The 115,343-nt window shown below is 72.6% G+C and carries 65 protein-coding genes (2 of these 65 cut by a window edge); 33 read left to right on the top strand and 32 right to left on the bottom strand.

Translation table 11 applies throughout. The features are described 5' to 3' along the window. The 9 genes from AC4OXY_RS43395 to AC4OXY_RS43355 all read right to left on the bottom strand — a co-directional run. A protein-coding gene (locus tag AC4OXY_RS43395) for a type I polyketide synthase (RefSeq protein ID WP_491992465.1) crosses the window boundary here: on the bottom strand, nt 1–1,810 show its 5' portion. 22,280 nt of this gene lie to the left of the window's left edge; the window shows 1,810 of its 24,090 coding nt (coding positions 1–1,810); its start codon is at nt 1,808–1,810; the stop codon falls past the left edge of the window. Nucleotides 1,811–2,111: 301 nt separating this feature from the next. Then, a complete protein-coding gene (locus AC4OXY_RS43390; protein ID WP_491992464.1) occupies nt 2,112–2,942 on the bottom strand; it encodes a futalosine hydrolase in 831 nt (276 codons plus the stop codon). Further along, complete coding sequence (locus AC4OXY_RS43385) at nt 2,939–4,006, bottom strand: glucose-1-phosphate thymidylyltransferase (protein WP_362823840.1); 1,068 nt, start codon at nt 4,004–4,006, stop codon at nt 2,939–2,941. The genes AC4OXY_RS43390 and AC4OXY_RS43385 overlap by 4 nt, the downstream gene beginning before the upstream one ends. Nucleotides 4,007–4,099: 93 nt before the next feature. Further along, a complete protein-coding gene (locus AC4OXY_RS43380) occupies nt 4,100–18,991 on the bottom strand; it encodes a type I polyketide synthase (RefSeq protein WP_491992463.1) in 14,892 nt (4,963 codons plus the stop codon). A gap of 45 nt (nt 18,992–19,036) precedes the next feature. Then, nucleotides 19,037–31,501, bottom strand: coding sequence for a type I polyketide synthase (locus tag AC4OXY_RS43375; RefSeq protein WP_491992462.1), 12,465 nt, complete (start codon nt 31,499–31,501; stop codon nt 19,037–19,039). A gap of 264 nt (nt 31,502–31,765) precedes the next feature. Continuing rightward, nucleotides 31,766–33,067: an aminotransferase family protein gene (locus AC4OXY_RS43370; RefSeq protein WP_491992461.1), complete on the bottom strand. Its 1,302-nt coding sequence runs from the start codon at nt 33,065–33,067 to the stop codon at nt 31,766–31,768. Nucleotides 33,068–33,122: 55 nt separating this feature from the next. Then, nucleotides 33,123–34,121 carry a 3-oxoacyl-ACP synthase III family protein gene (locus AC4OXY_RS43365; protein WP_356039429.1) on the bottom strand — a complete coding sequence of 333 codons (999 nt, stop codon included), beginning with the start codon at nt 34,119–34,121 and terminating at the stop codon, nt 33,123–33,125. Further along, nucleotides 34,118–34,771 carry an SRPBCC family protein gene (locus AC4OXY_RS43360; protein WP_356039432.1) on the bottom strand — a complete coding sequence of 218 codons (654 nt, stop codon included), beginning with the start codon at nt 34,769–34,771 and terminating at the stop codon, nt 34,118–34,120. Before AC4OXY_RS43360 ends, AC4OXY_RS43365 begins: the two co-directional genes overlap by 4 nt. After that, nucleotides 34,743–36,494, bottom strand: a complete 1,752-nt coding sequence (locus tag AC4OXY_RS43355; protein ID WP_491992460.1) for a thiamine pyrophosphate-binding protein — start codon at nt 36,492–36,494, stop codon at nt 34,743–34,745. Before AC4OXY_RS43355 ends, AC4OXY_RS43360 begins: the two co-directional genes overlap by 29 nt. Before the next feature lie 374 nt (nt 36,495–36,868). Here AC4OXY_RS43355 and AC4OXY_RS43350 point away from each other — a divergent pair, with 374 nt between their 5' ends. The 12 genes from AC4OXY_RS43350 (at nt 36,869) to AC4OXY_RS43295 (ending at nt 50,357) form a co-directional block, all read left to right on the top strand. Further along, nucleotides 36,869–38,248 (top strand): NDP-hexose 2,3-dehydratase family protein, encoded by a 1,380-nt coding sequence (locus AC4OXY_RS43350; protein WP_491992459.1) that lies wholly within the window; start codon nt 36,869–36,871, stop codon nt 38,246–38,248. Beyond that, entirely contained in the window at nt 38,245–39,240 is a 996-nt protein-coding gene (locus AC4OXY_RS43345; RefSeq protein ID WP_491992458.1) for a Gfo/Idh/MocA family protein, read from the top strand. The genes AC4OXY_RS43350 and AC4OXY_RS43345 overlap by 4 nt, the downstream gene beginning before the upstream one ends. 52 nt (nt 39,241–39,292) lie before the next feature. Next, nucleotides 39,293–39,913 (top strand): TetR/AcrR family transcriptional regulator, encoded by a 621-nt coding sequence (locus AC4OXY_RS43340; protein ID WP_356039443.1) that lies wholly within the window; start codon nt 39,293–39,295, stop codon nt 39,911–39,913. Nucleotides 39,914–40,068: 155 nt separating this feature from the next. Continuing rightward, nucleotides 40,069–40,719 (top strand): VC0807 family protein, encoded by a 651-nt coding sequence (locus AC4OXY_RS43335; RefSeq protein WP_356039445.1) that lies wholly within the window; start codon nt 40,069–40,071, stop codon nt 40,717–40,719. 477 nt (nt 40,720–41,196) lie between these two features. Next, a complete protein-coding gene (mqnE, locus tag AC4OXY_RS43330) occupies nt 41,197–42,360 on the top strand; it encodes an aminofutalosine synthase MqnE (RefSeq protein WP_402069073.1) in 1,164 nt (387 codons plus the stop codon). A 147-nt stretch (nt 42,361–42,507) separates the two neighbouring features. After that, nucleotides 42,508–42,807 carry a ferredoxin gene (locus AC4OXY_RS43325; protein ID WP_356040627.1) on the top strand — a complete coding sequence of 100 codons (300 nt, stop codon included), beginning with the start codon at nt 42,508–42,510 and terminating at the stop codon, nt 42,805–42,807. Between the two features lie 94 nt (nt 42,808–42,901). Continuing rightward, nucleotides 42,902–43,663, top strand: a complete 762-nt coding sequence (locus AC4OXY_RS43320; RefSeq protein ID WP_356040624.1) for a thioesterase II family protein — start codon at nt 42,902–42,904, stop codon at nt 43,661–43,663. Nucleotides 43,664–43,715: 52 nt separating this feature from the next. Further along, on the top strand, nt 43,716–44,615 hold the full coding sequence (locus AC4OXY_RS43315) for a menaquinone biosynthetic enzyme MqnA/MqnD family protein (RefSeq protein ID WP_376295499.1): 900 nt from the start codon (nt 43,716–43,718) through the stop codon (nt 44,613–44,615). A gap of 33 nt (nt 44,616–44,648) precedes the next feature. Beyond that, entirely contained in the window at nt 44,649–45,854 is a 1,206-nt protein-coding gene (mqnC, locus tag AC4OXY_RS43310) for a cyclic dehypoxanthinyl futalosine synthase (protein ID WP_491992457.1), read from the top strand. A gap of 108 nt (nt 45,855–45,962) precedes the next feature. After that, entirely contained in the window at nt 45,963–46,952 is a 990-nt protein-coding gene (locus AC4OXY_RS43305) for an ATP-binding cassette domain-containing protein (protein ID WP_356040162.1), read from the top strand. Beyond that, nucleotides 46,952–47,803 carry an ABC transporter permease gene (locus AC4OXY_RS43300; protein WP_356040165.1) on the top strand — a complete coding sequence of 284 codons (852 nt, stop codon included), beginning with the start codon at nt 46,952–46,954 and terminating at the stop codon, nt 47,801–47,803. Before AC4OXY_RS43305 ends, AC4OXY_RS43300 begins: the two co-directional genes overlap by 1 nt. Before the next feature lie 10 nt (nt 47,804–47,813). After that, nucleotides 47,814–50,357, top strand: a complete 2,544-nt coding sequence (locus tag AC4OXY_RS43295; RefSeq protein WP_491992456.1) for an AMP-binding protein — start codon at nt 47,814–47,816, stop codon at nt 50,355–50,357. Nucleotides 50,358–50,539: 182 nt separating this feature from the next. Here AC4OXY_RS43295 and AC4OXY_RS43290 read toward each other — a convergent pair whose 3' ends face one another. Both AC4OXY_RS43290 and AC4OXY_RS43285 read right to left on the bottom strand, forming a co-directional pair. Continuing rightward, nucleotides 50,540–51,574: a ketoacyl-ACP synthase III family protein gene (locus AC4OXY_RS43290; protein WP_356040170.1), complete on the bottom strand. Its 1,035-nt coding sequence runs from the start codon at nt 51,572–51,574 to the stop codon at nt 50,540–50,542. Between the two features lie 39 nt (nt 51,575–51,613). Beyond that, nucleotides 51,614–64,144 (bottom strand): SDR family NAD(P)-dependent oxidoreductase, encoded by a 12,531-nt coding sequence (locus AC4OXY_RS43285; protein ID WP_491992455.1) that lies wholly within the window; start codon nt 64,142–64,144, stop codon nt 51,614–51,616. Between the two features lie 309 nt (nt 64,145–64,453). Here AC4OXY_RS43285 and AC4OXY_RS43280 point away from each other — a divergent pair, with 309 nt between their 5' ends. Then, on the top strand, nt 64,454–67,555 hold the full coding sequence (locus tag AC4OXY_RS43280) for a non-ribosomal peptide synthetase (RefSeq protein WP_402063800.1): 3,102 nt from the start codon (nt 64,454–64,456) through the stop codon (nt 67,553–67,555). 28 nt (nt 67,556–67,583) lie between these two features. Here the strand turns inward: AC4OXY_RS43280 and AC4OXY_RS43275 are convergent, their stop codons facing one another. Then, nucleotides 67,584–69,521, bottom strand: a complete 1,938-nt coding sequence (locus tag AC4OXY_RS43275) for an ABC transporter ATP-binding protein (protein ID WP_491992454.1) — start codon at nt 69,519–69,521, stop codon at nt 67,584–67,586. A 228-nt stretch (nt 69,522–69,749) separates the two neighbouring features. On the opposite strand from AC4OXY_RS43275, the gene AC4OXY_RS43270 reads away from it, so the two are divergent. The 3 genes from AC4OXY_RS43270 to AC4OXY_RS43260 all read left to right on the top strand — a co-directional run bounded on the left by AC4OXY_RS43270 (nt 69,750) and on the right by AC4OXY_RS43260 (nt 73,592). Beyond that, entirely contained in the window at nt 69,750–70,787 is a 1,038-nt protein-coding gene (locus AC4OXY_RS43270; RefSeq protein WP_491992453.1) for a C40 family peptidase, read from the top strand. A gap of 93 nt (nt 70,788–70,880) precedes the next feature. Further along, nucleotides 70,881–72,098 carry a glycosyltransferase gene (locus tag AC4OXY_RS43265; RefSeq protein ID WP_491992452.1) on the top strand — a complete coding sequence of 406 codons (1,218 nt, stop codon included), beginning with the start codon at nt 70,881–70,883 and terminating at the stop codon, nt 72,096–72,098. A gap of 117 nt (nt 72,099–72,215) precedes the next feature. Then, on the top strand, nt 72,216–73,592 hold the full coding sequence (locus AC4OXY_RS43260; RefSeq protein WP_491992451.1) for a glycoside hydrolase family 43 protein: 1,377 nt from the start codon (nt 72,216–72,218) through the stop codon (nt 73,590–73,592). Between the two features lie 27 nt (nt 73,593–73,619). On the opposite strand, the gene AC4OXY_RS43255 is transcribed toward AC4OXY_RS43260, so the two are convergent. Together AC4OXY_RS43255 and AC4OXY_RS43250 are read right to left on the bottom strand one after the other, a co-directional pair. Next, nucleotides 73,620–74,525: a GNAT family N-acetyltransferase gene (locus tag AC4OXY_RS43255; RefSeq protein ID WP_356036005.1), complete on the bottom strand. Its 906-nt coding sequence runs from the start codon at nt 74,523–74,525 to the stop codon at nt 73,620–73,622. A 21-nt stretch (nt 74,526–74,546) separates the two neighbouring features. Continuing rightward, nucleotides 74,547–75,485, bottom strand: a complete 939-nt coding sequence (locus AC4OXY_RS43250; RefSeq protein WP_491992450.1) for a LysR family transcriptional regulator — start codon at nt 75,483–75,485, stop codon at nt 74,547–74,549. A gap of 115 nt (nt 75,486–75,600) precedes the next feature. Here AC4OXY_RS43250 and AC4OXY_RS43245 point away from each other — a divergent pair, with 115 nt between their 5' ends. Further along, nucleotides 75,601–76,332: a DUF1275 family protein gene (locus tag AC4OXY_RS43245; RefSeq protein ID WP_491992449.1), complete on the top strand. Its 732-nt coding sequence runs from the start codon at nt 75,601–75,603 to the stop codon at nt 76,330–76,332. A 513-nt stretch (nt 76,333–76,845) separates the two neighbouring features. Then, entirely contained in the window at nt 76,846–77,502 is a 657-nt protein-coding gene (locus AC4OXY_RS43240) for a transglycosylase family protein (RefSeq protein WP_491992448.1), read from the top strand. A gap of 94 nt (nt 77,503–77,596) precedes the next feature. Here AC4OXY_RS43240 and AC4OXY_RS43235 read toward each other — a convergent pair whose 3' ends face one another. The 4 genes from AC4OXY_RS43235 to AC4OXY_RS43220 form a co-directional block, all read right to left on the bottom strand. Then, on the bottom strand, nt 77,597–78,343 hold the full coding sequence (locus AC4OXY_RS43235; protein ID WP_376292056.1) for a sulfite exporter TauE/SafE family protein: 747 nt from the start codon (nt 78,341–78,343) through the stop codon (nt 77,597–77,599). Beyond that, entirely contained in the window at nt 78,340–78,729 is a 390-nt protein-coding gene (locus AC4OXY_RS43230; protein ID WP_376292059.1) for a rhodanese-like domain-containing protein, read from the bottom strand. The genes AC4OXY_RS43235 and AC4OXY_RS43230 overlap by 4 nt, the downstream gene beginning before the upstream one ends. 46 nt (nt 78,730–78,775) lie before the next feature. After that, nucleotides 78,776–80,137, bottom strand: a complete 1,362-nt coding sequence (locus tag AC4OXY_RS43225) for a rhodanese-like domain-containing protein (protein WP_491992447.1) — start codon at nt 80,135–80,137, stop codon at nt 78,776–78,778. 77 nt (nt 80,138–80,214) lie between these two features. Beyond that, entirely contained in the window at nt 80,215–81,030 is an 816-nt protein-coding gene (locus tag AC4OXY_RS43220) for a GntR family transcriptional regulator (protein ID WP_491992446.1), read from the bottom strand. A 109-nt stretch (nt 81,031–81,139) separates the two neighbouring features. Between AC4OXY_RS43220 and AC4OXY_RS43215 the strand changes: the two genes are divergently transcribed. Next, nucleotides 81,140–82,345 (top strand): NAD(P)/FAD-dependent oxidoreductase, encoded by a 1,206-nt coding sequence (locus tag AC4OXY_RS43215; protein ID WP_491992445.1) that lies wholly within the window; start codon nt 81,140–81,142, stop codon nt 82,343–82,345. A 21-nt stretch (nt 82,346–82,366) separates the two neighbouring features. On the opposite strand, the gene AC4OXY_RS43210 is transcribed toward AC4OXY_RS43215, so the two are convergent. After that, nucleotides 82,367–83,248, bottom strand: coding sequence for an LLM class flavin-dependent oxidoreductase (locus AC4OXY_RS43210; protein WP_356036030.1), 882 nt, complete (start codon nt 83,246–83,248; stop codon nt 82,367–82,369). 27 nt (nt 83,249–83,275) lie between these two features. After that, nucleotides 83,276–84,298, bottom strand: a complete 1,023-nt coding sequence (locus AC4OXY_RS43205) for an aldo/keto reductase (protein ID WP_491992444.1) — start codon at nt 84,296–84,298, stop codon at nt 83,276–83,278. 171 nt (nt 84,299–84,469) lie between these two features. On the opposite strand from AC4OXY_RS43205, the gene AC4OXY_RS43200 reads away from it, so the two are divergent. Continuing rightward, the gene (locus tag AC4OXY_RS43200; protein WP_491992443.1) at nt 84,470–85,108 is read left to right on the top strand and encodes a TetR/AcrR family transcriptional regulator; all 639 of its coding nucleotides are present in this window, start codon (nt 84,470–84,472) and stop codon (nt 85,106–85,108) included. On the opposite strand, the gene AC4OXY_RS43195 is transcribed toward AC4OXY_RS43200, so the two are convergent. From AC4OXY_RS43195 to AC4OXY_RS43180, 4 genes are read right to left on the bottom strand one after another with little or no spacing between them, the layout of a single operon-like run. Continuing rightward, nucleotides 85,099–85,557 carry a MaoC family dehydratase gene (locus AC4OXY_RS43195; protein ID WP_356036036.1) on the bottom strand — a complete coding sequence of 153 codons (459 nt, stop codon included), beginning with the start codon at nt 85,555–85,557 and terminating at the stop codon, nt 85,099–85,101. The two genes, AC4OXY_RS43200 and AC4OXY_RS43195, sit on opposite strands and share 10 nt — an antisense overlap. Before the next feature lie 32 nt (nt 85,558–85,589). After that, the gene (locus AC4OXY_RS43190; RefSeq protein WP_491992442.1) at nt 85,590–87,113 is read right to left on the bottom strand and encodes an acyl-CoA synthetase; all 1,524 of its coding nucleotides are present in this window, start codon (nt 87,111–87,113) and stop codon (nt 85,590–85,592) included. A gap of 10 nt (nt 87,114–87,123) precedes the next feature. Next, on the bottom strand, nt 87,124–88,020 hold the full coding sequence (locus AC4OXY_RS43185) for an amidohydrolase family protein (RefSeq protein ID WP_402063778.1): 897 nt from the start codon (nt 88,018–88,020) through the stop codon (nt 87,124–87,126). A 1-nt stretch (nt 88,021) separates the two neighbouring features. Next, nucleotides 88,022–88,933, bottom strand: coding sequence for an SDR family oxidoreductase (locus AC4OXY_RS43180; protein WP_362822810.1), 912 nt, complete (start codon nt 88,931–88,933; stop codon nt 88,022–88,024). A 171-nt stretch (nt 88,934–89,104) separates the two neighbouring features. Between AC4OXY_RS43180 and AC4OXY_RS43175 the strand changes: the two genes are divergently transcribed. The 3 genes from AC4OXY_RS43175 to AC4OXY_RS43165 all read left to right on the top strand — a co-directional run bounded on the left by AC4OXY_RS43175 (nt 89,105) and on the right by AC4OXY_RS43165 (nt 92,520). Beyond that, the gene (locus AC4OXY_RS43175) at nt 89,105–89,593 is read left to right on the top strand and encodes a MarR family winged helix-turn-helix transcriptional regulator (RefSeq protein WP_376292076.1); all 489 of its coding nucleotides are present in this window, start codon (nt 89,105–89,107) and stop codon (nt 89,591–89,593) included. A 191-nt stretch (nt 89,594–89,784) separates the two neighbouring features. After that, entirely contained in the window at nt 89,785–90,774 is a 990-nt protein-coding gene (locus AC4OXY_RS43170; protein WP_491992441.1) for a trypsin-like serine peptidase, read from the top strand. Nucleotides 90,775–90,873: 99 nt separating this feature from the next. Then, nucleotides 90,874–92,520, top strand: a complete 1,647-nt coding sequence (locus tag AC4OXY_RS43165) for an APC family permease (RefSeq protein ID WP_491992440.1) — start codon at nt 90,874–90,876, stop codon at nt 92,518–92,520. A gap of 13 nt (nt 92,521–92,533) precedes the next feature. Here AC4OXY_RS43165 and AC4OXY_RS43160 read toward each other — a convergent pair whose 3' ends face one another. After that, nucleotides 92,534–93,997: an arabinofuranosidase catalytic domain-containing protein gene (locus AC4OXY_RS43160; protein ID WP_491992439.1), complete on the bottom strand. Its 1,464-nt coding sequence runs from the start codon at nt 93,995–93,997 to the stop codon at nt 92,534–92,536. Nucleotides 93,998–94,210: 213 nt separating this feature from the next. On the opposite strand from AC4OXY_RS43160, the gene AC4OXY_RS43155 reads away from it, so the two are divergent. Next, the gene (locus AC4OXY_RS43155; RefSeq protein ID WP_491992438.1) at nt 94,211–97,150 is read left to right on the top strand and encodes a lectin; all 2,940 of its coding nucleotides are present in this window, start codon (nt 94,211–94,213) and stop codon (nt 97,148–97,150) included. Nucleotides 97,151–97,351: 201 nt separating this feature from the next. Beyond that, nucleotides 97,352–98,533 carry a PP2C family protein-serine/threonine phosphatase gene (locus tag AC4OXY_RS43150; protein WP_491992437.1) on the top strand — a complete coding sequence of 394 codons (1,182 nt, stop codon included), beginning with the start codon at nt 97,352–97,354 and terminating at the stop codon, nt 98,531–98,533. A gap of 3 nt (nt 98,534–98,536) precedes the next feature. Here the strand turns inward: AC4OXY_RS43150 and AC4OXY_RS43145 are convergent, their stop codons facing one another. From AC4OXY_RS43145 to pip, 5 genes are all read right to left on the bottom strand, one after another. Continuing rightward, nucleotides 98,537–99,334 carry a maleylpyruvate isomerase N-terminal domain-containing protein gene (locus AC4OXY_RS43145; RefSeq protein ID WP_402063767.1) on the bottom strand — a complete coding sequence of 266 codons (798 nt, stop codon included), beginning with the start codon at nt 99,332–99,334 and terminating at the stop codon, nt 98,537–98,539. A 95-nt stretch (nt 99,335–99,429) separates the two neighbouring features. After that, the gene (locus AC4OXY_RS43140) at nt 99,430–101,922 is read right to left on the bottom strand and encodes a SpoIIE family protein phosphatase (protein WP_491992436.1); all 2,493 of its coding nucleotides are present in this window, start codon (nt 101,920–101,922) and stop codon (nt 99,430–99,432) included. A 182-nt stretch (nt 101,923–102,104) separates the two neighbouring features. Next, the gene (locus tag AC4OXY_RS43135) at nt 102,105–102,452 is read right to left on the bottom strand and encodes a hypothetical protein (protein ID WP_491992435.1); all 348 of its coding nucleotides are present in this window, start codon (nt 102,450–102,452) and stop codon (nt 102,105–102,107) included. Nucleotides 102,453–102,580: 128 nt separating this feature from the next. Continuing rightward, entirely contained in the window at nt 102,581–103,210 is a 630-nt protein-coding gene (locus AC4OXY_RS43130; protein WP_356037044.1) for a DinB family protein, read from the bottom strand. Next, on the bottom strand, nt 103,210–104,223 hold the full coding sequence (pip, locus tag AC4OXY_RS43125; protein WP_491992434.1) for a prolyl aminopeptidase: 1,014 nt from the start codon (nt 104,221–104,223) through the stop codon (nt 103,210–103,212). Before pip ends, AC4OXY_RS43130 begins: the two co-directional genes overlap by 1 nt. A gap of 182 nt (nt 104,224–104,405) precedes the next feature. Between pip and AC4OXY_RS43120 the strand changes: the two genes are divergently transcribed. The 7 genes from AC4OXY_RS43120 (at nt 104,406) to AC4OXY_RS43090 (ending at nt 113,836) form a co-directional block, all read left to right on the top strand. After that, nucleotides 104,406–105,185 carry a polysaccharide deacetylase family protein gene (locus AC4OXY_RS43120; RefSeq protein ID WP_356037038.1) on the top strand — a complete coding sequence of 260 codons (780 nt, stop codon included), beginning with the start codon at nt 104,406–104,408 and terminating at the stop codon, nt 105,183–105,185. 181 nt (nt 105,186–105,366) lie between these two features. Further along, entirely contained in the window at nt 105,367–106,578 is a 1,212-nt protein-coding gene (locus AC4OXY_RS43115) for an EfeM/EfeO family lipoprotein (RefSeq protein ID WP_491992433.1), read from the top strand. Next, nucleotides 106,575–107,801: an iron uptake transporter deferrochelatase/peroxidase subunit gene (gene efeB / locus AC4OXY_RS43110; protein WP_491992432.1), complete on the top strand. Its 1,227-nt coding sequence runs from the start codon at nt 106,575–106,577 to the stop codon at nt 107,799–107,801. Before AC4OXY_RS43115 ends, efeB begins: the two co-directional genes overlap by 4 nt. Before the next feature lie 227 nt (nt 107,802–108,028). Then, entirely contained in the window at nt 108,029–109,828 is a 1,800-nt protein-coding gene (locus tag AC4OXY_RS43105) for a phospholipase C (protein WP_491992431.1), read from the top strand. Nucleotides 109,829–109,945: 117 nt separating this feature from the next. Next, nucleotides 109,946–110,971 carry an aminoglycoside phosphotransferase family protein gene (locus AC4OXY_RS43100; RefSeq protein ID WP_491992430.1) on the top strand — a complete coding sequence of 342 codons (1,026 nt, stop codon included), beginning with the start codon at nt 109,946–109,948 and terminating at the stop codon, nt 110,969–110,971. Between the two features lie 104 nt (nt 110,972–111,075). Then, nucleotides 111,076–112,110, top strand: a complete 1,035-nt coding sequence (locus tag AC4OXY_RS43095; RefSeq protein ID WP_402063763.1) for a hypothetical protein — start codon at nt 111,076–111,078, stop codon at nt 112,108–112,110. Nucleotides 112,111–112,216: 106 nt separating this feature from the next. Continuing rightward, a complete protein-coding gene (locus AC4OXY_RS43090) occupies nt 112,217–113,836 on the top strand; it encodes a N,N-dimethylformamidase beta subunit family domain-containing protein (protein ID WP_491992429.1) in 1,620 nt (539 codons plus the stop codon). 21 nt (nt 113,837–113,857) lie between these two features. Here the strand turns inward: AC4OXY_RS43090 and AC4OXY_RS43085 are convergent, their stop codons facing one another. After that, complete coding sequence (locus AC4OXY_RS43085) at nt 113,858–114,118, bottom strand: hypothetical protein (RefSeq protein WP_356037023.1); 261 nt, start codon at nt 114,116–114,118, stop codon at nt 113,858–113,860. A gap of 51 nt (nt 114,119–114,169) precedes the next feature. Further along, on the bottom strand, nt 114,170–114,778 hold the full coding sequence (locus tag AC4OXY_RS43080) for a TetR/AcrR family transcriptional regulator (RefSeq protein ID WP_356037021.1): 609 nt from the start codon (nt 114,776–114,778) through the stop codon (nt 114,170–114,172). 233 nt (nt 114,779–115,011) lie between these two features. Between AC4OXY_RS43080 and AC4OXY_RS43075 the strand changes: the two genes are divergently transcribed. Beyond that, on the top strand, nt 115,012–115,343 hold the start of the coding sequence (locus tag AC4OXY_RS43075) for an APC family permease (protein WP_356037019.1). It continues 1,141 nt past the right edge of the window; 332 of the gene's 1,473 nt are visible here — the first part of the coding sequence; the start codon lies at nt 115,012–115,014; its stop codon lies off the right edge, out of view.

Below are 115,343 nucleotides of genomic sequence, written 5' to 3'. Positions count from 1 at the left end.
CCACATCACGCAACTCCCCACCCACATAAGCGCACACGGCGTCGAAGGCGTCCGCGAACACCGGGAAAGCCTCGTACAACTCACGCCCCATCCCCAACCGCTGCGCACCCTGACCCGAGAACAGGAACGCGGTGCGGCCGTCCCGGGCGGTGCCCGTCAGGGTGTGGGAGTCGGGGTCGCCGGTCGCCAACGCGTGGAGCCCGGCGAGGAGTTCGGCGTAGTCGTGGCCCTGGATGACGGCTCGGGTCTCGAAGGTGGAGCGGGTGGTGGCCAGAGAGGCGGCCAGGTCGTAGGGGTCCGTGTCCGGCCGTGCGGTCAGGTGGGCGGCCAGGCGGCCGGCCTGGGCGCGCAGGGTGGCCTCGTCGCGGGCGGACAGCAGCCAGGGCAGGACCGGCAGGGCGGTGCGGGGGGCCGGCTGCGCGGGGGTCTCGTCCGCGGTGGGCTCGGGGGCCTGCTCGATGACGACGTGGGCGTTGGTGCCGGAGACGCCGAAGGCCGAGACGCCGACGCGGCGCGGGTGGTCGACGTGGGGCCACTCGACGGGCTCGGTGAGCAGTCGGACGTGGCCTGCGCTCCAGTCGACGTGTCGCGAGGGGCGTTCGGCGTGCAGGGTGGGCGGCAGGACGCCGTGGCGCAGGGCGAGCACGGACTTGATGACGCCGACGACGCCCGCGGCGGCCTGGGTGTGACCGATGTTGGACTTCGCCGAGCCGAGCCACAGCGGGCGGTCGGCGGGGCGGCCCTGGCCGTAGGTCGCCAGGAGCGCCTGGGCCTCGATGGGGTCGCCGAGCGAGGTGCCGGTGCCGTGGGCCTCGACGGCGTCGATCTCGGCGGCGGGCAGGCCGGCGTTGGCGAGGGCGGCGAGGATGACGCGCTGCTGGGCGAGGCCGTTGGGGGCGGTGAGGCCGTTGGAGGCGCCGTCCTGGTTGACCGCGCTGCCGCGCAGTACCGCGAGGACCTGGTGGCCGTTGCGGCGGGCGTCGGAGAGCCGTTCGACGACGATGGTTCCGGCGCCCTCGGCCCAGCCGGTGCCGTCGGCGTCGTCGGAGAAGGCCTTGCAGCGGCCGTCGCCGGCCAGGCCCCCCTGCTGGTCGAACTCGATGAAGGCGCCGGGGCCGGACATGACGGTGACGCCGCCGACGACGGCGAGTGAGCACTCGCCGGAGCGCAGCGACTGGGCGGCCAGGTGCAGGGCGACGAGGGAGGAGGAGCAGGCGGTGTCCACCGTGACGGCGGGGCCTTCCAGGCCCAGGGTGTAGGCGACCCGGCCGGAGAGGACCGACATGGAGTTGCCGGTGAGCAGATGGCCCCGGACGTCGTCGGGGACCTCGCGCAGCCCGGAGGTGTAGCCCTGGTCGCTGCATCCGACGAACACTCCGGAGCGGCTGCCCCGCAGTCCGGCGGGGTCGATGCCGGCGCGCTCGAAGGCTTCCCAGACCACTTCGAGCAGCAGGCGCTGCTGCGGGTCCATGGCGAGGGCTTCGCGCGGGGAGATGCCGAAGAAGGCAGGGTCGAACCGGTCCGCGTCGTGGACGAAGCCGCCGCGGCGGCGGCCGTCGGCGCCGTCGGTCCCGGCGGCCGTGGGCCAGCCGCGGTCGCTGGGCCAGTCCGCCACCGCGTCGGTCCCGGAGACGAGCAGGTCCCAGAAGTCGTCGGGTGTGCGGACGCCGCCGGGCAGGCGGCAGCTCATGCCGACGATGGCGACGGGCTCCTGTTCGCGGGCCTCCAACTGCCGCAGTTGGCGGCGGGTGTTGTGGAGATCGACGGTGACCCGCTTGAGGTAGTCCCGAAGCTGGGCTTCATTCGTCATGGACTGCCCCCATGCTGTTCGGTTCGGTTCGGTGATGGAACGTGCCTTCGCGCACGGTGGAGGGGCCCTGTGGCTGTCCGGCCGCTGGGTGTGTTCCTCGTGCGGTGGGGACAGCATGACCCGGCTCGGGAGCCTTTCTCGGCCCCGAGCCGGGTTGTCTGGGGAAACCCTTGGAAATCATGAACGGCCCGCGATTCACGCAGGCCGGAGCCGCGGCCGGGGACCGGGGTGGGTGGACCGGCGCGGGTGTGCCGGGCCCCGAACGGCCGCTCGCAGGCGCGGTGTTCGGGGCCCGGTTCGCTCAGGTGTACGGCGGTGGGGCGCCCCTGGCGAGCACGTTGTGCAGGACGCCGAAGGCGTCCCGGAGTGCGGCGAGGGCGTCGGGGATGCGCCAGGCGGCGCGGTCGCGGGGGCCGACGGTGTTGGAGATGGTGCGCAGTTCCAGCAGCGGGACGCCGTGGACGGCGGCGGCCTCGGCGACGCCGAAGCCCTCCATCGCCTCGGCGGCGGCTCCGTGGCGTTGCCGCAGGTCCTGGGCGCGTTCTGCCGTGCCGGTGGCGGTGGAGACGGTCAGGACGGGGGCGTGGACGGCGCCGAGGACCCGGGCGACGGCGGCCGAGAGGTGGGGTGCGCAGGAGTGCTCGGAGGCTCCGAAGCCCAGGCTGTCCACGGAGAGGAAGCCGTCGGGGGTCTGGCAGCCGAGGTCGGCGGCGATGACGCGGTCGGCGACGACGACGGATCCGACGTCGGCGATGGGCGCGAAGCCTCCGGCGATGCCCGCGGCGATGACCAGGTGGTACGGGTTTCCGTGGACGGTCGCCACGGTGAGTGCCGCGTCGGTCGCGGCGGCCGCGGCGGCGGGGCCCACTCCCCCGGCCACCAGATCGGTGCTGAGCGGTTGGCGAGGGGCGGTGCACGGGCCCGCCGCGGTGCGCGGGGCAGGTGTGGTGCGCGGGGCAGGTGCGGTGGAGGTGTCGGTGGCGCAGCCGATGCGGAGCATCTCGCGGCCCGGCAGGTCGCCGCAGCCGACCGCCGCGGTGGGGCCGAGGCCCCGTGCGACGGCGTCGCGCTCGGCCTCGACCGCGGTGACCACGAGGAGGCGGACGGGGTTCACCAGGTTCATGGGGTTCATGAGGACAGCTGGACGTGCCCGTGGTCGCCTATGACGAGGCGGTGGGTGGCCGGCAGTCCGGGGGCGAGGGTGACTTTGACGTTGCGGCCGACGAGGGAGGCGGCCACGCGCCGGATGTGGTCGAAGGACGACTCGCGCAGCACGATCGAGTACTCGATCTCGCTGTGGGTGATGCGGCAGTTCTCCGCGACCGACGTGGACGGGCCGACGTACGAGTCGCTGACGACACTGCCGGCGCCGATGATCGCGGGGCCGACGATGCGGGAGCGGCGGACCTCGGCGCCCGGCTCGATGCGGACGCGTCCGATGATCTCGCTCTCGTCGTCGACGTAGCCGTCGACGCGGGGCTGGAGGCGTTCGAGGAGGGTGCGGTTGACCTCCAGCATGTCGGTGACGTTGCCGGTGTCCTTCCAGTAGCCGGTGATGACGGTGGAGCGGATCGCCATGCCCTGGTCGATCATCCACTGCAGGGCGTCGGTGATCTCCAGCTCGCCGCGGGCGGAGGGCCGGATGGCCCGCACCGCTTCGTGGACGGCCGTCGTGAAGAGGTACACGCCGGCGATGGCCAGGTCGCTGCGCGGCGTGCGGGGCTTCTCCTCCAGTTCGAGGACGTTGCCCTTGTCGTCGGTGACCGCCACGCCGAAGGCCGTGGGGTTGTCCACCCGGGTGAGCAGCACCTGGGCGTCGCGCGGGTCCTTGCGGAACTCCTCGACGACGTCGGTGATGCCGTCGAGCACGAAGTTGTCGCCGAGGTACATGACGAAGTCGTCGTCGCCCAGGAACGGTTGGGCGATGAGCACGGCGTGGGCGAGTCCCAGGGGTTCGCTCTGCGGGATGTAGGTGACGTTCAGCCCGAAGGCGGAGCCGTCGCCGACGGCGGCCTCGATCTCCGGGGCGGTGCTGCCGACGATGACGCCGACGTCGGTGATGCCCGCGGCGGCGATGGATTCGAGGCCGTAGAAGAGGATCGGTTTGTTGGCGACCGGGACCAGTTGCTTGCTGGACGTGTGGGTGATCGGTCGCAGTCGCGTACCTGATCCCCCCGCGAGCACGAGAGCCTTCACTGTTCCATCCAGGTGACGGGTGGGGGTGGTGGGTGGGAGGGGCGGCCGTCCGGGCCCGGAGGGTGGGTCCGGGCCCGGAGCGGGCCTGTCGGTTCAGGCCTCGTCGAGGTCGCCCGCCAGGAAGGCGCGCAGTTCGTCGTCGGAGACCTCGTCGGCGGCCGCTCCCGGTGCCGGCGGTGTGGGCGCGAGGGCGGTGTCGGCCGTCGTGTCCGCGGCGTCCAGCCGGGCCAGCAGATCGCTGAGCCGGCTGCGCAGCCGGTCCTGGACGGCGCTGTCCAGTCCGGTTGCGGTGAACTGGGCTTCCAGGGCGTCGAGTTGATCGAGGACCGGGGAGGTGGGCGGCTGTGCCTCGGGGGCGATGCGCGTCAGGAGATGCGCGGCGAGCCGCTGCGGTGTGGGGTAGTCGAACATGAGCGTCGCGGGCAGTCGTACCCCGGCGAGGGCACCGATGCGGTTGCGCAGTTCGACGGCGGTCAGCGAGTTGAATCCGCTGTCCAGGAACCCTCCTTCGGGGTCGAGGGAGTCCGGGCTGTCGTGCCCGATGACCAGGGCCGCCTGGGTGAGTACGGCGTCCAGGGCGGCGGCGCGGCGGGCGTCGGGGGCGAGCCCGGCGAGGCGGGCGCGCAGCTCGCCCTCGGCGGGCGCCGAGGGCGCGGTGGCCGTGGCGGTCGCGGGGCGCCGGGTGCGGGCCGGGACGAGGTCGCTGACCAGGTCGGGCACCGATCCGTCGGAGGCGCGCAGTGCCGCCGGGTCGAGATCGGCGGGCGCGTGGAACGGCTCCGGGGAGCGCAGCGCCGCGTCGAACAGGGCGAGCGCGTCGTCGGTGGCCATGGGCCTCAGGCCGCTGCGGGCGATGCGGCGCCGGTCGGCCTCGTCGAGCTTGCCGGTCATGCCACTGCGTTCGGCCCACAGGCCCCAGGCGAGGGACTGGACGCGGCGTCCGCCGGCGGCGCGGCGGGCTGCGAGGGCGTCGAGGAAGGCGTTGGCGGCCGAGTAGTTGGCCTGGCCGACGCCGCCGAGGGTGCCGGCGATCGAGGAGAACAGCACGAGCGCGGCGTCGCTGTCGCGGGTGAGTTCCTCCAGCAGGACGGTGGCGTCGGCCTTGGCGCGCAGCACCGTGTCGACGCGCTCGGGGGTGAGGGACTGCACGATGCCGTCGTCGAGGACGCCCGCGGTGTGGACGACCGCGGACAGCGGACGGTCGGCGGGGACGTCGGCGAGCAGGGTGCTCAGGGCGCCACGGTCGCTGACGTCGCAGGCAGCGACGGTGACGTGGGCTCCGTGGCCGCTGAGCTCCGCGCAGAGTTCGGCCATGCCCTCGGCTGCCGCGCCGCGCCGTCCGGCCAGCACCAGGGAGCGTGCGCCGTGGGCGGTGACGAGGTGTCGGGCGATCTCCCGGCCGAGGACGCCGCCGGCGCCGGTGACCAGCACGGTGCCGTTCGCGGGAATGCCGTCCGTCGGGCCGGCGGGCGTGGCCGCCCGGGTGAGCCGGGGGGTGAGCGCGCTGCCCCCGCGCAGGGCGATCTCGCTCTGCGCCGACGCCAGCGCGGCCGGCAGCTGTGCCAGGGAGGCCGCGCTGCCGTCGTGGTCGACCAGGGCGAACCGGCCCGGGTTCTCGGCGCGCGCCGCGCGGACCAGACCCCAGACCGCGGCCTGCGCCGGGTCGGTGCGGGGCGCGTCCTCGGGCCCGGTGGTGACGGCGTGCCGGGTCAGCACCACCAGCCGGGAGCCGGCCAGGCCGGACACGGCCAGCCAGTCGGTGAGGAGGCGCAGCGTGTGGTGGGTGGTGTGCCGTGTGGCCGCGGTGAGGTCGCCGTCCGCGTCGGTGTCGGGCACGGCGGCCAGGACCGTCGCGGGGACGGCCGTGCCGGCCGTGGCGTCGTACAGCGCGGCGGGGTCCGCGTGGTGCTCGGCGGTGCCGAGCGCTGGCGTGGCGGGCGGGAGCGCGTCGCCGACGAGGTGCGGTGTGCCGGCGGGCGGCGTGCCGAGGGCGAGGGGCGACCAGCGGATCCGGTGCAGCGCGCCACGCCCCGGTGCGGCCGGAAGTGCGCTGGTGTCCACGGGCCGCAGGGCGAGCGCGTCGATGTCGGCGACGGGACGTCCCGTGCCGTCGAGCAGGCTCACCCGGTAGGTGTGCTCGCCGACCGGGGTCAGGCGTGCGCGCAGCGCGGTGGCACCGGCGGCGTGCGGTGTGACGTCGGAGAAGGTGAACGGCAGGAGGTTGCCGGTGCCTTCGGCGGCGGCGAGTGCCACGGTGTGCAGGGCCGCGTCCAGAAGGGCCGGGTGCACCCGGAACCGGTCGGTGCCCTGAAGGTGTTCGCCGTCCTCGGCGGCGATCTCCGCGTACACGGTGTCGCCGTCGCGCCAGGCCGCGCGCAGTCCGCGGAAGGCGGGACCGTAGGCGAAGCCGGCGGCGGCGATGCTCTCGTACAGGCCGCTCACGTCGACCTCTGTGGCGGCCGGCGGCGGCCAGGCGCCCGGGAAGGGCGCCGGAGCGGCGGCCGCCGGTGCGTCGCCGAGGGTGCCGTCGGCGTGCCGGGTCCAGGCGCCGCCGGTGGCGGGCCGGGAGTGCACCGCGAGGGCGCGGTCGCCGTTGCCGTCGGGCGCGGCGACGGTGACCTGGAGCTGTACGCCGCCGTGCTCGGGCAGCACCAGCGGCGCCTGCAGCGTCAGGTCGCCGATCCGGGCGGCTCCGACGTGGGCGCAGGCCTCCATGGCGAGGTCGAGGAACGCGGTGCCGGGGAAGAGGATCCGTCCGTCCAGTGCGTGGTCGGCGAGCCAGGGCCGGTCCTGCACGCGGACGGTGCCCGTGAGGACGACCCCGGCGCTGTCGGCGAGCGGGACGGCCGCGGTGAGCAGCTGGTGGTGTACGGCGTCCAGGTCCGTGCGGTCGGCGGCGGAGCCGGTCGTCTCCAGCCAGTAGCTGCGCCGCTGGAAGGGGTAGGTGGGCAGGTCGGTGCGGCGGGCGCCGGTGGGGGCGAACCAGGTGGCCCAGTCCACCTGGTGGCCGTGCGTGTGCAGCCGGGCGAGGGCGGAGGCCAGGGACGCCTCTTCCGCCGTGTCGCGCCGCAGGGTGGGTACGAGGGTGGCGTCGCCGTCGACGCAGTCACCGGCGAGCGCGGTGAGGACGCCGCCGGGGCCGATCTCGACGTAGGTGGTGACACCCTGTTCCTCCAGGGTGCGGATGCCGTCGCGGAAGCGGACGGGCTCGCGGACCTGGCGTACCCAGTAGGCGCCGTCGAGGGGCTCGTCGGCGCTGACGGGGCGCCCGGTGACCGTGGACACCAGTGGCAGCGCCGGGGCGGCGTGGCCGAGGTCCGCGGTGCGCGCGGCGAACGTGTCGAGCATGCCGTCCATGTGGTGCGAGTGGAAGGCGTGGCTGACGTTGAGGCGGTGTGTCTTGCGGCCCTGTCCGGCCAGTTCGGCCGCGACCGCGGTGACGGCGTCCTCGTCGCCGGACAGGACCGTGGCGAGCGGGCCGTTGAAGGCCGCGACGGCCACCCGGCCCTCGTGGGCGGCGAGCAGCGGCACCACGTCGTCCGCGCCGGCCTGGACGGAGATCATGACGCCGCCCGTGGGCAGGTCCCCCATGAGCCCGCCGCGCACGGCGACGAGCCGGCAGGCGTCCTCCAGCGTGAGGATCCCCGCGACGTGGGCCGCGGCGATCTCGCCGACGGAGTGGCCGAGCAGCGCGTCGGGCCGTACGCCCAGGCTCTCCAGCAGCCGGTACAGGGCGACCTGGCCGGCGAAGAGTCCGGCCTGGGTGTAGGCCGTGCGGTCCAGGCAGGCGGCCTCAATGCTGCCCTGCTCGGCGAACAGGACGTCGCGCAGGGGCAGTTCGAGGTGGGCGTCGAGGTGGGCGCAGGCCTCGTCGAGCGCGTCGGCGTAGGCGTCGTAGCGCTCGTACAGGGCCCGGCCGACGGCGGCCTGCTGGCTGCCCTGGCCGGAGAACAGGAAGGCCACCTTGCCGCCGCGGGCCCGGTCGGTGGTCAGCAGCGGGTGCTCGCGGCCCTCGGCGAGGGCGGTGAGCGCGTCGGTGAGGGAGGCGGTGTCGTCGGTGACGACGGCCGCGCGGTCGAAGTGCCGGGCGCGGGTGGTGGCCAGGGAGAACGCCAGGTCGGCCGGGGTGGTGTCCGGGCGGGCGGCAATGGCGTCGAGCAGCCGCCGGGCCTGGGCGCGCAGCGCGGCGTCGCCGCGGGCCGACAGCAGCCACGGCAGGCTGCGAACGGTGTCGTCGGCCGGCCGGGGCTCCGCCGGGGCGGGGCGGTCCGGCTCCTGAAGGATCACGTGCGCGTTGGTGCCGGAGACGCCGAAGGACGAGACGCCCGCGCGCCGCGGTGTGTCACCGGGTGCCCAGTCGCGCTCTTCGTGCAGCAGGCGCACGGCGCCGGACGACCAGTCGATGTGCGGGGACGGGTGGTCGGCGTGCAGGGTGCGCGGCAGCACGTCGTGACGCATCGCCATCACCATCTTGATGATGCCCGCGACACCGGAAGCGGCCTGTGTGTGGCCGATGTTGGACTTCAGGGCCCCGAGCCACAGCGGCCGTTCGGCGGGCCGGTCCTGGCCGTAGACGGCCAGCAGTGCCTGCGCCTCGATGGGGTCGCCGAGCGTGGTGCCGGTGCCGTGCGCCTCCACCGCGTCGACGTCCGCCGGGGCGAGCCCGGCGGAGGCCAGCGCCTGGCGGATGACGCGCTGCTGGGCGGGTCCGCTGGGCGCGGTGAGCCCGTTGGAGGCACCGTCCTGGTTGACGGCGGTGCCCGCGACGGTGGCGAGCACCGGGTGGCCGTGGCGGCGCGCGTCGGACAGCCGCTCCAGCAGGAGCAGGCCGACGCCCTCGGCCCAGCCCGCGCCGTCGGCCTCGGCGGCGAACGGCTTGCAGCGGCCGTCCGGCGACAGGGCCCGCTGCCTGCTGAACTCGACGAAGGTGTCCGGGGTGGAGATCACGGTGACACCGCCGGCCAGGGCGAGTTCGCACTCCCCGGACCGCAGGGCCTGGACCGCGAGGTGCAGGGCGACCAGGGAGGAGGAGCAGGCGGTGTCGACGGTGACGGCCGGTCCCTCCAGGCCGAAGGTGTAGGCGATGCGGCCCGAGGCGACGCTGCTGGCGCTGCCGGTGGCGAGGTAGCCCTCCAGTTCCTCGGGCGCCGTACGGGCCCTGCTGCCGTAGTCGTTGTAGTTGGATCCGACGAACACGCCCGCGCGGGCGCCGCGGATCCGGTCCGGATCGATCCCGGCGCGTTCGAACGCCTCCCAGGAGGTCTCCAGCAGCAGCCGGTGCTGCGGGTCGATGGCCACGGCCTCGCGGGGTGCGATCCCGAAGAACGCGGGGTCGAACCGGTCGGCGTCGTGCAGGAAGCCGCCGTGCCGGGCGTACGAGTGCCCGATGCGGTCGGGGTCGGGGTCGTAGAGGTTCTCGACGTCCCAGCCGCGGTCGGCCGGGAACGGCGTGATGGCGTCGGTGCCGTCGGCGACGAGCCGCCACAGCTCCTCCGGCGAGGTGACGCCGCCGGGGAAGCGGCAGCTCATCCCGACGATGACGATCGGGTCGTCGTCGACGGCCGCCGTGGGCAGTTCGAGCACCGGTTCGGCGGTGGCGTCCGTCCCGAACAGCTCCCCGTCCAGGTAGGCGGCGAGGGCGCTGGCGGAGGGGTGGTCGAAGGCGAGGGTGACCGGCAGGCGCAGCCCGGTGGCCTCCGCGAACCGGTTGCGCAGTTCGACGGCGGTCAGCGAGTCGAATCCGACGTCCCGGAAGGCACGCCCGTCGGGTACGGCGTCCGGATCCGCGTGGCCGAGCACGGCCGAGGCCTGCGCGCGGACCTCGGCGACGAGCGCGGCGCGGCGCTCCACCGGGGCCAGACCCGCCAGTCGCTCGACGAGCGGCGGCCCGTCGGCGGACTCGGGCTTCTTCTGCGCCTGCTCCGTGGCCAGGGCCGCCCGGGCCTCCGGGAACTCCCGCAGCGCGGCGAACGCACGCGCGGTGATCAGCTTCCAGTCGACATCGGCGACGATCAGGAACTCCTCGTCCTGTTCGAGCGCCTTGTGCAGCGAGGCGACGGCCAGTTCGGGGTCCATCGGGGGTACGCCGTCCCGGCGCAGCCGCTCGGCGACTTCCTCCCCGACCATGCCGCCGCCCGCCCAGGTGCCCCAGCCGATGGAGGTGGCGGGCAGCCCCTGCGCCCTGCGGCGGGCTGCCAGGGCGTCCAGGAAGGCGTTGGCCGCGGCGTAACTGCCCTGCCCGGGACCGCCGAGGGTACCGGCCATGGACGAGAACAGGACGAACGCGTCGAGGTCGAGGTGCCGGGTGGCCGCGTCGAGGGCGAGTGCGGCGTCGGCCTTGGGGCGCACGACGCCGTGGGCACGCTGCGGGGTGAGCGCGTCGATCAGCCCGTCGTCGATGATGCCGGCCGTGTGCACCACCGCGGTGAGGGTGCCCCCGCCGGGCAGGTCGTCGACGAGCCGCCGCACCGCGTCGGCGTCCGCGACGTCGCAGGCGACGACGGTCGCGGGCGCGCCCAACTCGGCGAGTTCGGCGGCGAGTTCGTCGGCTCCCGGCGCGTCGGGGCCGCGTCGGGAGGCGAGCACCAGGTGCTCTGCACCGCTGCGGGCGAGCCAGCGGGAGACATGCCGGGCGAGCCCGCCCGTGCCACCGGTCACCAGGACGGTGCCGGACGGCTGCCAACTGCCGTCGGGCCGCGGCCCGTCGCCGGCGCGCACCAGGCGGCGCGCGAAGAGTCCGGAGGCACGCACCGCCAGGTGGTCCTCTTCGAGCGTCCCGGACAGTGCGCCGGTCAGGCGGCGCGCGGCACGGTCGTCGAGCGTGCCGGGCAGGTCGACGAGTCCACCCCAGCGCTGCGGGTACTCCAGGGCCGCGATACGGCCGAGGCCCCATGTCATCGCCTGGAGCGGGCTGTTCAGCCGGTCGTTGCGGTGCACGGAGACCGCGCCGCGCGTGGCGCACCACACCGGGCCGTCGAGGCGGAGGTCTCCGAGTGCCTGGAGCAGGGCCGTGGTCAGGACGAGGCCGGTGGGCAGCACGCCCTCGTCCGACCAGGGGGACTCGTCCAGCGCGAGCAGCGACAGCACGCCACCGATCTCCGCGCCGGCGATCCGGTCGCGGAGCAGCTCGGCCATGTGGTCGCGTTCGGCGGCGGGTTCGCCGACGACGAGGAGACGGGCCTCGGCGGACCGCTCGCCGAGCGCGGCGAACACCTCCTGGACCAGGGGGTCGTCCTCGTGTCCGGCCGGCGCGACGAGCAGCCAGGTGCCCGCGAGTTCGTGGGCCTGCGCGGGCTGTTCGTTGAGTGGCCGCCAGGCGACCCGGTAGCGCCAGCCGTCGAGCGTCGAGTGGTTGAGCCGGTCGCGCCGCCACGACGACAGCGCGGGCACCACCTCGGCGAGTGAACGCACGTCCGCCAGACCGAGGCTCTCGGCCAGCGAATCGAGGTCCTGGCTCTCGACGCTGGCCCAGAACCCGTCCTCCAGGGGACCGACGCCACCGGACAGCCCGCCATCGACAGCGGTCTGCCGGGTGACCGGCTCCAGCCAGTAGTGGCTGCGCTGGAAGGCGTACGTCGGCAGCTCCACGCGGCGCGGGGACAGCCCCTCGAACACCCGCGCCCAGTCGACAGCGACACCGCGCGTCCAGGCCTCGCCCAGGGAGAGGTAGAACCGCTCCAGACCGCCCTCACCGCGACGCAGGGACCCGACGACCACGGCATCCGAACCAGCCGCCTCGGCCGTCTCGGCGACCGGCACCGTCAGCACCGGATGCGGACTCATCTCCAGGAACGCACCGTGCCCGGCATCCACCAGACGCCGCACCGCCGGCTCCAGACGTACCGTCTGGCGCAGGTTGCGGTACCAGTACCCCGCATCCGTCTGCGCCGACTCGACCCACTCACCCGTCACCGTCGAGAAGAACGGCACCACCGGCACCGACGCCACCACCGGCGCCAACACCTCCGCCAACTCCCCCTCGATCGCCTCCACATGAGCCGAATGCGACGCGTAATCCACATCGATCCGCCGCACCCGAACGCCGGATTCCTCGGCGTAGGCGACGAGTTCATCCAGCGCGTCCGCGTCACCCGCGACGACCGTGGACGTCGGCCCGTTCACCGCAGCCACCGACACCCGACACGACCAACGACCCGCCAACTCCCCAGCACCCTCGGCATCCAGCGCAACCGACACCATCCCGCCACGCCCCGCCAACGCCACGATCGCCCGCGACCGCAACGCCACCACCCGCGCACCATCCGACAACGACAACGCACCCGCCACCACAGCAGCAGCGATCTCACCCTGCGAATGACCCACCACAGCAGCAGGCCGCACCCCGAACGACTCCCACAACGCGGCAAGCGACACCATCACCGCCCACAACACGGGCTGCACCACGTCCACCCGGTCAAACCCAGGCGCGCCCTCCACCCCGCGCACCACATCCACCAACGACCACTCGACGAACTCCCCCAACGCCACCCCACACTCCGCGAACCGAGCCGCGAACACCGGCGAAGAATCAAGCAGTTCCACCGCCATCCCCACCCACTGCGCACCCTGACCCGGGAACACGAAGACGGGGTCCACGGTGTCGCCGATTCGCTGGGCGGTGCCGCGCGTGAGGGTGGTGCCGGAGGTCCCGGTGGCCAGATCGCGCAGTGCGGCGACGAGGCTGTCGCGGTCGGCGCCGACGACGACGGCGCGTTCCTCCAGTGCGGCGCGGCCGGTCAGGAGGGAGTGCGCGATGTCGACGGGATCGCAGGTCGAGTTCTCCACCTGGTTCAGCAGTCGCTCGGCCTGGGCGCGCAGTGCCTTGTCCGAGCGGGCGGACACCAGCCACGGCACCACGGTGCCGGGCCGGTCCTCGGCGGGCGATGCCGGCTCCTGCGAGGGGAGCGGCTCGGGCTCTTCGAGGATGATGTGGGCGTTCGTACCGCTGACGCCGAAGGAGGAGACGCCGGCCCGGCGGGGTCGGTCGTGCCGTTCCCACGGGCGGGTCTGCGCGAGGACCTCGACCTGTCCCGCCGACCAGTCGACGATCGGGGAGAGCTCCTCGGCGTGCAGGGACTTCGGCAGGGTGGCGTGCCGCATGGCCTGCACCATCTTGATGATCCCGGCCATACCCGAAGCGGCCTGCGCGTGACCGATGTTGGACTTCACCGACCCGAGCCACAACGGCCGGTCGCCGTTCCGCTCCTGCCCATAGGTGGCCAGCAGCGCCTGTGCCTCGATCGGGTCGCCCAGCTTCGTACCCGTACCGTGCGCCTCGACCACGTCCACATCGGCCGCGGACAGACCCGCATCGGCCAACGCCGCACGGATCACCCGCTGCTGGGACAGGCCGTTGGGAGCGGTCAGACCGTTCGACGCACCATCCTGATTCAGCGCCGAACCCCGCACCACCGCCAGCACCTCATGCCCCCGCGCCACGGCGTCCGACAACCGCTCCAGCAGCAGCACGCCTACGCCCTCGGCCATGCCCATGCCGTCGGCCTCGGCCCCGAACGCCTTGCAGCGGCCGTCGACGGCCAGACCACGCTGCCGGCTGAAGCCGACCAGGCCGATGGGCTCGCCCATGACGGCGGCGCCGCCGGTCAGCGCGAGGGAGCATTCGCCCGACCGGAGGGAGCGCATGGCCAGGTGCATGGCGACGAGCGCGGAGGAGCAGCCGGTGTCCATCGTCACGGCCGGGCCTTCGAGGCCGAGCGTGTACGAGATGCGGCCGGAGGCGATGCTGGTGACGGTGCCGGTGATGAGGTGGCCTTCGAGGCCCTCCGGCACCTCGCCGCTCGCTCCGTAGCCCTGGTGGGACACGCCGAGGAAGACACCGGTGTCGCTGCCGCGCAGGCTGTCGGGGGCGATGCCGGCCCGCTCCAGGGTCTCCCAGGTGGTCTCCAGGAGCAGCCGCTGCTGCGGGTCCATCGCGGTCGCCTCACGCGGCGAGATCCCGAAGAACCCGGCGTCGAACTCGGCCGCGTCGTGCAGGAATCCGCCCTCGCGGACGTAGATGGTGCCGGCTCGGTCCGGGTCGGGGTCGTACAGGGTGTCCATGTCCCAGCCGCGATCGACGGGCAGGGACGAGATGGCGTCGGTCTCGTCCAGGACGAGTCGCCAGAAGTCCTCCGGGGAGTGCACTCCGCCGGGGAAGCGGCAGCCCATGGAGACGATCGCGATCGGCTCGTCCTCGTGGGCCGGGCGGGCCGGCGCGGCGGTCGGGAGCGTGGCGGACGGCTCCTCGGTGGTGTCGTCGACGAGGTGTCCGCGCAGGTGGCGTACCAGATCGCGGACGTTGGGATGGTCGAAGACGATGGTGGCCGGCAGCGCGAGGCCGGTCGCCTCGTTGAGGCGGTTGCGCAGTTCGACCGCGGTGAGGGAGTCGAAGCCGAGTTCCCGGAACGCGCGCGTGGCGGCGACCTCGCTGCCGTCGGCGTATCCGAGTACGGCGGCGACCTGGGTGCGGACCACGTCGGTCAGGGTCCGCTCGCGTTCGGGGGCGCTCAGACCGGCGAGTTCCGCGCGCAGTCCGCCGCGCCGTTCGACGGCCCGGTCGAGAACGGCTTCGTCGGCCTGCATCGCGGCCGCCACCTCGGGGACCTCGTGCAGCAGCGGCCGGGGGTGGGCGGCGGTGAAGACGGGGACGAAGCGCTCCCAGTCGATGTCGGCGACGGCGAGGAACGTCTCGTCGTGGTCGAGTGCCTGCTCAAGTCCCGCGACCGCCAGTTCGGCGTCCATGAACGGGATGCCGCGCCAGCGCAGTTGCTCCCGGACGACGTTGACGGCCATGCCTCCGCCCTCCGGGCTCCAGATGCCCCAGGCGAGGGACATGCCGGTCAGCCCGCGGGCCCTGCGGTGGTCGGCGAGGGCGTCGACGTACGCGTTCGAGGCGGAGTAGGCGCCGTGGTCGCCGCTGCCCCAGGTGCCGGCGACGGACGAGTACAGGACGAAGGCGTCCAGCCGGTCGTGGTCGAAGAGCGCGTCGAGGTTGGCGGCGCCGAGCAGCTTGGCGCGGGCGCCCTCGGCGAAGAAGTCGAGGCCGGTGTCGGCGAGGGGGGCGAGCATGCCGACGCCCGCGGTGTGCACGACGGTGCGGATCGCGGGGCCGTCGGACTCGACCCGCTCCACGAGGTGGCGCAGCGCGTCCCGGTCGGCGACGTCGCAGGCCGCGATGGTCACCCGGCAGCCCAGATCGGTCAGTTCCTGCCGCAGCTCCTCCGCACCGGGCGCCTCGGCACCGTGGCGGCTGGTGAGCACCAGATGCTCGGCGCCCTTACGGGCGAGCAGTCGGGCGGTGTGGGCGCCGAGACCGCCGGTGCCCCCGGTGATCAGCGCGGCGCCGCTGGTGCTCCAGGGGCGTGCCGCGCCACGGCCCGCCAGGGGTGTGCGGACCAGCCGCCGGACATGGGCGTTCCGTCCCCGCAGGGCGACCTGGTCCTCGTCACCCCCTTCGGCGAGGACGGCGATGAGACCTCGTACGGCGTCGGGGTCGGGTGCGGAGGGGAGGTCGACGAGTCCGCCCCAGCGGCGCGGCTGCTCCAGGGCGACGACACGGCCGAGTCCCCAAAGTGCGCCCTGCATCGGGTGGTTCACCGGGTCGTCGGCGCCCGTGGTGACGGCTCCACCGGTCAGGAACCACATCTTCGCCTCGACACCGGCGTCCAGCAGGCCCTGGACCAGCAGCAGCGAGCAGAGCATGCCCACCGTCGCGCCGGCGTGGTCCGGGGCCGGATGCTCGTCGAGGGCGAGCAGGGACACGATGCCCCGCACGGAATCGGGCCCGGTGTCCGCCACGGCGTCGGCCAGCCGTGCGGCGATCCGCCCGCGGTCCAGTTCGTCCTCCGCCATCACGAAGGTGACGGGGGTCGCGCCCGCCTCGCTCAGGCCGTTGGCGACGGCTCCGGCGAGGGGCGACAGCGCGTGCTCCTCGGGTACGACGAGCAGCCAGGTGCCGTCGAGCGCACCGCCTTCCGGGAGTTGGTACGGCCGCCACACGACGCGGTAGCGCCAACTGTCCAGCCGGGCACGGCCCTGCCGCCCGCGATGCCAGGCGGACAGAGCGGGAAGGACGTCATCGAGGCCGTCGGTGGCGTCGAGCCCGAGGGTGCGGGCGAGTTCCTCTGCATCGCCCTCCTCGACGGTCCGCCAGAACCGCTCCTGGGCCGGGTCGGCGGCGGCCTGCGCCTTGGGCAGGTCGAGCCAGTAGTGGCTGCGCTGGAAGGCGTACGTCGGCAGCTCCACGCGGCGCGGGGACAGCCCCTCGAACACCGGCGCCCAGTCGACAGCGACACCGCGCGTCCAGGCCTCACCCAGAGAGAGGTAGAACCGCTCCAGACCCCCCTCACCACGACGCAGAGATCCCACGACCACCGCATCCGAACCAGCCGCCTCCACGGTCTCCGCCACCGGCACCGTCAGCACCGGATGCGGACTCATCTCCAGGAACGCGCCATGACCCTCCTCGATCAGCGCGTCCACGGCGGGCTTGAGCCGAACCGTCTGGCGCAAGTTGCGGTACCAGTACCCCGCATCCGTCTGCGCCGACTCGACCCACTCACCCGTCACCGTCGAGAAGAACGGCACCACCGGCACCGACGCCACCACCGGCGCCAACACCTCTGCCAACTCCCCCTCGATCGCCTCCACATGAGCCGAATGCGACGCATAATCCACATCGATCCGCCGCACCCGAACACCCGACTCCTCGGCGTAGGCGACCAGCTCGTCCAACGCATCCGCGTCACCGGACACCACGGTCGACGTCGGCCCGTTCACCGCAGCCACCGACACCCGACCCGACCAACGGCCCGCCAACTCCCCAGCGCCCTCGGCATCCAGCGCAACCGACACCATCCCGCCACGCCCAGCCAGCGCCACGATCGCCCGCGACCGCAACGCCACCACCCGCGCACCATCGGTCAACGACAACGCACCCGCCACCACAGCAGCAGCGATCTCACCCTGCGAATGACCCACCACAGCGGCGGGCTTCACCCCGTACGACTCCCACAGGGCGGCGAGAGACACCATCACCGCCCACAACACGGGCTGGACCACGTCCACCCGGTCAAACCCGGGCGCGCCCTCCACCCCGCGGACCACATCCACCAACGACCACTCGACGAACTCGTCCAACGCCACCGCACACTGCGCGAACCGAGCCGCGAACACCGGCGAGGAATCAAGGAGTTCCACCGCCATCCCCACCCACTGCGCACCCTGACCCGGGAACACGAAGACGGGGTCGAGGCTCGCGCCGGGGCTTTCGCAGAGGCCGCGGACGGCGTTCGCGGGCCGTTCGCCGCGGGCGAGGGCGCGCAGGCCGTTCAGCAGCTCCGTGCGGTCGGCGCCGACGACAGCGGTGCGCTCCTCAAGGGCGGCGCGGCCGGTGGCGAGTGCGTGGGCGATGTCCACCGCGCGCAGGTCGGCGGAGTCCACGCGGTCGAGCAGCCGCTGGGCCTGTTCCTTCAGCGCGGCTTCCGAGCGGGCCGACAGCAGCCAGGGCAGGACGGCGTCGGTCGTCCCGGCCTCGACGGCGTCTTCCTCGGCCGGTTCGGCGATCGGTGCCTGTTCGAGGATGACGTGGGCGTTCGTACCGCTGCCGCCGAAGGAGGAGACGCCCGCGCGGCGCGGCCGGCCGGTCTCGGGCCAGTCGACGGCCTCGGTGAGCACACGCAGGGTGCCGTCGGACCAGTCGACGTGCGGGGTGAGTTCCTCCCCGTGCAGCGACTTGGGGGCGACCCCCCGCCGGAGCGACTCGACCATCTTGATGATGCCCGCGACGCCGGAAGCGGCCTGGGTGTGGGCGATGTTGGACTTCAGGGAGCCTATCCACAGCGGGTTGTCGGCGTCCCGCTCGCGGCCGTACGTGGCCTGCAGTGCCTGCGCCTCGATCGGGTCGCCCAGCTTCGTGCCCGTACCGTGCGCCTCCACCACGTCCACATCAGCCGCGGACAGACCCGCATCGGCCAGCGCCGCACGGATCACCCGCTGCTGCGAGGGCCCGTTGGGAGCCGTCAGACCGTTGGACGCGCCGTCCTGGTTGATCGCCGAACCCCGGATCACCGCCAGCACCTGATGGCCCTGGGCCTCGGCGTCCGACAGCCGCTCCAGCAGCACCACCCCGACGCCTTCGCCCCAGCCCGTGCCGTCGGCACCGGCCGCGAAGGGCTTGCAGCGGCCGTCGACGGCCAGGCCGCGCTGCCGGCTGAACTCGACGAAGTTGCGCATGCTGCCCAGGACGGTGGCACCGGCCGCGACGGCCATGGAGCACTCGCCGGAGCGCAGCGCCCGTACCGCGAGGTGGAGGGCGACCAGCGAGGAGGAGCACATGGTGTCGAGGCTGACGGCCGGTCCCTCGAAACCGAAGCTGTAGGAGATGCGCCCCGACAGCACGGCGGCGGATCCGCCGGTCAGCAGGTGTCCTTCGATGCCCTCCGGCGCGCTGGTGCCGTCGGGGACGTAGGCCTGGTTGCTGGCGCCGACGAACACACCGGTGGAGCTGCCCCGCAGGGTCGTGGGGTCGATACCGGCCCGCTCGAACGCCTCCCAGGTGGTCTCCAGGAGCAGCCGCTGCTGCGGGTCCATCGCGGTCGCCTCACGCGGCGAGATCTCGAAGAACCCCGCGTCGAACTCGGCCGCGTCGTACAGGAAGGCTCCCTGGCGGACGTAGCTGGTGCCGATGCGTTCGGGGTCGGGGTCGTACAGCGCCTCGATGTCCCAGCCACGGTCGGTCGGCAGGTCCGAGACGGTGTCGACGCCGTCGGCGACGATCTGCCACAGGTCCTCGGGGCTGCGCACTCCGCCGGGCATGTGGCAGGCGGTGGCCACGATGGCGATGGGCTCGTGCGCCCGCGTCTCCAGGTCGGTGAGCCTGTGCCGGGTCTGCCGCAGGTCCGTGGTGACGCGCTTGAGGTAGTCCCGCAGCTTGTCCTCGGTAGTACCCGTGGTGCCCGCGTTGCCTGTGTTGTCCGTGTTGGCCATGCCAGTCAGCCCTTCGAGAATCGGGAAGTCGTGTCGGGGGTCCGCTCAGGAGATCCCGAGTTCCTTGTCGATCAGGTCGAACATGTCCTGGTCGGATGCGTCGACCAGTTCCTCGTCCACGGCCGCGGGGGCGGCCTCGTCGACGGGTGCCGCCCAAGAGTCGAGCAGGCTTCGCAGCGCGTCGGCGAGTTCAGTCCGGCCGGCCGGGTCCGAGGTGGCGCGGTAGGCCGCCTCGATCTCCTTGAGCCGGGGATCGAGCTGGTTGAGCCGGGAGCCGCGCTCCGTGAGCCCCGGGGCGAGGGCGTTGTCCGCGTCGTCAGCGTCGTCCGCGGGCCAGAATTCCGTGTCCAGGTGGTCGGCGAGCGCCTTCGGTGTCGGGTAGTCGAACACGAGCGTCGCGGAGAGTTTGACGCCCAGTGCGGCGCCGAGCCGGTTGCGCAGTTCGACGCCGGTCAGGGAGTCGAAGCCCATGTCACGGAAGGCCCGGCCGGGCTTGACTCCGTCACCGGCTCCGGCGCCGAGTACCGCTGCGACGTGCGTCCGGACCAACTCGGTCAGCCGCCGCCTGCGCTTGGCCGAAGGCAGCGCGGCCAGTTCGCCGCGCAGCCTGTCGGAGGCCCCCGCGGTCGCGTCCGCCGCCTGCCCGGCCGCGCCTTCGGCGGCCCGGGCGGCCAGCAGGGCCTGTACGTCCGGGATCTCCTCGATCAGCGGGCGGTGCCCGTGGGCGCAGTACGCGGGGACGAACCGGTCCCAGCGGATGTCCGCCACGACGACGGCGGTCTCCCGCGCCGCCACCGACTCACGCAGGGCGCGCACGGCGAGCGCCGGCTCCATCGCGGGCACCCCGCGCCGCGCCAACTGCTCGCCCACCTCGGCATCGACCATGCCGCCACCGGCCCAGGCGCCCCAGGCGATCGAGGTGGCGGGCAGGCCGGCGGCACGGCGCCGCTCGGCGAGCGAGTCGAGGTGGGCGTTGGCCGCCGCGTACGGTCCCTGGCCGCCGTTGCCCCACACGCCGGCTCCGGAGGAGAAGAGCACGAAGGCGTCCAACGGGCGTGTGCCCAGCAGGTCGTGCAGATTCTCGGCACCGACGACCTTGGCGTGCATGAGCTCGGCGGCCGCGTCGGCGTCGATCTGCGTGAGCGGTCGTGCCTGGTCCACCGCGCCCGCGGTGTGGACGATCGCCGTCAGCGGGGACTCCACGGGAATGCCGTCCAGAACCGCGCCGAGCGCGTCGCGGTCGGCGACGTCACAGGCGGCGATGGTCACCCGGCAGCCGAGACCGGCCAGTTCGGCTTCCAGCTCCGCCGCGCCCGGTGCCTCGGGACCGCGTCGACTGGTCAGCACCAGATGCTCCGCGCCCGCACGGGCGAGGTCCCTGGCCACATGGGCGCCGAGTGCTCCGGTGCCTCCGGTGATGAGCACGGTGCCGCGCGGCGTCCACACCGGGGCGTCGGCCGAGCCCGCGAGCGGCGAGCGCACCATGCGCCGCACCCGCAGGCCCACGGTTCCGGGCCGGAGCGCGAACTCGCTCTCCCCACCGGGCGCGTCGCCCGCCGCGAGCAGCGCGGGCAGGTGCGTGAGCAACTCGATGCCACCGTCCGCGGGAAGGTCCACCAGCCCGCCGGACCGCTCGGGATCGTCCAGCGCGGCCACCCGGAGCAGACCCCATGCGGCTGCCTGACCGTCGCTCGGCGCCTCCTCGCCGTCGACGGCGACGGCTCCGCGCGTCAACGACCACAGTCCGGCGTGGATCGCGTTGTCGGCGAGGGCTTGGCTCAGCGCCATGGAGCCCAGCACTCCCTTGGTGACACCCGGGCTGCGCTTGTCCGGATCGGTCTCCAGGGCCAGCAGGGACAGCACCCCGGCCGGCGCGTCCCCGGGACGCACCGCGGCGTCCAGCAGCTCGGCGACGACCACCCGGTCCGCCTGCTCCGGTACGACGACGGGTACGACGCTCGTCCCCGCGTCCTCCAGGACGCGTCGCGTCCGGACCGTGACGTCGTCCTCCGTCCGTCCTTCGGGCACGACGAGCAGCCAGGTATCGCCGGGCGCCCCGCTCGCGGCCGCCTCGTAGGGCCGCCACACGACGCGATACCGCCAGTTGTCGAGTGTGCTCCGTTCGCGGCGTGCGGTGCGCCAGGCGGCGAGGGCCGGAACGACATGCTCCAACCCCTCCGCAACCCCGAGCGTGCCCGCCAGCTCCGCCACATCACCCGCCTCGACACTCCGCCAGAACCACTCCTGAGCCGGATCCGCAACGGCTTCCACCCTGGGCAGATCGAGCCAGTAACGACTGCGCTGGAACGCATACGTCGGCAGCTCCACCCGACGCGGGGACAGCCCCTCGAACACCGGCGCCCAGTCGACACCGACACCGCGCGTCCAGGCCTCACCCAGAGAGAGGTAGAACCGCTCCAGACCCCCCTCACCACGACGCAGAGATCCCACGACCACGGCATCCGAACCAGCCGCCTCCACGGTCTCGGCGACCGGCACCGTCAGCACCGGATGCGGGCTCATCTCCAGGAACGCACCGTGCCCGGCATCCACCAGACGCCGCACCGTCGGCTCCAGACGCACCGTCTGGCGCAGGTTGCGGTACCAGTACCCCGCATCCGTCTGCGCCGACTCGACCCACTCACCCGTCACCGTCGAGAAGAACGGCACCCCCGGCACCGACGCCACCACCGGCGCCAACACCTCCGCCAACTCCCCCTCGATCGCCTCCACATGAGCCGAATGCGACGCATAATCCACATCGATCCGCCGCACCCGAACACCCGACTCCTCGGCGTAGGCGACCAGCTCGTCCAACGCATCCGCGTCACCGGACACCACGGTCGACGTCGGCCCGTTCACCGCAGCCACCGACACCCGACCCGCCCAGCGACCCGCCAACTCCGAAGCACCCTCGGCATCCAGCGCAACCGACACCATCCCGCCACGCCCCGCCAACGCCACGATCGCCCGCGACCGCAACGCCACCACCCGCGCACCATCCGACAACGACAACGCACCCGCCACCACAGCAGCAGCGATCTCACCCTGCGAATGACCCACCACAGCAGCAGGCCGCACCCCGAACGACTCCCACAACGCGGCAAGCGACACCATCACCGCCCACAACACGGGCTGCACCACGTCCACCCGGTCAAACCCAGGCGCGCCCTCCACCCCGCGCACCACATCCACCAACGACCACTCGACGAACTCCCCCAACGCCACCCCACACTCCGCGAACCGAGCCGCGAACACCGGCGAAGAATCAAGCAGTTCCACCGCCATACCCACCCACTGCGCACCCTGCCCCGGGAACACGAACACCGGAGAACCAGCCCCGCCCACCACCGAACCCGACGACACCGACTCACCCGCCACCATCACCGACCGGCACTCGAACACCGACCGCGACCGCCACAACGACCACGCCACATCCACGGCGGCGAGGGAGGTGGACTCCATGTGGGCGGTCAGTTGCTGGACCTGGGCGGCCAGTGCCGCTTCCGTGCGGGCGGAGGTGAGCAGAGGTACGACCGCCGCGTCGTGCGCCGGGTCCCGCTCGGGCAACTCGGAGTCGTCGGCCGCGTGCTGCGGCTCTTCGAGGATGATGTGGGCGTTCGTACCACTGATGCCGAACGACGACACCGCCGCCCGACGCGGCCGGCCGTCACGCTCCTCCCAGGCCCGCGCCTGCGCCAGCAGCTCCACCGCGCCCTCGGACCAGTCGACCAGCGGCGACGGCTGGTCGCCTCGCAGGGACTTCGGCAGGGTGCCGTGCCGCATGGCCTGCACCATCTTGATGATCCCGGCCATGCCCGAAGCGGCCTGCGCATGACCGATGTTGGACTTCACCGACCCCAGCCACAACGGCCGGTCGCCCTCCCGCTCCTGCCCATACGTGGCGAGGAGTGCCTGCGCCTCGATCGGGTCACCCAGCTTCGTACCCGTACCGTGCGCCTCCACCACGTCCACATCAGCCACCGACAGACCCGCATCGGCCAACGCCGCACGAATCACGCGCTGTTGCGAAAGACCGTTGGGGGCCGTCAGACCGTTGGACGCGCCGTCCTGGTTGATCGCCGAACCCCGCACCACCGCCAGCACCTGATGGCCCTGGGCCTCGGCGTCCGACAACCGCTCCAGCAGCAGCACACCCACCCCCTCCGACAGGGCGAATCCGTCCGCGCCCGCGGCGAAGGGCTTGCAGCGGCCGTCGGGGGCGAGGGCGCGCTGGCGGCTGAAGGCGACGAACGCCCCTGGTCCCGACATCACCGTGGCGCCGCCGGCCACCGCCAGGCTGCACTCGCCGGAGCGCAGGGCGCGCACGGCCAGGTGCAGGGCGACCAGGGACGAGGAGCAGGCCGTGTCGACCGTGACCGCCGGGCCCTCCAGGCCCAGGGCATAGGCGATGCGCCCGGACGCCACGCTGGCTGCCGATCCGGTCGCGAGGTACCCCTCGTTCTCGCCGGACGCGGCCCGCAGTCGGGTGGCGTACTCCTGGTCGGTCAGGCCGATGTACACGCCGGTCGAGCTGCCGCGCAGCGACTTGGGGCCGATGCCCGCGCGCTCCAGGGTCTCCCAGGTGGCTTCCAGGAGCAGCCGCTGCTGCGGGTCCATCGCGGTCGCCTCACGCGGCGAGATCCCGAAGAACCCGGCGTCGAACTCGGCCGCGTCATGCAGGAATCCGCTCTCCCGTACGTAGCTGGTGCCGAGGTGGTCGGGGTCGGGATCGTAGAGGGCGTCGAGGTCCCAGCCGCGGTCGGTGGGCAGCGGGGTGATGGCGTCCACGCCGTCGGCGACCAGGCGCCACAGGTCCTCGGGGGTGCGGACACCACCGGGAAAGCGGCAGCTCATCGACACGATGGCGATGTCGTCGTCCGCATGAGCGCCGGCCGCGCGCACGATGGCCGGGGCAGGTTGCGCGTCGTCGCGCCGGCCGTCGAAGGCGAGCTCGTCGATGTAGTCGGCGAGGGCGGAGATGCTGGGATGGTCGAAGACGACGGTGGTGGGCAGCTTCAGGCCCGTCGCACGGTGCAGGCGGTCGCGGAGTGCCACTGCGGTGAGGGAGTCGAAGCCCAGTTCCTTGAAGGCCGCCTCGACACTGACCGCCTCCGCGTCGGTGTGGCCCAGCGTCGCGGCCACGTGGGTGCCGACCAGAGCGCGCAGTGCGGCGGTACGACGGGTGGGTTCGAGGTCGGCCAGTTCGCGGAGCGCGGCGGAGGTGGCGTCGCCCGAGGCGCTGGCGGCTGCCGTGTCCGTCGTCCCGGAGCGGGCGCCGGACAGTTCCGACAGGAGGGCGCTTCCTCGCACGGAGGTGAACACCTCGGAGAACCGGCGCCAGTCGACGTCGGCGACCGCGATGACCGTGTCGTCGTGGTCGAGGGCCTGCTGCAGCCCGGTGATCGCGGTGGCCGGCTCGATGACGGGGAGGCCCCGGCGGCGCAGGCCGTCCTGCACGGACTCGGCGATCATGCCGCCCCCGGCCCAGGGCCCCCAGGCCACGGAGAGCACCGGTACGCCGGCGGCACGGCGTTGTTCGGCGCAGGCGTCCAGGATCGCGTTGGCGGCGCCGTAAGCGGCGTGGTCGGCGACGCCCCAGGTGCCCGAGATCGACGAGAAGTAGACCACGGCGTCGAGTTCGGCCGCGTCCAGCGCCTCGTCCAGGCGTGCGGCGCCGAGGACCTTGCCGGACAGGGTGGCGGCGAGGTCGTCGACATCGGTCTCCGTGATCGGGCCGAGGACGCTCACGCCTGCCGCGTGGATCACGGACCGGACCGGAGTTCCGGCTGCGGCAAGGCCGTTGACCAGGTCGGCAAGGGCCTCGCGGTCCGCCGTGTCACAGGCGGCGACGGTGATCCGGGTGCCGCGCTGTGCGAGTTCCTGCCGCAGCTCGGCGAGGTGGGAGTCGTCACCACGGCGACTGGTGAGGACGAGGTGTTCGGCCCCGCGCGTTGCCAGCCAGCGGGCTACGTGGGCGCCGAGCGCCCCGGTCCCTCCGGTGACGAGGACGGTGCCGCGCGGCCGCCAGTCACGCGGCGCCGGCTTGCCGCCGGTGCGAGCGTGGACGAGCCGACGGCCGTATGCGGTGCCGTCCCGCAGCGCCACCTGGTCCTCCGCCGTGCCCGCCGTGACGGCGTCCAGCAGCAGGCCGACGGCACCGGCCGCCCCGGCCGCCGGGAGGTCTACGAGTCCGCCCCAGCGCCTGGGGTGCTCCAGTGCGGCGGTCCGGCCCATGCCCCAGACACCGGCCTGCACGGGCGCCGTCGGGCCGTCGTCCTCGCCGGTGGCCACGGCACCCTGGGTCACGCACCAGAGGGGTGCGTCGATTCCCGTGTCGCCGAGGGCCTGTACGAGCGTGAGGGTTCCGGCGAGGCCGAGCGGTACGGCCGGCTGTCGCGGGTGCGGTCGCGCGTCGAGCGCCAGGAGCGACAGCACACCGGCGAACGCGTCGGCGGGTGTCTCAGTGGGCGTGCCGGCGGATGTGAGGAGAGCGCCGAGAGCCGTACGGTCCAGTCGGCCGGCGTCGACGGCGACGACGACGGAACGAGCGCCACGGGCCGCCAGCTCGTCCTCAAGCCCGGCTCGCAGCACGGTGACCAGTCCATCGCCGTCCATCGGCTCAGGGACGACGATCAGCCAGGTTCCCTCGACAGCTGCGGGGACGGTGGTGGGCAACGGCCGCCATTCCACACGATGCCGCCATCCGTCGACCACGCCCCGTTCGCGGCGTGCGGTGCGCCAGGCGGCGAGGGCCGGAACGACATGCTCCAACCCCTCCGCAACCCCGAGCGTGCCCGCCAGCTCCGCCACATCACCCGCCTCGACACTCCGCCAGAACCACTCCTGAGCCGGATCCGCAACGGCTTCCACCCTGGGCAGATCGAGCCAGTAACGACTGCGCTGGAACGCATACGTCGGCAGCTCCACCCGACGCGGAGCCAACCCCACGAACACCGGCACCCAGTCCACACCGACACCGCGCGTCCACGCCTCACCCAGAGAGAGATAGAACCGCTCCAGACCCCCCTCACCACGACGCAGAGATCCCACGACCACCGCATCCGAACCAGCCGCCTCCACGGTCTCCGCCACCGGCACCGTCAGCACCGGATGCGGACTCATCTCCAGGAACGCGCCATGATCCTCCTCGATCAGCGCGTCCACGGCGGGCTTGAGCCGAACCGTCTGACGCAGGTTGCGGTACCAGTACCCCGCATCCGTCTGCGCCGACTCGACCCACTCACCCGTCACCGTCGAGAAGAACGGCACCACCGGCACCGACGCCACCACCGGCGCCAGCACCTCCGCCAACTCCCCCTCGATCGCCTCCACATGAGCCGAATGCGACGCGTAATCCACATCGATCCGCCGCACCCGAACGCCGGATTCCTCGGCGTAGGCGACCAGCTCGTCCAACGCATCCGCGTCACCGGACACCACGGTCGACGTCGGCCCGTTCACCGCAGCCACCGACACCCGACCCACCCAACGACCCGCCAACTCCCCAGCACCCTCGGCATCCAGCGCAACCGACACCATCCCGCCACGCCCCGCCAACGCCACGATCGCCCGCGACCGCAACGCCACCACCCGCGCACCATCCGACAACGACAACGCACCCGCCACCACAGCAGCAGCGATCTCGCCCTGCGAATGACCCACCACAGCGGCGGGCTTCACCCCGTACGACTCCCACAGGGCGGCAAGCGACACCATCACCGCCCACAACACCGGCTGGACCACATCCACCCGGTCAAACCCAGGCGCACCCTCCACCCCGCGCACCACATCCACCAACGACCACTCGACGAACTCCCCCAACGCCACCCCACACTCCGCGAACCGAGCCGCGAACACCGGCGAAGAATCAAGCAGTTCCACCGCCATTCCCACCCACTGCGCACCCTGCCCCGGGAACACGAACACCGGAGAGCCAGCCCCGCCCACCACCGAACCCGACGACACCGACTCACCCGCCACCATCACCGACCGGCACTCGAACACCGACCGCGACCGCCACAACGACCACGCCACATCAACGGCGGCGAGGGAGGTGGACTCGGCGGCGAACTGCGCGAGCCGGGACTCCTGTTCCGCGAGTGCGGCGGGAGTGCGGGCGGAAACGAGCCAAGGGAGTACGAGCTCGCGGCCGGGCGTGTCCGTGACCGCGTCGGCGGGCTCGGGCTCGGCCGGTTCGGCCGTGGCTTCCAGGATGACGTGGGCGTTCGTACCACTGATGCCGAACGACGACACCGCCGCCCGACGCGGCCGGCCCTCGCTCTCCTCCCAGGCCCGCGCCTGCGCCAGCAGCTCCACCGCGCCCTCGGACCAGTCGACCAGCGGTGACGGGGTTTCGGCGTGCAGGGACTTCGGCAGGGTGCCGTGCCGCATGGCCTGCACCATCTTGATCACACCGGCCACACCTGCGGCGGCCTGGGTGTGACCGATGTTGGCCTTCACCGACCCCAGCCACAACGGCCGGTCGCTGTCATGTCCCTGCCCGTACGTGGCGAGGAGTGCCTGCGCCTCGATCGGGTCGCCCAGCTTCGTACCCGTACCGTGCGCCTCCACCACGTCCACATCAGCCACCGACAGACCCGCATCGGCCAGCGCCGCACGGATCACCCGCTGCTGGGACAGGCCGTTGGGGGCCGTCAGACCGTTGGACGCGCCGTCCTGGTTGATCGCCGAACCCCGCACCACCGCCAGCACCTGATGGCCCTGGGCCTCGGCGTCCGAGAGCCGCTCCAGCAGCAGCACACCGACGCCTTCGCCCCAGCCCGTGCCGTCGGCACCGGCGGCGAAGGGCTTGCAGCGGCCGTCGACGGCCAGGCCGCGCTGCCGGCTGAACTCGACGAACATGCCGGGGCTGGACATCACCGTGGCGCCGCCGGCCACCGCCAGGCTGCACTCGCCGGAGCGCAGGGCGCGCACGGCCAGGTGCAGGGCGACCAGGGACGAGGAGCAGGCCGTGTCGACCGTGACCGCCGGGCCCTCCAGGCCCAGGGCGTAGGCGATGCGCCCGGACGCCACGCTGGACGTCGTACCGGTCAGGACGTGGCCCTCGACGGCTTCGGCCGCTTCGTACAGGCGGGGGCCGTATTCGGGCGCGGTGGCTCCGACGAAGACGCCGGTGGCGGTGGCGTGCAGGGCGTGGGGGTCCAGTCCCGCCCGTTCGATCGTCTCCCAGGTGGTCTCCAGGAGCAGCCGCTGCTGCGGGTCCATCGCGGTCGCCTCACGCGGCGAGATCCCGAAGAAGCCGGCGTCGAACTCGGCCGCGTCGTGCAGGAATCCGCCCTCACGGACGTATGTGGTGCCGGTGTGGTCGGGGTCGGGGTCGTAGAGGGCGTCGAGGTCCCAGCCGCGGTCGGCCGGGAACGCGGTGACGGCGTCCACGCCGTCGGCGACCAGGCGCCACAGGTCCTCGGGGGCGCGGACGCCGCCCGGGAAGCGGCAGCCCATGGACACGATCGCGATCGGCTCGTCGGCGGTGTGCTGGTGGTCGCGCAGGACGAGGTCGGTCGAGGGGGAGGCGTTCAGGCTCTCGGCGAGCCGTGCGGGCGTGGGATGTTCGTAGACGGCGGTCGCCGGGAGGGCGAGTCCGGCCACGGAGTTGAGCCGGTCGCGCAGTTCGACGGCGGTGACGGAGTCGATGCCGAGTTCTTTGAAGGTCCGTTGGGCGTCGACGAGTGCCTGGTCCGGGTAGCCGAGGACGACGGCGGTGGATTGGAGGACGAGCCGCAGGGCGTCGGCGTCGTCGAGTCCGGTGGCCGGCTCGTCGGAGGTGGTGGCCGGGCCGCTGTCGGCGGGGGCCGTCGTGGTGGCCGGGGTGAGGTCCGGTGTGCCGGTGATCCAGTGGCGTCGGCGCTGGAAGGCGTAGGTGGGCAGTTCGGTGCGCCTTGGTGCGAGGCCGGTGAAGACGGGGGTCCAGTCGACGTCGGCGCCGTGGGCCCACAGGGCGCCGAGGGAGGTCTGGAAGCGGGTGGCTCCGCCCTGGCCGCGGCGCAGGGTGCCGGTGACGACGGCCTGCCGGGGGCCGGTCGCGGCCTCGACGGTCTCCTGTACGGGTGTGGTGAGTACGGGGTGCGGGCTGACCTCGACGAAGGCGCCGTGGCCCGCGAGCGCCAGGGCGCGCAGGGCCGGTTCCAGGAGGACGGGGTTGCGGAGGTTGTCGTACCAGTAGTGTGCGTCGGTGGCCGCGCTGTCGATCCATTGTCCGGTGACGGTGGACAGGAAGGGCACGTCGGGGCGGAGCGGGGTGATGGCGGCGAGGAGGTCGAGCATCTCCTGGCGGACGGGTTCCACGTGCGGGGAGTGGGAGGCGTAGTCGATGCCGACGCGGCCGGCGCGGACGTTCTCGCGCTGTGCGGTGGCGAGGATGTCGGTGACGGTCTCGATGTCGGCGGAGACGACGGTGGAGGAGGGCCCGTTGAGGGCGGCGACGGTGACCCGGTCGTCCCACCGCGCGGTGAAGCGGCGGGCGGCGTCCTCGGGAAGGGCGAGCGAGACCATGCCGCTGCGGCCCTCCAGCGGGACGAGGATCTTGCTGCGCAGGGCGACCACCATGGCCGCGTCCTCCAGGCTGAGGGCTCCGGCGACGCAGGCGGCGGCGATCTCGCCCTGGGAGTGTCCGACGACCGCGGCGGGGCTGATGCCGTGCGACTGCCACAGGGCGGCCAGCGACACCATGACGGCCCACAGCACGGGCTGCACGACGTCGGAGCGGTCCAGGGGCGGGGCGTCCGCGTCGCCGCGCAGGACGGCGGCGAGGTCCCAGTCGACGTGCGGGGCCAGTGCGGTACCGCACTCGGTGAGGCGTGCGGCGAACACCGGGGAGGAGGCGAGGAGTTCGGCGGCCATGCCGGCCCACTGGCTGCCCTGGCCGGGGAAGACGAACACGGGCCGGTGGATGTCGCCGTCGAGCGGGCCGTACGGGGCCGCGGTGGTGATGCCGCTGAGCAGACCGGCGGTGTCGGAGCCCACGGCGAAGGACCGGTGGGCGAGGGGTGTGCGGGTCGTCAGCAGGGACCAGGCGGTGTCGACGGGGTCGGCGTCGGTGGCGCGGACGTGCGCGGCGAGGCCGTCGGCCTGGGCGCGCAGGGCGCCGGGGGTGGCGGCGGACAGCAGCCAGGGCACGGTGGCCGGGGCGGTCCGCGGCTGCCGGGGGGCCTCTTCGGTCGCGGGGGCTTCTTCGAGGACGAGGTGGGCGTTGGTGCCGCCCATGCCGAAGGAGGAGACCCCGGCCCGCAGGGGGGTGCCGGGCGCGGCCGGGGTCCAGTCGGTGGTCTCGCGCTGGACGCGCAGGCCGAGGCCGTCGAGGTCGATGGCGGGGTTCGGCTCGTCGTGGTGAAGGCTGGGCACCAGCCGGCGGTGGGACAGGCACAGGACGGTCTTGAGGAGTCCGGCGATGCCGGCGGCGCCTTCGAGGTGGCCGATGTTGGTCTTCACGGAGCCGACGGTCAGCGGGGTCTGCCGGCCTTCCGCGGTGCCGAGCACCGCGCCGAGGGCGGCGGCCTCGACGGGGTCGCCGACGCGGGTTCCGGTGCCGTGGAGTTCGACGTAGCCGATGCCGGCCGGGTCGGTTCCGGCACGCAGGTACGCGGCGCGCAGGACGGCGGCCTGGGCGTTGGCGTCCGGGGTGGTGATGCTGGTGCCGGTGCCGTCGTTGTTGAGGGCGCCGCCGCGGATGACAGCGTGGATGCGGTCGCCGTCGGCGAGGGCGTGTGCGAGCAGCTTCAGTACGACGATGCCGCCGCCCTCGCCGCGGACGTAGCCGTTGGCCCGGGCGTCGAAGGTGTGGCAGGCGCCGTCCGGGGAGAGGGCCCCGAACTGGGCTGCGGCCAGGGAGCTTTGCGGGCTGAGGTTGAGGTGCACTCCGCCGGCCAGGGCGAGGGCGCAGTCCCCGTGCCGCAGGCTGTCGCAGGCGAGCTGGACGGCGACCAGGGAGGACGACTGGGCGCTGTCGACGGTCATGCTGGGGCCGCTGGCGCCGAGCGCGTAGGAGAGCCGGTTGGCGACGAGGGAGCGGTTGAGGCCGGTGAGGGTGTGGTGTCCGGTGCCCTGTCCGGCGTCGCGGACGACGTCGGCGTAGTCGCAGACGTCGACGCCGAGATAGACCGCGGTGGCGCGCGGGGCGGCGGTGACGGGGATCGCCGCGTGTTCCAGGGCCTCCCAGCCCAGTTCGAGGGCGAGGCGGGCCTGCGGGTCGGTGGCGTCGGCCTCGCGGGGCGAGATGCCGAAGAACGCGGCGTCGAAGTCGGCGGGTGCGCTGACGTAGCCGCCGCGCAGGGGGGCGGTGCCGCCGTGCGGGGTGGGCCAGCCGTCGGCGGGCACGCCCGCGCGGCGGTCCTCGGGGGTGTCGGTGACGGCGTTGCGGCCCGCGGTCAGCAACTCCCAGTAGGCGGCCGGATCGTCGGCGCCCGGGAGCCGGCACGCGAGGCCGACCACGGCCACGGGCTCTTGGCCCGGGACGGTGTTCGGGACGGCGGTGGGCACCGGCTCGTTCATCGATGGCACTCCAAATACCGGGGGCGGGAGGCTGGGGGTTGCTCACACATTCGCACGCGTCCCGGGGCCCTCCGGCGATCCGTGGAAGCGCTCTAGGGGAATCTCTAGCCTCGGTCTTTCGTACGGGCCGCCGACCATGTGCGGGCATGCCGAAGGCCCGCGTGTCGTTTCGGTCGGACACCGGGTGAAGGCGTGATGCCCGGCCGGGGACGCCGATGCCCCCACGCCGTGGCGGGGGGGCACCTGGGCGAGCGGGCGCGGGGCTCAGCCGGCCGCGGCCACCGTGGCGTCGTACAGCGCGTCGACGATCCGGTCCACCTGGAGCGCGGTCACGATCAGCGGCGGGGCGACGGAGAGCACCGGGCCCTCGCTGCGTACGACGACCCCGGCGCCGAGGCAGGCCTGGCTCACCTGGGCGGCGCGGGCGAAGGAGTCGAACTCGACACCCGCAAGCAGGCCGACGCCCCGTACGTCGCTGACCCCGTCCAGTCCCTTGAGGCGGTCCACCAGTTGCCCGCACAGGCGCTCGCCCATGGCGGCCGCGTGGTCGATCAGCCCCTCCTCCTCGATGGTGCGCAGCACGGTCAGGGCGACGGCGGCGCCGAGGGCGTGTCCGCTGGTCGTGTGCCCGTGGCGCAGGCCGCCGAGCATCGGGTCGCCGGCGAACACGTCGGCGACGGCCGTGGTCATGGTGACGGCGGCGAACGGCACGTATCCGGCAGCCAGTCCCTTGCCCGTGGTGATCACGTCGGGACGGATGTCCTCGCGCTGGTGTGCGAACCACGCCCCGGTGCGGCCGAGTCCGGTGGTCACCTCGTCGACGACGAGCAGGACCCCGTGGCGGTCGCAGATCTCCCGGACGGCGCGCAGATAGCCGGCCGGCAGCGGGCGGATGCCGCCCACCCCGAGGACCGGTTCCACGAAGAACGCGGCGACGTTCTCCGCGCCCTGCGCGACGATGGCCTCCTCCAGCGCCTCCGGGCCGGGCCGGGCGTCTGCCGCGGAGCCGGGCGTGGGGATCTGGACGAACCCCTCGGGCAGCGCCCCGCAGCCCGTCCAGGCGATCGGCGAGGCCGACATCGCGGCGGCCGCGACGGTGGTTCCGTGGTAGCCGTCGGCGAGTGAGATCACGGTGGTCCGCCGCGGCTCGCCGCGCAGTGCGTGGTACATCCGCACGATCCGGATCGCCGCCTCGGTGGCCTCCGAGCCGGAGTTGCAGAACAGGGTGCGTTCGAGGGGCTCGCCGAGCAGTTCCGCCAGCCGGGCGGCGAGCAGGACGGCGGGCTCGTTCGACGAGCCCAGAAGGGCGTACGTCATCAGCCTGCCGGCCTGCTCCTCGATCGTGGCCAGCACGCGGGGATGGCGGTAGCCGAGCGTCGCGTTGAACTGGCCGCTGCGGCCGTCCAGGTACGTGCGCCCGTAGGAGTCGGTGACCTCGCAGCCCCGGCCCTCGACCAGCACCAGCTGGTCGCCGATACCGTGCGGGGTCCAGGGGTGCAACAGGTGGCGGCGGTCGAGTTCGGCCAGTTCCTCGCCGGTGCGGGTCTGCGGTGCGGTGTCGGTCATCGGCACAACTCCAGGTATGACAGGTAGGGGTCGGGGCGTACGGCGAAGGCCGGGGTCACCAGCGCACGGCGGCCGCGGCGGCGAAGTCACCGGCGTGCGCGAAGCCGGACAGCACGACGAGATCGCCCTTGTCGATCTTTCCCTCGTCGCGGGCCTGGGAGAGCGTCACCGGGATGCCCGCGCCGAAGAGGTTGCCGTACCGGTCGAAGGTGTCCGGGTGGCGTTCGGGCTTGAGGCCGAGGTCCTCCCGCCAGTTGTGCAGGAACATCCGGTTCGGCTGGTTGGTGACCAGCAGGTCGATGTCGGTGGTGGGGGTGCCGAGGCGTTCGCACAGCTCCCGGGTCACCTGGGGCACGAGCTGGTTGCCCCGCGCGACGATCTGCTTGACCTTGCTGTCGGTGAAGCCGATGTCGATCTCTCCCTCGCCGGGTTGCCAGTACTTGCGGGTGTCCACGGAGAGGGTCATGTCGTTGGCGTACTCGACACCGTGATGTGTCACCACGTCGAGGATCGGCGACTCGTCGCCCGCCTTGAGGAAACCGACGCCGCAGCCGTCCCCGGGCACCGGGGCGTGCTTGCGGCCCCTGAGCTCGGGCCGGGCGAAGAGCTGCCCGGCCGTGTTCTGCACACAGCAGATCAGGGCGGTGCGGGCCTGGCCCGAGGCGATGAGGCCGCGGCCGAGCTTCATGAGGTACACGAAGGCGGCACAGCCGCTGTTGTGCACGTCGATGATCCACTCGGGTACGGGGTCCAGCCCCAGCCGGGCCACGATGTCGGCGCCGGCTCCGGTGAACGCCCGGTCCGGGAGCGAGACGTTGGTGAGGACGACGTCCACCGGGCCGTCGCCCCGCTCGCGCCGGCGCTCCAGCATCGGCAGGGCGGCCGCGACCGCCATGTCGGTGGCGCTCTCGTCCGGCGCGGCGTGCCGCCGGGCGGCCGGCGGGCTGAACATCGCGCCCTCGGTGTCCTGGACTTCCTGATCGGTGTAGAACTCGGTGCCGACGCTGCGTTCGGGCAGATAGCTGTCCACGTCGACCAGGCTGACGGGGATCATTCGCCCGCCTCCGGCGCGGTGGCGACCGAGACCGGAAGGCCCCGGCTGCTGCGGTATTCGAGGATCCGTTTGAGGTTGTCCAGCTCGATGCGGTGGCCGGCGTAGAACAGCGGCCACAGGTCGCCCACCCAGATCCGCTCCGGGTCCGGGGACAGTTCGGGATACGGGTTCTTGTCGTAGTGGGGGTGGTGGCAGTTGGTCCAGATGACCACCGAACCCGGCTTGCCGAGCACCTGTTCGGCCGGCACGATCCGGAACAGGTAGATCATCCAGAGTTCCTCGCCCTGGTCCCAGGCGCAGTGGTAGTCGAGTGTGAGCGCCTCGCGGTTGGGCCGGAGCCGCATGAATATCCTGGTGTCCTCGGCGAGGGTGTCCCAGCCGACGTAGAGCCCCTCGGTGCCGGTCGGCCGGAACGACCGTGTGCTGACCGAGTACTCGTCCAGGCTGTTGATGTCGCTGAGGTAGGCGAAGACGTCCTCGGGCGGGCAGTCGATGTACTCCTGGATCGTGCAGAACTGCCCGTACACCTCGTCGTGCGGGTACTCGGGCCGGGTCCGGGCGGTGGCCTCGGCGATGAGCTCGGGCACGCTGTTCGTCTCGCACCGGACGAGGCCGGGGATGTCAGCCAACTGGTGTGACGCGGTCGTCATGGTGTGCTCCTGCGGGGGTGGGGCGGTCGTCGATCAGACGGAGGAACGGCACGAACGGGGGCAGCTCGTCCGGGTCGGACTGCACACAGACCAGAGCCGGGCCGGTGCGGTCGTTCGTCGTGAGGAGGGCGCGGCGCAGTTCGTCGGCCGTGGTCGCCGTGACGGCCGGGAGCGAGGGGAACATGGCCCGCGCGCCGGCCGCGATGTCGGCGGGCTTGAACGTGTTGTACGAGTAGTCGGCCTCGAAGAGGAGTTGCTCCCGGGTCACGCACATCCCGTGGGCGTTGTTGTTGAAGACGACGAAGGTGACGGGCACGTCGTGTTCGACGGCGGTGTGCACCTCCATGCCGTGTGCGTAGAAGCCCCCGTCGCCGGAGATCACATAGGTGCGCCGCCCGGTGGCGAACGCCGCCCCGATGCCGGCGCCGAAGCTGTGTCCCATGCCGCCCATGCCGAGGGCGAGGACGAAGTTCCCGTGCCGGGGCACGGTCAGGTGGTGGATGACCGCCGAGCTGGCGTTGCCGGCGTCTGACACCACGGTGGCGTCGTCGGGGAGGGCGGACTCGATGGCCCGGACCGCGTCGGTGAGCCGCACGCCGGGGGTGTCGGGGCGGGGCGCCGCCAGGTACTCCGGGCCGCCGCCCGGCAGTTCGCGGCCGATCGAGGTCCGGGGCAGTGCGCCGAGCAGGTCGTCGACGGCTCTCAGTTCGGTGCGCAGGTCGCCGTCCACGTGGACGACCGGTACGCCGTCGCGGTGCGGGCCGGTGAAGGGCGGCTCGGGGTCGTAGCAGATCAACGGCGTGTCCTGGAGGGCCGGTTCGAGTCCGGTGCGGGCCATCACCGGCAGCCGGGTGCCGACGAGCACGCATACGGCCGCCTTCTCCAGGTGGCGTTGCACCGACGGGTGCCCGATCGCGCCGGCCACGCCCACGAAGCGCGGGTCACGGTTGTCGAAGGCGTCCTTGGCCTCCGGCGTCACGGCCACCGACGCGCCCAGCCGGCGGGCGAGTTCGGCGACCTCCGCGCGGAGGTCCGCGCGTCCGACGCCGTCCCCGGCGATCAGCAGGATGTCCGCCCCGCCGGTGACGGCCTCGGCCAGCAGTGCGGCCGCGGCCGCCCGGTGCGCGGCCGCGGGGGCCTGCGGCTGCGGGGTCAGCAGGCCGGCGAGGGGAGGGAGTCCGTCCGCGGGCGCCTGCTGGACGTCCTTGGGCAGCAGCAGGACGGCCGGTCCGCGGTGCGGTCCTCGGGTGGCGGCGATCGCCTCGGCGAGCAGCGCGGCGGTGTCACCGGGAGTGTCGACCCGGGCGCAGAAACGCGAGATCGGGGCGAACAGGCGGACCGCGTCGAAGGCGCCCGCCCGGCCGCTGGAGTCCTGGAAGGCCCCGCGGCCCTCCAGCGGGCGGGGCGGCTGGCCGATCAGGGCGAGCACCGGGACGCGCGCCGCGTACGCCTCCGCGAGGCCCGGGACCAGGTTCATCGCGCCGGCCCCCGAGGTCGCCATGGCGACGCCGAGTCTGCCGGACGTGCGGTGGTACCCCTCGGCCATGGTGGCGGCGGAGAACTCGTGTTTGGCGACGACCGCCCGGACGGCTCCGTCCGAGAGGTGGGCGGCGTCGTAGAGGTCCTCGATGTTCGCGCCGCCGACTCCGAACACATGGTCAGTTCCCCGTGCCGCCAGGGAAGAGATGATGTAGTCGGCGACGCGTGGGGGACCGTTTCGCATCTTCGTCTCCTCGGGGTCGACGAGCATCCCCGCAAACGTCTCTTGTCGGCCGGGTCGGAAGGCCACAACGTAGCCCGGCTTCCGGCCACCGCACGCCCGGTCCGGGGCGGTCTGGAACATCCACTAGTGTTCCCCGCCCGCGGCGAACGCGGCGCGGCGGCCGGGGCGTGCCGGCCGCGGCGTGACGGCGGCTCATAGCCAGTGCACGGGCCTGCCGCAAGGGGCGGCGGTCTAGGCGAATGCTCGAATTCGAGCAGGCAGGCTGTGCGTGCGGCTGTCCGCTGCGCTTCCTTCGGCGTGGGGGTGCGCGCCGGCGCCCGGCCCGGTCGATCACGCACACGGTCGCACTCCCGAATCGAGAGAAGGGCGAATCGATGACTCCGACAACCGCGCCCGCGTCCGCGCGCGGCGAGGAGGCGGACACCCTGGCGGCGCTGGCGGTCTCCGCGGCGGCCGTGGACGGCGGTGTGCTGAGCGACGTGGAACTCGCGGCATGGCTGGAGGACCGACGGCACACGCAGCCGCAGCGCGTGGAGCGGGTTCCGTTCGCGGAGCTCGACGGCTGGCGCTTCGAGCGGGACACCGGCGACCTGCGGCACGCGAGCGGCCGGTTCTTCGCGGTGCACGGGCTGCGGGTCCGCTCGGACTTCGGGCCGGTGCCGGCGTGGGACCAGCCGATCATCGACCAGCCCGAGATCGGCATCCTGGGCATCGCCGTGCGGGACTTCGGCGGCGTACCGCACCTGCTGATGCAGGCGAAGTCGGAGCCGGGCAACGTGAACGGGATGCAGCTGTCGCCGACCGTTCAGGCGACGAAGAGCAACTACCTCCGGGTGCACGGGGGTTCGGCCGTCGCGTACCTGGACTGTTTCCGCAGTCCCGAGCCGGGCGCGGTGGTGGCCGACGTCCTGCAGTCGGAGCAGGGTTCATGGTTCCTCCGCAAGAGGAACCGGAACATGATCGTGCGGGTGGGTCCGCAGGTGGAGGCGGGCGAGGACTTCGCGTGGCTGACGCTCCGCCAGGTGAACATGCTGCTGCAGCAGGACAACGTCGTGAACATGGACGCCCGTACGGTGCTGTCGTGCCTGCCGGACTGGCGGGCGGACGCCGCCGCGGTGACCGGATCGCTGCACTCGGACACCGAGGTGCGCAGTTGGATCACTCGGCGCCGGGCCGAGCACGAGGTGAGCGTGACGCCGATCGGACTCGCGCGGACCGAGGGCTGGCGCCGCGGCCCGCACACGGTGTCCCACGTGGACGGACGCCACTTCAGCGTGGTGGCCGTGGACGTCATCTCGGGCCGCCGGGAAGTGGCCGCGTGGTCGCAGCCGCTCGTCGAACCGCACGGGACGGGGATCGCGGCGCTGTTCGTGCGCCGGATCGAGGGGGTGCCGCACGTGCTGCTGCGGGCACGGGCCGAGGCCGGGTTCCTGTCGGTGGTCGAGCTGGGCCCGACGGTCCAGTGCACCCTGGAGAACTACTCCCATCTGCCGCGCAAGTCGTGGCCGCCGTATCTGGACGAGCTGCTGGACCGGCGCGACAAGGCCGTGTACGACGTGCTGTTGTCCGAGGAGGGCGGGCGTTTCCTCAACGCCCAGAGCCACTACGTGATCGTCGAGGTCGAGGACGAGACACCGCTGGAGTCGGAGGAGTTCCGCTGGGTGTCGCTGCGTCAGGTCGACGAACTGCTGCGGCACAGCCACAACGTGAACGTCCAGGCGCGCACGCTGATCGCCGCGCTGAGGTCGCTGTGAGCGCGCCGGCGGCGCGGCCGCTGCGTCTCGGCGCGATCGGTACCTCGTCGATCGCCTGGCGGCGGGTCCTGCCGACGGTGGCCCGGGCGCCGGAGTGGGAGCTGGTGGCCGTCGCCGGACGCACGCCGAAGAAGGCGGCCCGCTTCGCGGAGCACTTCGACTGTGCCGCCGAGGAGGATCCCGGGGCCCTGCTGGAGCGGTCCGACGTGGACGCGGTGTATGTGTCGGCCCCGACGTCCCTGCACCGTCACTGGGCCGAGCGGGCGCTGCTCGCCGGTAAGCACGTGCTGGTGGAGAAGCCGATCGGTGTCGACGCCGCTGAGGCGCGTGCCCTGTGCGCGCTGGCGGCGGAACGCGGACTGGCGTTGCGGGAGAACTTCATGTTCCTGCACCACCCGCAACACGTCGGAGTGCGTGAGCTGGTGGCCGACGGCCGCCTGGGACGGCTCGCCTCCTTCAGTGGCGCCTTCTGCATTCCGCCGCTGCCGGAGGACGACATCCGCTACGCCGCCGAGCTCGGTGGCGGCGCGCTGCTCGACGTCGGGGTGTACCCGCTGCGGGCCGCCGTGCTGCAGCTGGGCCCGGGACTCGACGTGGCCGGCGCGACACTGCGCACCCGGGCCTCGGACGGCCTCGACCTGTCGGGACAGGTGCTGCTCGCCTCGCCTTCCGGGATCCTCGCCGAGCTGGCGTTCGGCTTCGAGCACACCTACGCGTCGACGTACACGATGTGGGGCGACCGGGCACGGTTGACCGTGACCCGGGCGTTCACTCCGCCGGCCACCCACCAGCCGCTGCTCGTCATCGAGGAGCAGGATCGCGAGGAACGGAGGACGCTGCCCGCCGCCGACCAACTGGCGCTGCTGTTGCAGGAGTTCGCGCACGCCGTCCGCGCGGGCGGCGGAGATGCCGGACAGCACACTGACTCGATCGCCATGATGGAGCTGGTGGACGCCGTCCGTACGACGGCCCGGCGGATTCCGGTGCGCTGAGACTTTTGTACTTTAGGAAAAATCACGATCACGATCCGGCTAACCTGAAACCATGATGGCCAGGACAGTCAACGAGCAGACCAGAACATTCACGCAGAATGCACGGCGGGCGCAGATAGTTCAGGCGGCAATCGAAACACTCGCCGCATCCGGCTACACAAAGGCATCCTTCAGTAAGATCTCGCAGCAGGCCGAGCTCAGCAGCACGGGGATGATCTCGTACCATTTCTCCGGAAAGCCCGAGCTTTTCGCGGAAGTCGCCCGCGCCATCATCGAAAAGGCCGAAAACATAGCGGACTCACGCATGGGCGACGAGCGTACGTATCGCGGCAAGCTGAGCGCGTACATCACGTCCAGTTTCGACTTCGTCGAGCGCTACCCGATCCACACCCAGGCGCTGACCGAGGTCGTCAGGATGGTACGGGACCGCCAGATCACCGGTCTGGAGGGTATCGAACGCAGCATCATGTCCGTGGACCGGCTCATCGTTCTCCTCGAACAGGGTCGTGACGCCGGGGAGTTCGGCAGCTTCGACTGTCTCACCATGGCCTTGGCGATCCGCGGTGCCATCGACACCGTCCTGTGCCGTCATCTGTCCCACTCCGCGATGGACCTGGAGCGGTGCGCCCGTGAATTGACGGTCGTGTTCGACCGCTGCACCACGCCCGTGTAGTACCAAGATTGGCCGAAAAGCTGCACGGCCACCACTCTGGAGCACATCTCATGACCTCCCCCACACCCCGCTCTGAGTCCTCGGCGCCGGCGGCGCCACCTTCCGCGGCCTCACCCCCCACCCCATCCGAAAACCCGTCCTCACCCTGGGCTTTCGTGATCACCGTCGGCTGCGACGTGGTACTCCCCGTCGGGCTCTATTACATAATGCGCGGCGCCGGAGCTGGTGAGATCACCGCTCTGCTGCTCAGCGGATCCGCGCCCGCTCTGCACACCCTCTACTCCGCGATTCGCCATCGAAGGCTGGACGCGATCGGGGTATTCACGCTCGCGCTGCTGGTGGTGAGCGCGGTGGCTTCCCTGCTGGCCGCGGACCCACGCCTCGCCCTCGCCCGCAACGGCCTGTTCACCGGGCTGGCCGGAATCTGGCTGCTGGTCACCCTGTTCACCGCGCGCCCCTTCACCTACCAGGCGCTGCGCTCTCTGCTGCCCGGGAGAAGCGAGCAACTGGAACGGACATGGGAGTCCGACGCCTCGTTCCGCCGCGTATGGCGCGGCCTGACCGCGCTGTGGGGCATCGGCCTGCTGTGCGACGCGCTGCTCCGGCTCATCATGGCCTACACCCTGCCCGTCGACACGGTGCCCGCGCTGGACGGCGCCCTGTACGCGGTGTCGTGGATCCTCCTCCAGGTGATCACGCAGGTCGTGCTCCACCGCACCCGCACGCTCGCCAAGGTCATGGGTGACCGCAGGCCGCGCGGCCCCGCCTCCGTGCCGGCCTCCCCACAGGACGACACGAGCGGCTGACGAACCGCCCCACACACTGCCGAGACGACCGTGACCGGGCCGACGACGGCCCGGTCACTCGCGTATGCCGTGCCGTGACGTGCCTCGCCGCGACGGCAGGCCGCTTCGGCGTCCGTCCGCGGTGTGGCACCGGATGCCCTCGGCAAAGCCGTTGCGGATGTGGGGTTTTCCCCACACTGCCCTCCGCGAGGATGGGAGGGCCCCACCGGACGCGGCGTCGGTACCCGCCGCCCGGCCGGGGCCCGTGGTGTTCCGGATCGTTGGCCGGTGCCGCGGGCCGTCGCGGCCGGCCGGTTCGCCGCGGTGTCCGTGTGGTGCGGATCCGTTCCGTTCCGCCCGACCGTCTCCGGGCGGGACGGCCGGTTCCGCGGGATGCCGCGACAGCGGCGTCCAGGGGCCCGTCGACGCGTCGGATCACGCCACATGCGCACAGTCACTACGCGTGCCGCCAGGCACTGAACGAGGAGGTTCCCGGCCATGGACGCTGGGCTCAAGCGCGAGCTGGAGGAGAAGGTCCTCTCCGGTGAGCGGCTGTCCCGTGAGGACGGCATCGCCCTGTACGAGTCGGACGACCTGGCCTGGCTGGGCGGTCTGGCACACGAGGTGCGGACCCGCAAGAACGGTGACGTCGTTCACTTCAACGTCAACCGGCACCTCAACATGACGAACGTCTGCACCGCGTCGTGCGCCTACTGCTCGTTCCAGCGCAAGCCGGGCGAGCAGGACGCGTACACGATGCGCATCGAGGAGGCCGTCCGGCTGGCCAAGGCGATGGAGAACGAGCACCTGTCGGAACTCCACATCGTCAACGGCCTCCACCCGAACCTGCCGTGGCGCTACTACCCGCGCTCGCTGCGGGAGTTGAAGAAGGCGCTGCCGAACGTCGGTCTGAAGGCGTTCACGGCGACGGAGATCCACCACTTCGAGACGATCTCCGGTCTGACCGCGTCCGAGATCCTCGACGAGCTGATCGACGCCGGCCTCGAATCCCTCACCGGCGGCGGCGCCGAGATCTTCGACTGGGAGATCCGCCAGCACATCGTGGACCACCGCACCCACTGGGAGGACTGGTCCCGCATCCACCGGCTGGCGCACGAGAAGGGGCTGAAGACCCCGTGCACCATGCTCTACGGCCACATCGAGGAGCCCCGCCACCGGGTCGACCACGTGCTGCGGCTGCGCGAGCTCCAGGACGAGACCGGCGGCTTCCAGGTCTTCATCCCGCTGCGCTACCAGCACGACTTCGTGGACATGAAGGACGGCAAGGTCCGCAACCGCCTCCAGGCGCGCACCACCATGGCGACCGGCACAGAGGCCCTCAAGACCTTCGCGGTCTCCCGGCTCCTCTTCGACAACGTCCCCCACGTCAAGGTCTTCTGGGTCATGCACGGCGTGCAGACCGCCCAGCTCGCCCTCCAGCACGGCGCCGACGACATGGACGGCTCGGTCGTCGAGTACAAGATCACCCACGACGCCGACAACTACGGCACCCCGAACAAGCTCACCCGCGAGGACCTGCTCGACCTCATCCGCGACGCGGGCTTCCGCCCGGTCGAGCGCAACACGCGCTACGAGATCATCCGCGAGTACGACGGCCCCGACCCGGCCCGGCGCGAGTCGCCGCAGCCGATGCGCGTCTGACCCCCGGACCGGCCACCGCGGCCGGACTCCCCCCTCGTGTACGGCGTGCACGACTCCCCCTGTGTGCGCGGTGCGCGCTCCGCTCGGCCCCGGGCGGCTGTGCGCGCACCGCGCGCACACCATGACGACACTGCCAGGCAGGTGTTTATGTCCCCGCAGACGACCCACGACGAGGACCTGGAAGTCTGGATCGACCAGGGCCTGTGCACCGGCGACGGAATCTGCGCCGAGTACGCGCCCGAGGTGTTCGAGCTGGACATCGACGGGCTCGCCTACGTCAAGAACGAGCAGGACGAACTGCTCCAGGAGCCGGGTTCGACGACCCGGGTCCCCCTGGAACTGCTCACCGACGTGGTCGACTCGGCCAAGAAGTGCCCCGGCGACTGCATTCACGTACGCCGCGTCTCCGATCAGGTCGAGGTGTACGGCCCCGAGGCGGACGACTGAGTCCGCCGCCTCTCCGGCGGCCGGATCCCACCGCCCCGGTGGTCCGGCCGCCGGGCCCGCTCACCTCGACACTTGGGAAGGACCCACACGCCCGATGAGTTCCACCACCGACAACCTGTGGATCCGCAGGTTCCGGCCCTCGCCCGAGGCCGCCGAGCGGCTGGTCTGCTTCCCGCACGCGGGCGGCTCGGCCAGCTTCTACCTGCCGGTCGCCGCCGCGCTCAGCCCGGACGTCGAGGTCGCCGCGATCCAGTACCCCGGCCGCCAGGACCGCAGGCACGAACCCGGGCCCGCCTCGGTGGCCGAGCTCGCCGACCAGGTCAGCGCGGCCCTCGCGGAATGGGACGACGACCGGCCGGTGACCTTCTTCGGGCACAGCATGGGCGCGGTCGTGGCCTTCGAGGTGACGCGCCGTATGGAGCGCACCGGGTCCGGCCCCGTCCGGCTGTTCGCGTCCGGGCGCCGCGCTCCGTCCCGGGTCCGGGACGAGCATGTGCACACGCTCGACGACGACGGGGTGATCGCCGAACTGCGCGCCCTGGCCGGCACCGACGCCCAGGTCCTCCAGGACGAGGAGCTGCTGCGCATGGTGCTGCCCGCGATCCGCAGCGACTACCGGGCCGTCGAGACGTACCGCAGCGCGCCCGGCGCGACGGTGCGCTGCCCCGTGACCGTCCTCACCGGCGACGCCGACCCGCGAACGTCGCTGGAAGAAGCCCGCGCCTGGAGCGAGCACACCGAGACGGAGTACGACCTGCGGGTCTTCTCCGGCGGGCACTTCTTCCTCTCGGAGCGGCCGGCCGAGGTGCTGGCCGTACTCCGCGAGCACTTCGCCGCGCCGGTCCGCACCGTCTGACCGCGCACCCCTCGTCCTTCCTCCCCTCGACCCGCTTCGGGAGTCGTGCACCGTGACCGAGCAACTCGCCCCCGACACAGCACAGCCGACGCCCGTGCGCCGGCGCCGACCCCGCGTGGGTCACATCCAGTTCCTGAACTGCCTTCCGCTGTTCTGGGGGCTGGCCCGCACCGGCTCCCTCCTCGACATGGACCTGCGCACCGACACGCCGGACGGCCTGAACGACGCACTCGCCGCCGGCGAGCTGGACATGGGGCCGATCAGCCTGCTGGAGTTCCTGCGGCACGCGGACGACCTGGTCGCCCTGCCGGACATCGCGGTCGGCAGCGACGGAGACGTCATGTCCTGCCTGATCGTCAGCCAGGTACCGCTGGAGGAGCTGGACGGGCAGCCGGTGGCGCTGGGTTCGACCAGCCGTACCTCGGTGCGTCTGGCGCAGCTGCTGCTCGCCGAGCGCGTCGGGGTGAACCCCCGCTACTTCGGGTGCCCGCCCGACCTGCGCACCATGATGTCCGAGGCCAGGGCCGCCGTGATCATCGGCGACGCCGCACTGCGCGCGGCCCTGTACGAGGCCCCCCGGATGGGTCTGCACGTACACGACCTGGGCCGCATGTGGAAGGACTGGACGGGGCTGCCCTTCGTGTTCGCCGTGTTCGCCGCGCGCCGTGACTTCCTGGCCCGCGAACCGGAGTTGGTGCGCCAGGTCCACGCCGATCTGCTGGCCTCGCGCGACCTGTCCCTGGCGGAGGTGACGAAGGTCTGCGAACAGGCTTCGCAGTGGGAGGAGTTCGACGCCGCGACGCTCCAGCGCTACTACACCACGGCCCTCGACTTCAGCCTCGGCACGGCGCAGCTCGCCGGCATCACCGAGTTCGCGCGCCTGGTCGGCGGCGGCCCCGAGGGCTTCCCGCCCGACGTCGCCGTCCGGCTGTTGGAACCCTCCGCACCCTGATCCGCCCTACGCCACCGGAAAGGCCCGGCCATCATGTCCCGACCCTCGCAGTCCCCTCTCCAGCCCGTCCTCGACCGAGCCGCCGACGGCGGACGCATCACCCCGGAGGAAGCCCTCGTCCTCTACCGCGACGCCCCGCTGCACGCGCTGGGCGCGGCCGCCGACGCCGTGCGCCGCCGCAAGTACGCCGGGACCGAGCACATCGCGACGTACATCATCGAGCGCAACATCAACTACACGAACGTGTGCGTCACGGCGTGCAAGTTCTGCGCCTTCTACGCGGCCCCCAAGGACAAGGACAAGGGCTGGACCCGCGACCTGGACGACATCCTGCGCCGCTGCGCGGAGACCGTCGAACTGGGCGGCACCCAGATCATGTTCCAGGGCGGCCACCACCCCGACTACGGCGTCGAGTACTACGAGAAGCACTTCAAGGCCATCAAGGACGCCTACCCGCAGCTCGTCATCCACTCCCTCGGCGCCTCCGAGGTCGAGCACATGGCCCGGATCAGCGGCGTGTCCGTCGAGGAGGCCGTCACCCGGATCCACGAGGCCGGCCTCGACTCCTTCGCCGGTGCCGGCGCCGAACTGCTCCCCGCGCGCCCCCGCAAGGCCATCGCCCCGCTGAAGGAGTCCGGCGAACGCTGGCTGGAGATCATGGAGACCGCGCACCGGCTGGGCGTGGAGTCCACCTCGACGATGCTGATGGGCACGGGCGAGACCAACGCCGAGCGCATCGAGCACCTGCGGATGATCCGCGACGTCCAGGACCGCACGGGCGGCTTCCGCGCCTTCATCCCGTACACCTACCAGCCCGAGAACAACCACCTCAAGGGCCGCACCCAGGCCACCCTCTTCGAGTACCTGCGGATGATCGCCATCGCCCGCCTCTTCCTCGACAACGTCCAGCACATCCAGGGCTCCTGGCTCACCACCGGCAAAGAAGTCGGCCAGCTGTCGCTCCACTACGGCGCCGACGACCTCGGCTCGATCATGCTGGAGGAGAACGTCGTTTCCTCCGCGGGCGCCAAGCACCGCTCCAACCTGCTCGAACTGATCGGCCTGATCCGCGGCGCGGGACGCGTCCCGGCGCAGCGCAACACGACCTACGAGCTGCTGCAGGTGCACGACGACCCGGCGAACGACCCCGCCGACGACCGCGTGGTCTCGCACATCTCGTCCACGGCCATCGAGGGCGGCACGGCCCACCCCGAGCTGAAGCTGATCGCCGCCCGCTGAGCCGGCGGCCATGTGTCCGGGACCGGGGACACCCGGGTCCCGGACACCTGTGCTTCCCGCACACCCCACGCAACGCCCCCACCCCTGCACACGAGGACGGAGAACCCCATGGCGGGTGCCATTCACGCCACGGGTCTGGTCAAGACCTTCGGTGAGGTCCGGGCCGTGGACGGAGTAGACCTGGACGTGCCGGAAGGCGGCGTGCTGGGGCTGCTCGGCCCCAACGGAGCCGGCAAGACCACGACGGTGCGGCTGCTCACGACCCTGTTGCGCCCGGACGCGGGCACCGCCGTCGTGGCCGGCCACGACGTGGTCCGGGAGCCGGACCAGGTTCGGCTGTCCATCGGCCTCTCGGGCCAGTTCGCGGCGGTCGACGACCGGCTGACGGGCCGGGAGAACCTCCGCATGATCGGTGAACTGTACGGCCTTCGGGCGCGGGCCGCCCGGCAGCGGGCCGACGAACTGCTGGACCGGTTCGACCTGAGCGCGGCCGGCGACCGGGTGTCGAGGACGTACTCGGGCGGCATGCTGCGGCGGCTGGACCTGGCCGGCGCCCTCGTCGTCCGGCCCTCGGTGATGTTCCTCGACGAGCCGTCGGTCGGCCTGGACCCGACCAGCCGCCTGATGCTGTGGGAGGCCATCGAGGACCTCGTGGCGCAGGGCACCACGCTGCTGCTGACCACCCAGTACCTGGAGGAGGCCGACCGTCTGGCCCGGGACATCGCGGTCGTCGACCACGGGCGGATCATCGCGCGCGGCACACCGCGCGAACTGAAGTCGCAGGCGGGCGGCCAGCGGGTCGAGGTGGTGGTCGCCTGGCCCGAGCAACTCGACGCTGCCGCCGGGCTGTTGGCCCGGTTCGGCACCCGCGGTCCGGACGTGGACCGGCCGCGCGGGATCGTCTCGGTTCCCGTCGACGGAGGAGTGCGGCTGCTGACGGAGGTCATCACCGCGCTGGACGCCGAGGGGATCGAGATCACCGACATCGGACTGCGCCGCCCGACGCTGGACGAGGTCTTCCTGGCCCTGACCGAGGACGTCCCGCGGAACCCGGTGCGCGCGGCGGCCGCCACCGGCGCGGCGGGCGAGAGGAAGTGATGAACGTGTCGGCAACGGCACCGCCCGTACCCGAACTGAAACCCGGCACGGTCACCAAGTCCGTGCGTGACACACTGGTCGTCACGCGGCGCAATGTGATCCGGACGATCCGCATCCCCGAGGTGCTCGTCCTCAGCCTGGTGCAGCCCCTGGTCTTCGTGCTGCTGTTCGCGTACATCTTCGCCGGATCCTTCGCCCTGCCCGGTGCGCACGGCGCCGCGGCCTACCGCGAGTTCATGATGCCGGGGTTCTTCGCCCAGACCATCGCCTTCGGCACGGCCAGCAACAGCAGCGTCAGCATGGCCAACGACCTGCAGAGCGGCATGGTCGACCGGTTCCGGTCGCTGCCGATGGCGCGAGGCGCGCTGCTCACCGGCCGCACGGTCGCCGATCTGGTGCAGAACGCGATCGTCGTGACCGTGATGATCCTGTGCGCGCTGCTGGTCGGCTGGCGCGCCCATCACGGGGTGCTGCAGGCCGCCGCCGGGTTCGGGCTGCTGCTGCTCATGGGATACGCGCTGTCGTGGGTGGGCGTCGTCATCGGTCTGACGGTGCGCGCTCCGGAGGCCGCGGCCAGCAGCAACTTCCTGTGGCTGTTCCCGCTGACGTTCCTGTCGAACGCGTTCGTGGCGCCCTCCACTCTTCCGACGGTGCTGCGCTGGGCCGCGGAGTGGAACCCGCTGAGCGCGACGGTGCAGGCCGCGCGGCAGCTGTTCGGCAACCCGGGGCTCGCGGCCACGGGTGCCTGGCCCGCCCAGCATCCCGTGCTGGTGTCGGCGGGCTGGTCGATACTGATCGCGGTGCTGTTCCGGACGCTGGCGGTGCGCCGCTACCGTTCGGCCGGCGCATGAGGGGGAACGCGTGAGCGCGGACGCCATGTTCCGGGCGGAGCTGATCCGCCCGGTGCACGAACTGCTCGCCGGGCACGCCGCCCGGCAGCCCGACCGGATCGCCTTCAAGGATGCCCGCCGCGCGCTGACCTGGGCCGAGCTGGACCGGCGTACCGCGCGGGTCGCCGGTCACCTGGTGGGGCTGGGGCTCACGCGGGGCGCGTCGGCCGCCATCTATCTGCCGAACCGGGTGGAGGCGGTGGAGAGCCGTCTCGCCGTCGCCCGCGCGAGCGCCGTCGGCGTCCCGCTCGACCCGCACCGCACCGACGCCGAGCTCGGCCACCTCCTGGACGACTGCGCCGCCCGGCTGGTGATCACGGGAGCCGCACAACTGCCCCAGGTGCGGCGGGTGTTGGCGCAGCGCCCCGGCACCGTCGTGGTCCTGGTGGGCGACACCACCGAGCTCGATGCCGTACTCGTCGGCCGGGACGCGGCGGACGAGTCACTGCCCCGTTACGAGACGCTGGCGGCCACCTGGTCGCTGCGCGATCCGCCACGCGACGACCTGGGGCTCGACGAACCGGCGTGGCTGCTCTACACGACGGGCACGACCGGGAAGCCGAAGGGCGTGGTCTCCACCCAGCGGGCCGCACTGTGGGCGACGGCGTCCTGCAACGCTCCCCTGCTCGGGCTGTCGGAACGGGACCGGGTGCTGGTGCCGATGCCGCTGTTCCACACCCTCGCCCACAACATCTGCGTCCTGGGCGTCCTGGCCGTGGGGGCCGGCGCGTACATCACCGACGAGCCGGCCGCGGACGAGGTGCTGCGCACGGCCCGGGAGGAGAACTCCACCTTCCTGGTCGGTTCGCCGGCCCTGTACCAGCACATGGTGGAGCGGACCCGCACCGGCGGTTCCGCCCCGCCCGGTCTGCGCGTGTGCATGGTGGCCGGATCTCCCTGCCCGCCCTCCCTGCACGAGGCGTTCCGGTCCAGGTTCGGGGTCGCCCTGCTGGACAGCTACGGCAGCTCCGAGACGTGCGGCGCGATCACCACCAACCTTCCGCACGGTCCGTACGTGCCGGGTTCCTGCGGGCGCGCGCTGCCCGGCGTGACCCTGCGGCTGACGGACCCGCGCAGCGGCGCCGAGGCCGGTGCGGGCGAGGAGGGCGAGGTCTGGGTGTCCAGCCCCGCCCTCATGCTCGGCTACCACGGCCGGCCCGAGGCCACCGAGGCCGTGCTCTGCGACGGCTGGTACCGCACCGGCGACCTGGCCCGGCAGGACGCGAACGGATACCTCACCGTCACCGGCCGGTTGAAGGAAGTCATCGTCCGGGGCGGCGAGAACGTCCATCCGGCCGAGGTGGAAAGTGTGCTCCTCCAGGTGCCCGGCGTCGGCGACGCGGCGGTGGGCGCGAAACCGCATCCGACGCTCGGCGAGGTGCCCGTGGCGTATCTGGTGCCCGGGCCGGACGGGCTCGACGTCGAGGCGGTGCTGGCCACCTGCCGGGACGAACTGCCGCCCCCGAAACGCCCGGAGGAGGTCCACGCGATCGACGAGGTGCCGCGCGACCCGGCGGGGAAGATCGCCCGGCAGCGGCTGTCCGGGCTGACGGGGCGGCTCCTGTGGCGGCGCTCCCCGGGGCCGTCGGGGCGCGCCCGCTACGGGAGTGCGGCCGACCTGGGGCTGGCGGACGCGGAACATCCGCTGCTGGCCGCGGTGATCGAGCGTCCGGACACCGACGAGGTGACGTTCACCGGGCGGCTCGTGAGCGGTGCGGACGGACTGGTGCTCTCCCGTTCGGCCGACGGACGGACGGTGGTGCCGGGTGTCGTACTGCTGGACCTGGCACTGCACGCCGCCGGGCATCTGGGCTGCGGCCGGCTGCGGGAGTTCGACGCGGTACGACCGCTGGTGCTGCCCGCGGCCGGCGGTGTGCAGGTACAGGTCACCGTCGGCGGGTCCGACACCCTGGGCGTGCGGGCGGTGACGGTGTACACGCGCCGGGACTCCGGTGCGAGCGGCCGGCCGTGGGTCCGGCAGGCGTACGGCACGGCGGCCGCCGCCGGTGCGCCGCCGCGGTGGCAGCCGGAGGTGTGGCCGCCGGCCGGCGCCTGGTGGGTACCCGTCGACGAGGTCTTCGGCGGCCACGGGGCCTTCGGTGCCACCGGCCCCGGCGGCGCGCCGGCGGCGTTGCACGGCGTCTGGCGGCGCGACGACGAGCTGTTCGTCGAGGTCCGGGTGCCCGAGGGGACACCGGAGCAGGGCAGTCGGTTCGGGGTACACCCGGCGCTGCTGGAGGCCGTGGCACGTGCCGAGCTGTGGGCGGGCCTGGGCGGGGCGTGGGATCCCGCCGGATCGGCCGCGGACCGCCTCGGGGCCCCGGACCTCTGGCGCGGGGTGACCCTGCACGCCGCCCGGGCCTCCGTGCTGCGCGCCCGGCTCACGGCCGCGGCGGACGGCACCCTCGGCGTGACGGCTGTGGACGCCGCCGGCGCTCCGGTGCTGACGGTGGACTCGGTGCGCTTCGGCGCGCTGTTCCCCGCCGTGCTCCAGACGGCTTCCGCGACGCCGTAGGACCCGCTGTCCGAGGAAGCGCGCCGAGATCGAGAGACGACCGCCCACCGCTGAGCAGTACGAGCGGTGGGCGGTCGCATGTGTGCGCACAGGAACGCGGGCCCACGGCACCGGCCAACACGCAGGCGGCCCCGACCGGTTGGGGGAAACCGGTCGGGGCCGCCTGCGCACGGCGCCGGGGTTCAGACCGCCCAGGCGGGCAGCTCGTTGATCGTGACCACGCTGGCGGTGCAGATCCAGCCGGGCCCCTGGGAGACCAGCAGGACGTGGTCGCCCGGGCCGACCTCCCGGGTACGGACCAGGTGCTCCAGCGTGATGAAGACGTCCGCGCCGCCCACGTGTCCGACGCTCTTGCCGAAGTCCCAGCTGGACCGGGACATGGGCAGCCCCAGCGGCATCATCAGGGAGTACTCGATCATCCGGCCGTCCATGTTGATCGGCACGACCTTGGCGATGTCCGCCGCGTTCAGGTCGGCGTCGACCAGGGCGCGGTGGATGACGCCCAGGTCGAAGACGGTCAGCTTCTCCAGCGTCTCCGACAGGGACAGTTCCGTCTCGGTGAACTGCTCGGCCCGCTGCGCCATGTCGGCCATCGAGTCCGACTGCCCGCGCAGGAGCTGCGGGCCGTCACCCCGGTGCCACTTCTCCAGGGCCGGGAGCACCCCGGCGTGCAACGACCGCACCGTGGCGAACCCCTCGTCCGCGCTGAGCAGGACGGAGGCGGCGCCGTCGCCGAGGAAGTAGGACTGGCCGTAGCCGGTCCACCGGTCGATCTCCGGGGAGGAGAAGTTCTCGCCGGAGGTGAGCAGCACGGTCTCGGCCTCGGCGGCGCCGGTCATCTGGCCGACCGCCACCTCCAGGGCGCCCAGCATGCCGTTGCAGCCCTGCTGGAGGTAGAACGCGGAGATGTCGTCCAGGCCCAGCTCGCGCAGGATGTAGCCCGGCGGGTAGGAGCCGACGGGCCCCTGGTAGTACACCGCGCTGTGCAGGTGCGAGGCGATTTCGTCGGGCTCGATCTTGGAGCGGTCCAGGGCGGTGCGGGCGGCCGAGACGGCCAGGTCCACGGCCGGCACGTCACCGGACACGTGCGTTCCGGTGAGTCCGTTCGACGCGACGACCTCGGCGTCCACACGGCCGTCGGCCACGGCCTGTTCCGCGCTCGCCCACTCGTGCAGAACGACCCCCAGGGAGTCGATGTGGACGTTCTCAATCCTCATGCGGGATCTCTCCTTGTCCGTCCGGCGCCGGGGCCGGTCTCAGGTGAGCAACTGCTGCTTGATGTGCTGGGCCAGCTCGGCCGGTGACGCGAAGTCGAACGCCACGCTGGGCGCGAGGCTCAGGTTGGTATCCGTGTTCAGGGCGTTGCGGAGGTTGATCGAGGTGAGTGAGTCGAAGCCGAGGTCCTTCAGTACCGCGGTGGCCGCGACGGACTGCGCGGAGGAGTGTCCGAGAACAGTGGCGATCCGCTCGCGTACGAGCCCGGTCAGGGCCGCGTCGCGCTCCTCGTCGGTCGCCATCGCGGCCAGGACGTGGCGCAGTTCCGTCTTCTCCACCTCGGTGTCCTGCGCCGTCCGGCGGGCGCGGGCGGGCAGCAGGGACCGCAGCAGCGCCGGCGCCCGGCCCGCCCTCGCTCCCTCGTAGAGCGCCGGGAAGTCCAGCCGGGCGGCGACGGCGAGACCGAGTCCGGCCCCCTGCACCGCATCGAAGAGCTGCATCCCCTGGGCCAGGGGAAGTGCCACGGATCCCGGCAGTGCCTCGGCCTTGCCCTCGGCGAGACCGCTGTGTCCCTCCCACAGGCCCCAGGCGATCGAGGTCACCGGGACCCCGCGGGCACGCATGTCGTACGCGAAGGCGTCCAGGAAGGTGTTCGCCGCGGCGTAGTTGGCCTGCCCGGCCCCGCCGAGCACGCCGGCGAAGGAGGAGAACAGCACGAACGCGGAGAGCTGTGCGTCCCTGGTCGCGTCGCGCAGTGCGAGCACCGCGTCCGTCTTCGGCCGCAGCACCGCGCTCAGCCGTTCGGGCGTCAGCGAGGACACGACCCCGTTGTCGAGAGCGCCCGCGGTGTGCACCACCGCCCGCAGCGGTCGGCCGGCGGGGATCGCCGCCAGCAGTCCGGCGAGCGCCTTGCGGTCCGTGACGTCGCAGGCGGCGATGGTGACCCGGGCACCGAGCGCGGAGAGTTCGGCCTCAAGGTCGACGGCTCCCGGCGCCCCGATGCCCTGACGACTCGTCAACAACAGTTCCCGGACACCGTGTTCGGTCACGAGGTGGCGGGCGAGCGCCGATCCCAGCATGCCCGTGCCGCCGGTGACCAGGACCGTGCCGTCGACGCCGTCCAGCAGCGTCGTGTCACCGCCGCGGTCGACGGCCAGGCGCGTCAGCCGCGGCACCCGGGCGGCCCGCTTGCGCAGCGCCCACTGCGGCTCGTCGGAGCCCGCGGCCCGCAGCAGCGCACGCCAGGCCGGTTTGCTCGCGTCGGTGTCCACCAGCAGGAAGCGGTCCGGGAACTCGGTCTGCGCCGAGCGCACCAGCCCCCATACCGCGGCCGCCGTCAGGTCGAGCCGTCCCTCCGCCCCCGTGCCGTCCCAGGCCGGTACCGCGCCCCGGGTGAGGAACACCAGCCGGGACCGCTCGAACGCGGGCGTCGTCACCCAGGCTCGCGCCCAGTCCAGCGCCTGGCGCGCGGTGTCGTGGACGCCGCCGGCGAGTTCCTCGCCCGTCCGCTCCCCGCCGGCGGCGGCGCAGGTCACCACGACCACGTCGGGCGCACCGGAGGCGTCGGCGACCGCGGAGGCCAGGCTCTCCAGATCCGGGTACGCCTCGGTGTACTGGCCCACGGACATCAGCGCGGACCGGGCCCGCAGCGTGTCCTCACCGACGATCGCCCACGTGGCGGGGACCGGGCCGGCGCTCGACGCGAGGTCCGTGTCGCTCCACTCCACGCCGAACAGACCGTCCTGCTGTGCGGCGCCCGCCGCGCTCACCTCGCCACGTGAGACGGGTCGCGGTGTCACGGACGCCACGGTCAGCGCCGGGGCTCCGGTCGCATCGGCGGCCCGCACCGAGAACGCGCCGTCGGCCAGCGGGCTGATGGCCACGCGCAGTATCGAGGCTCCGGAGGCGTGCAGCGAGACACCGCTCCACTGGGCCACCCGCCGCAGCCGTCCGGAGTCCGCCGGTCGCTCCCCGGTCGGCAGCAGGTCCAGCACGGCCGCCGCCAGCACCGGATGGAGCCCGAACCCGGCGGCCTCCGCGCGCAGCCGCTCGGTCAGGGCGACCTCGGCGAAGAGGTCGTCGCCCCGCCGCCACACGGATCGCGTGGTGCGCTGCTCCTCGGAGCGCTGCTCCCCGGAACCGTCGCCCGTCGCCTGCCGCTCCTGGGGCACGCTCTCGGCGCCGACCGGCGGCCAGGCCTCCAGGTCCCAGTCCGGCGCCGGTCCTTCCTCGGTGAGCGATCCCTCGGCGTGGCACGTCCATGGCCGTCCTACTCCGCCGTCGCCCCGCCGGGAGTGCACGGCCACCGAACGAGCGCCGGTCTGCCCGGGCTCGCCGACGGTGACGCGAAGCTGGACGGCCTCGGACGTCGGCAGCACCAGAGGCTCCCGCACCGACAGCGTTTCCAGCCGCCCGCAGCCCACCTGGTCGCCGGCCATGGCGGCCAACTCGACCAGTACCGGGTCCGGGACGACCTGGGAACCACCGACACGGTGCCCGGCCAGCCACTCGTACGCTCCCGCCGAAAGGCGTCCGGTGAACAACACGCCGGTGGAGTCGGGCAGTTCGACGGCCGCACCGAGCAGGGGATGCTCCGTGCTCACGGCTCCGATGCCGGTCACACCGCGGGAAGCTCCGGGGGAAGCGGTCAGCCAGTGGTGGTCGCCCTGGAAGGGATACGTCGGCAGGTCCGGATGCGGCACCACACGATCGCCATGCACGACCACACCCTCGACGAACGCCTGCCCCACCGCCCTCACCACATCACCGAGACCACCATGATCCCGACGCAACGTCCCCACCACCGCGAACACACCCTCCGGGTCAGCCCGCTGCACCGTCTCCTGCAACGGCACCACCAACACCGGATGCGGACTCACCTCCACGAACGCCCGAAACCCCGCCCCCACCAACGCCCGCGTAGCCGCCTCGAAATCCACCGCATGCCGCAAATTCCGATACCAATACCCACCATCCAACACCGCACCCTCAACCCGCGCCCCCACCAACGACGAGAAGAACGGCACCCCCGGCACCGACGCCACCACCGGCGCCAACACCTCCGCCAACTCGGCCTCGATCGCCTCCACATGAATTGAGTGCGACGCGTAATCCACCTCGATCCGCCGCACCCGAACACCCGACTCCTCGGCATGGGCGACGAGTTCGTCCAGCGCATCCGCGTCACCCGACACCACCGTCGACGTCGGCCCGTTCAACGCCGCAACCGACACCCGACCCGACCAACGACCCGCCAACTCCCCAGCACCCTCGGCATCCAGCGCAACCGACACCATCCCACCACGCCCCGCCAACGCCACGATCGCCCGCGACCGCAACGCCACCACCCGCGCACCATCCGACAACGACAACGCACCCGCCACCACAGCAGCAGCGATCTCACCCTGCGAATGACCCACCACAGCAGCAGGCCGCACCCCGAACGACTCCCACAACGCGGCAAGCGACACCATCACCGCCCACAACACGGGCTGCACCACGTCCACCCGGTCAAACCCAGGCGCGCCCTCCACCCCGCGCACCACATCCACCAACGACCACTCGACGAACTCCCCCAACGCCACCCCACACTCCGCGAACCGAGCCGCGAACACCGGCGAAGAATCAAGAAGCTCGACCGCCATCCCCACCCACTGCGCACCCTGACCCGGGAACACGAACACCGGATCCCCCAACACCGGCCCCCCACCGGACAACACCCCCGACCCACCAGCCCGCAGCCCCGCCACCAACTCATCCCGCGAACCACCCACCACCACCGCACGACGCTCAAACACCGAACGCCCCGCCAAAGCACCCGCCACACCCTCCACCGGCACCTCGGGATACCGCTCCAAAAACTCCGCCAACCGCTCCGACAGCAACCGCACACCCCCCTCACCCCGCGCGGACACCACCAACGGCACCACACCAGCCCCACCCACCACACCCACAGCACCCTCGGCACCCGACACCGAACCCCCCGGCGCCTCCTCCACGATCACATGCGCATTCGTCCCGCTGATACCGAAGGAGGACACGCCCGCCCGACGGGGGCGTCCGGTGTCCGGCCAGGACCGCGTCTCCGTCAGCAGTCGTATCTCTCCGGTGGTCCAGTCGACGTGCGGGGACGGCGCGTCGACGTGGAGGGTGCGCGGCAGCACGCCATGACGCATCGCCTGCACCATCTTGATCACACCGGCCACACCCGCGGCGGCCTGTGTGTGACCGATGTTCGACTTCACCGACCCCAGCCACAACGGCCGTTCCGGATCACGCTCCTGGCCGTAGACGGAGATCAGCGCCTGGGCCTCGATCGGATCGCCGAGCGCCGTCCCCGTGCCATGCCCTTCGACGACGTCGACGTCGTCGGGGCTCAGGCCCGCGCTGCTGAGGGCCGTGCGAATGACGCGCTGCTGCGCCAGGCCGTTCGGCGCCGTCAGACCGTTGGACGCGCCGTCCTGGTTCACCGCCGAACCGCGGACCACCGCCAGCACGGGATGGCCGTTGCGCCGCGCGTCCGACAGCCGCTCCAGCAGGACCAGCCCCACGCCCTCGGAGAACCCGGTGCCGTCCGCGGCCGCGGCGAACGCCTTGCACCGGCCGTCGGGGGACATGGCGCGCTGCCGGCTGAACGCGGTGAAGGTGCCGGGGGTGGCGATCACGGTCACTCCGCCGGCCAGGGCCAGCGTGCACTCGCCCTGGCGCAGCGACTGTGCGGCCTGGTGCAGGGCGACCAGGGAGGACGAGCACGCCGTGTCCACGGTGACGGCGGGGCCCTGCAGCCCGAGGACGTAGGAGAGCCGGCCGGACACCAGGCTGAGCGCGTTGCCCGTCAGCAGCATGCCGTCCAGGCCTTCCGGCGCTTCGTGCAGCAGGGTGGAGCCGTACTCCTGGGCGAGGGCGCCCACGAAGACTCCGGTGTCGCTGCCCTTGAGGGAAGGCGGCGCGATGCCCGCGCGTTCGAAGGTCTCCCAGGCGGTCTCCAGCAGCAGCCGCTGCTGCGGATCCATCGCCAGCGCCTCACGCGGCGAGATCCCGAAGAACGCGGCGTCGAACCGGCTCACGTCCTCCAGGAACGCCCCCTGACGCACGTAGGAGGTGCCGGGCTTGTCGGGGTCCGGATCGTAGAGCCCGTCCAGGTCCCAGCCCCGGTCGGAGGGGAATCCGGTCACCGCGTCGGTTCCGTTGGCCACCAGGTCCCACAGTTCCTGCGGCGAGCCGACGCCTCCGGGATAGCGGCAGCCCATCGCCACGATCGCGATCAGGTCCTCGTCCGGCCCCGGGCGCGTGGCGGGCCGCGAGACAGCGACGGCGGACGACTCGGTACCGCTCCAGGTCTGCCACAGGTGCTCGGCGAGGGCCTGCGCCGTGGGGTGGTCGAAGATGGTCGTGGGGGACAGTCGCAGGCCGGTGGCCTCGTTGAGGCGGTTGCGCAGTTCCACCGCGGTCAGTGAGTCGAAACCGAGGTCCTTGAAGACGCCGTCCGCGGGGACGGCCTCCGCTGTCTCGTGCCCGAGGGCGGTCGCCGCATGCGTCCGGACCAGGTCGAGCAGCGCCCGCCGTGCCTCCGGCTCCGACAGCCGCGCGAGCCATTCCCCGGCGGCGCCGGCGTCAGACGCGTCAGCCCCGGCCGCGGTACGCCTGACAGGGGTGCGCACAAGACCGCGCAGTACGGCGTGGACGCCACCGGGACGTCGGCGCAGGGCCGCGAAGTCGAAGCGCGCGGCCACGAAGGCGGCACCGTCACGGGCGACGGCGGCGTCGAACAGGGCCAGCCCGTGCTCGGCGGACAGGGGCTGTACGCCGTCCCGGGTGATCCGGCGCCGGTCGGTGTCGCCGAGATGTGCGGTCAGGCCGCCGTCCTCCCAAAGGCCCCAGGCCACGGTGGTGGCCGGCAGGCCGAGGGCGCGGCGATGCTCGGCGAGGGCGTCGAGGAACGCGTTGGCGGCCGCGTAGTTGGCCTGGCCCGGCCCGCCGAGGACGGCGGCGACCGAGGAGAACAGCACGAACTGTGCGAGATTCGCGTCGCGGGTCAGCTCGTGCAGGTGCACCGCCGCGTCCACCTTGGGACGCATCACCGTATCCAGCTGCTCCGGGGTGAGAGCCGAGGTCGTGGCGTCGTTCAGCACGGCCGCCGAGTGCACCACGGCGGTCAGCGGACGGTCGAGCCCGCCGAGCACGGTGGCGAGCGCCTCCCGGTCGGCGACGTCGCAGGCCACGATCGAGGTGCTCGCGCCCAACTCGGTCAGGCGCGCCTCCAGTTCGGCGGCACCGGGTGCCTCGGGGCCGCTCCTGCTGAGCAGCAGCAGATGGCGCGCGCTGTGCGCGGTGACCAGATGCTCGGCCAGCAGGGCGCCGATTCCGCCGGTGCCACCGGTGACCACGACGACGCCGTCGGGATCGAGGGTCTCCGCGTCGCGAACGGCCACGTCGAAGGCGCGCGTCAGACGGGGTACGAGCACGGCACCGGCGCGGACGGCCAGTTGGGGCTCGCCGGAGCCGACCGCCGCGACGAGGGCGGCGGCTTGCTCGGCGGACAGGACGGTCGTGGGCGCGGCCCCGGCGACGGACGTCGCGGGGCGCTCGACGTCCAGCAGGACGACGCGTCCGGGATGCTCGGTCTGGGCCGACCGCACCAGTCCCCACAGCGGTGCGCCGGCCAGGTCCGTGACACCGTCGTCGTCCGGTCCCGCCGCGACCGCACCGCGGGTGACCACCACCAGCCGGGCCGACTCGAAGCGCTCGTCGGCCAGCCATGTCTGAAGGTCGGTGAGCAGGTCCTGCGCGGCCGCGCGAGCGGCCGCCGGCAGGGCCGCGTCGGGGCGCGCCGACGGCGGGCAGGAGAGGAGCACCACGTCGGGCAACGACACATCGGCAGCCTCGGCCGCCGCGGCCGCCACGTCCTGGAGACGGCCGTACGTGCGTACGTCGGCACCTGATTTCCGTATCCCGCGGGCCAGGTCCTCGGCGTCGGAGCCCACCACGCACCAGTGGCCCGGCGCCGAAGCCGCCGGCCCGAGCGGGGACAGCGGTGTCCACCGCGTCCTCAGCAGGGAGTGCCGGACCGCTTCGGTGGTCGGCGCGGCCGTCCCGTCGGCCATGGGACGGGTGGTCAGCGCGCCGACGGAGAGCACGGGGGTACCGGTCGGATCGGCGGCCAGCAGGGCCACACCGTCGGTGTCCGACCAGGTCAGACGTACCCGCAGCGCGGTGGCGCCCGATGCGTGCAGGTGGACGTCGTGCCAGGAGAAGGGGAGGCGCAGCGGCTCGGAACCCGAGCGCCGGGCCAGCTCGTTGAGGACGTCGGGATGCAGCGCCGCGTCCAGCAGCCCCGGGTGAATGCCCCAGCCGTCCGCGGCGTCCCGGTCCGGGAGGACGACGTCGGCGAACACCGTGTCACCGAGTCGCCACATGGCCCGCAGTCCGCGGAAGAGCGGCCCGTATCCGTATCCCACGGCCGCGAGTTGCTCGTAGACGTCCTCCGCGGACACCGGTTCGGCACCCCGCGGCGGCCAGTCGGTGAGGACGTCCGCCGTGTCCGGCTCCTCCGCCGGGGCGGGCCGGAGGAATCCGCTCGCGTGCCGGACCCACACCGGTTCCACAGCGACGACCCCGTCCGCGTGGTCCTGCCGTGCCGAGTGGACGCGCACCGCACGACGCCCGGACGAGTCCGGCGCCCCTACGGTGACCTGGAGGCTCACGCTCTCCTGCGCGGCCAGTTCGAGCGGGGCCTCCAGGACCAGTTCCTCCAGGAAGGAGCAGCCCGTCTCGTCTCCGGCACGAATCGCCACGTCGACGAAGGCCGTGCCCGGAAAGATCATGGAGCCGCGCACCACGTGATCGGCGAGCCACGGATGCGTCGCCACGGACACCCGTCCGGTGAGCACCAGGGCGTCGGTGTCCGCCGAGTGGACCGCCGCGCCGAGCACCGGGTGGGTCACCGCCCGCTGCCCCACGGTCTTCGGGTCACCGCCGGCCGGCAGGCTGGTCAGCCAGTGGTGGTCGCCCTGGAAGGGATACGTCGGCAGGTCCGGATGCGGCACCACACGATCGCCATGCACGACCACACCCTCGACGAACGCCTGCCCCACCGCCCTCACCACATCACCGAGACCACCATGATCCCGACGCAACGTCCCCACCACCGCGAACACACCCTCCGGGTCAGCCCGCTGCACCGTCTCCTGCAACGGCACCACCAACACCGGATGCGGACTCACCTCCACGAACGCCCGGAACCCCGCCCCCACCAACGCCCGCGTAGCCGCCTCGAAATCCACCGCATGCCGCAAATTCCGATACCAATACCCACCATCCAACACCGCACCCTCAACCCGCGCCCCCACCAACGACGAGAAGAACGGCACCCCCGGCACCGACGCCACCACCGGCGCCAACACCTCCGCCAACTCGGCCTCGATCGCCTCCACATGAATTGAGTGCGACGCGTAATCCACCTCGATCCGCCGCACCCGAACACCCGACTCCTCGGCATGGGCGACGAGTTCGTCCAGCGCATCCGCGTCACCCGACACCACCGTCGACGTCGGCCCGTTCAACGCCGCAACCGACACCCGACCCGACCAACGACCCGCCAACTCCCCAGCACCCTCGGCATCCAGCGCAACCGACACCATCCCACCACGCCCCGCCAACGCCACGATCGCCCGCGACCGCAACGCCACCACCCGCGCACCATCCGACAACGACAACGCACCCGCCACCACAGCAGCAGCGATCTCACCCTGCGAATGACCCACCACAGCAGCAGGCCGCACCCCATACGACTCCCACAACGCGGCCAGCGACACCATCACCGCCCACAACACGGGCTGCACCACGTCCACCCGGTCAAACCCAGGCGCACCCTCCACCCCGCGCACCACATCCACCAACGACCACTCGACGAACTCCCCCAACGCCACCCCACACTCCGCGAACCGAGCCGCGAACACCGGCGAAGAATCAAGAAGCTCGACCGCCATCCCCACCCACTGCGCACCCTGACCCGGGAACACGAACACCGGATCCCCCAACACCGGCCCCCCACCGGACAACACCCCCGACCCACCAGCCCGCAGCCCCGCCACCAACTCATCCCGCGAACCACCCACCACCACCGCACGACGCTCAAACACCGAACGCCCCGCCAAAGCACCCGCCACACCCTCCACCGGCACCTCGGGATACCGCTCCAAAAACTCCGCCAACCGCTCCGACAGCAACCGCACACCCCCCTCACCCCGCGCGGACACCACCAACGGCACCACACCAGCCCCACCCACCACACCCACAGCACCCTCGGCACCCTCGGCACCCGACACCGAACCCCCCGGCGCCTCCTCCACGATCACATGCGCATTCGTCCCGCTGGCGCCGAAGGAGGACACGCCCGCCCGACGGGGGCGTCCGGTGTCCGGCCAGGACCGCGTCTCCGTCAGCAGTCGTATCTCTCCGGTGGTCCAGTCGACGTGCGGGGACGGCGCGTCGACGTGGAGGGTGCGCGGCAGCACGCCATGACGCATCGCCTGCACCATCTTGATGACGCCCGCCACACCGGCGGCGGCCTGTGTGTGACCGATGTTCGACTTGACAGATCCCAGCCACAACGGCCGGTCGGCCGAACGTCCTTGCCCGTACGTGGCCAGCAGTGCCCGTGCTTCGATGGGGTCGCCGAGGGTGGTGCCGGTGCCGTGGCCCTCGACGGCGTCGACGTCGTCGGGGCTCAGGCCCGCGTTGCCGAGGGCCGTGCGAATGACGCGCTGCTGCGCCAGGCCGTTCGGCGCCGTCAGACCGTTGGACGCGCCGTCCTGGTTCACCGCCGAACCGCGGATCACCGCCAGCACCGGATGGCCGTTGCGTCGCGCGTCCGACAGCCGCTCCAGCAGCAGAAGTCCCACGCCCTCCGAGAATCCGGTGCCGTTGGCGGCGGCCGCGTACGCCTTGCAGCGGCCGTCGGCGGACAGGGCGCCCTGCCGGCTGAACTCGACGAGTGCGGCGGGCGTCGACATGACCGTCGCCCCGCCGGCCAGGGCCAGCGTGCACTCGCCCTGGCGCAGCGACTGCGCGGCCAGGTGCAGGGCGACCAGGGAGGACGAGCACGCCGTGTCCAGCGTGATGGCCGGTCCTTCGAGGCCGAGCGCGTACGCGATGCGCCCGGAGGCGATGCTGGCGGCGGCTCCGTTGCCGAGGTATCCCTCCAGGTTCTCGGGCGCGCGCTCGTAGAGTCCGGGCCCGTAGCCGCCGTGCATGACTCCGGCGAAGACGCCGGTCCGGGTGCCCTTGAGGGAGGACGGCGCGATGCCCGCGCGTTCGATGGTCTCCCAGGCGGTCTCCAGCAGCAGCCGCTGCTGCGGATCCATCGCCAGCGCCTCACGCGGCGAGATCCCGAAGAACGCGGCGTCGAACCGGCTCACGTCCTCCAGGAACGCCCCCTGACGCGCGGACGACGTGCCGGCGCCGCCGGTTTCCTGGTCCAGGAGCCGGTCGAGGTCCCAGCCGCGCTCCGTCGGCAGCGGGCCGACGGCGTCCGTCTCGGCCATGAGCAGGTCCCACAGCTGCCCGGGAGAGTGCGCGCCCGCGGGGTATCGGCAGCCCATCGCGACGATGGCCACCGGCTCGTCCGGGTCGTGGCGTACCGGCGCCGCGTCGTCCACCGGGGGTGCGGTGTCGAGCAGTTCGCCCGCCAGATGGGCGGCCAGCGCGCTCACCGTCGGGTGGTCGTAGGCGAGGGCGGCCGACAGAGTGCGGCCGGTCGCGGCGGACAGGCGGTCGCGCAGGGCCACCGCGGCCAGCGAGGTGAAGCCGAGTTCGTGCAGGGCCCGGTCCGGGTCCACCTCCTGGGCGGAGCCAAATCCGAGGACCTCGGCCACGGCGGAGCGCACCAGGTCGAGCAGCGCCCTGCTCCCGGTCGGCAGCGCGACGTCCACGAGCGGCGCGGCCGCACCGGATTCCGTCGTGTCCGCGTCGGCGGGCGCCTGGGCGTCCGGCCTCAGGCCCACCGAGGGGTTCACGGTGAGCAGCGTGGCGGGCAGCTCGGCCAGTCGTGCGCGGGCGGTCTTCCCCGCCGCGTTGCGCGGGATCTCCGCGACCGTGTGGAAGGTGTCGGGCACCTTGAAGTAGGAGAGCTCCCGGCGGCAGGTCTCCAGGAGGGTGCGCCGGTCGATGCCTTCGGGGCCCGGTACGAGATAGGCGACCGGGACCTCGCCGAGCACGTCGTGCGCCCGACCGGCCACGGCGGCGTCGGCCACGCCGGGCACCCGGACCAGGACCTCCTCGACCTCCCGGGGGTGGATGTTCTCCCCGCCTCGGATGATGAGTTCCTTGACCCGCCCGGTGATGGTGAGGTAGCCGGCCGGGTCCCGGCGGGCGAGATCACCGGTGCGGTACCAGCCGTCCTGGAGCACCTCCGCGGTCTCCTCGGGCTGGTTGTGGTAGCCGAGCATGAGGGCCGGGCTGTTGACCCACACCTCGCCCTCCTCGCCGCCGACGGCCTCTTCGCCCGTGCGGGGGTGCGTCAGGCGCAGGCCGAGTCCGGGCAGCGGCAGCCCGCAGGAGCCCGGGACATGAGGTCCGCCGGGGGCGTGCGTGGTGATCGCTCCGCCGGTCTCGGTGCTGCCGTAGCTGTCCAGGAGCCGGATGCCGAAGGTGGTCTCGAAGGCCTCGTGGAGCGACGCCGGGCAGGCGGAGCCGGCCACCATGCACACGCGGAGGTCCGGCAGACGGCCCGTACCGCTCTCCCGGGCCACGTCCACCATGCGGTGGAACAGCGTCGGCACGGCGACCAGGAAGGTGGAGCGGTCCTCGCGTGCGGCGGCCAGGATCTCGTCGGGTGCCGCGCCCTGCATGATGTGTGCCGTGGCGCCGACGGCCAGTACGCCCAGCACGCCGATGTTGTGCGACACCGCGTGGAACAGCGGCATCGGCCACAGCACCCGGCTGTCGGCGGTCATGCCGAGAATGGGCGCGTTGCACACCGCGGTCGCCCACAGCGAGGCCCGCTGGGTCGACACCACTCCCTTGGGACGGCCCGTGGTGCCCGAGGTGTAGAGCATCCAGGCCGGTTCGTCGAGACCGAGGTCGTCGCGCGCCGCGCTGTCCGGCTCGGTGGTGGCGAGGGTGTCGAAGTCCGGGAGCCCGCCGGGCGCCCGGCCGGTTCCGGCCACGACGACGCCGACCGCCTCGCCGCGCCGGGCGATCCTGAGGACCTGCTCCGCCCCGGCGGCCGCGGTGACGACCAGGACGGCGCCGCTGTCGTCGATGTGGTGGGCGAGTTCGGCGTCCGTGGACTGCGGGTTGACGGGGACGCCGACGGCACCGGCGCGGGCGACCGCGACGTAACTCTCCACCATCTCGACGTTGTTGTGCATGCGCAGCAGTACCCGGTCGCCGCGCCGGACGCCCAGGTCCGCCAGGTGTCCGGCGAGTCGGCGCGTGCGTCGTTCCAGTTCCCCGTACGTCACGGAGCGCCGTGCGTCCCGGAACGCGGTCTTCTCCGGGGAGCGACGGGCATGGTGGGTGAGCAGCTCATGCAGCGGCCGGATCAGGTCAGTACGCAACGTGACGCTCACGCCTCTCGGTTTCCAATCGCGTGGGGAACGGAAGTGTGGTGCCGCCGACGAGCCGAACGGTCGTGCCGCGCACGGGCCTTCAACACGCCGCAGCATGGAATCGCAGCGTCAGTATCGCCACGACCTCGTTAGGGGTTTGCCTAGTACTGCGGCGCCGCGTACGCGCGTCCTCGGCCCGGCCCCGTTCCCGGACGAAGCGACGGTGAAACCGGTGTGTCGGTTCCCGTCAACTCCTAGGAGGACCCCCAGTCCCCGGCGGCCGAAAATACGCGGGCCCGGCTCCACGGTGGACCCGGTCCGGAGGCCAAAATGAGTCCTATCTCTCGACAACAGCACGGCTACCGCAGGGCGATGTCCGCCGGCGAGTGGCTCTACGCGGGCATGGCGCCCCGTCACTCCAACATGGTCCAGTTCGTGGTGGAGGGCGCGGGGACGATGGACGAGCGGCGGCTGGCCGACGCCGTGGCCCGTGCCTCGGAGGCCAGTCCCGGTACCAGACTGGTGCGTGACGGCCGCCACCTCGTCGACAGCGGTGTTCCGCCGCGTGTCCGGGTCATGGAGGCGGGCTCGTTCGACGCACGGCTGCTGGACGCGCCGGCGCTGCGGGACGTACTGCGCAGTCCGGGGTCCACGTTCGAGGTGCTCGTCTTCCCGGTCGGCACGCAGGGTCCGGACTGCGCGGAGGCGTCCGTCACCGTCGTCTTCCGGGCCTCGCACGGCGTCACGGACGCCCGTGGGCTGATGCTGTGGATCGAGGACGTGTTCCGGGTCCTGCGCGGCTCGGAGCCGTTGGGTGCGCCGTCCACCCTGAGCAGGGACGAGTTCCTCGAAGACCTGGACCTGCCCGGCGGACCGCCGCCGGTCCCCCGGAACGTCGGTGAACTGCTCTGGTCCTCGCCGCTGGGCCCGTTGCCGCGCAGGCCGTCCGGAATCATCTGGCGTCGGCGGTCGGTCGACGGAAGCCACCCGGCGGCGACGGCGAAGGTGGCCGCGGCGGTGGCCGCGGCGTACGGCCCGGACGGCAACGGCCGCTTCATGGTCCCCGTCGACCTGCGCCGGCACGCACCCGGGATCCGCTCGACGGCCTGGCTGTCACAGGCGTTCGTGCTGCCCGTCGATGCCGGGGACAGCTGGCAGGAGGTGCACGGACGCGCCCTCAAGGCGCTCGCCGACGGCGCGGAGCTGGCGGTGCGCACCGACCCGAAGATGCTGAAGACCCCGCTGCCGCTGATCCGGATGTTCACCTCGGCGGTCGACCGGACCGCGGTGCGGAAGAACCGGTACTCCGCGCTGTCCCACATCACGCATCTGGGCACCTACGACCTCGCCTCCTTCGATGCGGACGACTTCACGGCGACCGCCCTGTACGCGCTGGGCGGTACGGGCCCCGGGGCACCGCCCTCGATCGACATGGTCGAGAGCGGTGGCCGGACCGAGGTGACCCTGACATGGCAGGACGGGCCCGGTGTCGCGGAGCGCGCGGGGGCGCTGCTGGACGTGGTCGAGGAGGCCCTGTCGCCCCGGGCGAACCGGGTGTGGGCGGGTAACGACACCGCGCGCGAGCTGGTGTCGAGCGCCTCGGTGGTGCGGCGCTTCCGCGAGCAGGTGCGGCGCACGCCGGACCGTGTCGCGCTGAGCGGTCCCGAAGGGCCGGTGAATTACCGCGAGTTGAGCCGGCGGGCCGACGCGGTGGCCAGGGCGCTGCGGGACCGCGGCGTGGGTCCCGGGACGGTGGTGGGGCTGCTCGCGGATCGTTCGGCGGCGCTGGTGGCGGGCGTGTGGGGAGTCCTGCGGGCGGGTGCCTGCTATCTGCCGCTGGACGCGCAGCATCCGGACGCACGGTTGGCCGGCCTGTTGTCGGATGCGGGGGCGGCGTACTGCCTGGTGCAGGAGGCCCACGGGCAGCGGGCGGTCGTACCGGAGGGCTGTGAGCGGCTGGCGCTCGGCGAGCTGGCGGCGCCTGCCGGTCCGGAGGACGGCGACGAACCGCCGTTCGTGGACGTCGAGGTGTCCCCGGACGACCTGGCCTACGTGATCTACACCTCCGGCTCCACCGGCCGGCCCAAGGGTGTACAGATCGAGCACGGCAGCCTGACGCACTATGTCGAGTGGGCCACGCGGGAGTTCGGGGTGGCCGCGGACACCCGGTTGCCGTTGGTCACCTCTCCGTCGTTCGACGTCACGGGCACCTCGGTCTTCCTGCCGCTGCTGGCGGGCGGTGAGGTCGTCCTGATGCCGCAGGAACCGAGCCATCTGTCGCTGCGGCAGTTGCTGCAGACCTCCGGTGCCACCATGCTCAATCTGACACCGTCCCATCTGGACCTCATCGGACAGCTCGACATCGCGCCGGCCGGGTACCGCAGCGTGGTCGTGGTCGGTGAGCAACTGCGGGTGGAAGTCGCCGCGCGGGCCCAGGAGATGTTCGGGCCGCAGTGCCGGATCATCAATCTCTACGGTCCCACCGAGGCGACGATCGGCTGCACCACCCACACCTTCAGGGCCGGCGACGACACGGGCATCGCCGTACCGATCGGGCTGCCGGGCGACAACACCCGTGTGCATCTGCTGGACGCGGGGCGCCGTTTCGTGGCACCCGGGGAGGTCGGCGAGATGTACCTGGGCGGCGTGCAACTGGCCCGTGGATACCTGGGCCGTCCCGATCTGGACCGTGAACGCTTCGTCCGTCTCGCCGACGGCAGCCGGGTCTACCGGACCGGTGACCTCGCCCGCGTGATGCCCTCGGGCAGCCTGGAGTTCGTCGGGCGCATCGACGACCAGGTGAAGGTGCGAGGCCACCGGGTCGAGCCGGCCGAGGTGGCACGGACACTGGAGGACCATCCAGAGGTGACGCGGGCGGTGGTGATCGCCAAGGCCCGGCCGGGGAGTACGTCGAAGGCGTTGTACGCGTACGTGGTCACCGGCCTCGCGGCGGAGGAACGGGACTCCCTCACGGAGGAGTTGACGGCGTACGCCACGGAGCGTCTGCCTCGGTACATGGTTCCCGCGGCGATCACGGCGTTGTCCGAACTCCCCTACACGGTGAGCGGCAAGGTCGACACGAAGGCCCTTCCGGACGCCTTCGGGGAGGCTCCGGGGGCCGATGCGGACGCGGTCGCGGCTCCGCAGGGGCCCCTCGACCCGATGGAGGAGGCGGTGGCCGAGGTGTGGGCACGCACCCTCGGGGTGGAGCGCTCCCGGCTGGAGGGCCGCTCGGACTTCCACCGGCTGGGCGGGGACTCGCTGTCCCTGCTCACCATGATCGCCGGGGTGTGCCGGTCCGTGCTGGACGCCGAGGGAGAGGAAGCCTTCATGGCGGAGCTGGCGCAGATCGTGGGAGAGCCGACGCTGGATCAGGTGGTCGCCCTGTGCCGGAAGGTGACGTCGTCGCCGAACGCGGCTGAGCGCCCCTGATCCGCAACGGCGGGCAAGGCTGTCGCGGTCATGCCGACTGCTCCTTCTCCGTGTCGGCGCGTTGGGCGGGGATGGCGCGGTCGTTCTGAAGGAGCCAGAGTTCGCGGAACAGGCCCGGTGTCGTGGTGAGTTCTTCGAAGGTTCCGGTCTGGATGATCCGGCCATGGTCCAGGACGACGATCCTGTCGGCGATGGCCACGTTGGCGAGCCGGTGTGTCACGAGGACGACGGCGCGGTCCTCGGCGACTTCGCGCAGGCCGGTGAAGATCCGGTGTTCGGCGCGGGCGTCGAGGGCGCTGGTCGGTTCGTCCATGACCAGGAGTCCGGCTCGGCGGTGGAAGGCGCGGGCGATGGCGATGCGCTGCCACTGTCCGCCGGAGAGCTCGACGCCGCCGAACCATTCACGCGCGAGCAGGGTGTCGAGGCCGCTACGGAGGGTGTCGACGACTTCGTGGGCTCCGGCGCGTTCCGCGGCCTGGTGGACGGTCCGGTCGCCGCCGTGGGGCTGCCCGAGGGTGATGTTCTCACGGGCCGTGAGCGGCCAGTGCGCGAAGTCCTGGGGGACGACCGCGGTCTGCTGCCACAGGGCGTGGGGGTCGAACTCGCCGGTGTCGCGGCCGTCCCAGGTGACGCGGCCGCGGGTGGGCAGGTACAGGCCGGACAGGAGTTTGGACAGGGTGGTCTTGCCGGATCCGTTCTCGCCGACCAGGGCGAGGACTTCGCCGCGGCGGACCTCCAGGGTGACGCCGTCCAGTGCGGGCTTGTCGGCGCCGGGGTAGACGTAGGTGAGATTCTCCGTCCCGACGGTGTCCGGGGAGGCGGGAGAGCGGGTTCCGCGGTTCATGCGGTGGCCGCCGGCTTCCTCGATGAAGTCGACCCAGTCGTCGAAGTACAGGCCGGTGCGGAAGAGCTGGGTGCCGTAGCCGACGAGGCCGCGCAGGGACGAGCCGACGGTGCGCAGGGCGAACACCGCGGTTCCGGCGGAGGCCACGGACATGTGGCCGGTCGCCAGGAGTGCCGCGAGCGCGCTCCAGACGACGAGGGAGCCGACGCCGCCCGCGAGGGCGCCGAGGAACTGGAAGCGGCCTCCCCGGTTGATGGCGTGGTCGGTGATGGTGTCCACGCGGGCGCCGATCTTCCGGTACAGGCCGAGGAGGAAGGGGGCCATGGTGCCGGCCCGGACCTGGTCGGCGGTCTCCTTGTCCACGATGTACCAGCGCAGCAGGGCGAGGATGCGCCGCTCGGACGACATGGCACGGCTGGCCTCGTACGTGACCTGGGCGCTCTTCATGCTGGCGAGCCCTTGCGGGAGGACGGCCAGGAGGAGCAGCGGGAGGAGGACCGGGTGCAGGGCGGTCAGGACGCCGGCGGCGGCGATGATGGAGGCGAGGCAGGCCATGAGCTGCTGGGACTGGGTGATCAGGTCCTGGGCGAGTTCGGCGCCCCGGTCGGCGTTGTCCCACCTGTCGTTGAAGCCCGGCTGGTCGTAGGCGGTCAGCTCGGCCGCCACGGCCGCGTTCAGCATCTCCAGCTCGGCTTCGCGGGAGATCCGCGGGGAAAGCCGCCAGGACAGGTTCGTGATGGCGATGGCGAGGAGCGCCCGGGCGCCGGCCGCGACGGCGAGGGCGGTGATGGCCGGGACGGCGCTGGTGAGCCGGTCCTGGATGTGCCCGGAGGCGACCAGCGCGGTGATGGTGCTGGTCGTGGCGACCAGGCCGAACGCTTCCAGACCGGCAGAGAGTCCCTGGCAGGTGAGCAGGGACACGACGGCCCGCCGGTCGATCTTCCAGGCGAGAGCCAGGGCGCGGCGCATGAGGTACGGCAGCCGCCGGGCCATCCCCCACGTGGTGACGGGGTGGCGGCGCAGGACGGTGAGCCGGGGTGACTCGAACCGGAGTTCCTCGGCCGGTTTGTCGGAGGAGGGTTCGTCGGAGGCGGGTTCGTCAGAATCACTGCCTGTGCTCAAGTCGGTCCTTCCGCTGGGGAGTTGGGCACCCAGAGTGCGCCATATCGGACGTTCCCGGGAATGGCGCGGGCGCAAGATCCACTCGAACTCGTGAACCGCGCGGCGTGGCGACGTGCCCATCAGGCAAGATCCTTCATGCAAACATTTGATCTCTCCATGGGAAAGTCATTAAGGTCATGCTCCAGTCCTCGCTCAGGTGATCACTCAAGGCCGAAGGAGCTCACCCCTGTGGCGTCCCATCGTCGACCCAAGCAGCCGAGCCGCACCCGTGTGACCGTGCTGACCACCGCGGCCGCCGCTGCCGTCGCGCTCAGTGCGAACGCCGCCGATGCCGCGCCGCGCGAGAAGCTCGGCAAGGACGAGGTCAAGGCGAAGGTCGACAAGCTCTACGAGCAGGCGGAACAGGCCACCGAGAAGTACAACGGGGCCAAGGAGAAGCAGCAGAAGCTGCAGAAGGAGATCTCCACCCTCCAGGACGGTGTCGCGCGAGGCCAGCAGGATCTCAACAAGCTGCGCGACGGCCTGGGTTCGCTGGCCACGGCCCAGTACCGCTCCGGCGGCATCGACCCCTCGGTCCAGCTCTTCCTGTCCTCCGACCCGGACGACTTCCTCGACAAGGCCTCCACGCTCGACCAGTTGAGCGGCCAGCAGGTCGAGGCCCTGAAGAAGATCCAGGACAGACAGCGCGAACTCACCCAGGAGCGCGCCGAGGCCACCGAGAAGCTCAGGGACCTCGCCGCCACCCGCACCGAGCTGGGCGCCAAGAAGAAGGAGGTCCAGAGCAAGCTCACGGCGGCACAGAAGCTGCTCAACACGCTGACCGCCAAGGAGAAGGCCGCGCTCGCCACCGAGCAGGCGCGGGCCGACCGCTCCGCCACCCAGCGCGTGGACCTCGGCGACGCCGGCTCCGCCTCCGGCCGCGCCTCCGCCGCCTTCGCCGCCGCCCAGAGCCAGCTCGGCAAGCCGTACGTCTACGGCGCCACCGGCACCGCCTCCTACGATTGCTCCGGCCTGACCTCGTGGGCCTACGCGCAGGCCGGCGTCTCCCTGCCGCGCACCTCCGAGGCCCAGACCGGCGCCGGCACCCGCCTCACCCGTGGCCAGCTCCAGGTCGGCGATCTGGTCTTCTTCTTCAACGACCTGCACCACGTGGGCCTGTACGCGGGCAACGGCCAGATCCTGCACGCCCCCCGGACCGGCACGGTCGTCCGGTACGAGTCGATGGACACCATCGGCGGACCGTTCATGTTCGGCGTCCGCGTCTGAGCGGGCCGCCCGGCGGCGCGCTGAGTGTGCGTCACATCCCCGCTGCCCGGCTTTCGTCGGCTTACCTTCTGTGCCAGCACAGAAAGGTTTGTCGTGCGGGTCCTGTTCACCACGCTCGGTAGTCCCTCCCACGGCCGCGCCCAGTTGCCCCTGGCCCGGGCGCTCGCGGCGGCCGGCCACGACGTGCTCGTGGCCACCGCTCCGTCCCTCGTCCCGCTGTTCGCACAGGACGACGTCCGGGTGAGCACCTGTGTCGGCGAGTTCTCCGTGGGGTCCTTCATCACGGCGGACGTGCTCGCGTCGGCGTCCCGGACCGGTCCGGAAGGAGAGGCGCGGCAGGATCTGCTGGAGCGGGCCCTGCTCCTGGCGATGTCCGGGCCGATGGCCAGGAGTCTCCTGGAGCGGATCCTGCCGGTGGCACGGGAGTTCCGCCCCGAGCTGATCCTGCGTGACGGCATGGACCTCGGCTCCTGCCTGATCGCGGAACATCTCGGCATCCCGCAGTTGCCCACCCCGTCGGGCGCCGGGAACGCCGTCGATCCCGCCCAGGTGCTGCCCCGCCTCAACGCCGTACGGCGGGAACAGTGGCTGCCCGCCCAGGAGGACCCGCTGTCGATCGTCCCCCACGGGCGCATCGACTACGTACCGGCGGCCTTCTCGTTCGCCCGGCACCTGCCCCCGTCGCGGGCGTACCGGCAGACCGTTGCCGTGGACCGCCACTCGGTCCTGCCGCGGTGGATCGCGGAACTGCCCACCGACCGCCCCCTGGTGTTCGCCGCGCTCGGCACCGCGCTCCCGATGATCCGGCAGCAGACGGCCGCCGCCCCCGCTCAGGAGCAGCCGCCGGTCCCGCTGCCCGACCCGGTGGTGACGCTGCGGTCGATGATCAGGGCGGCCGAGCGGCTGGAGGAGTGCACCGTCGTCGTCGCCGCCTCGGGCCTCCCGGCGGACACCGAGGGGCTGCCCGCGCATGTGCGCGTCACCGACCGGGTGCCGCAGCCCCTGCTGCTGGAGTGCGTCGACGCGTTCCTCACCCACGGCGGCTTCAACAGCGTCCGCGAGTCGCTGCGCACGGCCACCCCCATGGCGGTACTGCCGCAGTTCGGCGACCAGTTGGCCAACGCGCGCCGGGTGCAGGAGCTCGGGCTCGGCCGCGCGGTCGACGACAGCACGCCGGACGGCATCGCCGCGGCCGTACGCGAGACGCTGGCCGACGCGCACATCCGCGCCCGGACCCGCGAGGCCCGGCTGGCCATGCTGGCACTGCCGGAGATCGAGAACGCCGTCGACGACCTGAGGAAACTCGCCTGAGTTATTGACGCGAACATGGCCACGCCTTACGTTCTGAGCGACCGACCGAACCACGTTCGATATACCGATCATGACTGTTGTTCGTCCTCAAGGGCCCGCACCCCTCCTGGAGCACGCATGGCCACCTCCCGCCGTCAGTTCCTCGGCCTCACGGCCGCCACGCCCCTGGCCGTGACCGGTGCGCTGAGCCTCGGCGCCACAGCCGCGCAGGCGGCCGACCCGGCGTACGTGATGTGCTACTTCACCGAGTCGACCAGCCTCGGCGACGGCACGGACTACGGCCTCCACCTGGCCGTCAGCCAGGACGCGCTGGAATGGACACCGCTGAACCAGAACAACCCCGTCGTCACGCCCACCGAGGGCGACCTCGGCCTGCGCGACCCGTTCGTCCTGCGCAGGCAGGACGGCACGTTCGTCGTCCTCGCCACCGACCTGAAGGGCACCGACTGGAATTACGTCAGCCAGTACATCCACGTCTGGTACTCGACCGACCTGTGCACCTTCACCGGCTACCACCGGCTGAAGCTGCACGACATGAACACCCACGCCTGGGCGCCGGAGGCGTTCTGGGACGCGAGCCGGGGCCAGTACGCGGTGATCTACTCGGCCGTCGACGCCAGCGGCCACAACGTCATCATGGTGAACTACACCACCGACTTCCTGACCGCCTCCGCACCCCAGGTCTTCTTCGACCCGGGCTACGACGTCATCGACGGCGACATGGCGGTCGGCGTGGGCGGCGTCAACTACCTCTACTTCAAGAAGAACCAGACGCTGGTGGGCGCCCGCTCCACGTCCCTCGCCCCGGGGAGCTTCACGGAGTTCGGCACGGCCGTCGCGCACGGCGGCACCGAGGCACCGGAACTGGTCAAGTCCCCCACTTCCAGCACCTGGTACCTCTACGGGGACACCTACACCCCCAACGGCGTCTTCTACGTCTGGCAGTCCGGTGACCTGTCAACGGGCACGTGGACCGCATGCGACCAGAAGACCTACACGCAGCCGGTCAACTCCAAGCACTGCGGCATCCGCGCGATCACCTCGGCCGAGTACGCCAAGCTCCTGGCGTACTGGGGCACTCCGCAGTGGAACCGCCTCAAGTCGTACAACCACCCGGACCGTTACGTCCGTCACTCCGACTTCGTGGGCCGCATCGACGCCTACCCCATCGACCCGTATCTCGACTCGGAGTGGAGGCTGGTCCCCGGTCTCGCGGACCCGGCAGGCGTCTCCTTCCAGTCGGTCAACTACCCGACGCGCTACCTGCGCCACTACGACTACCAGCTCCGACTCGACGTCGGCGACGGCACGTCCACGTTCGCCGGGGACGCGACCTTCTACCGCACACCGGGCCTGGCGGACGCGAGCTGGGCCTCGTTCCGGTCGTACAACAACCCGACCCGCCACATCCGCCACTTCGACTACGTCCTGCGCATCGACCCGATCTCCACGGCCACGGAGCAGCAGGACGCGACCTTCCGGGTCGGGTACTGAGCCCGCACTCGCACGCGGGCGGCGGTGTCACTCCGGAAAGTCGATGGAGCGGATCTCCTCGATGACGTGGTAGCCGGCGCTGGTGTACAGGTTCATCGCCACCTCGTTGCCGCCCCACACGGTGAACATCAGCGCCGCGTCGCCGCCCGCGAGCGTCGCCCGCTCGCCGACCGCCATCGCGGCCCGGCCGTATCCCTTGCCGCGATGCTCCTCCCGGACGTGCAGCGAGTATCCGTAGGTGACTCCCGGCAGATGACCGTGCCTCAGCCAGCCGGTGCCGATCGTCTCGCCTTCCGCTTCGAGCACCAGGAACGTGTTGTCGGGCGTCGCCAGTCCCTCGGGAATCAGCTTGGCGAAGTCGCGGTCGGACTTCCGCTCGGCCTCTTCCGCGCCCAGGGTCCCCGAGCGGACGATGTCACCGGCGTAGGAGGCCTTCTCGGCGGCGAGCCAGCCGGGATACTCGTCCTGCGTCATCGGTCGCGCGCCGACGCCGTCGAGGAGTTCCGGCGGGGTGTCGATGCGGCGCACCCTGAGCTGGCCGCGCACGCCGTAACCGTCGAACAGGTCGCCCGCGGGTTCGGCGAGCGGGACGTCCAGCCGGCGCGCACCGCGCTGTGCGCACCACCCTTCGGCCCAGTCCCGGGCCGCCTGCTCGTACCCCCGGCCGGCATGGTGCGGGTCCACGCGGAGGTCGCAGATGCGGCCCGCGAGCTCGCCCCTGCTGTCGGCCACGAGCACGGCGACGTGTCCCACCCGGATCCCGGCGTCCGTGATCTCGGCGACGGTCCAGTCGCCGATGTCGGCACATACGCCGTCGAGCATCCGCTCCCCCGCGGCCGCGTCGAGCCCGACCGCCGTGTAGGAGGCGCGTCGCCGTCGTTCGAAGTCCTGTCGCCATTGCGTGGTGTCGCCGAGCACGCCGAATTCCGTCACGTGAGCACAGTAGTCAGGTTGTCATGGACCTGTGCGGGCATTTTTCGGTGCCGGGCCGTGGGCGTGCTGCCGCTCGGCCACCGACGCGGCGTGCTCGCGCACATGGTCGAGGAACCGCGCGCAACTCGGCGGAAGCGTGCGCGAGGTCAGCCGGGCGATGCCGATGTCCCTGGCGCTGTGCACATCGGTGACCCGCAGATACGAGGGCGCGTCCGCGGGAGCGGCGGCGTGCGGACGCGGCACGAGAGCGACGCCGAGCCCGGCGCCGACCAGTCCCCGCAGGGTCGCCACCTCGTCGCCCTCGAAGCCCACGTGCGGGGTGAACCCCGCTGTGCGGCACAGTGTTTCGGTGACGGCACGCAGGCCCTGCTCGTGCCGCAGCATGATGAACGGCTCGTCGGCGACCTCGGCCAGCCGGGCCCGCCGGCGCCTCGCCAACCGGTGTCCCGGGGGTACGGCCAGCCACAGCGGTTCGACCAGCACACGCCGCCAGGTGATCAGCGGATGGCCGGGGTCACCGGCGGTGAGGAGCAGGTCGGCGGTTCCGTCCAGCAGGATCTGGACGAGCACGCCCTCGCCGGCCTGGCGCAGTTCGAAGCGCGCGCGGGGGAAGCGTTCCCGGAAGCCGGTGATCAGCGGCGGCAGCAGCCAGGTGCCCAGGGAGTGCAGGAACGCCAGCGGGATCAGGCCCGATTCCGGGGACACGGTCTCGTGGACCGTGCGCAGCCCCCGGTCCAGTTGCTCCAGCGCGGCGTCCGCGTGCTGCCGGAAGGCCCGGCCGGCCGGGGTCAGCCGCAGGACGCGGCCCACTTGCTGGAACAGCTCGGCCCCGACCTCGTGTTCCAGACGTCTCAGTGCCCGTGAGAGGGCCGGCTGTGTCAGGTGCGCCTCCGCCGCGGCCTGCGTCACCGTCGCACCGTCGGCCACCGCGACGAAACACCGCAGTACCTGCACGTCCATGCGACCCATGCTACTGATGCATGGTTCCGCTCATATCAAGGCATTGGACGCATGGAACCGTCGTCGCCATCCTGGGAGAGGACGCGACGGCCGGCCGACGGGAACGGGTGACGACATGAGCGACGCAGCGGCCGGGCACCTCGGTCCCGGCACCGCCGGGACGACCGGCCGGTTGCTCGCTCCGCTCGTCCTGCTGACCCTGCTCAGCGGGGTGATCGACGCCGTCGGCCTGCTCGGTCCGGGCCATGTGTTCGTGGCCAACATGACCGGCAACCTGGTCCTCGTGGGCCTGGGTCTCGCCGGCTCGCCCGGCTCCTCGCCCGTGGGCGCCCCGGCGGCGCTCGGCGGATTCCTCCTCGGAGTCCTGCTGGTCCGGCACGGGGCGCCGCGCCGCGCCGGCCACCGGACGCTGCTGGGCGGGTGCGCGGCGCTGGAGGCCGCTCTGCTCACCGTGGCAACGCTCGCCCGGTCCTGCGGAGCCGGTCCCGAGCCCGCGCTCGTCCCGGTCCTCGTGTGCGCCGTGGCGCTGGGGATGCAGAACGCCGTCGTCAGGCGGATCGGCGTGCCGGGAGTCACCACCACGGTCATGACCAGCACCCTGACCGCCCTGATCGCCAACCGCCCGGAAGAACGCGCCTCGTCGACGACCCGGCGGCAGGCCCTCAGCATTCTCACCCTGGTCGGCGGCGCCGCGCTGGGCGCGGCCGCCGTCCGGGTGGCCGGCCCGCGGTGGACGCTGACCCTGGTGACCGCGCTCGCCGTCGCCGCCGCACTCGCGTGCGCACGGCGCGGCCCCGCGCCCGTCCGGGCTCCGCGCCAGAGGGACCGCATCGCTCTGGAGGGATGAGCGGACGCCGCGCCGGGTGCGGGAGAGCCCGCTGTTCGCGGAGTGCCCGCGGGACGCCGGTGTGCCCGCAGCGGTGACGCCGCCGTCGCGGCGGTGCGGACGGCCGCGCTGCGCGCGATGTCCAAACTGCGGCTCATCGCGCGGCCGGAGGCCGTGTGCGCCTCCTGGACGGTTCGCCGCAGTGCCCGGTACCGCGTCTGCTGCATCCCGGCCGTCGTGTCCGGGCCGAGCGCTCCCCCACCCGTCGTAGGCGTGCGCCGCCCGACGGCCCGTCCCGCGTCGGGGCGACGCCGCGCCACGACGGCCGGTCCGACTTCCGTGCTCCCGTGCCTCCTTGTGTGCGCACTTGCCAGCCCAGCTGATGGGTCGTCAGGAAATCGGGCGGTGGCACGCGGCGGCGCACTGGATCGCGTGAGCTCTGCGCGCCTTGTGAGCGCCCGGGCGGCACTGCCGTACTGCCTACAGCCCGTCGGACCGACCGGCGGGCGGGAACCGCAGTGGAGAGGAAGGCCTATGACCGCACGACGGCCCCAACGCCGCACCGTGCCCCCACGGCTCCTGCCGTCACTCCGCACCGCCCTCGCCCTCGGCAGCTTCGGCATCGTCCTGCCGCTCCTCGCACCGGCCGCCGGCCACGCGGCCTCCGGCACCGCGTGGGACCGGGTCGCCGGCTGCGAGAGCGGCGGCGACTGGAGCATCAACACCGGCAACGGGTTCTACGGCGGGTTGCAGTTCACCCGGTCGACCTGGGCGGCATACGGCGGGACCGCGTACGCGCCGCGGGCCGATCTGGCGAGCCGGGCGGAGCAGATCAACGTGGCGGAAGCGGTCCTCGCCCAGCAGGGGCCGGGGGCCTGGCCGGTCTGCTCGGTACGGGCGAACCTCACGCGGAGCAGCGGGCGGAGTGCGCCGGTCGCACGCCCCGCCACTCCCCTGCGCACCGCCGCTCACCCGCGCACCGCCCCCGAGTCCCGCCCGCACACCGCGACCGGCCACCGCTCCGGTGCCTCCTACACCGTGCACGAGGGCGACACCCTGTCCGCAGTCGCGCAGCAGGCGGCCGTCCCCGGCGGCTGGCACCGGCTGTACGACACCAACCGGAACGTCATCGGCCCGGACCCGGACCTGATCCGTCCGGGACAGCGACTCGCGCTGCCCGCCGCCGACTAGCGGGTCCGTCCACCGACCGGCACGCCCGTGCGGCCGGGCGAGGAGCGACACCCCTCGCCCGGCCGGCCGGGCCCGCAGGTTTTGCGCCGTCGCGTCAGATCACCGCGTCGGCGAACATGAAGGCGGCCACCGCCAGCAGCACCACGGCGAAGATCCGCCGCAGAGTCCCGCCCTTCACCTTCGCTCCCAGGCGTCTGCCGTCCCACGCCCCGAGGATCGCGGCGCCCGCGAAGGGGCCGACGACCGCCCAGTCGAGGCGGTCCACGGTGCCGCCACGCAGGCCCAGCGCCGCCAGGGAGTTGACGGTGATGACCAACAGGCTGGTGCCCACCGCCTCGCGCATGCGCAGGCCGAGCACGCCCACGAGGGCCGGCACGGCGAGGAAACCTCCGCCGACCCCGAGGACGCCGGTCACCGTGCCGAGTCCGGCGCCGGCCGCCGCCGCGCGCCCGGCCCTGATCTCCCGTCCGGCGCCGTCCTGCGCCGCGGGTCGCAGCATGCGGACCGCCGCGACGGCCGCGACCAGCGCGAAGCCGGCCGACAGCACACCCGCGGGGAGGTGCCCGGCGAGCACGGAGCCCAGCATCGCCGGGCCGACGCCCGCCGCCGCGAAGAGCAGCCCCGTACCCCAGCGGACATGACCGTCCCGGGCGTGCGCGGTCAGTGCGGTGCCCGAGGTGAGGGCCACGATCACGAGTCCGGCGGTGGTGGCCGCCACCGGGGTGAAGCCGAGCAGGTAGATCAGGGCGGGTACGGCCAGGACGCTGCCACCGCCGCCGAGCGCGCCCAGCGCCAGCCCGATCACGGCGCCGGCCACGAGGGCGAGGATCAGGGCACTCACGCGACCGTGCCGCGCAGGCCCCGCGCGTCCACCACCGGAAGCCCGGCCTCCGCCCAGTCCCGCATGCCGCCGATGACGTCGACGGCCTCGACGCCGTGGGTGCCCAGCAGTTCGGCGGCCTGCCGCGAGCGGTTGCCCGAGCGGCAGATGACGATCAGGCACCGCCCCCGGACCTCGTACGGCAGCGGCCTGCCCTCGTAGAGCGCGGTGAGGGACAGGTGGACGGCTCCCGGGACATGGCCCGCGTGCCATTCGTCCGGTTCCCGGACGTCCAGCAGGACGGGCGTGTCGGCGTCGTCGCACGCCGTGTCCCGCACGGCGTGTCCGGTGCGTTCGGCCGCTTCCTGCACGGTGATCCGGCCTGTAGCGGAAGTAGGTGACTCCATGGGGGGCGCTCCTCGCCTCTCGTGCGGATCGGGATGTCGGGCGGGCTCAGGCGGTGCGGAGGGGGAGCCCGGTCGCCCCTGCCGTGTCGAAGGCGTCGTCGACCGCGACGACGGCACGGCCTGCCGCGTCGAGCAGCGAGGCGGCGATGGCGGCGCGCATGCCGCCCGCGCAGTGCACCCAGACCTCGCCGGCCGGCACCTCGCCGAGGCGGCGGTGCAGGGTGTGCAGCGGGATGTGGACCGAGCCCTCGATGAATCCGGCGGCCCGCTCCCGGTCACGGCGGACGTCCAGTACGACCGTGCCCTCGGCCGGGTGCCGTGCGGCGAGGTCCGCGAAGCGGGCGCGGGGGAAGGCGGCCAGGGCCTCGCCGTCGGTCGTCCAGGCCGACGGGTCTCCGGTGGCGGCGGCGGCCGGTCGGTCGATGCCGACGCGCACCAACTCACGCTGGGCGCAGGCCAGTTGCTCGGGCGACTCCGCCAGGAGTGTGACCGGCCTGCCCCAGGGGATCAACCAGGCCAGATAGGTGGCGAGTTGACCCTCGGCCTCGAAGTTGTAGGTGCCGGCGACATGCCCTTCGGCGAACGCGACGCGGTTGCGCAGGTCGACCACCCACTCCCCGGCGGCCAGCCGTGCCGCGATCTCCCCGGCGTCGGCGACGGCGGGCGGGGTGAGGTCGACGGGTGCCGGTCCGGCGGAGTTGGCGGGGCCCATGTGCGCGTAGTACGCGGGGACGTCGTCGAGTCCCGCGAGCATGCGGGGGACGAAGGTGTCGGCGTCCTCGGTGAGTGCCTCGTTGGACGCCTTCTCCTTGCCGATGGTCGTCTCGCTCCCGCCGGCCCGTCCGGCGGAGCAGAAGCTGCCGAATCCGTGCGTCGGCAACACGGCGGTGGTGTCGGGCAGTTCGGCGGCGAGGCGGTGGGCGGAGGCGTGCTGGGCGCGGGCCAGGTGTCCGGTGAGGCGGGGCTCGACCAGGTCCGGGCGGCCGACGGTGCCGATCAGCAGCGAGCCTCCCGTGAACACCGCGACCGCCGTGCCGCGTTCCTCCAGGACGTAGGCGGTGTGGTGCGGGGTGTGTCCGGGGGTCGCGAGGGCCCGGAGGGCGAGGTCCGTGTCGAGGACCGTGCGGTCGCCGTCGTGCACGGGTATGCGCGCGAAGGACACACCGGCCCCGGCGGGCACGAGATAGGCGGCGCCGGTGAGCCGGGCGAGTGCCAGGCCGCCGGTGACGTAGTCGTTGTGGAGGTGGGTCTCGACCACATGGGAGATCCGCACGCCCCTGCGGGCCGCGGCCTCCAGCACCCGGTCGGCGTCGCGCGGCGGGTCGACGGCCACGGCCGTGCGCCGGCCGCCCGCCAGATAGTTGCGGTTGCCGAGCCCGGCCACCTCGATCGTGTCGACGAAGAACATGTCAGGTATTCCCTCCACGCGGACCCACCGTCAACTGGTGTGCGGCGACGGCTGATTCGCCGCGCGGCACCGTTCCGTCACCGCACCGCATCGAGCCGCCGTCCGCTCCGGGCCGGGCGGGTGAACCGGGATCCCGCGGGGTCGAGGCGGTAGCCGGCCCGGGCGTCGAACTGCGCGAGGACGCTGAAGCGGTCGGCGCGGATCAGCGTGGTGCGCCACTCGACGGTGCGGCCGTGGGTGCGGCCGAGCCGCTGGATGGAGAACGCGGCCACGCCCTCGGGAAGGTCGAGCAGCCGTCGCTCGGCGGGAGTCGGGACGACCGCGTGGATGCGCTCCTCGCCGCCGACGAGCCGGATGCCGCACCGCTCGGCGAGTTCGTCGTAGAGCCCCGTGTGACCGAAGTCGGCGTCGAGCAGGGCGCGGGCGTCCGCGGCGAGCAGCCACACCTTGTCGTGGGCCAGCGGTTCCCCGTCGGCGAGGCGGATGCGCTCCAGATACAGCAGGGGTGTGGACTCCTCCATGCCCAGCCGCACCGCCACATGGGCGTCGGCGCGGACGTCGAGGGTCCGGACGATGCTGCGCTGTTCGAGCCCGGCCGCCTCGACGGAGGCGAACAGGCTGTAGAGGGCGCCGAGGGGCTGCTCGATGCCGGCCTCGCCCACCGGCCGCTGCCGTCGCCCTCGCGCGGCGGTGACCAGGCCTTCCTCCCGCAGCTCGCGCAGCGCCGCGCGAATGGTGTGCCGGCTCACCCCGTACCGCGCGGCCAGTTCGTTCTCGCCGGGGAAGGAGTCGACGAACTCCCCCTGCGCCAGACGGCCCCTCAGGTCGTCCCGCACATGCCGCCACAGCGGAGTCCCGCCCCGGCTCGCCGAGGCAGTGGGGTCCTCACCCATGCCGCTCACCACCCATGCCCTTCACCCGCGATCACCGTTCTTGTGTACGTACATTTGGAAAGCTAATGTACGTACATTAACTCGGACGGACGCACGAGGGAAGGCGCACATGACGATCGACGCTCACCACAGGGTCCTGATCGTGGGCGGCGGGAGCGCCGGCATCAGCGTCGCGGCCCGCCTGCGGCGCGGCGGTGTCGACGGCATCGGGCTGGTCGAGCCGTCGGCGACGCACTACTACCAGCCGCTGTGGACGCTGGTCGGCGGAGGCCGGGCCGGCGCCCGGACCAGCGCCCGCCCGCAGCGGTCCGTGCTGCCGCGAGGCGTCTCCTGGATCCGCGGCCGCGCGGAGAGCGTCGACCCCGGGCAGCGGACGGTCGGTACCTCCGACGGCAGGACCCTCGGCTACGACCGGCTCGTCGTCTGCCCCGGCATCCAGCTCGACTGGGACCGGGTGCCCGGGATGGCCGAGGCCGTCACGACACCGCACACCTCCAGCAACTACACGTACGAACTTGCTCCCAAGACCTGGGAGTTGATCCGCTCGATGCGCTCGGGCACCGCCGTGTTCACCATGCCGGCGGGCCCGATCAAGTGCGGTGGAGCGCCACAGAAGATCGCCTACCTCGCCGCGGACCACTGGCGCGAGCAGGGAGTCCTGAAGGACATACGGGTGGTGCTCGTGCTGCCCACGCCGGGCATGTTCGGGGTTCCCGTGTTCGCGAGGGAACTGGAGCGGGTCGCGGCCCGCTACGGCATCGAGGTGCGCACGAACAGCGAGCTGACCGAGGTGGATCCGGACGGCCGCGCCGCCGTCGTCGTCGACCACGCGTCCGGTGCCAGGGACTCGATCCGCTTCGACATGATGCACCTGGTGCCGCCGCAGTCGGCGCCCGACTGGCTCAAGGCGACGCCGCTGGCCGATCCGGCCGATCCCGCCGGGTACGTGGAGATCGACAGGCACACCCTGCGCCATGTGCGCCACCCCGAGATCTTCGCCCTCGGTGACGCCGGCTCCTCGCCCAACTCCAAGACCGGGGCCGCGATCCGCAAGCAGGCGCCGGTCGTCGCGCGCAACGTCGCCGCGAGCCTGGCGGGCACGGGCGCGCTGCCCGCGTCGTACGACGGATACTCGTCCTGCCCGATCACCACGTCACGGCACAGCATGCTGCTCGCCGAGTTCGACTACACGCTGCGGCCCCGTCCCACCTTCCCCCTCGTCGACACGACCCGCGAGCGCCGGGACATGTGGTACCTCAAGCGGTACGGACTGCCGTTCCTCTACTGGAACCTGATGCTGCGCGGCCTCGCCTGACTTCGGCCCGCCTGCCCTGCCCTACGCGACCGCCTCCGCGCCGATGACCTCGTCGGTGACCCACCGGGCGACACCCACCGGGTACGGCGCCGGCAGGCCGAGGACGATGTGCCGGAAGCCGGCGTCGAGGGCCTCGGCGACGGCGTCGCGGGTGGTGTCGGGGCGGTCGTAGGAGACGGGCAGGTGCATCGAGCGGGTGATCGTGGCCGGGTCGCGGCCGATCTCGGCGCACGCGCGGTCCAGCAGGGCGCTGCGCCGGACGGCGTCGGCGATGTCACCGCCGGGGATGTTCCAGGCGTCGGCGTGCTCGGCGACCACGCGGAGGGTCGCGGCCGAGCGGCCGCCGACGAGGATCGGCGGGTGGGGGCGCTGGACCGGCTTGGGGTTGGCGAAGGCTCCGGTGAGCCGGTGCTGGGTGCCGTGGAAGTCGAAGGGTGCGGGCTCGGTCCACAGGCGGCGGATCAGCGCGCAGGCCTCGGCGAGGCTTTCGACGGCGTCCGCCGTGTCCTGGAAGGGCAGGCCGTGTGCCGGATACTCGCGCCGGGCCTCGGGCGGGTAAGGCCGTGAGCCGACGCCGATGCCGAAGTCCAGCCGTCCGCCGGAGACGACGTCGACCGTCGTGGCGATCTTGGCCAGCATCGCGGGCGGCCGGAAGCGGTTGCTGGTCACCAGGAGGCCGAGCCGCAGCCGCCGCGTCTGCGCGGCCAGGGCGGCGAGCAGGGTCCAGCCTTCGAGGATCGGGCCGTCCGGGTCGCCGGCGATCGGCATGAGGTGGTCGAACAGCCAGGCGTGCTCGATCTCGGGGATGGCGTCCGCCTCGCGCCAGACCCGCAGGACGTCGTCGTACGTCACCTGCATCGGCGCGGTCATGATCCCGAAGCGGGGCCGGGGGGTGGGTGTCATGAGTATGCCTCTTCGGTCGTCTGCGGATCAGCGGCGCCGGCGCAGGGCCGGGTCGAGCAGCGCCGGCGGGGTGTCGGACTTCTCGTCCGGGGCCAGATCGGTACCGGGGGCGACGATCGCGTCGACGGCGTCGAGCACGTCGGGCGGCAACACGGTGTCGGCTGCGGCGAGTTGGGCGTGCAGGTGGTCCAGGGTGCGCGGGCCGACGAGGGCGCTGGTCACGGCGGGATGCGCGGTGACGAAGCCGAGCGCGAGCTGGATCAGGGTCAGACCGGCCTCGTCGGCGACCTTCACCAGCTTCTCGACGGCCTCCAGCCTGGCCCGGTTGGCGGGGATCGTGGTGTCGAAGCGCCGGGGCAGGAAGGTCGCGCGGTGGGTGCTGACGTCCCGGCCCGCGCGGACGGCGCCCGACAGCCAGCCCGAGGCCAGCGGACTCCAGACCAGCACCCCGAGCCCGTACTCCTCGGCCGCCGGCAGCACATGGGCCTCGATGCCGCGCTGGAGGACGGAATAGCTGGGCTGTTCGGTGACGTAACGGCTCAGGTGATGGTCGCGGGCGGCCCACTGGGCCTGCACGATGCGGTACGCCGGGAAGGTCGAGGAGCCGAAGTAGCGGATCTTTCCCGCGCGTTGCAGGTCGGTCAGGGCCGACAGCGTCTCCTCGTCGCTGGTGTCCGGGTCCCAGCGGTGGATCTGGTAGAGGTCGACGTGGTCCACACCGAGCCGGCGCAGGCTGTTGTCCAGCGCGGTGACCAGCCAGCGGCGCGAGCCGCCCCGGTGGTTGCGCTCGTCGCCCATCGGCAGGGCCGCCTTCGTGGCCAGCACGATGTCGTCACGGCGGCCGGCGAGGGCCTTGCCGACCATCTCCTCCGACTCTCCGGCGCTGTACACGTCGGCGGTGTCGATGACGTTGATCCCGGCATCGAGGGCGGTGTCGACGAGGGCGGTGGCCTCGTCCTGGGTGGTGCGCCCCATCGCGCCGAAGTTCATCGCGCCGAGTGCGAGGGTGCTGACCTGTACGCCGGTGCGGCCCAGGGTGCGGTACTGCATGACCGTTCTCCTCAACAGGGAGGGTGCCGGGCGGCAGGGCACGACTTGGCTGCCGGCCGCCGCTCTGACACCATGAGCAAACGGAACCGTGTTCCGGTAATGACGATACGGAACACGGTTCCGCTTAGCAAGGCGAGCAGGCGCACAGGCCGGCAGCGGAGGAGCGACGCGGTGAACGACGGCAGCCACGAGGACGCGGAGCGCGGGACCCCGCCCCCGCGCGCGAAGGACGCCCGGCGCACGGGCACCCAGCGCAAGGACGCCCTGCGCAACAAGGAGACGTTGCTCGACGCGGCGGCGCAGGTGTTCGTCACCTCGGGCGTCGACGCGCCGGTCCGTGACATCGCGGCGCGGGCCGGGGTCGGGCTCGGCACGATCTACCGGCACTTCCCGACCCGCGCGGAGCTCATCATCGCCGTCTACCGGCACCAGGTGGAGAGCCTCGCCGAGGCCGGTCCGCGCCTGCTGGCGGCCGCCGGGAGTCCGCACGCCGCGCTCGGCCGCTGGATCGGCCTCTTCGTGGACTTCCTGGTCACCAAGCACGGCCTCGCCGCCGTCCTCCAGTCCGACAACACCGGCTTCGAGGCGCTGCACTCCTACTTCCTCGACCGCCTCCTGCCGGTCTGCGCCGAGCTGCTCGACGCCGCGGCCGCGGCCGGCGAGATCCGGCCGGGCCTGACGGCCTACCAACTCATGCGCGGCGTCGGCAACCTCTGCGTCGGCGCGGAGAGCGACACGCGCTACGACGCCCGCCGTCTGGTCGCACTCCTGGTCGCGGGCCTGCGCGGCGACGCCGTGCCTCAGGCGTAGTGCCGGTAGACCGCCTGCGCCACACACACCGGCTTGGGGCTGCCCTCGGCCTCGACGGTGAAGGTCAGCAGCATCTGGACGCCGCCGCCCTTGACCTCCGCCACGGAGTCGACGACGCCGTGCAGCCGGATCTTCGCGCCGACCGGCACAGGGCCGGGGAAACGGACCTTCTCCAGGCCGTAGTTGACGCTCATCGAGATGCCGGTGATGCGCAGCAGGTCGCCGAAGAGCGGGATGATCAGGGAGAGGGTGAGATAGCCGTGGGCGATGGGCCCGCCGAAGGGGCCCGTCTTCGCCCGCTCCGGGTCGGTGTGGATCCACTGGTGGTCACCGGTCGCGTCGGCGAAGGTGTCGACGCGCTCCTGGGTGATCTCCAGCCAGTCGGTACGGCCGAGGTCACGGCCGGCGAGGGCGAGGAGTTCTTCGAGACCGCGTGCTTCGGTGGGCATGGGGGTGCTGCCTTTCCTGGGTACTGGTCGGATCAGGACTGGGCGTAGGAGGCCCGTACGGCGGCCTTGACGATCTTTCCCGAGGCCGTACGGGGCAGACTCTCGGCGAGGGTCACCGTCTGCGGGATCTTGTACTTGGCCAGCAGGGTCCGTGCGTGGGCGAGGATCTCGCCGACGTCGGCGCGGGCCCCGGGGTCCAGGACCAGGACCGCGTGGCCGACCTCGCCCCAGACCTCGTGCGGCACACCGACGACCGCGCACTCGCGGACGGCGGGGTGGGTCAGCAGGGCGGCCTCCACCTCGGCCGGGTACACGTTCTCGCCGCCCGAGACGAACATGTCCTTGACCCGGTCGACGATGTAGGCATATCCGTCGTCGTCGGTGCGTGCCACGTCACCGGTGCGCAGCCAGCCGTCGTCGGTGAGGGCGGCCGCGGTGTCCTGCGGGCGGTTCCAGTAACCGGCCATGACGTTCGGGCCGTCGACGAGGATCTCGCCCCGCTCCCCCGGCCGCGCCGCACGGCCGTCGGGGAGCACCACGCGCGCGTCGGTGAAGAAGTGCGGCACACCCGCGGAGCCCGCCTTCGCCGAGGTCTGCTCACGGTCCAGGAAGAGGACGCCGGGGGACGCCTCGGTCATCCCGTAGCCCTGGCTGAAGGCCAGCCCGCGCGCGAGGTAGGTGTCGATGGTGCGGGCGGGCACCGGCGCGCCGCCGCAGGTCAGGGTGCGCAGGCTGGACAGGTCCGTCGTCGTCCACCGGGGACGCGCGGCCAGGGCGTCGTACATCGTGGGCACCCCGAACAGGTACGTCACGCGCCGGCGCTCGACCACCTCCAGCACCCGCTCGGCGTCGAAGGCGCCCATCAGGACGACCCGGCCGCCCTTGAGGAGGGTGGGCAGACACGTCATGTTCAGCGCGGCGGTGTGGAACAGCGGGGCGACGACCAGGGTGACCTCGTCGCCGGCCAGGTCGCTGTCGACGAGGACGTTGACGCTGTTCCAGGTGATGTTGGCGTGGGTCAGGACGGCGCCCTTGGGACGGCCGGTGGTCCCCGAGGTGTACATGATCATGCAGGGGTCGTCCGGGGCCACGGCCTCGTCCAGCGGGTCGGCCGCGGCACCGGCGAGCAGGTCGTCGTACCCGAGGGCGCCGGGAGCGGCCGGGCCGAGGGTGATGCGGTGGCGCACCCCGGTGTCCGCGGCCGCCGTGGCGGCCGTGTCGCCGAGCTCGGGGTCGTGCACCAGGACCGTGCTTCCGGAGTCGGTGAGCTGGTACGCCAACTCCGCTGCCGCGAGGCGGGTGTTGAGGGGGACGAAGACGGCGCCGAGCACGCCCGCCGCGAACAGTGTCTCCAGGTGGGCGGGGTGGTTGCGGCCCAGGTGGGCGACGCGGTCGCCGCGCGCGACCCCGAGGGAGCGCAGCACGTGGGCGAGACGCAGGACCCGTTGGTGCAGCGCCTGGTAGGTGATCTCGTCGTCCTCGTGGACGATCGCGATCCGGTCCGGGGTCTTGCGGGCCCGGCGGGCGGGCCAGGATCCGATGCCTCGGTTCAACACGGCGTCTCCCTCAGTCCTTGAGCAGGCCGAGCAGTCGGGCGGCGTTCTCCTTGAGGATCCTGGGCCTGACCTCGGGCCTGATGTCAAGGGCGGCGAAGTCGGCGAGCCACCGGTCGGGCGTGATCACGGGGTAGTCGGAGCCGAAGAGCACCTTGTCCTTCAGCAGGGTGTTCGCGTAGCGCACCAGCTGCGGCGGGAAGTACTTCGGCGACCAGCCCGACAGGTCGATGTAGACGTGCGGTTTGTGCGTGGCGACCGCCAGTGCCTCGTCCTGCCAGGGGAACGACGGGTGCGCGAGGATGATCCGCAGCTCGGGGAAGTCCACGGCGACGTCGTCGACGAGCATCGGGTCGGAGTGCTTCAGCCGGATGCCGCCGCCACCGGGGACGCCGGCGCCGATGCCGGTCTGGCCGGTGTGGAACAGGGCCGGTACGCCGAGTTCCTCGATGGCCTCGTACAGCGGGTAGGCCATCCGGTCGTCGGGCGAGAAGCCCTGGAGGCTGGGGTGGAACTTGAAGCCGCGCACCCCGTACTCCGTCACCAGGCGCCGGGCCTCCCGTACGCCGGCGCGGCCCTTGTGCGGGTCGACGCTCGCGAACGGGAGGAGGACGTCGGCGTGGGCCGCGCAGCTCTCGGCGATCTCCTCGTTGGCGATGCGGGGACGGCCGGTGGCGTGCTCGGCGTCGACGGTGAACACCACGGCGGCCATGCGGCGTTCACGGTAGTGGGCGGCCGTCTCCTCGACGGTGGGCTGCCGGTGGCCGTGCGCCTTGAAGTACGCGGCGGAGGCGCCGAGGAGTTCGGGGCTGAGCGAGGCGTGGCCGTCCTTGGACACCTCGGCGTGGGTGTGGACGTCGATGGCGGTCAGCGCACCGACATCGATCGTCGCACGGTGCCTGTCACCCATGTCATGCCTCCGGTACCTGGGGAGCGGGGATGCCGTAGGTCTCGGGCTCGGCGCCCACGCCGGCGTGCCAGCGCTCGGCGATGGCGTCGGCGCTCCAGCCGCCGTCGGCGAAGTCGACGGACTTCTCCCGGGGGTGGGCCCACAGGGCCAGCCGGTCGCCGCCGATGCCGATGGCCTGCCCGGTGACGTCCTCGGCGGCGTCCGACGCGAGGTAGGTGATCAGGCTCGCGACGTCCTCGACGGTGCCGAGGCCCTCGTCCCGGCGCAGCCAGGCGGGCAGCGGGGCGCCGGTGCGCTCGGACTCCTCGATGAGCGGTGCGAAGGCGGGGATGGTCTTGGTCATCTCGGTGGCCGCGACCGGGACGACGGCGTTGACGGTGATCCGGGCACGGGCCAGCTCCAGGGCCCAGGTGCGGGCCATCGCGACGATGCCGGCCTTGGCGGCGGCGTAGTTGGTCTGGCCGAAGTTGCCGCGCTGGCCGGCCGGGGAGGAGATGAGGACGATACGGCCGCCGGTGCCCTGCTCGCGCATGCGCACCGCGGCGGCGCGCGCGCAGGTGAAGGTGCCGCGCAGATGCACCGTGACGACGGCGTCGAAGTCGTCGTCCGTCATCTTCCACAGCACCCGGTCGCGGAGGATGCCGGCGTTGGTGACGAGGACGTCGAGCCGCCCGAACTCCGTCACGGCGGTCTCGACGAGCCGCTCGGCCGCCTCGCTGTCCCCCACCGCCGCCACGACGCCCACGGCGGTGCCGCCCGCTGCGGTGATGCCGTCCACGGCGGCGTCGACGGCGCCGGGGTCGAGGTCGTTGACGACGACGCGGGCCCCGGCCGCGGCGAGGGCCCGGGCGTAGGCCAGACCGAGCCCACGACCGCTGCCGGTGACGACGGCGACCTTGCCGTGCAGATCCATGAATGCGCCTCTTCCTTGGGAACGGTCGGCCTTCCTGGAGTCCGGTCGAACAGATCGACAGGAATCCTGTTGGTTGTGCCAGTGTTCTCTTCCGACAGGAATCCTGTCAATGGCTTAGGCTGGCCGCTGCGACTCGGATCGGCATCGGGGAAGGCACCGGAAAGGCACGGCATGACGCGACCGACGAAACCCGCGACGGCACAAGCCACGGGGGAAGCGGGCCCCCGGGAGGCGGGCCCTGCCGAGGCGGGCCCGTCCGTCCTCTACCTGCTCAAGCGCACCGAACTCGTGGTCCGTGCCCGGCTGGAGGAACTGGTCAGGCCGGCCGGCATCACCGCGCTGCAGTACACCGCCCTCACCGTGCTGGACCGGCACGACGGCGTCTCCGCCGCCCGGTTGGCCCGGGACTCCTTCGTCACGGCCCAGTCCATGGCCGACATGGTCCGCGCCCTGGAGGCCCGCGATCTGATCCGCCGTGAGCCGAATCCCCGCAACCGCCGGGAGAAGGTCATCCTCCTCACCGAGTCGGGCCGCGACCTCCTGAGCGCCTACGCCGAACCGGCCCGCGAACTCGAACACCGCATGCTCCAGGACCTGACGCCGCAGGAGGTCACCCACTTCCGCGAGGCCCTCAAGAGCGCGCACCGGGCGCTGTCGTGACCGTCCGAGCCCGGCCCGCCGCCGGACGAGCCTGAGCGGTTCACACCCCGTACACCCGGCCGGTCGACGGAAGTTGACGGTCCGTCGGCCGTCCGACACCCGGCCTAGCCGGATTCGGCCGTGCACGCTGTGACGCGCGGGGCCGCGGGCTTATGGTGAGCCGTCACCTGCGGCCGCCCTGAGGGGACCTGATGTTGCTCGGGACCAGATTCGTCCGTTACGCCACCGGCTGCGCGGCAGCCCTGCTGATCAGTGCCGGACTCACCACGACGGCATCCGCCGACAGCACCACGGCCGGCCCCAACCCGGTCGCCGAACAGCTCGACGCCTACTGGAGCCCGGCCCGGATGGCCGCCGCCCTGCCCGCCGACGTCCTCAAGGGCGCCGAGGGCGGTGCGGCGGCGCACTCCGCGTCCCCCGCGGTGGACGGGCCGCAGCCGGGCGAGTACATCCCGCCGAGCCGGAGCTTCGACGGCATCCCGCAGGCGGGCACCTTCTTCTGGACCGACGCCACCGGGACCGGCCGCACCTGCAGCGGCTCGGTCGTGCGCAGTCCCGGGCGCGACCTCGTGCTGAGCGCCGGACACTGTCTGAAGGGGTACGCCGGCACCTCGCCGAAGCGGCACCTGGCCTTCGTCCCGCAATACCACGACACACAAAAGCCCTTCGGGGTCTTCCCGGTGCGCACCAACGGCGTCTATGTGTCGCAGGCGTACTACGACCTGGGCGAGCACGCCGGAGCCGCGTACGACTTCGCCTTCGCCGTCACCGAACCCAACGAGGACGGAACCCTGCTCCAGGACGCGGTCGGCGGCGTACGGCTGCTCACCGGGACCGGCTACTACCACGCCCCGGTGCGGATGATCGGCTACCCGGCGGGGGCCGAGAAGCCGCTGGAGTGCTGGAGCTGGACCACCCGGTGGGACAGCGACGACCCGGCCGACCCGGGCACCTTCCCGCGCATCGCCTGCGACGCCTTCGTGGGCGGGACCAGCGGCGGCCCCATGCTGCTTCCCCTGCCGGACGGCTGGGCCGTCATCGGCGTGATCGGCGGCTATCACACGGGCGGCAACACGCCCCAGGTCTCCTACAGCGCCTACTTCGGCACCGCCACCCGGGCCCTGTACGACGCGGCGGTCAGCGGTGCCGCGCCGGCGGGCCCGCGACCCGCCGCCGGCTGAGCCCCGCCTCCCCGGAAAGTGCCCGCGCGGCCACGGCCAAAAGCCCGTCACCGTGGCACGATGGTGATGACATTCACCCTATATGAGGGGGTGCGCGCCATGGCCGTGTCCGATGCGACGCCTGGTCCGAAGACCCAGCGGCCCGGGCTGCGGCGCGAGATCGGGTTCGTCGGGCTGATCTGGGCCTCGGAGGGCTCGATCATCGGATCGGGCTGGCTGTTCGGCGCACAGGGGGCGTTGGCGGCGGCCGGACCGGCGGCGATCATCTCGTGGGCCATCGGCGGTGTCGCGATCCTGATCCTGGCGCTGGTGCATGCGGAGCTGGGCGGCATGTACCCGGTGTCGGGCGGCACCGCCCGCTTCCCGCACTACGCGTTCGGCGGTGCCGCCGGGGCCTCCTTCGGCTGGTTCTCCTGGCTCCAGGCGGCCACGGTGGCGCCGATCGAGGTGCTGGCGATGATCACCTACGCCCAGCACTACTCCTGGGCGAGCGGCTGGGAGAAGGTCAGGAGCGGCGAGCACGTCCTCACCCCGCCCGGTATCGCCATCGCGGTCGGGCTGATGGCCGTCATCACGGCGATCAACTTCCTCAGCATCCGGCTGCTGGCCCGCACCAACAGCGCGGCGACGTGGTGGAAGGTCGGCATCCCGCTGCTGACCATCTTCGTGTTCGCCGTCGCCCAGTTCCACACCGCCAACTTCACCGCGGCCGACGGCTTCGACCCGTACGGCGCCAAGGGCATCCTGTCCGCCGTCTCCACCAGCGGCATCATCTTCGCGCTGCTGGGTTTCGAGCAGGCCGACCAGCTCGCCGGCGAGAGCGCCAACCCCAAGCGGGACATCCCGCGTGCCGTGATCGGCTCGATCATCCTCGGCATCCTCATCTACGTCGGACTCCAGGTCGTGTTCCTCGCCGCGCTGCCCGCCTCCCAGATCGGCGGCCACTGGGCCACTTCGGCGTTCACCGCCCTGAGCGGGCCGTTCGCCCAGGTCGCGACGCTCATCAGCCTCGGCTGGCTGGCCGCGGTCCTGTATCTGGACGCCGTGATCTCCCCTGCCGGCACGGGTCTGATCTACATCACCGGCTCCTCCCGGGTCTCCTACGGCCTGAGCCGCAACGGCTACGTGCCCTCCGCCTTCGAGGCCACCAACCGGCGCGGTGTCCCCTGGGTCGGACTGATCGCCGCGTTCGTGACCGGCTGCGTCTGCTTCCTGCCGTTCCCCAGCTGGCGTTCCCTCGTCGGACTCATCACCAGCGCGAGCGTGCTGATGTACGCCGGCGCGCCACTGTCCTTCGGGGTGTTCCGCAACCGGCTGCCGCAGGCCCACCGTCCGTACCGGCTACCAGGCGGCAGCTGGATGTCACCTCTGGCCTTCGTCGTCGCCAACCTGCTGATCCTGTGGTCGGGTTGGACCACCGACTGGAAGCTGGGCGTCGCCATCCTCCTCGGCTACGTCATCCTGATCGCCAACCGTGTGTTCAGGATGAACCCCATCACGCCCCAACTGGACCTGCGCGCCGCCCAGTGGCTGCCGGTCTACCTGGTCGGGATGGGTCTCATCGTCTACCTCAGCGACTTCGGACCGCTCAAGCACCCCTGGTTCCCGCTGTGGTGGGACATCGGTGTGACCGCCGCCTTCAGCCTCGTCGTCTACTACTGGGCGCTGGCGGTGGCCCTGCCGGCCGAGCAGATCCAGCACATGATCGACCAGGTCGTGGTCCCGGAGGAAGAGGAGATCCTCTGACCCCGGCCCGGCCTCACCCCAACCGGAACTTCTGGGCCGCCGAGCCGTTGCAGTCCCAGATCCGCAGCCGGGTGCCGTTCGCCGTCGCCCCGTCCGGCGCGTCCAGACACCGCCCCGACTGAGGATTCAACAACGAACCGTCCGCCTGCTGCACCCACTTCTGCCCACCCACGCCATTGCAGTCCCACAACTCCACCTGCGTCCCGGCAGCCGTCCCGTTGCCATTGATGTCCAGGCAGCGGCCGATGGTGGCGAGGCTGCCGTCGGCGCGGTGGGTCCAGTGCTGGTCCTCGGCCCAGGACTGACAGCCCCAGAGTTGGACGGCCGTGCCGTCGGTGCCGGTGTCGTCGCCGGCCACGTCGACGCAGGTGCCGCCCGGGCCGGTGATGGTGCCCTGGGGGCCGTTGGGGACGTTCGTCTCGCCCGCGTAGCCGACGGAGACGACGTTCGCCTGGACCGCGTTCTCGGCGGCGTCGCTCGGGTAGCCGGCGACCATCACGCCCTCGAAGAAGGTACCCATGTTCCAGTTGCTGTTGTCGCCGCCCGTGCCGAGGATGATCCCGCCCTCCTGGTGCATGGGCCGATAGCCGCCGCGGGTGGGCAGGGAGCCGTCCCACCAGGTCGTCAACCCGCCCGCCTGTGCGTCGCCGCCCTTGAGCGCGTACCGGGTCTGCCCGTCGTTCTTCAGCGCCGCGGTGACGTAGGTGCTGCCGTTGCCCCGGTTGGCCGTGTTGGAGCCGTTGTCGCCCTGGAACATGCCGTTCTCCAGGTCGGCCTCGACCCAGGGGCCGGAGCCGGTGCACGGCGCGAAGTAGCAGGTGGTCGCGAGGCTCACCGCGTCCATGTGGCCGTTGCCGGTGTCGGCCGGGGTGCTCTCGGCGTTGCCGTAGTCGAAGCAGCACGCGGAGCCCACGTGGGTGCCGCTGGCCACCATGTACGCGCCCTCCGGCCGGCCGTCGACCGCGACGCCGGAGGCGGCTCCGGTGGAGCGGTAGCCGACTCCCGGCGAGATCCACACGCCGTACACCTTGTGGCCGCCGGCGGTGACGGCGATCTCGGCGGCGTCCGCGCCCCGGTCCGCGCCCATCCCTGAGGTGCCCGCCGGACCCGGCGTCAGGTCGTTGTGGCGTGCGGTCTGGTCGTAGATCCGCGTGACGGCACACGTGGTGTCGGCGCAGAACCGGTCCTGCTGCGCCACGTCGGCGTAACCGCCCGGCGCCAGCAGGCCGATGTCGGCGCCGGCGCCGTCGGAGGCGCGGGTGACCCGGTACAGCGGGCCGTCGTAGGCGGAGAAGAGCGCGCGCACGGTGCTGTGCGCGGCGACGCAGGGCGTACCGGCGCCGCCGTAGATGTCGCACGGCAGTTGGGCGCCGGCGGCCCGCGAGGTGCCGGGCAGGCCGAGCGCGGCGCCCAGGAGGAGCACGACGACGGCCAGGAACGACGCGAGCGGTCTCGGTCCTCTGCGGTTTCCCCGCATGCTGGGCTCCTCCCTGCGACGGCCGTTGCGGAAGCTACGCACGCCGATGACCCGCGTCAAGATTTGTTGCCTTTTGCCTTATGAGAAGCTCCGGGATTGAGTCAATGTGTGCGGTGGACACGAAACATGACGTCACGTCAGTCGCGCGTCCTTGACAGCAGGGACGGAAGGCGCCAGCTTTCGGGACAACGTTGTCGAAGGGACACGGTCACGATGACTCGATCCACCCGACTCAGAGCAGACGGCAGAACTCGCCTGTTCCCGGCCCGCGTTCTGCCGCCCTTCCGACTCCCGTCCGTACTGGCCGTCGGCGCCCTCGTGGTGGGCGTCGCCGCAGCTCCCGCGCACGCCGCCGCGGGCGCGCCCCGGCTGGTCGCCGATCCCGCCTCCCTCGTGAACCCCTTCATCGGGACCTCGAACGCCGCGGACGACTTCCCCGGCGCCGACACCCCGTTCGGGATGGTCCAGTGGAGCCCCGACACCCCGCACAAGCCGGACGGCGGCGGCTACGAGTACAACGACTCGGCCATCACCGGCTTCGGCCTCACCCACATCGCCGGACCGGGGTGCCGGGCGGGCGGCGACATCCCGGTCCTGCCGACCCTCGGCACGGTGGACGCCCGCGCCACGGACAGCTTCTCGCACGCCCACGAGTCCGCCTCCCCGGGCTCGTACACGGTGTCGCTGGACAACGGCGTCAAGACGGAGCTGACCGCGACCACCCGCAGCGGCATGGCGCGCTTCACCTTCCCGGCCACCAGCCAGGCGAACCTCCTGTTCAAACTGACGAACAGTCAAAATGGGGACACCGCAGCCCAGTTCCACGTGGTGAACAGCAAGGAAGTGCGCGGCAGCGTCACCAGCGGCAACTTCTGCGGCGAGGGCAACTCCTACACCGTCTACTTCGACATGGTCTTCGACCAGCCGTTCAAGCACAGCGGCACCGCCCCGGCCGCCGCCGCGCCCACCACGCCGCGCACCGACGTCCCGGCCGGCACCCCCGAGGCGCCGAACAAGCCCGTGCTGCACGGCGTCGTCCCCGGCCCGGCCCACTCCTTCGCCAAAGCCGCGAGCGGCACCGACGGCTACGTCACGTTCGACACCTCCGCCCACCGCACCGTTCAGGCCAAGGTCGGCATCTCGTACGTGTCGGCCGCCGGCGCGGTAGGCAACCGCACGGCGGAGAACCCCGGCTGGAGCTTCGCCACGGTGCGCGACGCGGCGCACACCTCGTGGAAGTCGCTCCTCGGCCGGGCGCGGATCGCGGGCGGCACGGCGGCTCAGCAGACCGTCTTCTACACGGCGCTCTACCACGCCCTGCTGCACCCGAACGTCATCAGCGACACCGACCGCCACTACCCCGGCTTCGACGGCAAGCCCCACACCGTCGACAAGGGACACACCGCCGCCTACGCCAACTACTCCGGCTGGGACGTCTACCGCTCGCAGGCCCAGCTCGAAGCCCTGATCGCGCCGAAGGCCGCCTCCGACACCGCGCAGTCGATGGTCGACGACTACCGCCAGACCGGGCTGTTCCCCAAGTGGTCGGAGAACAACGGCGAGACGTACGTGATGGTCGGCGACCCCGCGGACGAGATCATCGCCGACTACTACGCCTTCGGCGCCCGCGGCTTCGACACCGCCGCCGCCCTCAACGGTCTGATCGCGGAGGCCACCACGGCCAACAACAACCGCCCGGGCCTCAACTACCTGGAACAGACCGGCCGGTTGCCCAGCAACGGCAAGTACGGCTGCTGCAACTTCTACGGCCCCGCGTCCACCACGCTGGAGTACGACTCGGCGGACTTCGCCCTGTCCGCGCTCGCCGGAGCCCTCGGCCACGGCGCCGACCAGCAGCGGTTCGCGAACCGGGCCCAGGACTGGCAGAACCTGTTCCACTACGGCAGCGGCTTCGTCCAGCCGCGCGACGCCTCGGGCACCTGGACCTCGGGCTTCTCACCGACCTCGGGCAAGAACTTCGTCGAGGGCGACTCCTGGCAGTACACGCCGATGGTGCCGTTCAACGTGCGCGGCCTGGCCACCGCCATGGGCGGCGACGCGGCGCTGGCGAAGTTCCTGGACCAGGACCTGTCCTCGCTGACCGGGGCCGGCGGCTACACCAACCTGGGCAACGAGCCCAGCCTCAACATCCCCTGGGAGTACGACTACATCGGCCGGCCGTACCGGACGCAGGCGGTGGTCCGGCAGGTCCAGGACCAGATCTGGACCGACAGCCCGTCGGGCCTGGCCGGCAACGACGACCTGGGCGAGATGAGCTCGTGGTACGTGTGGTCCGCCCTCGGCATGTACCCGGAGACCCCGGGCACCGCCGATCTGGCCCTCGGCAGCCCGCTGTTCACCCAGGCCGTGATCACCCTGCCGTCCGGCCACACCCTCACGGTCAACGGAACCGGCGCCGCCGACGACGCCCCCTACGTCCAGTCGGCCACCTGGAACGGCACTGCGTGGAACGCGGCGCACGCACCCGACGGCGCCCTCACCGGCGGCGGCACCCTCACGTATGTGCTGGGCACCTCCGCCAACACCTCGTGGGCGTCGGACGCATCCGCCGCGCCGCGCTCCTACCCCGGCGCGCCGTCGTACACCGACGTGGGCACCTCCGCAGACACCGCGGCCGGCTCGGCGAACTTCGACGGCGCGGGCTTCAGCTACTCGGCGCGCGCCCTGGCCGGGCAGGGTGTCACCCCGGGCGCGAAGGTCGCGGCCGGCGGGGTCACCTTCACCTGGCCGAAGGCGGCGGCCGGCGCCGCGGACAACTACGTGGCGAACGGGCAGACGGTACGGGTGTCGGGCTCCGGCGCCATCTCCTTCCTGGGCGCCGCCAACAACGGCCCGGCCTCCGGCACCGCGACCGTGACGTACACGGACGGCACGACCCAGTCGGTGCCCCTGGCCTTCTCCGACTGGACGCTGGCGGCGGGCAGCGCCTCGCCGCTCGCGGACAACACCATCGCGGTGACCACGTCCTACCGCAACCAAACCGGCACGTCGTCCGACCCCACCACGACCTACGTGTTCGCCACCAGGCCGGTGGCGCTGGCCGCGGGCAGGACGGTCGCCGCCGTGCGGCTGCCGTCCGACGTCGCCTCCGGCGGGCTGCACGTCTTCGCGATCGGCTTCGGCACCGGCTGAGCCGTCCGGAACATGCCGCCCGGTGGAGCAATGACCGGGATTCCGGGGCACGACCCGCCAGGCTGGAGGGCTGTCGAGGTCGTGTGACACAGGAGTCCGGGTGCGAGAACCACGTAGGCCGAACCGTCAGGTGTGCCGTCCCTCCGAAGAGACGGCACACCGCGGGGCCGAAGCCGGATCGTCCGTGCCCCGGAGCGACGGATGAGCCGCGAACCCGCCGACCGGGAGTCGGACAGCTTCGCCGACCCGCGGACCCGGCTGCCGACGGCTCCCCTGTGGCTGCGCTGGCTGCCGGTCCTGTGGGTGGCGGCTTTACTGGCCGTGGAGCCCGTGACGCCGGTTGACTGGCCGGTGAGCTACGCGCTGATCGCCGTACCCCTCCTCGCGGCCTTCGCCTACGGTCCCGTCGGCGTCGCCGTGGCCACGGTGTTCTCCGTGGTCTTCGAGGGGGTGCTGGCCGGCACCCCGTGCTGCGCGGGCCGGTCCGTCGGCTATCTGTGGGACCGGCACTACGTCGCCTCCTACATCTGTACGGCCCTGGTGGGCGCCCTCGGCACGGTCCTGGCCGCCCACCGGATCCGGCGCGAGCGCACCCTCGCCGACGTCCGGTTCGTGGCCGACATCGCGCAGCGCGTCCTGCTGCGGCCGGTGCCGCACCGGATCGGGCACCTTCAGCTGGAGAGCCTCTACCTCTCGGCCGCCGCGGAGGCCCGGATCGGCGGTGACCTCTTCGAGGCCGTCCCCACCGGCTTCGGGGTCCGCCTGCTCATCGGAGACGTGCGCGGCAAGGGACTGCTCGCGGTGGAGACCGCCGCCACCCTGCTCGGCGCGTTCCGCGAGGCCGCGTACGAGGAACCCGACCTGGCCACGCTCGCCGCCCGGATGGAGACGAGCATGGCCCGCAGGGCGGAGCGGCTCGGCGGGGACGAGACCGTCGAGCGGTTCGTCACCGCGGTCTTCGCCGAGATCCCGGCCGACGGCGGACTCGTCTACGTCGTCAACTGCGGCCATCCGCCGCCGCTGTGCCTGCGGGCCGGCGAGGTGGGCGAGCTGGACAGCGGGCGGTCGGCGCCGCCGCTGAACGTCGGCATGCTGGTCCCGAACCCGTACCACGTCGACGTCTACCCGTTCTGGCCCGGCGATCAGCTGCTGCTGTACACCGACGGTGTCACGGAGACCCGGGACGCGTCGGGCAGGTTCTATCCCCTGGCCGAGCGCGTGCGCTCCTGGGGCCCGCTGCCGCCCGTGGAGTTGCTCGCGCGCCTCCACGACGACCTGCTCGCCTACGGGCACCACGGCCTCCAGGACGACACCGCGGCCCTCGCGGTGTGCCTGCTGCCGGGCGAGCCGCCGCCGACGGCCCCGCCGCCGACGGCCGAGTGAGCGTCAGAAGGCGGTGTGGGCGAACCAGTTGTCGAGGACCGCGGTGGGTCCCGAGACGTCGTAGCCCGGCTCCTGGTACGAGCGGCGGCCGTAGAGGAGCAGCAGGAGGCCGGCAGCCGGGGCGCGCACGACCGCCGTCGCCTCGGCGTCCTCCCGCGGCACCGGGCGGAACCCGTCCGGGTCCAGGCGCACCCGCCACTCCTCGCCGGTGTCCGTGCTCACGAACGCGAGCGTCTCGCCGTCGCCGCGCAGCTTGGTCACACCGGGGGCGAAGAGGCCCGCGTAGGGCAGGTTGACCAGGAACTCGTCCACGCCGTCCGCCGCGAGGGCCGGCTCGATGTCCGCCTCCGCACCCGCCCGACCGCCCACGGCCTGCTCCGCGTCGACCCGGTGCACCAGCGTCTCGAAGAGCATCCGGCGCGCCCAGAACCCCGCGCGGCGGTCCGCGCCCCAGACCCACATCGGCGCCTCGGGGTCGGTGTCCCGCAGGACGGCCGCGACGGCCGGCTCCCCGGCGGCCACCCAGCCGGGCCACTCCCGCTCGTCCTCGGGCAGCCCCAGCTCCACGTCGCGGCTGCGCGGCGGGTCCTGCACGCGCTGGGTCAGCAGCGCGGCGAACCAGCGCTGGAGGGAGCCCACGTGCCGGGTGAGGTCGGCGAGCGTCCAGCCGGGGCAGGCCGGCACGGCGCTCGCGAGGTCGGCGTCCTCGACCGCCGCGGCGAAACGCAGGGTTTCGCGGGCGACGGCCTCGCGGTAGGTGTCGTACGGCAGGGGGTGTCCCTGCCCGCTGGTCGCTGCCATCGGCTGCCGCCGTCCTGTTCTGTTCTCGGTACGGATGTCCGGTACGGATGTCGCGTCGGCGACAGTCTGGCGCCTGGAGTCCACTCCAAGGCAAATCACGGGTCAGGGGGCGGATCGGGGAGGGGATCCGGGATGTCCTGTTCGGCCCAGATGATCTTGCCCTGGTCCGTGTAGCGGGCGCCCCAGCGCAGGGCGAGCTGGGCGACCAGGAAGAGCCCGCGGCCGCCCTCGTCGGTGCTGCGGGCGTGCCGCAGCCGGGGCGCGGTGCTGCTGGCGTCGGAGACCTCGCAGGTGAGGCGGGCGTCGTGGAGCAGCCGGAGGCGGATGGGCGGTGCGGCGTAGCGGATGGCGTTGGTGACGAGTTCGCTCACCACGAGCTCGGTCGTCAGGGCCAGCTCCTCCAGGCCCCAGTCGCGCATCTGCCGGGTGGCCCGGGCGCGCAGGTCGCCGACGGCGGCCGGGTCGGGCCGCACCTCCCAGGAGGCGACCCGGTCCGCGCCGAGGACGTGGGTGCGGGTGAGCAGGAGCGCGATGTCGTCGGGCTGGGGCACGGGCACGAGCTGCCGCACGGCGGACGCGCACAGCGCGCCCAGGTCGTCCCCGGTGCGGGCGAGGACCGCGCACAGGCGGGCCATGCCCCGCTCCACGTCGTGGTCGGGGCCCTCGATGAGGCCGTCGGTGTAGAGCCCGAGCAGGCTGTTCTCGGCCAGTTCGATCTCGGTGGCCTCGAACGACATGCCGCCCAGCCCGAGCGGAGGCCCGGCGGGGATCTCCGGGAAGCCGGCCTCGCCGTCGGGGGTGACGACCACGGGCGGCGGGTGCCCGGCCCGGGCCATCGTGCAGCGCCGGCTGACCGGGTCGTAGACGGCGTAGAGGCAGGTCGCGCCGATGAAGGTGGTCGTGGAGCGGGCCGCCGCGCCGGCGGCGGTCTCCGCGTCGCTCAGCCGGAGCACCAGGTCGTCGAGATGGGCGAGCACTTCGTCGGGGGGCATCTCCATCTCGGCGAGGGTCTGCACCGCCGTCCGCAGCCGGCCCATGCTGGCCGCCGCGGTGATGCCGTGGCCGACCACGTCGCCGACGACGAGGCCCACCCGGGCGCCGGACAGCGGGATCACGTCGAACCAGTCGCCGCCGACGCCGCCGGACAGGTCCGCCGGCAGATAGGTGGAGGCCACGTCGAGTGCGGTGCCGCCGGACAGCGTCGGGGGCAGCAGGCTGCGCTGGAGCGTGACGGCCGCGGTGTGTTCCCTGGTGTAGCGGCGGGCGTTGTCCACGCACACCGCCGCACGGGCCACCAGCTCGCGGGCGACCAGGACGTCGTCGGGGCCGAAGGAGACCGGGTTGAGGGTGCGGGCGAAGGTGGTGAGGCCGAGGACGGTGTTGCGGGCCCGCATCGGCGCGGCGATGAGCGAGTGCAGGCCGTACTGCCGGATCCGCTCCGCCCGCAGGGGCTCCCGGGTGACCCACTGCTCGTCGGCGGGGTCGAGGACCGGGATGAGCAGCGGCTCGCCGTCGATCAGCAGATTCGCGTCGTACGGCGGCGGGACGAAGTCGACGGTGTCGCCGACCTGGGCGACGGCCTCGGGGCAGCCCTCGCGCACCGAGCGCATCGCCGCGCGGCACATCAGCGGCTTGGCGGGCGCGGGGCCGGCGTCGGGCAGCCAGGCGCCGTGGCCCTCGGTGCTGAGCACGGGCTCCAGCAGGTCGACCACGACGAAGTCGGCGAAGCGGGGGACGGCGAAGTCGGCGAGTTCCTGGGCGGTGGCCACCACGTCGAGCGTCCGGCCGATGCTCGTGCCGGCCTCGTTGACCAGCGTCAGCAACTGCCGGGCGTGCCAGCGCTCGGTGACGTCCTGGACCATGTAGCAGACGCCGGTGATGGCGGCGTCGGCGTCGACGAGGGGGAAGAACGAGGTCGAGTAGGCGTGCCGGCGGTGCGGATCGGCCCAGCTCCAGCCCTCGTACTCGTAGTCGGTGACCGGCAGTCCCGTCGCGAACACCTTGCGCATCAGCCCCTCCAGGGCCTCTGCCTGAAGTCCCGGGAGCAGCTCGCTCAGGCGCCGTCCCAGCCGCTCCTCACGGGGCACCCCGCCGAAGTGCTCCAGGGTGTCGTTCAGCCACACGTAGCGCAGCTCGCGGTCCATGACGGCCATGCCGACCGGGGAGCGGGTGAGGAAACCGTCGAGGACGGACTGGCCCATGGTCCACTGCCGGTGCCGTTCCCGCGCCGACACCAGGAAGCACGCGTCCGCGCCCACCCGGAAGGAGGCGGAGACGCGCAGCTCGACGTCGAAGGCGCGGCCGTCCCGGTGGCGTACGGTGATCCGCCCGCTCCAGCCGTTTCCGGCGAGGCACCGCTCCACGATGCCGGCGAGCCGGGCCGGGTCCTCGGGCATGGCCAGCAAGGGCGCGGCGGAGCGCCCGACGACCTCCCGTTCCGGGTAGCCGAGCAGTGCCGTCGCGCAGCGGGTCCAGCCGACCACGACGCCGTGTTCCGAGATCACCGCGGTCGCGTCGGTGGACGCGTCGAAGAGATCGCCCGGTCTCACCGCCGGCGATGCGGCGCCGCCCTGTCGCGCTGGTTCCATCGATTCCACCCTTACACCACTATGAGCGTGCTTGTCCGCCGGTGTGCAGGCAACCGGTGGACAGCGGGGGCCGGCTGCCCCGGCCGGCGCGGACGATCTCCACCGAGGCGCCGGGCGGGGCGACGCCTGTCCCGCACACGGCCCGCCTCGCTCGCGGAGGTCCGTACGCAGGCGGTGCACACCTACCTGGTCTGTACGCCGGCCACGCCGACCTCGCCCGGTCCCGGTCCGGCGCCGGGCCGGTCGAGGTGGAGCGGCCCGGCGCCGACGCGGACCACACCGCGCTCTCCGAGGCCTTCGGCGGTGAGTTCCCGCCGTCGCCGCAGGGCGCGGCACGGCTGCGGCGCACCGGGGAGGGCGGCGGTGACCCGCGACGCGGCCGACGGCTGTGCCGGCGGGGCCGTCCGCTCGGCGCCCGCCGGGGGCACCGCGGAGGCGGTGGGCGTCGGCACCGTCCCGGCGCGCCGGGGCCGGGGCGTCGCCGCCGCGGTCACCCACGACCCGGCCGCGCCCCCGCTCGGCCGGGGCACGCGGTCGGTGTGGCCGCGTACTCGGGCGGCGGCTCGCGCCGCGTGTACGGGAGGGGCGGCTTCCGGCTGGCCGACACCCGGCTGTACGTGTCGCTGGAAGTGTGACCCCGAGCCTCCGCGTGCTGCGGTCAGGTCGCCGGCCGGCCCGCGCGGTAGAGGTCGCGCAGGAGCGCGATCTCGGCGCCGTGGTGCAGGACTTCCTGGTTGACCCACCACACGATGTCGAGGAACGGCTCCTCCGCGTCGCTGCCGTACGGGTAGCCGCAGTACCCCACCGTGTCCAGGGCCGCGTCGTCCGCGCCCAGCAGGGCCTGACGCCAGGCGGCGGCGCCGTCCGCGAAGGCCGCGACGGCCCCGGCGGCGTCCCCGTCGACGGGATGCTCCTCCCGGGTCGCCGAGCGGCTTCCGGCGGTGTGGTCGGCGCGGAGGGCCAGCATCTCGGTGAGATGGCTCAGGCGCCAGGCGAGGGTCGTGACCGGCGGCGGCCACGGATGCGGGTAGGCCGCGGCATCCCGCCCCCAGGTGCCGCCGCCCGCCAGGAGGGTCGCGCGGGGTCCGGGCCCGTCCGCGCGCCGGCGGACGGACCAGCAGCCGGGGACGGGTTCCCAGAAGTACTCCTCGTCGGTGAGGGGTTCGACCCGGGTGTCCGTGCCGTCGCCGCTGTCCATGACAGGTCCGGTCAGCCGGCGCAGGAGCCGCTCGCGGGCGAAGTCGAACTGGTCGAGCAGCGGCCGCAGTCGGGGCGGTGGTGTCGTCATCAGTGCCTCCTCGTGGGACGGACCGGCGCCGGGCCGCGGGCGTACCGGTCGGTGGCCGCCACCATCGCCTCGGCCACGCCCGCCGCCCCGGCGTTGTGCCCGGTGTCGCCCACGATCACCAACTCGCTGTCGGGCCAGGCGTGATGGAGCCGCCAGACGATGCCGAGGAGGTTGCCGAAGTCGAGTTCGCCCTGGACGAGCGTGCCGGGGATGCCCTTGAGCAGGTGCGCGTCGCGCAGGATCACACCGTCGCCGCTCGCGGCCTCGCCCCCGCCCGCACCCCCGCCGAGGAAGTGGCCGTTGCCCCAGTAGTGCGTGACGGTGCGGGCGAACCCCATGCGGAACACGGGGTCTTCGTAGCGGGTGACCGAGCGCGGCGGTGCGGGGATCACGGCCGTCTCCCAGTCGGTCCAGGCCCGCGCGGCGCGCTCCCGCACCTCGGGGTCGGGCGATTCGAGCAGCCGGTTGTAGGCGGCGGCGAGGTTGCCGTCGCGCTCGCCCTCGGGCACCGCGGACCGGAACCGTTCGAAGGCCTCGGGGAAGATCCGGCCGAGCCCCCGGGTCAACAGCTCGACCTCGGCGTCCGATCCGGTGGCGACCCCGGTCAGCACGAGTTCCGAGACGACGCCCGGGTGGGTCTGGGCGTAGCGCAGTCCGAGCACCGACCCGAAGGAGACACCCCACACGAGCCACCGGTCGATGCCCAGGTGACGGCGCAACTCCTCAAGATCGGTGATGAGTTGGCCCGTCGTGTTGACACTCATGTCGGTGTCGGGGCGGCTCGCGTGCGGGATCGAGCGGCCGCTGCCGCGCTGGTCGAGCAGGACGATCCGGTAGGCGGCCGGGTCGAACAGCCGCCGGAAGTACGGGGTGCTGCCGGACCCGGGGCCGCCGTGCAGGACGACGGCGGGCTTGCCGTCGGGGTTGCCGCAGGTCTCCCAGTGGACGTGGTTGCCGTCGCCCACGTCGAGCATGCCGTTCTCGTACGGTTCGAGCTCCGGATACAGAGGCATCCGGGCACCGTAGCGCAGGCGGGAGCGTGCCGCTCGGGGATATACGCTCGGTCCGCTCTGTCGCGGAAGCGCCCCGGAATTGTCCGTGATCGGTAACAGAGGGATCCCGTGATCAACCCGGCCCGTCCTGACAGGTGCACAGGAACTCGGCGGTACGACACGGAAACAGAACAGGGGCGGACATGGCGCGGCACAACGGGCGGGGTTGGTACGGCCGGATGATCGCAGCGGCGGTCGGCGTGACCGCGGTCGCCGCCGCCACCTCGGTGTGGACCGCGCAGGCCGGTCAGTCGTCGGGCGGCAGCGCGGCGGCGGCGCCGGGTGCCTCGGCGCGGCACACCGCACCGACGTCGGTCACCGTGTCCCCCGACATCGCCCACGCCTCGGACGGCGGCGCGCACGCGGTCAACATCACCATCGACGACGGTCCGGACCCGGTGTGGACCCCGCAGGTGCTCCAAGTGCTGCGCGAGAACGGGGTGAAGGCGACGTTCTGCATGATCGGCCCGCAGGCGCAGGCGCACCCGGACCTGGTCCGCCAGGTGGTGGCGGCCGGGCACCGGCTGTGCGACCACACGGTGTCGCACGACACCACGATGGACAAGAAGTCCGAGGCCTACCAGTCGCAGCAGATCCTGGACGCCGAGCAGCAGATCACCAAGGCGTCCGGTGGCGTCCGGCCGATGTACTACCGGGCCCCGGGCGGAGCGTTCACGCCGTACAGCCGGGAGCTCGCCGCCGCGCACGGGATGCGGCCGCTCGGCTGGAACGTGGACTCCAAGGACTTCGAGCGGCCGGGCACCCAGACCATCGTGGCCACCGTCCGCGGCGAGCTGTCCAACGGCCCGACGATCCTGTTCCACGACGCGGGCGGCGAGCGCTCGCAGACCGTGGCCGCGCTGCGCATCCTGCTGCCGCAGCTGAAGCAGCAGGGCTACTCCTTCGGCTTCCCGGTCCGCTGAACGGGCCGCTGGACGGGCCGCCGTAGCGGGCGGCCACGCCCGATGGCCTGCGATCACGTCCGGGAACACCCTGGTGAACCCAGGGCGAAATCTTGGCCACCGATTCCTGGGTGCGGCTGTTCGGATCCGGAGCGACGCCTACCATGAGGCCACTGCACACGTCGTTCCGGAAAGGCTCGCCATGCCGTTGCCTCGCCTCGGCACGCGGTCCGTTCGTCTCCGGACGGCACCCGTCGTGTTCGTCGCCCTCTCCGTGGCCCTCGCGGGCACGGCCCTGGCACTGTCCCCCGGGGACGGGCCCGGCGGCGGCCACACCGGCGCCGACGCGACCCGGCACACCGTGATCGACGTGTCGCAGAGCCACTGCGGCAGGGGCTGGACCCGGCCCGGGCCCGGGGTGCGCACCTTCGATCTGCACAACTCCTCCGACGGCGCCGCCGAGGTCTATCTCGAAGATCCGGCCAGCCATGCGGTGTACGGCGAGGTGGAGGGCATCGGGCCCGGTACGACACGGCAGTTGACCGTGCGGCTGGGCAAGGGGGCGTACGCGTTCAAGTGCGTCCCGGACGACGCCGACGCGGTCACCGGGCCCACCGTGTACATCGCTTCGGGGCAGCGCGGCCCGGGTGCGGCCCCGGTCACCGAACACGACCTCATCCCGCCCGCCCTCACCTACCAGAAGTGGGTCGGCGGCGGACTCGACGACGTCGTCCGGCTGACCACGCGGCTGCAGCGGGACATCGACGGCGGCGACCTCGCCACCGCCCGTACGGACTGGCTGCCCGCACATCTGGAGTACGAGCGCCTCGGGGCCGCCTACGACGCCTTCGGGGACGCGGACGCGCAGGTCAACGGCACGGACGCGGGGCTCGCCGACGGCGTGCACGACAAGGGATTCGCCGGGTTCCACCGGATCGAGTACGGGCTGTGGCACGGCGAGTCGGCCGACGGGTTGCGCGCCCCGGCGACGGCGCTGGTCAAGGCCGTGACGGGGCTGCGCGACACTTGGTCGCAGACCCGGATGGACCCGGCCCAACTGGGGCTGCGCGCGCACGAGATCCTGGAGAACACCGTGCAGTTCGAGCTGACCGGCCGCACCGACTACGGCAGCGGCAGCAACCTCGCCACCGCCCGCGCCAACCTCGACGGCACCCGCGAGGTGCTGTCCCGGCTGCGCCCGCTGCTGACCACCCGGTACGCCGATCTGCCGGGCCTGGACAAGGAGTTGGACCGGGCCCAGCACACCCTCGACGGCTTCCGGAAGGGTGACGGCTGGACCTCGCTCGACGAACTGACCCGCGCCCAGCGGGAGCAGGGCGACGCGGTCCTCGGAGATCTGGTGGAGCGACTGGCGTCGGTGGCCACCCTGTGCGACCCGCGGAGGACCGTGTGAGCGGCGACGGACGACCCGACGGCCTGGCCCGGCGCGGCTTCCTGCGGGGTGCCGCCCTGGCGGGGTCCGGTCTCGCCACGAGTGCCGCGGCCGCACCGGAGACCACCGCCGCCACGCCGGACGCGATCGCTCCCTTCCACGGGGTGCACCAGGCATCGGCGATCGCCGCCCCGCGCCGTACCAGCGTCTTCGCGTCCCTGGACGTGACCGCCGAGTCGCGCGCCGAACTCGCCGACGTGCTGCGCACCTTGACCGACCGGGCCCGCTTCCTCACCGCCGGCGGAACACCGGCGCCCGTCGGCATCACCGGTCCGCCCGCCGACTCGGGGGTCCTCGGTGACCGACTGCCCGCAGGCCGGCTGGCCGTCACCGTGGGCGTCGGCGCCTCGCTCTTCGACGACCGGTACGGGCTCGCGGCCCGCAGGCCCCGGCGGCTGACCGCGATGCCCGCCTTCCCGGACGACGACCTCCGGGCGGACTGGTGCCACGGCGACCTCAGCCTGCACCTGCACGCCGACGACCCGGACACCACGCTGCACGCGCTGCGGGACATCGCCCGGCACACCCGGGGCGCTCTCCAGGTGCGCTGGCGGCTGGACGGCTTCAGCAGTCCGCCCCGCCCGTCGGGCACCCCGCGCAACCTGCTGGGCTTCAAGGACGGCACCGCCAACCCGGACGCCACGAGCGCCCGGGAGATGAACCGGCTGATCTGGGTCGGCACGGGCGCGGGCGAGCCGGAGTGGGCGGTCGGCGGCAGCTATCAGGTGGTGCGGCTGATCCGCATGCTGGTGGAGTTCTGGGACCGGGTCTCGCTCGGCGAGCAGGAGCGGATGTTCGGCCGCGCCCGGGTCTCCGGCGCACCGCTGGACGGCGACCACGAGCACGACACACCGAAGTACGCGGACGACCCCAAGGGTGACGTCATCCCGCTGGACGCGCACATCCGCCTGGCCAACCCGCGCACACCCGCCACCGCCGACCAGCGCCTGCTGCGCCGTGCCTACAACTACGACCGGGGCATGGACGCCAACGGCAACCTCGACATGGGCCTGCTGTTCTGCTGCTACCAGCAGGACCTCAAGCGGCAGTTCGAGACCGTGCAACACCGGCTGGCGGGCGAGCCGTTGACGGACTACATCAAGCCGTTCGGCGGCGGCTACTTCTTCGCCCTGCCCGGCGTACGGGACGCGGCCGACTGGTACGGACGGGCCCTGCTCGGCTGAACCCGCCGCGCTCCGCCCGGCCGAACCTGTCCGGACAACTTGGCGGCCCGTAGGGTCAACACACAGTCAAGTTTTGCCCCAACATCCATGACTCGGTGTTCACTCGCAGGCCATCATGGCTCCGCCGGCGCGCCGCGCGACAGGCACAACATCCGTGCTCGTACGACGTACAGACGTTCTGTCCGGAGGGGTTGACCATCATGGCCAGCAGAGGAAGACGAGCCGCTATGCGGAGCCTGGGAGCGCTCGCGGGCGCCGCCGCGCTCACCGTGCTCGGCAGCAACGCGCCCGGTTGGGCCGCGGCGCCCGAGACGCACGGCGGGCATTCCTCGACCGCCACGCCGATCAAGCACGTGGTCGTGCTGTTCGACGAGAACATCTCGTTCGACCACTACTTCGCGACCTACCCGAAGGCCGCCAACACCGACGGCACCAAGTTCACGGCGTCGAAGAACACCCCCAAGGACATCGACACCCTTGCCCACGCGGGTCTGCTGACGAAGAACCCGAACCAGTACGCACCGAAGCGGCTCTCGCCGTCGCAGGCGATGACCTGCGACCAGAACCACTCGTACGGGGCCGAGCAGTACGCGTACAACGGCGGCAAGGCCGACCAGTTCGTGCAGAACACCGAGGTCGACAAGTGCAGCGGCGGCCTGTTCGGCGAGCCGGGCCTGGCGATGGACTACTACGACGGCAACACCGTCACCGGCCTGTGGAACTACGCCCAGCACTACGCGCTGAGCGACCGGTCCTACAGCTCGAACTACGGCCCGTCCACGCCGGGTGCCCTGAACCTGATCTCGGGCAACACGCACGGCGCGGTCTCCATCGACCCCAAGACCGGGCAGCAGACCGCGAAGCCGGACGCGTACGCCATCCAGTCGCCCGACGCCAAGGGTGTCGGCACGGTCATCAACGACCCCGACCCGGCCTGGGACGACTGCTCCGGCAAGGACCACACGAGCACCAACGCGCTGGCGTCGCTCCAGGGCAGGAACATCGGTGACCTGCTCAACGGCAAGAAGGTGACCTGGGGCTGGTTCCAGGGCGGCTTCCGTCCCTCGACCGCGTGGAACGGCGCGTCCGGCTCGTACGCGAAGTGCGACACCACGCACACCAACGTGGGCGGCGCGGCCGTGTCGGACTACAGCCCGCACCACAACCCGTTCTCGTACTACAAGTCGACGGCCAACCCGCACCACCTGGCGCCGAAGTCCGTCTCCGAGATCGGCCACAACGGTCAGGCCAACCACAACTACGACCTGACCGACTTCTCCGCCGCGCTCAAGGCGGGCAAGCTCCCGTCCGTCAGCTTCCTGAAGGCCGGCGAGTACCAGGACGGCCACGCCGGCTACTCGGACCCGACCGACGAGCAGCACTTCCTGGTCAACGAGATCAACGCGATCCAGAGCTCGCCGCAGTGGAAGTCCACCGCGATCGTGGTCGCCTACGACGACTCCGACGGCTGGTACGACCACGCCTACGTCACCCCGAAGAACGGCTCGACGGACTCCGCGACCGCCTCCAACGGCAAGGCGACCGACAGCCCCGCCTGCCAGAAGGGCCCGAAGGCCGCCGGTGGTTACGCCGACCGCTGCGGCCCCGGCACCCGGCAGCCGCTGCTCGTCGTCTCGCCGTACAGCAAGGTGAACAAGGTCGACCACACGCTGACCGACCAGGCGTCCATCACCCGCTTCATCGAGGACAACTGGAAGACCGGCCGCATCGGTGACCACTCCTTCGACGCCACGGCGGGTTCCCTGTCCGGCATGTTCGACTTCCGGCACCCGAACGACAAGCAGGTGCTGCTGAACTCCGACGGCTCGGTCAAGCACGTCGGCCCGGTCCGGTACGTCGCCCCGGTGAGCACCAGCATCACCCCGGGCCCGGCGATGCAGAACACCGCCGCCACGACGGACGCCTCCGGCTTCCCGACCCTCCCGGTCGGCCTCGGCGTGGGCGCCCTGCTGGCCGCGGGCGCGACCGGCACGTACCTGACGCTGCGCCGCAAGCAGCGCGCCTGATCCATCGCATGCGGACGCGCCCCCGGTCGGTGACCGGGGGCGCGTCCGCATACCGGCGGCCGAGCGGGAAAATGGCTGGCCATGGGGCGTTCGTGCTGGTGGGATGGTGTGGTGACGATGCGACAACGGCGTTCGGTCACCGTCGACCGGGGAGCCTACGCGGACGCGGTGACCCCGTGGGAGCAGGAGCCCTGGCGGGCCTCGGCGCTCGACTGGGTGAAGGAGCGGCTCGCCGAGCGAGGGCTGCGGGTGAGCGGTGACCTCGCGGTGCGGCTGCGACCGTGGTCGGTGCTGGTGCGGGTGCCCGTCGACGGGCGTGGTGCCGAGGGGCCCGGCGCGGTCTGGTTCAAGGCCAATCCGCCGGCCAGTGCCTTCGAGGGCCCGCTGACGGCCGCGCTGGCCCGCTGGGTGCCGGAGCACGTGCTGGAGCCGCTGGCGGTCGACGCCGGGCGCGCGTGGGTGCTGCTGCCCGACGGGGGCGAGCTGCTGCGGACCGCGCTGTCCCGGGCCTCGGTCGAACCGCTCGTCTGGCAGCGGCTGTTGGGCCAGTACGCGCGCATGCAGCGGGCGCTGGTCCCGTACGCGGGCGAGATCGAGCGACTGGGAGTGCCCTGTGCCCGGACCGCCGCTCTGCCCGAGGTCTTCGACCGGCTGCTCGCCGGGGCGTCGGCGCTGGAACCGCAGGCGCGCGCCCGGCTGGAGCGGCTGCGGCCCCGCCTCGCGCACTGGTGTGCCGAACTCGCGTCCCTCGGCATCGAGGACACCCTCGACCACGCGGACCTGCACGACGGCCAGCTCTTCCGGCCCGCGCCGGACCGGTTCACCTTCTTCGACTGGGGCGACGCGGCCGTCTCGCACCCGTTCTGCAGCCTGCGGATCCCCGCCGAGAAGGCGATGGCGCGGTACGGCCCGGACGTCCTGCCGCGGCTGCTCGACGCCTATCTGGAGCCGTGGGCGGGGCCCGGCCGCACCCCGGCGGACCTGCGGCGCGCGGCCCGGCTCGGGTGGCGGCTGAGCGCCCTGAGCCGTGCCGCGTCCTGGGGCCGGGTCTTCCCCGGCCCGTCGGGCCCGCCCCCGGTCGCCGCCCAGGGCGCGCAGTCCTTGCTGGAACTCCTCAACGAGCCGCCGTTCCCGGCACGTTGACCGGCCACCCCGTCAACGCGGGACGGCCTGCTCCAGGGTCCCGCCGCGAGCCGGACCCGCGCCTGCCCTCGCCCACGCCCCGCCCACGGCGGACACTGGACCGTATGACCCGCACTCCCGTGCCCGCGGCTCCCCCGCCCGGCCGCCGGGCCGTACTCGTGTCCCTGGCCGGCATCGCGGTCGCGGGCTGCTCCCGTCACACGCCGCAGCCTGCGTCCCGCACGGCGCGGCAGTCCGGCACACCGGCACCGTCGGCATCGCGGCCCGCGCCCGCCTCCTCGTCCCCGTCACCCGCCTCGGCCTCCTCCGCTCTGCCGCACACCACACCCTGGCGTCCGACCTCGGCCGAGGTGCAGCCGGCGGCCAAGCTGCGGGCCGTACAACTGGTGGAGGCCATCGGTGCCTGGGCCGCCGGGCGGGGCGGAGCGGCGGCGGCCCGGGCGCGGGTCGCGGCGCTCGGGCTTCCGAGCGGACTCGTCGGGCAGGCCGGCCCGCTGCTGCCGACGGCCGACCAGGCGGCCCTTCAGGTCGTGGACGCCCAGTACGGCGGGATCCTCTCCCGGTCCGCCAGTGTGCTGGTGGTCTGCCGGCAGTGGACCCGGCACGGCGGCACGGTGCGGGCCGGCGGGACGACGCTCGACGTGCGGCTCTCCGCGTCCGGGGGTGCCTGGACGGTCGACGCGCTGCATCCGGCGCGGCCCGGACCTGCGGCCCGCTCACTGGCCTCGGACGTCCGCGCGGCGCTGGCCGACGACCGGATCGTGCTGCCGCCCGCCGCCGCGGCCGACCTGCGCAGCGGTCAGGTGCACAGCAGCGTGGCGCGGGCGATGCTCGCGCTGGCGCGGACGTACCGGCTGGAGGTGAGCGTGGTCCGCTCCGGGCATCCGCTGGACGTGTTCGGCACCGGCCGGCCCAGCGACCATCCGCGCGGGCGGGCCTTCGACGTGTGGCGCATCGACGGGCACGCGGTCGTCGACCCGGCGACCCCGCGCTCCCTGATCGAGCGGTTCATGCGGGACGCGGCCGCCGCCGGGTCGTACAACGTGGGCGGCCCGGTGCTGTTGTCCGGCGGCGGCGCCGACCAGTTCTTCAGCGACGCCACCCACCACGACCACGTGCACGTCGGCTTCCGTACCTGACGGGACCTGCCGTCACCCGTACGGACGCACCCGGCCCCGGCGTTCCCGCGTCGGCGCCGCCCTGCGGTTGCGCCGGACGGGTGAGCTCCCGGACGCTGGAGCACGGATGTATCGGACGTATCCGGCACAGACGTATCCGGCACAGACGCTTCCGGGAGGTGACGTGGCCCTGGAACCCGGCCCCACACCCGCGCGCGACGGCTCCGGTCTCGGCCGCAGGAGCTTCCTGACCGTGTGCGCGGGCCTCGGCCTCGGCACAGCCGCCGCGTGCACGGCCGCACCTCCGCACACGCGCCCCGGCGCCTCCCCCGGCGGACGACTGCGCCCCGAGTCGGAGCGGGACGCGCCGGGTACGGCCGACTGGCGGCTGGGCTCGACGGGCCCGGCGGACGCGGTGGCCGGGTACGCGGACCGGGTGAGCGTGACCCCGGGCGAGACCTTAGCGCTGCATGTGTCGACCACCGCCGCGTCGTTCCGGGTGTCCGCGTTCCGGGTCGGCTGGTACGGCGGCCGGCAGGCCCGCCGGATCTGGGCGTCGCGGCGCATCCCCGGCCGTGCCCGGCCGGCCCCGCGCGTCCTGCCCGCCACCCGCACCGTGCGCGCGGACTGGCCGGCGGCACTGACCGTGGACACCACGGGCTGGCCGGAGGGCGCGTATCTGCTGCGGCTGGAGGCGGACACCGGCCACCAGCGGTACGTGCCGCTGATCGTCCGCTCCACCGAGGGTGCGGGCCGTACGGTCCTGCTGCACGCGCCGGCGACCTGGCAGGCGTACAACCGCTGGGGCGGCAGCAGTCTGTACGCCGGTGCGTCCGGGGCGTACGCCACACGGTCCCTCGCGGTGAGCTTCGACCGGCCCTACGACGCCGACGGCGCCGAGAAGTTCCTGGTGTACGAGCGGGCGCTGGTGGTGCTGGCCGAGCGGCTGGGCGTCCCGCTCGCCTACAGCACGGGCATCGACGTCCACCGGGATCCGGGCGTGCTGCGGGGCGCGCACGCGGTCGTCTGCCTGGGGCACGACGAGTACTGGACGCCCGAGCAGCGGGCCCATGTCACCGCGGCCCGGGACGCGGGGACCAACATCGCCTTCCTCGGCGCCAACACGTGTTTCCGGCGGATCCGGCTCGCGGCGGGGGACGGGGCGGACGACCGTACGGTGGTCTGCTACAAGTCCGACTGCCGCGCCGATCCCCTCTACGGCTCGCGGCCGGCGCTGGTCACCACCGACTACCGCCTGCCGCCTGCGCCCGACCCCGAGTCCTCGCTGACCGGGGTGCTCTACGAGGGCTATCCGGTCGACGCGCCCTATGCGGTCCGGGCCGCCGACCACTGGCTGTACGAGGGCACCGGTGTGCGCTCCGGCGAGGGCTTCGCGCATCTCGTCGGCGTCGAGTACGACCGGGTGACGCCCGGCGCACCGACGCCCGGCCCGCTGGAGATCACCGCGCACTCGCCGCTGGTGTGCGGCGGGCGGCCCAGCCACAGCGACTCGGCCTACTACACGACCGCCGCCGGGTCGGGTGTGTTCGCGACCGGGACCATGCGCTGGGTGGAGGGCCTGGTGGCCGGGACCGGCGTGCTCGGCCGCGACCACGGGATGGACGGCCGCACCCGGGACTTCGTCACCCGCACCACGGAGAACCTCCTGCGCACGTTCGCCCGTGGACCGGCGGCCCGGCACGCCCCGCGGCCGCGGGCCAACGTGCGTACGGTGTACGACACCTGACGTGACGTCAGGCAGGGCTGCTCAGCCGGTCGCGATGCCCTGTCCGCCCGACCGCATGTGCTCCCTGCGGGCGTTGTTGTAGGCCCGCAGGTGAAGCTTGGCCACGGCACAGGCGGCACCGTCGGCCTGGCACTGACGGCACGTCCGCACGTGCTGCTCATAGGTGAGGCGCGCGTTTTCCAGCGCTTCGTGGGAAGAGGACATGGAGATCTCCGGGCAGGGCGCGTCACGCGGGACGACGCCTGGTTGACTGACGAGTAACACCGGAGCCAAGGTGATCATGTTACTGGCGGTACTGGGAAACTCGCCGGTAACCACGCTCGCGAAGCGCCCTCAGCCGTCCTCGCGCAGCGCCCGCGCGTGGTTCAGGAACGCCGTCAGCCCCACCTCGAAGGCACGGTCGGCACGGCCCTCGCCCACCGCGGCGAGCGCCTGCGCGAGGCGCGGGGTCGGCGCGTGGTCCGTCAGCTCCCACATGGTCTCCGGCGCGGCGAGGTCGAGGGCGGAGCCCAGCACCAGGTTCTCCAGGGCGATGATCAGCGGCATGATCTGCGCATGGCCGAAACCGGCCGCGAGCAGCAGGCTCACCGCACGCTCGTACTGCGCGAGGACCCGGGGCGCACGGACCGGCGAGGTCATGAGCAGCGGGATGGCCCGGGGGTGCGCGGCGAAGGCGGCGCGGTAGGAGCGGGCCCAGGCCTCCAGGGCCCCGTCCCACGGAGTCAGCTCCAGGGTGCCCGGATCGATCGCCGAAGCGACGCGCTCGCGCAGCAGTTCCACTATGCCGTCGCGGCCGTCCACATGGTGGTACACCGAGCCGGTCTGGGCGCCGAGCCGACGGGCGATCTGCGGGACGCTGAAGTCGCCGCTCTCGTCGATCAGTTGGAGCGCCGTCGTGGTGATGCGCTCGCGGTCGAGGAGCGGTGTGCGCGGCCGTCCCATGGTCGTCGTCTCTCCCTGAGGTCCGCCCGGGGTCTTCCCGGATGCCCAACGGCAGGTTACATTGCGAAAACCGAAAGCCTTTAGGTTTACGGCTCCGGGCGCCCGCCATCCCTCCCGGGCACCGGGAGACGCCGGCGCGCCCCGCCCACCCCGTCGCGCCCGCCGGCGCCCGCGAACCCGGACGCCCCACCACCGGGACCCCCTCCCCTCCGCCGCCAGAAGGGCTCCCCCGCATGTCCGTGTCCACCTCGGAACTCCCGGAGGACCTCCCCGAGGAGCGGGCGCCGTCCGGCGCGCCCGGCCTCCGGCCCGGTTCCCTCGGCACCGCCGACATCGCCTTCTTCGTCGTCTCCGCCGCCGCGCCCCTGACCGTCATGGCCGGGGTCGCCCCGCTCGCGATCCTGCTCGGCGGGATCGGCGCGCCCGTCGGCTACCTGCTCGCCGGGCTCACCCTCGCCGTCTTCGCCGTCGGCTTCACCACCATGAGCCGCCATGTGACCAGCGGCGGCGCCTTCTACGCCTACATCACCCGGGGCCTCGGCCGGCCGGCCGGCATCGGCGCCGC

The sequence above is a fragment of the Streptomyces sp. HUAS MG56 genome (assembly GCF_058673395.1).
The sequence above is the reverse complement of the archived record's forward strand: the minus strand, read 5'-3'. Positions and strand labels throughout refer to the sequence as shown.

Excerpts from the sequence above, each read along its gene's own strand:
- AC4OXY_RS43290 (WP_356040170.1), bottom strand. The coding sequence starts at position 51,574 with ATGAGGATTGAGAACGTCCACATCGACTCCCTGGGGGTCGTTCTGCAC.
- AC4OXY_RS43155 (WP_491992438.1), top strand. The coding sequence starts at position 94,211 with ATGACTCGATCCACCCGACTCAGAGCAGACGGCAGAACTCGCCTGTTC.
- pip (WP_491992434.1), bottom strand. The coding sequence starts at position 104,223 with ATGCCTCTGTATCCGGAGCTCGAACCGTACGAGAACGGCATGCTCGAC.
- AC4OXY_RS43355 (WP_491992460.1), bottom strand. The coding sequence starts at position 36,494 with ATGCGAAACGGTCCCCCACGCGTCGCCGACTACATCATCTCTTCCCTG.
- AC4OXY_RS43210 (WP_356036030.1), bottom strand. The coding sequence starts at position 83,248 with ATGACACCCACCCCCCGGCCCCGCTTCGGGATCATGACCGCGCCGATG.
- AC4OXY_RS43260 (WP_491992451.1), top strand. The coding sequence starts at position 72,216 with ATGGCCACCTCCCGCCGTCAGTTCCTCGGCCTCACGGCCGCCACGCCC.
- AC4OXY_RS43175 (WP_376292076.1), top strand. The coding sequence starts at position 89,105 with ATGACGCGACCGACGAAACCCGCGACGGCACAAGCCACGGGGGAAGCG.
- AC4OXY_RS43185 (WP_402063778.1), bottom strand. The coding sequence starts at position 88,020 with ATGGGTGACAGGCACCGTGCGACGATCGATGTCGGTGCGCTGACCGCC.
- AC4OXY_RS43130 (WP_356037044.1), bottom strand. The coding sequence starts at position 103,210 with ATGACGACACCACCGCCCCGACTGCGGCCGCTGCTCGACCAGTTCGAC.
- AC4OXY_RS43195 (WP_356036036.1), bottom strand. The coding sequence starts at position 85,557 with ATGCCCACCGAAGCACGCGGTCTCGAAGAACTCCTCGCCCTCGCCGGC.
- AC4OXY_RS43170 (WP_491992441.1), top strand. The coding sequence starts at position 89,785 with ATGTTGCTCGGGACCAGATTCGTCCGTTACGCCACCGGCTGCGCGGCA.
- AC4OXY_RS43115 (WP_491992433.1), top strand. The coding sequence starts at position 105,367 with ATGCCGTTGCCTCGCCTCGGCACGCGGTCCGTTCGTCTCCGGACGGCA.
- AC4OXY_RS43140 (WP_491992436.1), bottom strand. The coding sequence starts at position 101,922 with ATGGAACCAGCGCGACAGGGCGGCGCCGCATCGCCGGCGGTGAGACCG.
- AC4OXY_RS43165 (WP_491992440.1), top strand. The coding sequence starts at position 90,874 with ATGGCCGTGTCCGATGCGACGCCTGGTCCGAAGACCCAGCGGCCCGGG.
- AC4OXY_RS43105 (WP_491992431.1), top strand. The coding sequence starts at position 108,029 with ATGCGGAGCCTGGGAGCGCTCGCGGGCGCCGCCGCGCTCACCGTGCTC.
- AC4OXY_RS43240 (WP_491992448.1), top strand. The coding sequence starts at position 76,846 with ATGACCGCACGACGGCCCCAACGCCGCACCGTGCCCCCACGGCTCCTG.
- AC4OXY_RS43390 (WP_491992464.1), bottom strand. The coding sequence starts at position 2,942 with ATGAACCCCATGAACCTGGTGAACCCCGTCCGCCTCCTCGTGGTCACC.
- AC4OXY_RS43325 (WP_356040627.1), top strand. The coding sequence starts at position 42,508 with ATGTCCCCGCAGACGACCCACGACGAGGACCTGGAAGTCTGGATCGAC.
- AC4OXY_RS43245 (WP_491992449.1), top strand. The coding sequence starts at position 75,601 with ATGAGCGACGCAGCGGCCGGGCACCTCGGTCCCGGCACCGCCGGGACG.
- AC4OXY_RS43370 (WP_491992461.1), bottom strand. The coding sequence starts at position 33,067 with ATGACCGACACCGCACCGCAGACCCGCACCGGCGAGGAACTGGCCGAA.
- AC4OXY_RS43375 (WP_491992462.1), bottom strand. The coding sequence starts at position 31,501 with ATGAACGAGCCGGTGCCCACCGCCGTCCCGAACACCGTCCCGGGCCAA.
- AC4OXY_RS43305 (WP_356040162.1), top strand. The coding sequence starts at position 45,963 with ATGGCGGGTGCCATTCACGCCACGGGTCTGGTCAAGACCTTCGGTGAG.
- AC4OXY_RS43350 (WP_491992459.1), top strand. The coding sequence starts at position 36,869 with ATGACTCCGACAACCGCGCCCGCGTCCGCGCGCGGCGAGGAGGCGGAC.
- AC4OXY_RS43300 (WP_356040165.1), top strand. The coding sequence starts at position 46,952 with ATGAACGTGTCGGCAACGGCACCGCCCGTACCCGAACTGAAACCCGGC.
- AC4OXY_RS43280 (WP_402063800.1), top strand. The coding sequence starts at position 64,454 with ATGAGTCCTATCTCTCGACAACAGCACGGCTACCGCAGGGCGATGTCC.
- mqnE (WP_402069073.1), top strand. The coding sequence starts at position 41,197 with ATGGACGCTGGGCTCAAGCGCGAGCTGGAGGAGAAGGTCCTCTCCGGT.
- AC4OXY_RS43225 (WP_491992447.1), bottom strand. The coding sequence starts at position 80,137 with ATGTTCTTCGTCGACACGATCGAGGTGGCCGGGCTCGGCAACCGCAAC.
- AC4OXY_RS43080 (WP_356037021.1), bottom strand. The coding sequence starts at position 114,778 with ATGGGACGGCCGCGCACACCGCTCCTCGACCGCGAGCGCATCACCACG.
- AC4OXY_RS43250 (WP_491992450.1), bottom strand. The coding sequence starts at position 75,485 with ATGGACGTGCAGGTACTGCGGTGTTTCGTCGCGGTGGCCGACGGTGCG.
- AC4OXY_RS43230 (WP_376292059.1), bottom strand. The coding sequence starts at position 78,729 with ATGGAGTCACCTACTTCCGCTACAGGCCGGATCACCGTGCAGGAAGCG.
- AC4OXY_RS43220 (WP_491992446.1), bottom strand. The coding sequence starts at position 81,030 with ATGGGTGAGGACCCCACTGCCTCGGCGAGCCGGGGCGGGACTCCGCTG.
- AC4OXY_RS43090 (WP_491992429.1), top strand. The coding sequence starts at position 112,217 with ATGTATCGGACGTATCCGGCACAGACGTATCCGGCACAGACGCTTCCG.
- AC4OXY_RS43120 (WP_356037038.1), top strand. The coding sequence starts at position 104,406 with ATGGCGCGGCACAACGGGCGGGGTTGGTACGGCCGGATGATCGCAGCG.
- AC4OXY_RS43150 (WP_491992437.1), top strand. The coding sequence starts at position 97,352 with ATGAGCCGCGAACCCGCCGACCGGGAGTCGGACAGCTTCGCCGACCCG.
- AC4OXY_RS43160 (WP_491992439.1), bottom strand. The coding sequence starts at position 93,997 with ATGCGGGGAAACCGCAGAGGACCGAGACCGCTCGCGTCGTTCCTGGCC.
- AC4OXY_RS43340 (WP_356039443.1), top strand. The coding sequence starts at position 39,293 with ATGATGGCCAGGACAGTCAACGAGCAGACCAGAACATTCACGCAGAAT.
- AC4OXY_RS43205 (WP_491992444.1), bottom strand. The coding sequence starts at position 84,298 with ATGCAGTACCGCACCCTGGGCCGCACCGGCGTACAGGTCAGCACCCTC.
- AC4OXY_RS43380 (WP_491992463.1), bottom strand. The coding sequence starts at position 18,991 with ATGGCCAACACGGACAACACAGGCAACGCGGGCACCACGGGTACTACC.
- AC4OXY_RS43100 (WP_491992430.1), top strand. The coding sequence starts at position 109,946 with ATGCGACAACGGCGTTCGGTCACCGTCGACCGGGGAGCCTACGCGGAC.
- AC4OXY_RS43365 (WP_356039429.1), bottom strand. The coding sequence starts at position 34,121 with ATGATCCCCGTCAGCCTGGTCGACGTGGACAGCTATCTGCCCGAACGC.
- mqnC (WP_491992457.1), top strand. The coding sequence starts at position 44,649 with ATGTCCCGACCCTCGCAGTCCCCTCTCCAGCCCGTCCTCGACCGAGCC.
- AC4OXY_RS43320 (WP_356040624.1), top strand. The coding sequence starts at position 42,902 with ATGAGTTCCACCACCGACAACCTGTGGATCCGCAGGTTCCGGCCCTCG.
- AC4OXY_RS43360 (WP_356039432.1), bottom strand. The coding sequence starts at position 34,771 with ATGACGACCGCGTCACACCAGTTGGCTGACATCCCCGGCCTCGTCCGG.
- AC4OXY_RS43145 (WP_402063767.1), bottom strand. The coding sequence starts at position 99,334 with ATGGCAGCGACCAGCGGGCAGGGACACCCCCTGCCGTACGACACCTAC.
- AC4OXY_RS43085 (WP_356037023.1), bottom strand. The coding sequence starts at position 114,118 with ATGATCACCTTGGCTCCGGTGTTACTCGTCAGTCAACCAGGCGTCGTC.
- AC4OXY_RS43215 (WP_491992445.1), top strand. The coding sequence starts at position 81,140 with ATGACGATCGACGCTCACCACAGGGTCCTGATCGTGGGCGGCGGGAGC.
- AC4OXY_RS43180 (WP_362822810.1), bottom strand. The coding sequence starts at position 88,933 with ATGGATCTGCACGGCAAGGTCGCCGTCGTCACCGGCAGCGGTCGTGGG.
- AC4OXY_RS43095 (WP_402063763.1), top strand. The coding sequence starts at position 111,076 with ATGACCCGCACTCCCGTGCCCGCGGCTCCCCCGCCCGGCCGCCGGGCC.